At 66.2% G+C, this 110,861-nt stretch carries 112 protein-coding genes, 1 tRNA gene and 4 pseudogenes (2 of these 117 cut by a window edge); 49 read left to right on the top strand and 68 right to left on the bottom strand.

Translation table 11 applies throughout. From position 1 onward, the window contains the following. Positions 1–42: the start of a TadE/TadG family type IV pilus assembly protein gene (locus MNI96_RS15055; protein ID WP_249694442.1), read on the bottom strand. Its footprint begins 474 nt before the window's first position; only the first 42 of its 516 coding nucleotides appear in the window; it begins with the start codon at positions 40–42; its stop codon lies beyond the left edge, outside the window. Positions 43–148: 106 nt separating this feature from the next. Further along, the gene (locus MNI96_RS15050; RefSeq protein WP_249694440.1) at positions 149–628 is read right to left on the bottom strand and encodes a pilus assembly protein N-terminal domain-containing protein; all 480 of its coding nucleotides are present in this window, start codon (positions 626–628) and stop codon (positions 149–151) included. Between the two features lie 394 nt (positions 629–1,022). On the opposite strand from MNI96_RS15050, the gene MNI96_RS15045 reads away from it, so the two are divergent. The 9 genes from MNI96_RS15045 (at position 1,023) to MNI96_RS15005 (ending at position 10,109) form a co-directional block, all read left to right on the top strand. Continuing rightward, complete coding sequence (locus tag MNI96_RS15045; RefSeq protein ID WP_249694438.1) at positions 1,023–1,199, top strand: Flp family type IVb pilin; 177 nt, start codon at positions 1,023–1,025, stop codon at positions 1,197–1,199. Between the two features lie 220 nt (positions 1,200–1,419). Beyond that, entirely contained in the window at positions 1,420–1,926 is a 507-nt protein-coding gene (locus MNI96_RS15040) for an A24 family peptidase (RefSeq protein WP_249694436.1), read from the top strand. A 199-nt stretch (positions 1,927–2,125) separates the two neighbouring features. Beyond that, on the top strand, positions 2,126–2,956 hold the full coding sequence (gene cpaB / locus MNI96_RS15035; protein WP_249694433.1) for a Flp pilus assembly protein CpaB: 831 nt from the start codon (positions 2,126–2,128) through the stop codon (positions 2,954–2,956). 39 nt (positions 2,957–2,995) lie between these two features. After that, on the top strand, positions 2,996–4,405 hold the full coding sequence (locus MNI96_RS15030) for a type II and III secretion system protein family protein (RefSeq protein WP_249694432.1): 1,410 nt from the start codon (positions 2,996–2,998) through the stop codon (positions 4,403–4,405). A gap of 11 nt (positions 4,406–4,416) precedes the next feature. Next, positions 4,417–5,178 carry a CpaD family pilus assembly protein gene (locus MNI96_RS15025; protein WP_249694431.1) on the top strand — a complete coding sequence of 254 codons (762 nt, stop codon included), beginning with the start codon at positions 4,417–4,419 and terminating at the stop codon, positions 5,176–5,178. An 18-nt stretch (positions 5,179–5,196) separates the two neighbouring features. After that, entirely contained in the window at positions 5,197–6,519 is a 1,323-nt protein-coding gene (locus MNI96_RS15020; protein ID WP_249694430.1) for a CpaE/TadZ family protein, read from the top strand. A gap of 46 nt (positions 6,520–6,565) precedes the next feature. Further along, positions 6,566–8,068 carry a TadA family conjugal transfer-associated ATPase gene (locus MNI96_RS15015; protein WP_249694429.1) on the top strand — a complete coding sequence of 501 codons (1,503 nt, stop codon included), beginning with the start codon at positions 6,566–6,568 and terminating at the stop codon, positions 8,066–8,068. Beyond that, complete coding sequence (locus MNI96_RS15010; RefSeq protein ID WP_249694428.1) at positions 8,061–9,086, top strand: type II secretion system F family protein; 1,026 nt, start codon at positions 8,061–8,063, stop codon at positions 9,084–9,086. Before MNI96_RS15015 ends, MNI96_RS15010 begins: the two co-directional genes overlap by 8 nt. A gap of 42 nt (positions 9,087–9,128) precedes the next feature. Next, the gene (locus MNI96_RS15005) at positions 9,129–10,109 is read left to right on the top strand and encodes a type II secretion system F family protein (RefSeq protein ID WP_249694427.1); all 981 of its coding nucleotides are present in this window, start codon (positions 9,129–9,131) and stop codon (positions 10,107–10,109) included. Positions 10,110–10,205: 96 nt separating this feature from the next. Here the strand turns inward: MNI96_RS15005 and MNI96_RS15000 are convergent, their stop codons facing one another. Beyond that, positions 10,206–11,033 carry a tetratricopeptide repeat protein gene (locus MNI96_RS15000; protein WP_249694426.1) on the bottom strand — a complete coding sequence of 276 codons (828 nt, stop codon included), beginning with the start codon at positions 11,031–11,033 and terminating at the stop codon, positions 10,206–10,208. Positions 11,034–11,246: 213 nt separating this feature from the next. Here MNI96_RS15000 and MNI96_RS14995 point away from each other — a divergent pair, with 213 nt between their 5' ends. From MNI96_RS14995 to MNI96_RS14980, 4 genes are all read left to right on the top strand, one after another. Beyond that, entirely contained in the window at positions 11,247–12,638 is a 1,392-nt protein-coding gene (locus MNI96_RS14995; protein ID WP_249694425.1) for a leucyl aminopeptidase family protein, read from the top strand. A 108-nt stretch (positions 12,639–12,746) separates the two neighbouring features. Next, positions 12,747–13,097, top strand: a complete 351-nt coding sequence (locus MNI96_RS14990) for a MarR family winged helix-turn-helix transcriptional regulator (protein WP_158194893.1) — start codon at positions 12,747–12,749, stop codon at positions 13,095–13,097. A gap of 60 nt (positions 13,098–13,157) precedes the next feature. After that, positions 13,158–14,042: a C40 family peptidase gene (locus MNI96_RS14985; RefSeq protein ID WP_249694423.1), complete on the top strand. Its 885-nt coding sequence runs from the start codon at positions 13,158–13,160 to the stop codon at positions 14,040–14,042. A gap of 413 nt (positions 14,043–14,455) precedes the next feature. Further along, on the top strand, positions 14,456–14,833 hold the full coding sequence (locus MNI96_RS14980) for a response regulator (RefSeq protein WP_249694421.1): 378 nt from the start codon (positions 14,456–14,458) through the stop codon (positions 14,831–14,833). A gap of 35 nt (positions 14,834–14,868) precedes the next feature. On the opposite strand, the gene MNI96_RS14975 is transcribed toward MNI96_RS14980, so the two are convergent. Further along, entirely contained in the window at positions 14,869–15,813 is a 945-nt protein-coding gene (locus MNI96_RS14975) for a 2-hydroxyacid dehydrogenase (RefSeq protein ID WP_283776501.1), read from the bottom strand. Positions 15,814–16,077: 264 nt separating this feature from the next. On the opposite strand from MNI96_RS14975, the gene MNI96_RS14970 reads away from it, so the two are divergent. Then, positions 16,078–16,404 (top strand): hypothetical protein, encoded by a 327-nt coding sequence (locus tag MNI96_RS14970; RefSeq protein WP_249694419.1) that lies wholly within the window; start codon positions 16,078–16,080, stop codon positions 16,402–16,404. A 142-nt stretch (positions 16,405–16,546) separates the two neighbouring features. Here the strand turns inward: MNI96_RS14970 and MNI96_RS14965 are convergent, their stop codons facing one another. Further along, a complete protein-coding gene (locus tag MNI96_RS14965; RefSeq protein ID WP_249694417.1) occupies positions 16,547–17,803 on the bottom strand; it encodes a DNA recombination protein RmuC in 1,257 nt (418 codons plus the stop codon). 194 nt (positions 17,804–17,997) lie between these two features. Between MNI96_RS14965 and def the strand changes: the two genes are divergently transcribed. The 5 genes from def (at position 17,998) to truA (ending at position 21,679) form a co-directional block, all read left to right on the top strand. Further along, positions 17,998–18,516: a peptide deformylase gene (gene def / locus MNI96_RS14960; RefSeq protein ID WP_249694415.1), complete on the top strand. Its 519-nt coding sequence runs from the start codon at positions 17,998–18,000 to the stop codon at positions 18,514–18,516. 41 nt (positions 18,517–18,557) lie between these two features. Then, complete coding sequence (locus MNI96_RS14955; protein ID WP_249694413.1) at positions 18,558–19,190, top strand: MarC family protein; 633 nt, start codon at positions 18,558–18,560, stop codon at positions 19,188–19,190. Between the two features lie 61 nt (positions 19,191–19,251). After that, the gene (gene fmt, locus MNI96_RS14950; protein ID WP_249694502.1) at positions 19,252–20,187 is read left to right on the top strand and encodes a methionyl-tRNA formyltransferase; all 936 of its coding nucleotides are present in this window, start codon (positions 19,252–19,254) and stop codon (positions 20,185–20,187) included. A gap of 96 nt (positions 20,188–20,283) precedes the next feature. Further along, a complete protein-coding gene (locus tag MNI96_RS14945) occupies positions 20,284–20,811 on the top strand; it encodes a GNAT family N-acetyltransferase (RefSeq protein ID WP_249694411.1) in 528 nt (175 codons plus the stop codon). Between the two features lie 34 nt (positions 20,812–20,845). Beyond that, on the top strand, positions 20,846–21,679 hold the full coding sequence (gene truA / locus MNI96_RS14940; protein ID WP_249694409.1) for a tRNA pseudouridine(38-40) synthase TruA: 834 nt from the start codon (positions 20,846–20,848) through the stop codon (positions 21,677–21,679). Here truA and MNI96_RS14935 read toward each other — a convergent pair. The 3 genes from MNI96_RS14935 to MNI96_RS14925 form a co-directional block, all read right to left on the bottom strand. Continuing rightward, positions 21,616–22,509 carry a DUF2189 domain-containing protein gene (locus tag MNI96_RS14935; protein ID WP_502960345.1) on the bottom strand — a complete coding sequence of 298 codons (894 nt, stop codon included), beginning with the start codon at positions 22,507–22,509 and terminating at the stop codon, positions 21,616–21,618. The genes truA and MNI96_RS14935 overlap by 64 nt on opposite strands. Before the next feature lie 140 nt (positions 22,510–22,649). Continuing rightward, positions 22,650–23,822: a succinyl-diaminopimelate desuccinylase gene (gene dapE / locus MNI96_RS14930; protein ID WP_249694407.1), complete on the bottom strand. Its 1,173-nt coding sequence runs from the start codon at positions 23,820–23,822 to the stop codon at positions 22,650–22,652. Between the two features lie 49 nt (positions 23,823–23,871). After that, positions 23,872–24,300, bottom strand: coding sequence for a DUF805 domain-containing protein (locus MNI96_RS14925; protein WP_249694406.1), 429 nt, complete (start codon positions 24,298–24,300; stop codon positions 23,872–23,874). Positions 24,301–24,506: 206 nt separating this feature from the next. Here MNI96_RS14925 and MNI96_RS14920 point away from each other — a divergent pair, with 206 nt between their 5' ends. Beyond that, positions 24,507–25,172: a class I SAM-dependent methyltransferase gene (locus tag MNI96_RS14920; protein WP_199681134.1), complete on the top strand. Its 666-nt coding sequence runs from the start codon at positions 24,507–24,509 to the stop codon at positions 25,170–25,172. A 33-nt stretch (positions 25,173–25,205) separates the two neighbouring features. Here MNI96_RS14920 and dapD read toward each other — a convergent pair whose 3' ends face one another. Continuing rightward, positions 25,206–26,066: a 2,3,4,5-tetrahydropyridine-2,6-dicarboxylate N-succinyltransferase gene (gene dapD / locus MNI96_RS14915; protein ID WP_249694405.1), complete on the bottom strand. Its 861-nt coding sequence runs from the start codon at positions 26,064–26,066 to the stop codon at positions 25,206–25,208. 164 nt (positions 26,067–26,230) lie between these two features. On the opposite strand from dapD, the gene MNI96_RS14910 reads away from it, so the two are divergent. Continuing rightward, positions 26,231–27,136 (top strand): EamA family transporter, encoded by a 906-nt coding sequence (locus tag MNI96_RS14910; RefSeq protein WP_249694404.1) that lies wholly within the window; start codon positions 26,231–26,233, stop codon positions 27,134–27,136. A gap of 32 nt (positions 27,137–27,168) precedes the next feature. Here MNI96_RS14910 and MNI96_RS14905 read toward each other — a convergent pair whose 3' ends face one another. The 10 genes from MNI96_RS14905 to rpmH all read right to left on the bottom strand — a co-directional run bounded on the left by MNI96_RS14905 (position 27,169) and on the right by rpmH (position 37,066). After that, positions 27,169–27,690: an alkylphosphonate utilization protein gene (locus MNI96_RS14905; protein WP_249694403.1), complete on the bottom strand. Its 522-nt coding sequence runs from the start codon at positions 27,688–27,690 to the stop codon at positions 27,169–27,171. 100 nt (positions 27,691–27,790) lie between these two features. After that, positions 27,791–28,675 carry a DUF817 domain-containing protein gene (locus tag MNI96_RS14900; protein WP_249694402.1) on the bottom strand — a complete coding sequence of 295 codons (885 nt, stop codon included), beginning with the start codon at positions 28,673–28,675 and terminating at the stop codon, positions 27,791–27,793. A gap of 15 nt (positions 28,676–28,690) precedes the next feature. After that, the gene (locus tag MNI96_RS14895; protein WP_249694401.1) at positions 28,691–29,428 is read right to left on the bottom strand and encodes a pyrimidine 5'-nucleotidase; all 738 of its coding nucleotides are present in this window, start codon (positions 29,426–29,428) and stop codon (positions 28,691–28,693) included. Further along, positions 29,425–30,312, bottom strand: coding sequence for an acetylglutamate kinase (gene argB, locus MNI96_RS14890; protein WP_249694400.1), 888 nt, complete (start codon positions 30,310–30,312; stop codon positions 29,425–29,427). The genes MNI96_RS14895 and argB overlap by 4 nt, the downstream gene beginning before the upstream one ends. Positions 30,313–30,451: 139 nt before the next feature. Next, entirely contained in the window at positions 30,452–32,719 is a 2,268-nt protein-coding gene (locus tag MNI96_RS14885; protein ID WP_249694397.1) for a sensor domain-containing phosphodiesterase, read from the bottom strand. A 157-nt stretch (positions 32,720–32,876) separates the two neighbouring features. Beyond that, positions 32,877–33,587 carry a ribosome biogenesis GTP-binding protein YihA/YsxC gene (gene yihA / locus MNI96_RS14880; protein WP_502960347.1) on the bottom strand — a complete coding sequence of 237 codons (711 nt, stop codon included), beginning with the start codon at positions 33,585–33,587 and terminating at the stop codon, positions 32,877–32,879. 37 nt (positions 33,588–33,624) lie between these two features. Then, positions 33,625–34,263: a CatB-related O-acetyltransferase gene (locus MNI96_RS14875; protein ID WP_249694393.1), complete on the bottom strand. Its 639-nt coding sequence runs from the start codon at positions 34,261–34,263 to the stop codon at positions 33,625–33,627. A 301-nt stretch (positions 34,264–34,564) separates the two neighbouring features. After that, positions 34,565–36,430 carry a membrane protein insertase YidC gene (yidC, locus tag MNI96_RS14870; RefSeq protein ID WP_249694391.1) on the bottom strand — a complete coding sequence of 622 codons (1,866 nt, stop codon included), beginning with the start codon at positions 36,428–36,430 and terminating at the stop codon, positions 34,565–34,567. Positions 36,431–36,448: 18 nt separating this feature from the next. Continuing rightward, positions 36,449–36,895: a ribonuclease P protein component gene (rnpA, locus tag MNI96_RS14865; protein WP_249694389.1), complete on the bottom strand. Its 447-nt coding sequence runs from the start codon at positions 36,893–36,895 to the stop codon at positions 36,449–36,451. 36 nt (positions 36,896–36,931) lie between these two features. After that, positions 36,932–37,066 carry a 50S ribosomal protein L34 gene (rpmH, locus tag MNI96_RS14860; RefSeq protein ID WP_067220180.1) on the bottom strand — a complete coding sequence of 45 codons (135 nt, stop codon included), beginning with the start codon at positions 37,064–37,066 and terminating at the stop codon, positions 36,932–36,934. Between the two features lie 402 nt (positions 37,067–37,468). Here rpmH and MNI96_RS14855 point away from each other — a divergent pair, with 402 nt between their 5' ends. From MNI96_RS14855 to MNI96_RS14835, 5 genes are all read left to right on the top strand, one after another. Continuing rightward, entirely contained in the window at positions 37,469–38,320 is an 852-nt protein-coding gene (locus tag MNI96_RS14855; RefSeq protein WP_249694388.1) for a DUF547 domain-containing protein, read from the top strand. Beyond that, positions 38,310–39,158 (top strand): TVP38/TMEM64 family protein, encoded by an 849-nt coding sequence (locus MNI96_RS14850; protein WP_249694386.1) that lies wholly within the window; start codon positions 38,310–38,312, stop codon positions 39,156–39,158. Before MNI96_RS14855 ends, MNI96_RS14850 begins: the two co-directional genes overlap by 11 nt. Before the next feature lie 37 nt (positions 39,159–39,195). Beyond that, a complete protein-coding gene (locus MNI96_RS14845) occupies positions 39,196–40,626 on the top strand; it encodes a dihydrolipoyl dehydrogenase family protein (protein WP_249694384.1) in 1,431 nt (476 codons plus the stop codon). A 102-nt stretch (positions 40,627–40,728) separates the two neighbouring features. After that, positions 40,729–42,321 carry a sensor histidine kinase gene (locus MNI96_RS14840; RefSeq protein WP_249694382.1) on the top strand — a complete coding sequence of 531 codons (1,593 nt, stop codon included), beginning with the start codon at positions 40,729–40,731 and terminating at the stop codon, positions 42,319–42,321. Positions 42,322–42,510: 189 nt separating this feature from the next. Beyond that, positions 42,511–42,587 (top strand) — tRNA-Arg (locus MNI96_RS14835). Positions 42,588–42,597: 10 nt separating this feature from the next. Here MNI96_RS14835 and MNI96_RS14830 read toward each other — a convergent pair. From MNI96_RS14830 to MNI96_RS14795, 8 genes are all read right to left on the bottom strand, one after another. Then, positions 42,598–43,680 carry a tyrosine-type recombinase/integrase gene (locus MNI96_RS14830; protein WP_249694379.1) on the bottom strand — a complete coding sequence of 361 codons (1,083 nt, stop codon included), beginning with the start codon at positions 43,678–43,680 and terminating at the stop codon, positions 42,598–42,600. Further along, positions 43,664–43,861, bottom strand: a complete 198-nt coding sequence (locus MNI96_RS14825; RefSeq protein ID WP_249694378.1) for a hypothetical protein — start codon at positions 43,859–43,861, stop codon at positions 43,664–43,666. The genes MNI96_RS14830 and MNI96_RS14825 overlap by 17 nt, the downstream gene beginning before the upstream one ends. Positions 43,862–43,968: 107 nt before the next feature. Continuing rightward, positions 43,969–44,310 carry a DUF2190 family protein gene (locus tag MNI96_RS14820; RefSeq protein ID WP_244271632.1) on the bottom strand — a complete coding sequence of 114 codons (342 nt, stop codon included), beginning with the start codon at positions 44,308–44,310 and terminating at the stop codon, positions 43,969–43,971. After that, on the bottom strand, positions 44,307–44,522 hold the full coding sequence (locus MNI96_RS14815) for a phage head-tail joining protein (protein ID WP_249694377.1): 216 nt from the start codon (positions 44,520–44,522) through the stop codon (positions 44,307–44,309). Before MNI96_RS14815 ends, MNI96_RS14820 begins: the two co-directional genes overlap by 4 nt. After that, positions 44,522–46,348, bottom strand: coding sequence for a prohead protease/major capsid protein fusion protein (locus tag MNI96_RS14810; RefSeq protein WP_249694376.1), 1,827 nt, complete (start codon positions 46,346–46,348; stop codon positions 44,522–44,524). Before MNI96_RS14810 ends, MNI96_RS14815 begins: the two co-directional genes overlap by 1 nt. After that, positions 46,345–47,757, bottom strand: a complete 1,413-nt coding sequence (locus MNI96_RS14805) for a phage portal protein (RefSeq protein ID WP_249694375.1) — start codon at positions 47,755–47,757, stop codon at positions 46,345–46,347. Before MNI96_RS14805 ends, MNI96_RS14810 begins: the two co-directional genes overlap by 4 nt. A gap of 3 nt (positions 47,758–47,760) precedes the next feature. Next, complete coding sequence (locus tag MNI96_RS14800; protein WP_249694374.1) at positions 47,761–48,309, bottom strand: MerR family transcriptional regulator; 549 nt, start codon at positions 48,307–48,309, stop codon at positions 47,761–47,763. Between the two features lie 103 nt (positions 48,310–48,412). Beyond that, positions 48,413–48,775 (bottom strand): hypothetical protein, encoded by a 363-nt coding sequence (locus tag MNI96_RS14795; RefSeq protein ID WP_249694373.1) that lies wholly within the window; start codon positions 48,773–48,775, stop codon positions 48,413–48,415. A 90-nt stretch (positions 48,776–48,865) separates the two neighbouring features. Here MNI96_RS14795 and MNI96_RS14790 point away from each other — a divergent pair, with 90 nt between their 5' ends. After that, a complete protein-coding gene (locus tag MNI96_RS14790; RefSeq protein WP_249694372.1) occupies positions 48,866–49,093 on the top strand; it encodes a helix-turn-helix domain-containing protein in 228 nt (75 codons plus the stop codon). Continuing rightward, entirely contained in the window at positions 49,090–49,965 is an 876-nt protein-coding gene (locus MNI96_RS14785; protein ID WP_249694370.1) for a hypothetical protein, read from the top strand. The genes MNI96_RS14790 and MNI96_RS14785 overlap by 4 nt, the downstream gene beginning before the upstream one ends. Positions 49,966–49,975: 10 nt before the next feature. Here the strand turns inward: MNI96_RS14785 and MNI96_RS14780 are convergent, their stop codons facing one another. The 7 genes and pseudogenes from MNI96_RS14780 to MNI96_RS14750 form a co-directional block, all read right to left on the bottom strand. Continuing rightward, positions 49,976–51,760: a phage terminase large subunit family protein gene (locus tag MNI96_RS14780; RefSeq protein ID WP_249694368.1), complete on the bottom strand. Its 1,785-nt coding sequence runs from the start codon at positions 51,758–51,760 to the stop codon at positions 49,976–49,978. Continuing rightward, on the bottom strand, positions 51,750–52,253 hold the full coding sequence (locus tag MNI96_RS14775; RefSeq protein WP_249694367.1) for a DNA packaging protein: 504 nt from the start codon (positions 52,251–52,253) through the stop codon (positions 51,750–51,752). Before MNI96_RS14775 ends, MNI96_RS14780 begins: the two co-directional genes overlap by 11 nt. 232 nt (positions 52,254–52,485) lie before the next feature. After that, positions 52,486–54,384, bottom strand: coding sequence for an AAA family ATPase (locus MNI96_RS14770; protein ID WP_249694365.1), 1,899 nt, complete (start codon positions 54,382–54,384; stop codon positions 52,486–52,488). Between the two features lie 478 nt (positions 54,385–54,862). Beyond that, positions 54,863–55,084, bottom strand: coding sequence for a recombinase zinc ribbon domain-containing protein (locus tag MNI96_RS14765; RefSeq protein ID WP_249694499.1), 222 nt, complete (start codon positions 55,082–55,084; stop codon positions 54,863–54,865). Between the two features lie 24 nt (positions 55,085–55,108). Then, positions 55,109–55,735, bottom strand: a pseudogene (locus tag MNI96_RS14760) (conjugal transfer protein TrbE); the annotation flags it as partial. Between the two features lie 11 nt (positions 55,736–55,746). Continuing rightward, a pseudogene (locus MNI96_RS14755) lies at positions 55,747–56,043 on the bottom strand (P-type conjugative transfer ATPase TrbB); the annotation flags it as partial. Positions 56,044–56,256: 213 nt separating this feature from the next. Beyond that, positions 56,257–57,396 carry an AraC family transcriptional regulator gene (locus MNI96_RS14750; protein WP_249694363.1) on the bottom strand — a complete coding sequence of 380 codons (1,140 nt, stop codon included), beginning with the start codon at positions 57,394–57,396 and terminating at the stop codon, positions 56,257–56,259. Positions 57,397–57,644: 248 nt separating this feature from the next. Between MNI96_RS14750 and MNI96_RS14745 the strand changes: the two genes are divergently transcribed. From MNI96_RS14745 to MNI96_RS14730, 4 genes are all read left to right on the top strand, one after another. Further along, complete coding sequence (locus MNI96_RS14745) at positions 57,645–58,427, top strand: hypothetical protein (RefSeq protein WP_249694361.1); 783 nt, start codon at positions 57,645–57,647, stop codon at positions 58,425–58,427. A 239-nt stretch (positions 58,428–58,666) separates the two neighbouring features. Next, positions 58,667–62,149, top strand: a complete 3,483-nt coding sequence (locus MNI96_RS14740) for an autotransporter outer membrane beta-barrel domain-containing protein (RefSeq protein WP_249694359.1) — start codon at positions 58,667–58,669, stop codon at positions 62,147–62,149. Positions 62,150–62,172: 23 nt separating this feature from the next. Next, the gene (locus tag MNI96_RS14735) at positions 62,173–62,367 is read left to right on the top strand and encodes a hypothetical protein (RefSeq protein WP_249694357.1); all 195 of its coding nucleotides are present in this window, start codon (positions 62,173–62,175) and stop codon (positions 62,365–62,367) included. A 49-nt stretch (positions 62,368–62,416) separates the two neighbouring features. Next, entirely contained in the window at positions 62,417–62,881 is a 465-nt protein-coding gene (locus MNI96_RS14730; RefSeq protein ID WP_249694355.1) for a hypothetical protein, read from the top strand. A gap of 82 nt (positions 62,882–62,963) precedes the next feature. On the opposite strand, the gene MNI96_RS14725 is transcribed toward MNI96_RS14730, so the two are convergent. The 6 genes and pseudogenes from MNI96_RS14725 to MNI96_RS14705 form a co-directional block, all read right to left on the bottom strand. Further along, the gene (locus MNI96_RS14725) at positions 62,964–63,434 is read right to left on the bottom strand and encodes a ribbon-helix-helix domain-containing protein (RefSeq protein WP_283776500.1); all 471 of its coding nucleotides are present in this window, start codon (positions 63,432–63,434) and stop codon (positions 62,964–62,966) included. Further along, positions 63,415–64,238: pseudogene (locus tag MNI96_RS14720) on the bottom strand (type IV secretory system conjugative DNA transfer family protein); the annotation flags it as partial. The pseudogene MNI96_RS14720 and the gene MNI96_RS14725, both read right to left, overlap by 20 nt. A gap of 71 nt (positions 64,239–64,309) precedes the next feature. After that, a pseudogene (locus tag MNI96_RS22095) lies at positions 64,310–64,582 on the bottom strand (LysR substrate-binding domain-containing protein); the annotation flags it as partial. 11 nt (positions 64,583–64,593) lie between these two features. Further along, positions 64,594–64,911: a helix-turn-helix domain-containing protein gene (locus tag MNI96_RS22090; protein WP_502960344.1), complete on the bottom strand. Its 318-nt coding sequence runs from the start codon at positions 64,909–64,911 to the stop codon at positions 64,594–64,596. A gap of 18 nt (positions 64,912–64,929) precedes the next feature. Continuing rightward, complete coding sequence (locus tag MNI96_RS14710) at positions 64,930–65,334, bottom strand: hypothetical protein (RefSeq protein WP_249694353.1); 405 nt, start codon at positions 65,332–65,334, stop codon at positions 64,930–64,932. A 29-nt stretch (positions 65,335–65,363) separates the two neighbouring features. Further along, positions 65,364–65,639: a hypothetical protein gene (locus MNI96_RS14705; RefSeq protein WP_249694352.1), complete on the bottom strand. Its 276-nt coding sequence runs from the start codon at positions 65,637–65,639 to the stop codon at positions 65,364–65,366. Positions 65,640–65,951: 312 nt separating this feature from the next. Here MNI96_RS14705 and MNI96_RS14700 point away from each other — a divergent pair, with 312 nt between their 5' ends. After that, a complete protein-coding gene (locus MNI96_RS14700) occupies positions 65,952–66,770 on the top strand; it encodes an AraC family transcriptional regulator (RefSeq protein WP_249694351.1) in 819 nt (272 codons plus the stop codon). A 663-nt stretch (positions 66,771–67,433) separates the two neighbouring features. Here MNI96_RS14700 and MNI96_RS14695 read toward each other — a convergent pair. Then, positions 67,434–68,750 (bottom strand): MFS transporter, encoded by a 1,317-nt coding sequence (locus MNI96_RS14695; RefSeq protein WP_249694350.1) that lies wholly within the window; start codon positions 68,748–68,750, stop codon positions 67,434–67,436. A gap of 164 nt (positions 68,751–68,914) precedes the next feature. On the opposite strand from MNI96_RS14695, the gene MNI96_RS14690 reads away from it, so the two are divergent. The 5 genes from MNI96_RS14690 (at position 68,915) to MNI96_RS14670 (ending at position 72,955) form a co-directional block, all read left to right on the top strand. Then, positions 68,915–69,838: an AraC family transcriptional regulator gene (locus MNI96_RS14690; protein WP_249694349.1), complete on the top strand. Its 924-nt coding sequence runs from the start codon at positions 68,915–68,917 to the stop codon at positions 69,836–69,838. A gap of 496 nt (positions 69,839–70,334) precedes the next feature. Further along, a complete protein-coding gene (locus MNI96_RS14685; RefSeq protein WP_249694348.1) occupies positions 70,335–70,703 on the top strand; it encodes a DUF1330 domain-containing protein in 369 nt (122 codons plus the stop codon). A 21-nt stretch (positions 70,704–70,724) separates the two neighbouring features. Beyond that, complete coding sequence (locus MNI96_RS14680) at positions 70,725–71,705, top strand: SDR family oxidoreductase (RefSeq protein ID WP_283776499.1); 981 nt, start codon at positions 70,725–70,727, stop codon at positions 71,703–71,705. A gap of 3 nt (positions 71,706–71,708) precedes the next feature. Continuing rightward, entirely contained in the window at positions 71,709–72,350 is a 642-nt protein-coding gene (locus MNI96_RS14675; protein WP_249694346.1) for a DedA family protein, read from the top strand. After that, complete coding sequence (locus tag MNI96_RS14670) at positions 72,344–72,955, top strand: class I SAM-dependent methyltransferase (protein ID WP_249694345.1); 612 nt, start codon at positions 72,344–72,346, stop codon at positions 72,953–72,955. The genes MNI96_RS14675 and MNI96_RS14670 overlap by 7 nt, the downstream gene beginning before the upstream one ends. A 140-nt stretch (positions 72,956–73,095) precedes the next feature. Here MNI96_RS14670 and MNI96_RS14665 read toward each other — a convergent pair whose 3' ends face one another. The 3 genes from MNI96_RS14665 to MNI96_RS14655 are packed head-to-tail and all read right to left on the bottom strand — an operon-like array spanning position 73,096 to position 75,835. Beyond that, positions 73,096–73,680, bottom strand: a complete 585-nt coding sequence (locus MNI96_RS14665) for a dioxygenase family protein (RefSeq protein ID WP_249694343.1) — start codon at positions 73,678–73,680, stop codon at positions 73,096–73,098. A gap of 49 nt (positions 73,681–73,729) precedes the next feature. Next, a complete protein-coding gene (locus tag MNI96_RS14660; RefSeq protein ID WP_249694342.1) occupies positions 73,730–74,812 on the bottom strand; it encodes an aldo/keto reductase in 1,083 nt (360 codons plus the stop codon). A gap of 30 nt (positions 74,813–74,842) precedes the next feature. Beyond that, on the bottom strand, positions 74,843–75,835 hold the full coding sequence (locus MNI96_RS14655) for an MBL fold metallo-hydrolase (protein WP_249694497.1): 993 nt from the start codon (positions 75,833–75,835) through the stop codon (positions 74,843–74,845). Positions 75,836–76,009: 174 nt separating this feature from the next. On the opposite strand from MNI96_RS14655, the gene MNI96_RS14650 reads away from it, so the two are divergent. Continuing rightward, complete coding sequence (locus MNI96_RS14650) at positions 76,010–76,915, top strand: LysR family transcriptional regulator (protein ID WP_249694341.1); 906 nt, start codon at positions 76,010–76,012, stop codon at positions 76,913–76,915. Between the two features lie 465 nt (positions 76,916–77,380). On the opposite strand, the gene MNI96_RS14645 is transcribed toward MNI96_RS14650, so the two are convergent. The 3 genes from MNI96_RS14645 to MNI96_RS14635 form a co-directional block, all read right to left on the bottom strand. Further along, complete coding sequence (locus tag MNI96_RS14645) at positions 77,381–77,716, bottom strand: Atu4866 domain-containing protein (protein ID WP_249694340.1); 336 nt, start codon at positions 77,714–77,716, stop codon at positions 77,381–77,383. Positions 77,717–77,839: 123 nt separating this feature from the next. Further along, complete coding sequence (locus MNI96_RS14640; protein WP_249694339.1) at positions 77,840–78,391, bottom strand: nuclear transport factor 2 family protein; 552 nt, start codon at positions 78,389–78,391, stop codon at positions 77,840–77,842. 41 nt (positions 78,392–78,432) lie between these two features. Further along, a complete protein-coding gene (locus tag MNI96_RS14635; RefSeq protein WP_249694338.1) occupies positions 78,433–79,491 on the bottom strand; it encodes an aldo/keto reductase in 1,059 nt (352 codons plus the stop codon). Between the two features lie 97 nt (positions 79,492–79,588). Here MNI96_RS14635 and MNI96_RS14630 point away from each other — a divergent pair, with 97 nt between their 5' ends. Continuing rightward, complete coding sequence (locus MNI96_RS14630) at positions 79,589–80,479, top strand: LysR family transcriptional regulator (RefSeq protein ID WP_249694337.1); 891 nt, start codon at positions 79,589–79,591, stop codon at positions 80,477–80,479. Positions 80,480–80,605: 126 nt separating this feature from the next. Here the strand turns inward: MNI96_RS14630 and MNI96_RS14625 are convergent, their stop codons facing one another. Together MNI96_RS14625 and MNI96_RS14620 are read right to left on the bottom strand one after the other, a co-directional pair. Further along, positions 80,606–81,280 (bottom strand): class I SAM-dependent methyltransferase, encoded by a 675-nt coding sequence (locus tag MNI96_RS14625; RefSeq protein WP_249694336.1) that lies wholly within the window; start codon positions 81,278–81,280, stop codon positions 80,606–80,608. Then, positions 81,280–82,179, bottom strand: a complete 900-nt coding sequence (locus tag MNI96_RS14620; RefSeq protein WP_249694335.1) for an NAD(P)/FAD-dependent oxidoreductase — start codon at positions 82,177–82,179, stop codon at positions 81,280–81,282. The genes MNI96_RS14625 and MNI96_RS14620 overlap by 1 nt, the downstream gene beginning before the upstream one ends. A gap of 205 nt (positions 82,180–82,384) precedes the next feature. On the opposite strand from MNI96_RS14620, the gene MNI96_RS14615 reads away from it, so the two are divergent. Continuing rightward, complete coding sequence (locus tag MNI96_RS14615; RefSeq protein ID WP_249694333.1) at positions 82,385–82,828, top strand: Rrf2 family transcriptional regulator; 444 nt, start codon at positions 82,385–82,387, stop codon at positions 82,826–82,828. A gap of 135 nt (positions 82,829–82,963) precedes the next feature. Here MNI96_RS14615 and MNI96_RS14610 read toward each other — a convergent pair whose 3' ends face one another. Further along, on the bottom strand, positions 82,964–83,857 hold the full coding sequence (locus tag MNI96_RS14610) for a LysR family transcriptional regulator (protein ID WP_249694332.1): 894 nt from the start codon (positions 83,855–83,857) through the stop codon (positions 82,964–82,966). Positions 83,858–84,006: 149 nt separating this feature from the next. Between MNI96_RS14610 and MNI96_RS14605 the strand changes: the two genes are divergently transcribed. Beyond that, positions 84,007–84,660, top strand: a complete 654-nt coding sequence (locus MNI96_RS14605) for a hydrolase (RefSeq protein ID WP_249694330.1) — start codon at positions 84,007–84,009, stop codon at positions 84,658–84,660. 89 nt (positions 84,661–84,749) lie between these two features. On the opposite strand, the gene MNI96_RS14600 is transcribed toward MNI96_RS14605, so the two are convergent. The 4 genes from MNI96_RS14600 to MNI96_RS14585 are packed head-to-tail and all read right to left on the bottom strand — an operon-like array spanning position 84,750 to position 88,887. Further along, on the bottom strand, positions 84,750–86,030 hold the full coding sequence (locus MNI96_RS14600; protein WP_249694328.1) for a hypothetical protein: 1,281 nt from the start codon (positions 86,028–86,030) through the stop codon (positions 84,750–84,752). Further along, positions 86,027–86,785, bottom strand: a complete 759-nt coding sequence (locus MNI96_RS14595; RefSeq protein ID WP_249694326.1) for an ABC transporter ATP-binding protein — start codon at positions 86,783–86,785, stop codon at positions 86,027–86,029. The genes MNI96_RS14600 and MNI96_RS14595 overlap by 4 nt, the downstream gene beginning before the upstream one ends. Next, positions 86,778–87,821 (bottom strand): FecCD family ABC transporter permease, encoded by a 1,044-nt coding sequence (locus MNI96_RS14590; RefSeq protein WP_249694324.1) that lies wholly within the window; start codon positions 87,819–87,821, stop codon positions 86,778–86,780. The genes MNI96_RS14595 and MNI96_RS14590 overlap by 8 nt, the downstream gene beginning before the upstream one ends. Before the next feature lie 10 nt (positions 87,822–87,831). Then, positions 87,832–88,887, bottom strand: a complete 1,056-nt coding sequence (locus MNI96_RS14585; protein ID WP_249694322.1) for an ABC transporter substrate-binding protein — start codon at positions 88,885–88,887, stop codon at positions 87,832–87,834. Positions 88,888–89,936: 1,049 nt separating this feature from the next. Here MNI96_RS14585 and MNI96_RS22010 point away from each other — a divergent pair. Then, a complete protein-coding gene (locus MNI96_RS22010) occupies positions 89,937–90,578 on the top strand; it encodes a ZinT family metal-binding protein (protein WP_502960346.1) in 642 nt (213 codons plus the stop codon). Positions 90,579–90,643: 65 nt separating this feature from the next. On the opposite strand, the gene MNI96_RS14575 is transcribed toward MNI96_RS22010, so the two are convergent. Both MNI96_RS14575 and MNI96_RS14570 read right to left on the bottom strand, forming a co-directional pair. After that, on the bottom strand, positions 90,644–91,714 hold the full coding sequence (locus MNI96_RS14575; protein ID WP_249694318.1) for a D-alanine--D-alanine ligase family protein: 1,071 nt from the start codon (positions 91,712–91,714) through the stop codon (positions 90,644–90,646). Between the two features lie 140 nt (positions 91,715–91,854). Further along, entirely contained in the window at positions 91,855–92,745 is an 891-nt protein-coding gene (locus MNI96_RS14570; protein ID WP_249694316.1) for a LysR family transcriptional regulator, read from the bottom strand. Positions 92,746–92,832: 87 nt separating this feature from the next. Between MNI96_RS14570 and MNI96_RS14565 the strand changes: the two genes are divergently transcribed. After that, a complete protein-coding gene (locus MNI96_RS14565) occupies positions 92,833–93,576 on the top strand; it encodes a sulfite exporter TauE/SafE family protein (RefSeq protein ID WP_249694314.1) in 744 nt (247 codons plus the stop codon). Between the two features lie 26 nt (positions 93,577–93,602). Further along, positions 93,603–93,938, top strand: coding sequence for a hypothetical protein (locus MNI96_RS14560; protein WP_249694312.1), 336 nt, complete (start codon positions 93,603–93,605; stop codon positions 93,936–93,938). A 2-nt stretch (positions 93,939–93,940) separates the two neighbouring features. On the opposite strand, the gene MNI96_RS14555 is transcribed toward MNI96_RS14560, so the two are convergent. Beyond that, entirely contained in the window at positions 93,941–94,849 is a 909-nt protein-coding gene (locus tag MNI96_RS14555; protein WP_249694310.1) for a LysR family transcriptional regulator, read from the bottom strand. A 190-nt stretch (positions 94,850–95,039) separates the two neighbouring features. On the opposite strand from MNI96_RS14555, the gene MNI96_RS14550 reads away from it, so the two are divergent. Beyond that, positions 95,040–96,224: an MFS transporter gene (locus tag MNI96_RS14550; RefSeq protein ID WP_249694308.1), complete on the top strand. Its 1,185-nt coding sequence runs from the start codon at positions 95,040–95,042 to the stop codon at positions 96,222–96,224. A 58-nt stretch (positions 96,225–96,282) separates the two neighbouring features. On the opposite strand, the gene MNI96_RS14545 is transcribed toward MNI96_RS14550, so the two are convergent. The 7 genes from MNI96_RS14545 to MNI96_RS14515 all read right to left on the bottom strand — a co-directional run bounded on the left by MNI96_RS14545 (position 96,283) and on the right by MNI96_RS14515 (position 104,004). Continuing rightward, on the bottom strand, positions 96,283–97,002 hold the full coding sequence (locus MNI96_RS14545; RefSeq protein ID WP_249694307.1) for a GntR family transcriptional regulator: 720 nt from the start codon (positions 97,000–97,002) through the stop codon (positions 96,283–96,285). A 22-nt stretch (positions 97,003–97,024) separates the two neighbouring features. Next, on the bottom strand, positions 97,025–98,191 hold the full coding sequence (locus tag MNI96_RS14540; RefSeq protein ID WP_249694306.1) for an alpha/beta hydrolase: 1,167 nt from the start codon (positions 98,189–98,191) through the stop codon (positions 97,025–97,027). 18 nt (positions 98,192–98,209) lie between these two features. After that, positions 98,210–99,304, bottom strand: coding sequence for an ABC transporter ATP-binding protein (locus MNI96_RS14535; protein WP_249694305.1), 1,095 nt, complete (start codon positions 99,302–99,304; stop codon positions 98,210–98,212). Then, the gene (locus MNI96_RS14530) at positions 99,301–100,401 is read right to left on the bottom strand and encodes an ABC transporter ATP-binding protein (RefSeq protein WP_249694304.1); all 1,101 of its coding nucleotides are present in this window, start codon (positions 100,399–100,401) and stop codon (positions 99,301–99,303) included. The genes MNI96_RS14535 and MNI96_RS14530 overlap by 4 nt, the downstream gene beginning before the upstream one ends. Next, the gene (locus MNI96_RS14525; RefSeq protein ID WP_249694303.1) at positions 100,401–101,306 is read right to left on the bottom strand and encodes an ABC transporter permease; all 906 of its coding nucleotides are present in this window, start codon (positions 101,304–101,306) and stop codon (positions 100,401–100,403) included. Before MNI96_RS14525 ends, MNI96_RS14530 begins: the two co-directional genes overlap by 1 nt. After that, positions 101,303–102,268 carry an ABC transporter permease gene (locus MNI96_RS14520; protein WP_249694302.1) on the bottom strand — a complete coding sequence of 322 codons (966 nt, stop codon included), beginning with the start codon at positions 102,266–102,268 and terminating at the stop codon, positions 101,303–101,305. The genes MNI96_RS14525 and MNI96_RS14520 overlap by 4 nt, the downstream gene beginning before the upstream one ends. 110 nt (positions 102,269–102,378) lie before the next feature. Next, positions 102,379–104,004 carry an ABC transporter substrate-binding protein gene (locus MNI96_RS14515; RefSeq protein ID WP_249694301.1) on the bottom strand — a complete coding sequence of 542 codons (1,626 nt, stop codon included), beginning with the start codon at positions 104,002–104,004 and terminating at the stop codon, positions 102,379–102,381. A 258-nt stretch (positions 104,005–104,262) separates the two neighbouring features. On the opposite strand from MNI96_RS14515, the gene fahA reads away from it, so the two are divergent. From fahA to MNI96_RS14500, 3 genes are read left to right on the top strand one after another with little or no spacing between them, the layout of a single operon-like run. Then, positions 104,263–105,540 carry a fumarylacetoacetase gene (gene fahA / locus MNI96_RS14510; protein WP_249694300.1) on the top strand — a complete coding sequence of 426 codons (1,278 nt, stop codon included), beginning with the start codon at positions 104,263–104,265 and terminating at the stop codon, positions 105,538–105,540. Then, complete coding sequence (locus MNI96_RS14505; protein ID WP_249694299.1) at positions 105,540–106,391, top strand: fumarylacetoacetate hydrolase family protein; 852 nt, start codon at positions 105,540–105,542, stop codon at positions 106,389–106,391. The genes fahA and MNI96_RS14505 overlap by 1 nt, the downstream gene beginning before the upstream one ends. Before the next feature lie 26 nt (positions 106,392–106,417). Continuing rightward, the gene (locus tag MNI96_RS14500) at positions 106,418–107,113 is read left to right on the top strand and encodes a fumarylacetoacetate hydrolase family protein (protein WP_249694298.1); all 696 of its coding nucleotides are present in this window, start codon (positions 106,418–106,420) and stop codon (positions 107,111–107,113) included. Between the two features lie 85 nt (positions 107,114–107,198). On the opposite strand, the gene MNI96_RS14495 is transcribed toward MNI96_RS14500, so the two are convergent. From MNI96_RS14495 to MNI96_RS14480, 4 genes are all read right to left on the bottom strand, one after another. Continuing rightward, positions 107,199–108,899 carry an FAD-dependent oxidoreductase gene (locus MNI96_RS14495; RefSeq protein WP_249694297.1) on the bottom strand — a complete coding sequence of 567 codons (1,701 nt, stop codon included), beginning with the start codon at positions 108,897–108,899 and terminating at the stop codon, positions 107,199–107,201. Further along, positions 108,896–109,657 carry an SDR family NAD(P)-dependent oxidoreductase gene (locus MNI96_RS14490; RefSeq protein WP_249694296.1) on the bottom strand — a complete coding sequence of 254 codons (762 nt, stop codon included), beginning with the start codon at positions 109,655–109,657 and terminating at the stop codon, positions 108,896–108,898. The genes MNI96_RS14495 and MNI96_RS14490 overlap by 4 nt, the downstream gene beginning before the upstream one ends. 24 nt (positions 109,658–109,681) lie before the next feature. After that, the gene (locus MNI96_RS14485; protein ID WP_249694295.1) at positions 109,682–110,416 is read right to left on the bottom strand and encodes an SDR family NAD(P)-dependent oxidoreductase; all 735 of its coding nucleotides are present in this window, start codon (positions 110,414–110,416) and stop codon (positions 109,682–109,684) included. Positions 110,417–110,498: 82 nt separating this feature from the next. Beyond that, a protein-coding gene (locus MNI96_RS14480) for a C4-dicarboxylate TRAP transporter substrate-binding protein (protein ID WP_249694294.1) crosses the window boundary here: on the bottom strand, positions 110,499–110,861 show its end. 759 nt of this gene lie beyond the right edge of the window; only the last 363 of its 1,122 coding nucleotides appear in the window; its start codon lies off the right edge, out of view — the gene reads right to left on this strand; the stop codon is at positions 110,499–110,501.

Below are 110,861 nucleotides of genomic sequence, written 5' to 3'. Positions count from 1 at the left end.
GAAGGCGAATTCGATCGCCGTCGTGCCTTCGCGGTCCCGCACCACTGCGCGTAGCGGGCGCAGGCGAGCGAAGCGAGGGAGGAGGCGATCTCTCAGCATCTGGCAAATACTCATTGTCGGGAGGCAGCTACAGTCGGGTCATCGTAAGTCAGTTGGAAACGCCCGCGGCCTTTTCGGACATGTCGTTGCGCTGGTTGGACTGTTTGCTCAGCAGTTCGTAACCGGCATCGCCGTCGCCCACGCGCATCACAGGCTCGCAATTGGGTGCGCAGGAATAGCTGTAGCGCTCTCCCTTGCGCTGCACCGTGACCGTGTCGCCGGAGGCGGAGGAAACCGTGATCACCTCGTCTATGATCGGTTCGCCGTTGCGGTCGAGGATGACGAGGTTGGTCGTACCGTAGAGCTTTCCGGTCACCACCACCGTCTGACGGTCGTACATGGTGACGTCGGCGATCGCCGGGTTGCCGACGATGACGGTGTCGGCGGGTGCGTCGATGCGGAAGACCTTGGCCCGGTCGGTCATCACGTGGACGCCGCTCTCCTGGGCATGTGCGCCCGCCATGGCAAAGGCGGCCAGTAGGGCCACAGCCGTGATCGACGCAAAAAAAGCCTCGCGAAAATGCGACATGGGCAAGCTCCTCGGCGAAAATTCCTATGCGAGAGTGAAGGATATTGGTGAAGGAAGGGCTAACGCACGGTCTGTTCCGGAGCGTTCTGCGAGCCCCGTTCATGTCCGGCGCCCTCCGGTGTCAGCTGTGAAGGGCGCGGAGTCTTCGGCAGGCTGCCGTCCTTTGCGGCAGCGGGCGAGGGGGATGGCGCGACATATCTGGTTAAAATGCCGAATAATGTATTCTTGAAGAATTAACTATAGTCTTGCTCGGTGCGAACTTGTCGATCGGTGGAGATGAATTTAACCTTGTGGCAAGGTGTGGTTCCTATAGTGGCAACATCTTCGAGCGACCGAAATAACAACAAGGTCGACGAGGTGGTGCAGACAAACAAGTGAAGTGTAGGAGCCAACCATGCAGAAGTTTCTCGCTCGTTTCGCCAAGGATGAGTCCGGCGCGACCGCCATCGAATACGGCCTGATCGCCGGCCTGATCGGCGTCGCCATCATCGCTGCGGTCACGCTTACCGGCACGAACCTCACCGGTCTTTTCAACCGTATTGCGGCCACCCTGACGGCCCCTGCCTCCTAAGGCCGGTTGCCGCTTTCACGGGTTATCCCGGCAGTGATGCCGGGATACGCGAGAGTGCTTGATGCGGGCGGCGGTAGCCGCCCGTTTCCGTTTGCGGCCCGGGCGGCTGTGCCGGGCGCGGTGTCAACCGGCACATCGTCAACCGGCCCTTAAGGGAAGCCGTTTAGAACCGGTTTCTGCCAGGGGATGACCGGTGTGATGTCGATGGGAGGATTGGTGCATGATCGAGGCAGCGCTGCTGGTCGTCTTTCCATGTCTCGTGGCTTTTGCCGGGGCATCCGACCTGTTCACGATGACCATTCCCAACCGGGTCTCCCTTCTGCTGATCGCCGGTTTCGCGATGCTTGCGCCGGCCATCGGTATGGCGCCGGTCGAAATCGGCTTCCACCTGATTGCGGCCGGTCTCGCGTTGTCCGTCGGGCTAGCGTTCTTCGCTTTTGGCTGGATGGGCGGCGGCGATGCCAAACTGATGACTGCCGTTGCACTGTGGCTGGGCCTGACGCCGGCGCTTGGCAACTTTCTGCTATTGACGAGCATCTACGGCGCGGTACTGACGCTGGCCATCCTCGGATTCCGGAAAGTCGTTCTGTTGCCGGTTGCCGCCTACCGCGTGGAATGGATCGCTCGCCTGCATGACAACAGGACCGGCATTCCTTACGGCATCACCATCGCGGTCGCCGCGTTGCAGGCCTACCCCGGATCGGTCTGGTTCCGGGCAATCATCTAGCAGAAACACTGCAGTTTCGAGGTTCTGCGCGTGCCTTGCGGCGTCGCCATTCTTCGGCAGTAGATGTCATGAGTTAACGAAATATAAATAATGCATAATCTTCAATTTTAATTTGCAAAGAATTTAGGGTCTGTTCAGCAACATTGATCACATCTGATTAACCATGTCTTGACCATTTTCCCGCCACAGTAGTCGCACGATGACCGAAGGCGCATCCGCGTCCGGTTCGCTACGATCCATGCGGGTATTGGCAATGAAGATCGCACGTTTCGCCATTCTGGGCATTTCACTCGCCGCCGGTGTCCTGGTGGCGCGGATGGTGATGAGCAACACTCCCGAGCCGCCGGCCGCTCCGACAGTGGTGACCGAGACGGTGGAGAAGGACGAGGTCCTCACCGTTGCCAAGGACATTGCCCTGGGCGAGCAGCTCTCGGCGGCTGATCTGTCCTGGACGAGCTGGCCGCGCGATCTGGCGCCGGCGACGGCGGTCCTGCGGTCCCAGCGACCCGATGCCATCACCGAGATCGCGGGCCGCATTGCCAAGGCGCCCGTCTATCAGGGCGAACCGGTGCGCGAGGAGCGCCTGATCAGCAGCGATCGCGGCTTCATGTCGACCATCCTGCCCAAGGGCAAGCGGGCTATCGCCGTCTCGGTCGAGGCGCTCACCGCTGCCGGCGGCTTCATCCTGCCCGGTGACAAGGTCGACGTGATTCTGACACGCCAGTCGTCAGGTCGGTCCGGCAATTCCTTCACCAGCGAGACGATCCTGCAGAACGTACGGGTTTTGGCCATCGACACCACCACGGCCGGCGAGCGGGACGAGAAGGCCCTGCCCCCGGGGCAGACCGCCACGCTCGAGCTTGAGCCGGCCGAGGCCGAGGTCGTCGCACAGGCCTCTCAGCTCGGCACGATCGCCCTTGTCCTGCGCTCGGCCCAGGATTCTGCGGACGACGCCGACCCCGGCCTCGTCGGCGGCGGTGTGAATTTTGTGAAGTTCGGCGTTGCCAGCCAGGCCCGGACCCAGCGGTAAGCGGGAGCGGGCGCGGTGATGACGGCAAGGAGTACTCGGATGTTGGCTCAACGTTTCTTCCGCATCGGTACGGCGATCTGCCTTGTGCTGATCGGTCTGGCCGGGATGGATGCAGCCCGTGCCGACGGCTATCCAAAGGCGGTCACCATCCAGGCCGGTGAGCGGGTGGCCGGACGTCTGCTCAAGGTCGGGCTCGGCCGCTCCGTGGTGATCAACCTCGGCGAGGAAGTGAGCGACGTCATCGTCTCCAACCCGGAGGTGGCCGACGCCGTGGTGCGCTCCTCGCGCCGGGTCTTCATTCTCGGCAACAAGGCCGGCCAGGCGAGTCTCTTCCTGTTCGGCCGCGCCGGCAACCAGATCGCCAGCTTCGATCTGGCTGTAGAGAACGACACGACCGACCTCAACATGATGATCCGCCGCGCCCTTCCGGGCGCCGACATCACGGCCGAGTCGGTCAATGGCAATATAGTCCTGAGCGGCACCGCCTCCAGCACCGTCGAAGCCCAGCAGGCCGCCGACCTGGCGGCGCGTTTCTCGAAGGTCGAAGGCAGCGCCTTGCCGGTCCTCAACATGGTCTCGGTGAGCGGCAAGGACCAGGTCCATCTGAAGGTGACGGTGGCCGAGGTCGAGCGCTCGATCATCAAGCAGCTCGGCGTCAACCTGTCCGGAACCATCGGCATCGGCAACTACAGCGCCAATTTCAACAGCTCGCCCGGCTATTCGGTCAACTCCAACATCGTGGGTCGCCCGAATGTTGGCGGCGGGTTCCTTGCCGGCGGCTCGAGGCTGAATGCGGACCTGCAGGCGCTGCAGCGCGACGGCGTGATTCGCACGCTCGCCGAGCCGACGCTCACCGCGATTTCCGGCGAGAATGCCAGCTTCCTGGCCGGCGGCGAGTTTCCGATCCCGATCGCCGAGGACAACAACAAGCTCACGGTCCAGTTCAAGAAGTTCGGCGTCGGCCTCGACTTCACGCCGGTGGTCCTGAGCGGGGGGCGTATTTCGCTGCGCATCAAGACCGAGGTCAGCGAGATCACCCAGGAGGGCGCCGTCTCGATCGGCTCTCTGGTCATTCCCGCGCTCAAGGTGCGCCGGGCCGAGTCCACCGTCGAGCTGCCCTCCGGCGGCACGCTGGTCATGGCAGGCCTGCTGAAGGAGTCCTACAAGCAGGACCTCAACGGTGTTCCCGGCCTGATGCAGGTGCCGATCCTCGGTGCCCTGTTCAAGAGCCGCGACTTCCTGCGACAGGAGACCGAACTCGCCGTCTTCGTGACGCCCTACACCGTCAGCCCGACGGCCCGCTCGGAGCTTGTCGAGCCGACCCGAAACCTAGCGCCGGCGACCGATGGCGAAACGATTTTCCTGAACCGTCTCAACCGCATGTACCGGGTATCCGGCGATCCTGGACAGGGCGCTTACCACGGTCAGGTCGGCTACATCTACGAGTGAGGACCGGTCCCATGCATCCTGCATCCGCAAAGCGCATTGCCGCTTCCGCAATCCGGGTCCGCGCGCTCACGCCGACCCTTGCCGTTCTCGCCGCGCTGCTGGCGGCGGGCTGCCAGACCCAGCAGCCGACGGTCGAGGCGCTGGCCACCAACGACTATCGCCTGCGTCATCCGATCGTTGTGAGCGAAGGAGTGAAGACCCTCGACCTGCCGGTGGGCAGCGACATGCGCCGCCTGTCGCCGCAGCTGTCCGCCGTCGTTTCCAGCTTTGCCGCCGAGGCCCGCTCGCGCGGCGGCGGCGCGATGGAGATCATCGTGCCGTCGGGCGCCTATAACGAGGCGGCCGTCCATGCGGTGCTGCCGCAGATCCGCAAGGCGCTGGTGCAGGGCGGTGTCTCGCCCAAGCGCATCGCCACCCGCGGCTATCCGGTCCAGGATCCGGGTATCTCTGCGCCGGTGCGCCTGGCCTATTCGGGGCTGCAGGCCAAGACCGGTCCCTGCGGCCAATGGCCCGACAACATCACGGGCGGCGGCGACGGGATGCGCCACAACCCGCACCTGAACAACACGCAGTACTACAATTTCGGCTGCGCCACGCAGTCAAACCTTGCCGCCATGGTCGACAATCCGACGGACTTGCTCTACCCGCGCGCCTCGACGCCGGCCGACCAGCTCCGTCGCGGCACGGTCTACGGCAAGTACCGCGCCGGCGAGCAGACGGCAGCCGATTACAAGGAAGGCGACGGTTCGCGCGTTTCCGACGCAACGAACTGATCCGGAGGAGCTGGACGGATGAACACCCTCGCTTACGACAGTCCGCTCGACGAGGACGGGTATCCGCATGAGCCTGCGATGGGCGACCCCCACGCCATCGCCGCGCCTGCCGATACGCTGGACATCAAGGCGGTGCCGCGCATCGCGATCCAGGCTTTTTGCGAAAGCGAAGACGTTGCCCGGATGATCGAGAGCGCGGCCCAGGACCGACGCATGGCCAAGGCCCATGTGAAGGTGCACAAGGGCGGGCTCGCCGCCGCCGTCGACTTCTACGGCTCGGCGCCGACGCCGAATCTGATCCTGCTGGAGACCCGCGTAGAATCCTCCAGGCTGATCCAGGGGCTGGAGCAGCTGGCGGAAGTCTGCGATGCCGGCACCAAGGTGATGATCATCGGCCACGTCAACGACGTGAAGCTCTATCGCGACCTGATCCACCGCGGCATCAGCGATTACCTCGTCGCGCCGATCAATCTGTTCCAACTGATAGGCGCCATCGGCGAGCTCTATGTCAATCCCGACGCCGATCCGCTGGGGCGGACCATCGCCTTCGTCGGCGCCAAGGGCGGCGTCGGCTCGTCCACCGTGGCGCACAATGTCGCCTGGTCGATCGCCCGCGTCTACGAGAGCGACGTGGTGCTGGCCGATCTCGATCTCGCCTTCGGCACGGCCGGTCTCGACTTCAACCAGGATCCGTTGCAGGGCGTCTTCGAGGCGGTCTCTTCGCCCGAGCGGCTCGACGAGACCATGCTCGACCGCTTGCTGTCGAAATGTGCCGACCGTCTCAGCCTGCTTGCCGCACCGGCCTCGCTCGAGCGGACCTACGACCATGGCGAGACCAGCTTCGACGGTCTGCTCGACATCATGAAGCAGGGCGCGCCGGCCATCGTGCTGGACCTGCCGCATGTTTGGTCCGGCTGGGTTCGCCGGATGCTGGCAGCCGTCGACGAAGTGGTGATCGTTGCCGAGCCGGACCTCGCCAACCTGCGCAACGCCAAGAACATGATCGACACGTTGCGGCAGCTGCGCCCCAACGATGCGCCGCCGCGCCTGGTGTTGAACCGGGTCAACGTGCCGAAACGGCCGGAAATCAAGGCGGCCGAATTCGCCGACGCGCTCGAGCTCACAGCCGCTGCGGTGGTGCCCTTCGATCCGATGCTGTTCGGCACCGCCGCCAACAACGGCCAGATGATCGGCGAGCAGGACGAAAAGCATGCGACGGCGGAAATCTTCAGCCAGATCTCGCAACTGGTCACCGGTCGCGGCGAAGTGGCGAAGCCCAAGGGACTGGCGCTCGGCTCGCTGGTGTCCCGCTTCCTGAAGAAGGGCAAGGCCGCCGGCTGACCGGAGGCCCGGCAGGTTTCTTCGAGACGATTGAAAGCAGGTAACGATGTTCGGTCGACGTGGCGCTTCCTCAGGTTCCCAGACGTCCCGCCCCGCGGCACCGCCCATGCAGGGCGAGCCGCAGGCCGCGCCGGCTGCACCGCCGCCGCCCGTCGCGGCCGAGCCTGCACGTGCCCCTGCCGTGGCACAGCCCGCCGTTGCCGCCAAGCCGGCGCCGCCTCCGCCGCCGGTCGCCGAGCCGCGTGCGCCGCAGCGATCGGAAGGCTATTACGCGACCAAGTCGTCGATCTTCAACGCGCTGGTCGAGGCGATCGACCTGTCGATGCTGACCCGCCTCAGCGCCGAGGACGCGCGCGAGGAGATCCGCGACGTCGTCAACGACATCATCGCGCTGAAGAACGTGGTGATGTCGATTTCCGAGCAGGAGGACATGCTCGAGGACATCTGCAACGACGTCCTGGGCTATGGCCCGCTCGAGCCTCTGCTGGCCCGCGACGACATCGCCGACATCATGGTCAACGGCGCCAACACGGTCTACATCGAGACCCAGGGCCGGATGCAGCAGACCAGCGTGCGCTTCCGCGACAACAAGCAGCTGATGAACATCTGCCAGCGGATCGTCAGCCAGGTCGGCCGCCGCGTCGACGAATCCAGCCCGATCTGCGACGCCCGCCTTGCCGACGGCTCGCGCGTCAACGTGATTGCCCCGCCGCTGGCCATTGACGGGCCGACGCTCACCATTCGTAAGTTCAAGAAGGACAAGCTGACCCTCAAGCAGCTCGTCCAGTACGGTTCGATCTCGCCCGAGGGCGCGACGGTGCTGGAAATCATCGGACGCAGCCGCTGCAACGTGCTGATCTCCGGCGGTACGGGTTCGGGCAAGACGACGCTGCTCAACTGCCTGACGGCCTATATCGATTCCACCGAGCGCATCATCACCTGCGAGGACGCGGCCGAGTTGCAGCTGCAGCAGCCGCATGTGGTGCGTCTCGAGACCCGTCCGCCGAACCTGGAAGGCGAGGGCGAGGTGACCATGCGCGATCTCGTCAAGAACTGTCTGCGCATGCGCCCCGAGCGGATCATCGTCGGCGAGGTGCGCGGACCCGAGGCCTTCGACCTGCTGCAGGCGATGAACACCGGCCACGACGGGTCCATGGGCACACTGCACGCCAACAGCCCGCGCGAGGCGCTGTCGCGCCTGGAATCGATGATCACCATGGGCGGCTTCTCGCTGCCCTCCAAGACCCTGCGCGAGATGATCGTCTCGTCCATCGACGTGATCGTCCAGGCGCAGCGTCTGCGCGACGGTTCGCGCCGCATCACCCACGTTTCCGAGGTGATGGGCATGGAAGGCGACGTGATCATCACCCAGGACGTGTTCCTCTACGACATCCTCGGCGAGGACGCGAACGGCAAGCTGGTCGGCCGTCACCGCTCCACCGGCATCGGTCGCCCGAAGTTCTGGGAAAAGGCCCGCTATTTCGGCGAGGAACATCGCCTTGCCGCCGCCCTCGACGCCGCCGAAGCCCCGGAGCCCGGACATGGCTGACCTGCAGTCCTTCCTCTCGCCGCAAGTGACGATGATCGCCATCGCCCTGCTCGCGACGTTTTCCATCGGCGGCATCATCTACGCCCTGTTCGAGCCGCAACTGAGCGGGCGTGCGGCACGCGACAAGCGGATGAAGTCGGTCGCGGCGCGCAGCACTGCTGCCATCGATGCCACCCGCCGTGCGGTGCGCGACGGCGACCGCCGGCGCAAGTCGGTGCAGGACCAGCTCAAGGAATTCGAGGCCCGCGAGAAGAAGAAGCAGCAACGCGCCGCGCGCCTGTCGCTCGACGAGCGGATCGACCAAGCCGGCCTGTCGTGGTCGAAGCGCGGCTTCCTCGGCTTTTCGGCGATCTGCGGGCTGGTGCTCGGCCTCGTCGGCCTGCTCGCCTCCGGCTCGCTGATCGTCACCCTGGGTCTGATGTTCGTCGGCGCCTTCGGCGTGCCGCGCTTCTATCTCGGGCGCCGCCGCAAGAAGCGGATCGCCGCCTTCCTGAACGAGTTGCCGAATGCCGTCGACGTCATCGTGCGCGGCACCAAGGCCGGCCTGCCGCTCGGCGAGTGCGTCCAGATCGTCGCCGCCGAGGCGCGCGAACCGATCAAGACCGAGTTCCGACGCATCGTCGAGGCGCAGACCATGGGCATCACTCTGGCCGAGGCGATCTCCAAGCTGCCGAGCCGCATGCCGGTCGCGGAGGCGAACTTCCTCGCCATCGTCGTGATGATCCAGTCGCAGTCGGGCGGTTCGCTGTCCGAGGCGCTGGGCAACCTCTCCAAGGTGCTGCGCGAGCGCAAGGCGATGAAGGGCAAGATCGTCGCCATGAGCCAGGAGGCCAAGTCCTCCGCCGCGATCATCGGCTCGTTGCCCTTCCTGGTGGTCGGGGCGCTGTCGGTGCTCAGCCCCTCCTACATGATGCTGCTGTTTACCGATCCCGCCGGCAACATCATCGTCATCGGCAGCGGCCTGTGGATGCTGACCGGCATCTTCATCATGAAGAAGATGATCGCCTTCGACTTCTGATCTGCCGCTTTCGGGCAGGAACGACGGACACGGAAAGAGACCATGGGACTGGATTTCTCCAATCTTCTCTCCCAGCAGGCGATGATCGCCATCCTGACCATGGTCGCGATCGCCGGCACGCTGTTTTCGCTTGTCGTGCCGCTGCTGGAAGGCGACAAGCTCAAGAGCCGGATGAAATCCGTGGCGCTGGAGCGCGAGCAGATGCGGGCGCGTGAGCGAGCCCGCCTGGCGGACGACAAGGCCAATGCGCGGGTTTCCCTGCGCAACAAGCCGAAGAAGAACATGCAGAGGATTGTCGACCGGCTGAACCTGAAGAACCTTCTGTCGGACGATCAGACCAAGCTGCGGCTGATGCGTGCCGGCTATCGCGGCGTGCGTCCGCTTTATACCTATCTGTTCGCGCGCCTCGTGATGCCGGTGATCCTGTTCGTGCTGGCGCTGTTCTATACGTTCGTAGTGCTCCAGATCGATCAGCCGGCGATGGTCAAGGTGTTCATCTCCTGCCTCGTGGCGTTCGTCGGCTTCTACGCACCCGACCTTTACCTGAAGAACAAGATCCAGAACCGCCAGCTGTCGATCAACCGCGCCTGGCCGGATGCGCTCGACCTGATGCTGATCTGCGTGGAATCGGGCATGTCGATCGAGGTCGCCTTCCGTAAGGTGTCGGAGGAGATCGGCATCCAGTCGGTCCCGCTGGCCGAGGAACTGACGCTGACCAATGCCGAGCTCTCCTATCTCGGCGACCGGCGCATGGCCTACGAGAACCTTGCCAACCGCACCGGCCTGGAAGGCGTCAAGAACGTCTCGCTGGCGCTGATCCAGGCCGAGCGCTACGGCACGCCGGTCTCCACCGCGCTGCGCGTCATGGCCGACGAGAACCGGATGCAGCGCATGCAAGCGGCGGAAAAGAAGGCGGCTGCCCTGCCGCCTAAGCTGACCGTTCCGATGATCGTGTTCTTTCTGCCCGTCCTGCTCGCCGTCATCATCGGCCCGGCGATCATCCAAGCCCTCGCGACCTTCTGAAGGGCCGGGCTGGACACGGCCAGAAACCAGAGCAAGTCCACAAAAAGCCACCCGTGAGGGTGGCTTTGCCGTTTCCGGTGATCCGAGCGCGTGGAATCAGCCGCCGGACTTTTTCTTCTTCTTGTCCTGTGCGGCGATCTCGGCCCAGGAATTGCGCTGCGACAGCATAGACTTCAGATAGGCGATGTTCTGGGTTGCCTGGGCCGGGTCGATTTCCGCGGTGGCGACCTGTTCGGCCTCCTGGAAGCGGCCCTGCAGGCCGATCGCCAGCGCCAGGTTCTGGCGGATGCGGCTGTCGGCCTTCGGGCTGGCGGCAGCCCGGCGCAGCACGCCTTCCGCCTCCTTGGCTTCCCCTTGCAGGAGATAGGACATGGCGAGATTGTTGAGCAGGCTCGGCTCGTCGGGAGCGATCTTGAGCGCCTGGTTGTAGAGTTCGCGCGCCTGCTGGGTGTTGCCCATCTGGTCGTGAATCGCGGCTGCTGCCGACATCAGCCGCCAGTCGGGCCGGGTCGGGGTCTGCGCGCCGTTGATCACCTGCAGCGCTTCAGGCAAGCGGCCGTTCATCGCCAGCACCTTGCCATAGGCGGCGGCGATGTCGCGGTCGCTCTGATGCGCAATGATCGCCTGGCGCAGCACCGCCTCGGCCTGATCCACCTGGCCGTTGCGGCGCAGGGCCGCGGCATAGTTGAGGATGTTTTCCCGGTCCTTCGGCGAGCGCTGGTAGGCCTGGCCCCAATAGCCGACCGCCTGCAGCGCAGCGCTCGATCCGGGTGCGGCATAGCCTTGCGGTGCGCCCGAATGGGTGCCGACGGCGCGCTTCGACGAGGCGCAGCCGGTCAGCGCGACCATGGCCACCATCGAGGCCGCAAGCATCAGGCGCGGCGCGGCGGCAGGGCGGGGAAGGGCGTGGCGCGTGGATGGCATGGTGCCTGGCTCCTGGACACGGACGGACGGTTGAACTTGCAGAATGCGCAAGCTCATCAATACGTCGTTAACCCTAATGCTTCGTTAAATGCAGGCCCGGAGCAGGCCCGAAGCCGGCGGCCGGCCGGGCCCGGCGGGCGATTGCCGCTGCCCGCCCTTCGTGCTTAAAACGGGGTTCCGACCATCTTCTCCCGTCAGACAAGGACCTCGCCCGTGCGCGCCTCCCTGATCGCCCGTTCCGCCGATGTTGCGACCATTCCCGTTCATGCCGTCGACCGCGATCGGACATCGGCAACGCTTCAGGGCCTGGGTGCAAGGGCCGAGGCCTTCGCCGCGGCGAGCGGCTTCGACGGCGCGGCCGGCCAGTTGCTGCTGGTTCCAGGTGCTGAAGGAGCGCTCGAGGCCGTGCTGTTCGGCGTTGCTAATGCCGCCGTGCCCGGCTTTGACGTCGGCGACCTGGCCCGCAAGCTGCCGGGCGGCGACTTCCGCCTGGAGATTGCGGCCGAGGCGCAGGAGGAAGCCGCACTTGCCTTCGCGCTCGGCTCCTACCGTTTCGAGCGCTATCGCAAGCCGTCGACCCGTTCCGCGCCGCGGCTGATGGTGGGGGAGGGTGTCGACCTGGAGCGGGTCGGCCTGATCCTCGACGGCATGGCGCTCGCCCGCGACCTGGTCAACACGCCGGCGAGCGATCTCGGCCCGGCCGAGTTGTGCGATGCAGCCCTGCGCCTCTTCGCCGATCACGGCGGGCGCGTGCGCGTGGTCGAGGGCGAGGCGCTGCTCGCCGAAGGCTTTCCGATGGTGCATGCGGTCGGCCGGGCGAGTTCCCGCGCCCCGCGGCTTCTCGATGCGACCTGGGGCGAGGAGGGGCATCCGCGCGTCACCTTGGTGGGTAAGGGCGTCGTCTTCGACACCGGCGGCCTCGACATCAAGCCGTCCAGCGCCATGGCCTTGATGAAGAAGGACATGGGCGGTGCCGCCGCAGTGCTGGCGCTGGCCTCGATGATCATGGCGGCCGGCCTGCCGGTGCGCCTGCGCGTCATCGTCCCGGCGGTCGAGAACGCGATTTCCGGCGCGTCCTTCCGCCCCGGCGACGTGCTGGCGAGCCGCAAGGGCCTCACCGTCGAAATCGGCAACACCGACGCGGAAGGCCGGCTGATTCTGGCCGATGCCCTGGCGCTCGCCGACGAGGAGGAGCCGGAGATCCTGATCGACATGGCGACGCTGACCGGCGCCGCGCGCGTCGCCCTCGGCCCCGACCTGCCGCCCTTCTACACCGACGACGAGGCCTTTGCGGCCGAGCTTGCCGACCACGCGAGTGCTGTTCGCGATCCGCTGTGGCGACTGCCGCTGTGGCGCCCCTACGAGAGCTATCTGGAAAGCCGGATCGCCGACATCAACCACATCAACACCAGCGGCGCGGGCTTTGCCGGCTCGATCACCGCTGCCCTGTTTCTCTCGCGTTTCGTGGAAAAGGCGCGGGTCTGGGCGCATTTCGACATCTATGGCTGGAACCCGGCCGACCGTCCGGGACGGCCGCTCGGCGGCGAGGCGCAGGCCGCGCGCGCTCTGTTTTCGCTGCTTGCCGCCCGCTACCCGCGAAGCTGAGACCGCACGCTTTCCTGCCTCGTTTCGCCGTTTGTATAACGGAACCGAAACGAATTGCCTGCCAGAATGCGACAAGGCCGGCAACGGCGCATGAGGCATGGGTGAGGGATGGGTATCGACTTGCGGCCGTCGCAGGCGCTGCGGCTCTGGCATGATGTGACGATGTCGCTGGTCACCGACGGCGACAAGGACCTCACATCGCGCCAGATGGCGATCCTGATGACGGTCTATCTGGAGCCGCCCCCGCACACGGTCCGCGGGCTCGCAGCGCGTCTCGACGTCACCAAGCCGGTGATCACCCGCGCGCTCGACACTTTGGGTGCGATGAAGTTGCTGTCGCGCCGCCGCGACGAGGCCGACCGGCGCAACGTGGTGGTGACCCGCACGGTTGCCGGAGCGCTCTATCTGGAGCACATTGCCGATACGATCGTTGCCCGCGCCGCCGAGCTGTCCCGCTGAGCTGAAGCGGCGCGCGGGCGGCCGGACGTCCGAAAACGCCTAAAAAGCCTGGACAGCCGCATGACCAGCGAAGCCGCCGCCCCCTCCCTCGACCGCCGCATCCACCCCGTCCGCGCCGACTTGGCTGCAAGCCGCTATCGCGGCAGGGTCGCGGCGGAGCGTTTCGTGGACCCGCTGGCAACACGCATCACGGCCGCCTCGGCGCCGCTGCGCCCCGCGCCGGATGCGGCCCGCTCCATCGATACGGAGGCGCTGTACGGCGAGACCTTCGATCTCTACGAGATCCGCGACGACGGCTGGGCCTGGGGCCAGTTGGCAAGCGACGGCTATGTCGGCTACCTGCCGGCCGGATCTCTCGGCGAGGCCGGGTTGCCGGCCACCCACCGGGTCTGCGTGCCGCGCAGCTACCGTTATCCGGAGGCCGAGCTGAAGCGGCCGCCGCTCTCGCTCCTGTCGCTCGGCGCGCGCGTGCGCGTGGTCGGCGCAGCAGTGACGCGGGGTCTCGACTACGCATTGCTGGACGACGGCAGCGCCATGGTCGCCCGCCACTTGATGCCGCTGGGCGAGACGGTGGCCGACTGGGTGGCGGTGGCCGAAGGCCTGCTCGGCACGCCCTATCTGTGGGGCGGTCGGACGTCGCTGGGGCTCGATTGCTCGGCGCTGGTGCAGCTGGCGGCGGCGGAAGGCGGCCATGTGCTGCCGCGCGACAGCGATATGCAGGAGTCCGGGGCCGGCGAAGCGCTCGACATCTCCGGCGGCCTGCCGGAACTGGCGCGGGGCGACCTGCTGTTCTGGAAGGGCCATGTCGGAATCCTGCGCGATCCGGCCACCTTGCTGCATGCCAACGGTCACACGATGAGCGTCGCCTGCGAGCCGCTGGAGGCAGCGCTTGCGCGCATTTCCGCCAAGGAATGGGGCGCGCCGACCGCCTGCCGGCGTCTGTGACAGGGCGCGCAGCCGGCGCCTTTGCTTGGCGCTGCAAGAGTGAGGTTTTTCAGTTGTTCGGATTTCCAAGTTGTTTTGGAAATTTGCTTGCTTTTCCTTAAAAGGAAAATCCGAAAAACGGAGCATTTCCCTAGCGGAGCAGCTATGCAGGGAATGCAGTTGTGACGACTCGCTGACTTAACTATATCAACGTTGACGTTGCGCGACGGATTTTCGCGCCATTGAGACGGACAGAGAAGTCACCCAACGGGTCAAGCCGAACCGCAAGTCCGCACAGATCAATCATGTTGGACGTTTCGCCTGACATCCGGAAGGTTGTTGGTTCGAACGTCTTTGCACGTGTTTCTACGGACAATCGATCAACCATGCTTCATGTTTTGCCGCATGCGGTTTTTCTTCACGTTGAAGACAACGTGAACGATGCCCTCGCATTCCGTCTGGCGCTCGAAGGCGCAACCGGAAACATCCGTGTCCGCCGCGTCGGGTCCGTGGAGACGGCGCTCGAGCTGCTGGCGACGCCGGATGCCGCCGCCCCGCCCTTCGATTGCGTCGTCGCCTCGCTGGACCTGCCCGGCGGCCGCGCCGGCGAACTGGCCCGGCGCGTACGCCAGCGCCACGACAGCGCGACGCTGCCGCTGGTCGGCCTGACGCGCGGTGCCGTGCCTGCCGCTGCCGACGGCGACTGGTTCGACGCCGTTCACGAGAAGCCCGCGACCCCGCGCGAACTCAAGCGCATCGCGCGCGAGATCGTCGAACTGTGGTTCGCGCGCGCCCGCCGATTTCACTGCTAATCCGTTGAAGTAACGCGCCTTATGGCGATCCGGCCTCAGTAGCCGGTCGCCCGGTCGACGGTGTTGCGCAAGGCCTCGCCGGCCTCGAAGGCAAGGATCTGCTCGGCCACATAGGTCGAGATCGCCTCCGGATCGCTGTCGGCGGCGACATGCGGCGTGATCACCACATTCTCCAGCTTCCACAGCGGGCTGTGCGAGGGCAGCGGTTCGGTCTCGAACACATCGAGGCTGGCGCCCCTCAGCGTGCCGTCGGTGAGGGCGCGCACCAGATCCGCCTCGACCTGGCTGCCGCCGCGCCCGGCATTGATGAAGACCGGCCCGCCGAGCGCCCCGTCCCGCGCCAGCCGCGACACGAGAGCGTAATCGACGAAGCCGTGCGTCTCAGGCGTCAGGGGCAGCAGGTTCACCAGGATGTCGGTGCGGGCGAGGAAGGCGTCGAGCTCGCCCTCGCCGGCATAGCAGGCGACACCGTCGATCTGCTTGGGCCCTCGTGCCCAGCCGCCGACATCAAATCCCAGTCTTGCCAATACCTTGGCTGCTTCCGCGCCGAGCACGCCGAGGCCCAGAAGGCCGACCCGCACATGCCGCGCGGCCGGCTGTTCCAGGTCGCGCCACACGCCCTCGCGCTGCTGCGCGGCGTAGGCGAGATGCTGGCGATGGTGCAGCAGGACCTGAAGCGCCACCCACTCGGCCATGCGCGCGGTGAGGTCCGGATCGACGACGCGGACCACCGGAACGTCCGGCAGTCCGGGCTGGGCCAGCAGGTGGTCGACGCCGGCGCCGAGCGAAAAGATCACCTCGAGATTGGGGCAGGAGGCCAGGACCTCGGCCGGGGCCTTCCAGGCCAGAACGTAGCGGATGTCGGCCGGGTCGCCGACCGCATCCGGCCAGGACCGGATCTCGTGCTCCGGCAGGTGCCGGGCAAGGCGCAGGGCCCAGGCGGCGGGGTTCCAGCCCTTGACGGCGATCAGCAGGCTCATGGCGGTCCTCCAAAGGGGTGTTTCCCTCCCTTAGAGCATTTTCCGCCGGCCTGTGCAGCACCTGGATCGAAAAAAGCGTCGCAAAGCCAAGCCTCTGGCGGCAAAGGCGGGGTGGTTGTCCGCATCGTTCGGAACCGCAATTCGCTTGACGGATGCGGTCCGGGGCGAAACCGAATTTTGAGAGAAATTTTGCAAAATTCCGCGCTGAAATCGGGCAAATTTGATGTTCTTGTCTCAAACGCACTTTTCCGGGGGAGGGGATAAATGGATGTCGGAGACGTCAAGGAGGTGGCCGCCTGGGTCGACCTGATGCCGGGGCCGGGTCGCACGCCGACCCTGCATGTGACCGGCACGGTGACCGTCCCGACACCCTGCCACGAAGTGATGGCCGAGTTCGCCGGGATCGAGACGTCGGAGCCGCCGGTCTACCTCGTCGAGGTGACGCTTCGCGAGGGTGCCGGCCCCTGTCCGCAGGTGCTGACCGACATGAAGTTCCACTATATCGAACGGAGCTACGCCGGGGCGGCGAGGACGGTGCGGGTGTTTTCCGGCAGCGACAGCGAGATGGCGAAGATCGGCGAGGCGCACTGACGCCTGCCGGCTTGTCCCCGTGCGCCGCACGCCTCTATCCCCGCCCTGTCCCCGGTGAGGTGCCCGTTCCGGTCCGGGGCGGGCAGGCGCCGTTATCCCCGCAGGGGGCGAGCGGACGTATGATGCGCGGCAAGAAAAAGCGTCAGTCGGCGGCGTACGGATCGTGACGTCCGGGCAGGGGCAGGGGGCGTTCCGGCTCGTCCCGGCGGCCGTGCGGTTCGGCCGGCGCGCTGCTGCCTGTGCCGAGGCCGGTGCCGGCGGCCTGCTCGCCGCGCGGCGGGGCAAGGTCGAGATCGCCGATGGTGCGGCCGCGCTTGCCGATCTTGTCGGTCGAGATCAGGATCTGCTCGATGTCGCGGCCGGCCTGGCCGAAATGCTGCTGCAGCTTGCGGACCCGCTCGTCCAGCCGGTCGACATCGGCGACGAGATGGGCGACTTCGGCCTGGATCCGGTGCGCCTCCTCGCGCAGCCTTGCGTCGCGCAGCACCGACTGCACGACCTGGATCGACAGCAGCAGCAAGGAGGGAGAGACGATGACCACTCGGGCCCGGTGCGCCTTCTGGACGAGATCGGCGAACTGCTCGTGGATCTCGGCGAAGATGCTTTCTGAAGGAACGAACATGAAGGCCGTGTCCTGGGTCTCGCCCGGGATGAGGTAGCGTTCGGCGATGTCCGTAAGGTGCTTGCCGATGTCGCGGCGGAACCGGGCGCGCGCCTGCTTGAGCGGCTCCGGCCCCTCCGCCTGTTTCAGCTCGTTGTAGGCCTCGAGCGGAAACTTGGCGTCGATGACGAGGGGCGGCGCGCCGTTCGGCAGATGGATCAGGCAGTCCGGCCGCACGCGGGTCGACAGGGTCGCCTGGAAGGAGTAGCCGCCCGGCGCCAGCGCATCCTGGACGATGGCCTCCATCCGGCCCTGGCCGAAGGCGCCTCGCGCCTGCTTGTTGTCGAGGATCGACTGCAGCGCCCCGACCTGGCCGGAGAGGTCGCGGATCGTCGCCTGCGCCCGGTCGATGACCGCCAGCCGCTCGTGCAGGTGGCGCAACCCGTCATGGGTTCGCCGGGTGGTTTCGGCCATCGACTGGCCGAGCTTGTGGCTCATGCCGTCGAGCCGCTCGTTGACCGCGCGCATCAGGTCGCCCTGCCGCGAACCGAAGACCTCGGCCATGGTCTGCATCCGGCCGGTCATCTCGGACTGGACCTTGAGCAGGTCGGCGATCCGCGCCTCGAGCTCGCGCGCGTGTTCGGCCGCCCGCCATTCGGCATCGCGGGCCCGGCCCGCCTGCCGCGACACGGAGACGAGCGTCAGCACCGCGGCTGCGAGCAGCAGCAGCGCCGCGCCGACCAGCGCCTCGCCGAGCGACACCGGCCGGCCGAGCAGAGTGAAGAGAATCGTCTCCATGGAAACAAAGATAGAACATTTGTCGTTGCCGCGAAACGGCGCAAGCGTGCGGCGCCCCTTGCCGCCACCATGCGGGGACGAAGACGCGGAGGAGGCCGGCAGCCCATGGCGAAGGGGTCGCAAACCGCGGAAATCGTGCGTTCCGGGCGCATCCGCGCGTTGACGCGGGCGGCCTTCTCCCATATCTCAGCACCATGACGAAACGCGACATCATCATCCTGCCGGATCCCAAGCTGCGCCTGGTCAGCGAGCCGGTCGCCAGCGTCGACGACGCCGTGCGCCAGCTGGCCGACGACATGCTGGACACTATGTACGACGCGCCGGGCATCGGGCTGGCCGCGATCCAGATCGGCGTGCCGACGCGCATGCTGGTGCTGGATGTGGCGCGCGAGGGCGAGACGCCCGCGCCGATGGTGGTGATCAATCCCGAGATCGTCTGGGAATCCGACGAGCGCTCCGTCTATCAGGAGGGTTGCCTGTCGATCCCGGAATATTACGAGGACGTGGAGCGGCCGCAGCGCATCGGCCTGCGCTTCCTCGACCGCGAGGGCGCGCAGCGCGAGATCGAGGCGGACGGCCTGCTCGCCACCTGCCTGCAGCACGAGATCGACCACCTGAACGGCGTGCTGTTCATCGACCATATTTCCAAGCTGAAGCGCGACCGCGTCGTGAAGAAGTTCCAGAAGCAGGCCCGGCTGACCGAAAAGGCCTGAGCCGCGCCGCAGCCCGAACCTGCGACCCGGGAGCCGGACGCATGGACATCGCCTTCTTCCTCAAGGTCTTCGCGGCGCTTTTCGCGATCATGAGCCCGGTCGCCAACCTGCCGGTGTTCCTGGCGCTGACCAGCGACCGGAATGCCGCCGGAAAGCGCGCGGTCGCGCTGACCGCAACGCTCGGCCTCATCGCCGGCTCGCTCGTCGTCTTCTTCGGCGGCGAGGCGATCCTGTCGCTGTTCGGCATCAGCATCGACGGCTTCCGCCTTGCCGGCGGGCTGCTGATCCTGCTGATCGCCCTGTCCATGCTGCATGGCGGGGAAAGCAGCGCACAGGCCGGCACGGACGCAGAGAAAGAGCACCACCGGAACGTCGACAATCCGGGCATCTACCCCTTGACCGTGCCGATGCTGCTCGGCCCCGGCTCGATCTCGACCATCGTCATCTTCCGCGAGCAGGCGAGCGGGACGGGTCAGGAGATCGCCCTGGTGGCGGCGCTGACGGCCATGGTCGCCGTGCTCGCGGCCACCTTCTTTGCCGCGCCGATGCTGTCGCGGGTTCTGAACCGAACCGCGATCAGCATCATGAGCCGGCTAATGGGTATGATCCTCGCCGCCATCGCCATGGAAATGATGGTGGCGAGCCTTAAGGTCCTGCTGCCGGGTCTCGCATGACTTATCCCGACACCCTGAAAGCCGAGCCGCGGCTCGATCCTTCGAAGGAGAAATCATGACCTTGCGCATCGTCTTCATGGGAACGCCGGAGTTTTCCGTTCCGACCTTGATGGAGATCGTCGGCCAGGGTCACGATGTCGTCGTCTGCTACACCCAGCCGCCGCGCAAGGCCGGCCGGGGCATGGATGAGCGCAAGTCGGCGGTGCACCAGGCGGCGGAGACGCTGGGCATTCCGGTGCGCTGCCCGCAATCGCTGAAAAGCGAGGAGGAGCGCGCCGCCCTTACCGAGCTGGCGCCGGACGCGGCCGTCGTCGTCGCCTACGGCCTGCTGTTGCCGCAGGCGGTGCTCGACATCCCGGTGCATGGCTGCCTCAACCTGCATGCCTCGCTGCTGCCGCGCTGGCGGGGTGCGGCGCCGATCAACCGGGCGATCATGGCCGGCGACCTGGAAACCGGCGTCGAGGTGATGCGCATGGAAGCCGGGCTCGACACCGGGCCGGTCTACATGGCCGAGAAGCTGGCGATCGGACAGGACATGACGGCCGGCGAGCTGCACGACCGCCTGTCGGTGCTGGGCGCCGACCTGATGGTGCGCGCGCTCGCGGCCCTGCCGCGCGGCGGCCTGGTGCCGACGCCCCAGGCCGAGGAGGGCGTCACCTACGCCCGCAAGATCGACAAGGCCGAAACGCGGATCGACTGGGCCCTGCCGGCGCGCGAGGTGCACGACCATGTGCGCGGGCTCTCGCCCTTTCCCGGGGCCTGGTGCGAGATGGAAATCGCCGGTCGCAGCGAGCGGGTGAAGGTGCTGCGCACTGCGCTGGACGAGGGTGCCTCGGGCGAACCGGGCACGCTGCTTTCCACCGGCGACGAGCTGCTGGTCGCCTGCGGCAGCGGCGCGGTGCGGTTGGTGCAGCTGCAGCGCGCCGGCAAGAAGCCGATGCCGGCGGCCGAGTTCCAGCGCGGGGCGCAGCTCAGCCCCGGCACCCGGCTTTCGTGAACGGGGTCATCCATCGCCAAGCGGACGCCCGGCAGGCTATGATGCCGGGCGAACCAGACCGCTGTCAGGTGCCGCGAGGCCGAACGGACCATTCAGATGACCCATCCTGCGCTTGAACCCGAGATCCGCCCTGCCACCCCTGCCGAGGAGGCCGATATCTCCATGGTCATCGCCACGGCCTTCGGCGACGAGGCCGAGGCGCGGCTGGTCGACGAACTGCGCTCCTGCGGTGCGCTGGTGCTGGAGCGGGTGGCGGTCGACCGGGACGGGCGCGTCGTCGGCCATATCGCCTTCTCGCGGGTGACCGGGTCGGGCGCCGGCCACCGCCTTGCCATCTCCTGTCTGGCGCCCGTTTCCGTCAGTCCCGACCGCCAGCGCGGCGGCATCGGTTCGGCGCTGATCCGCGCCGGGATCGCAGCCCTGCGCGAGGAGGGCGAGGATCTCGTCCTGGTGCTGGGCCATCCCGGCTATTACCCGCGCTTCGGCTTCGATCCGGAGCTTGCGAAAAAGGTCGCCGGCCCCTATGCGGGACCTGCCTTCCAGGCGCTGGCGCTGAGCGAGGCCGCCCGTGCGGCCCTTCCCATCGAGGTCACCTTCGCCACGCCCTTCGAGGCCTTCGAGTAACCCCGCGCGACAACCGGCGAGCCGATCCCGTTCCATGCCCCGCTACAAGCTGACAGTCGACTATGACGGCCGCCCTTTCGTGGGCTGGCAGCGGCAGGACAACGGTCCGTCCGTGCAGGGCGTGATCGAACGCGCGGTGAAGGCGTTTTCCGGCGAGACGGTGACCATCGGCGGGGCGGGGCGCACCGATTCCGGCGTCCACGCGACCGGGCAGGTCGCGCATCTCGACCTTGCAAAGGACTGGCCGGCGGCGACGGTGCTCGGCGCGCTCAACTTCCACTGCCTGCCCGATCCGGTCGCGATCCTCGCCTGCGAGAAGATGCATGAGGGGTTCGATGCCCGCTTTTCCGCGATCCGCCGGCACTACCGCTATCGCATCGTCAACCGGCTGGCGCCGCTGACCCACGACCTGGGGCTGGCCTGGCACGTGAAGAAGCCGCTGGATGCTGAGGCGATGCACGAGGCGGCGCAGGTCTTCGTCGGCCATCACGACTTCACCACCTTCCGCCATTCGCGCTGTCAGGCGAAGAGCCCGTGGAAGACGCTGGAAGCCTTCAGCGTGCGCCGCGAGGGAGAGAGCCTCATTGCCGAATGCTCGTCGCGCTCCTTCCTGCACAACCAGGTCCGCTCGATGGTCGGCACGCTGCGGCTGGTCGGCGAGGGGCGCTGGGGGCCGGAGGATGTCGCGAAAGCGCTGGCGGCCCGCAGCCGCGAAGCCTGCGGCCCGGTGGCGCCGCCGGATGGGCTCTACCTGACGCAGGTCGACTACCGCCCGGCGGAAGAGGACGCGGCCTCGCTGGCCGCCTATCGCGCCGGGCTTGTCGCCGCGGCGGGCGAAGAGGCCGACGAGGCGTTCTCCGGCGACTGAAGGCCGGCCTCGTCCTCCTGCGGGGCGGGCGGCACCAGCTTGCGATAGAGATGCCAAGTGGTGTGGCCGAGCACCGGCAGGGCGACGAGCAGGCCGGCGAAGAGCGGCAGCATCGACACGATCAGCGTTGCGGTGACGACCAGCGCCCAGCCGATCATCGGCTTCGGGCTGGTGACGACCGCGCGCACGCTGGTGATCATCGCGGTGATGAAGTCGACGTCCCGGTCGAGCAGCATGGGGAAGGAGACGACGGTCAGCGAGAACAGGATGACCGACAGGACCGCGCCGATGGCATTGCCGATGACCAGGAACATCAGGCCTTCCGGCGTCGTCACCACCACCTCGACGAAGGCGCCGAAGGAGGCGAACGACTTGAAGCCGAGGAACAGGGCGAGCAGCAGCCGCACCTGGTACATCCACATGATCTGGACGAAGAGCACGACGAAGGCCATCCAGGCGATCTCGCGCTTGCGCTGCGCCCAGACGACGCCGAGGACGCCCGGCCACTCGAGCGGCGCACCCGTCTCCAGCCGGCGGCTGACCTCGTAGAGGCCGACGGCGATGAACGGGCCGATCAGCCCGAAGCCGATGGCCAGCGGATAGCTGAGATAGCTCATGTGCAGGGCGGAGGCGGTAAGCAGCACCAATATGCCGCCAAGGGCATAGACGGCGCCGAAGAACAGGCCGAAGCGCGGCGCCGCCCGGAAGTCGCGCATGCCGGCGCCGAGCGCGTCGACGATGGCATCGAAGCCGATGGCGTTGACCCGCGTCGGATCGGGCCGCCGCGCGGGCTGTCCGTCGATGGTGCCGCCGCCGTGATCGCCCGTCATTGCCTGCCTCCCCTGGCGCACTTGTTTCCCGATGCTGCAACAAGCAGTCTTAGTCAACCAAGAACGCGCCTGCCCGTCATCTTCGGAAAGATACTTGCGGCTTGGCCGTGTGGGTGACGGGGAGGGGAGAGATTCGTCGGTTAGCCGGCGAAATAGCTGTCGAGGAAGCGGCGATAGATCGCCGTCAGGCCGTCGATTTCGGTGAGCGGCACGCGCTCGTCGACCTGGTGCATGGTCTGGCCGACGAGGCCGAACTCGACCACCGGGCAGTAGTTCTTGATGAAGCGGGCATCCGAGGTGCCGCCGCCCGTCGACAGCTCCGGCCGGCGGCCGGTCTCCGCTTCCACGGCGTCGGCCAGCGCGTCGATCAGGTCGGCGTCATGGGTGAGGAAGCTGTCGCTGGAATCGCTGGTGAACTCGAGCTGCCAGTCGCAGGTGAGCCCTTCGACGGCGGCAAGCTCGGCACGCAGATGCGCCTTGAGGCTGTCCACCGACCAGATGTCGTTGAAGCGGATGTTGAAATTGGCGACCGCCTTGCGCGGGATGACGTTGAAGGCGGTGTTGCCGACATCGACGGTGGTGATCTCCAGGTTCGACGGCTGGAAGCGCTCGTTGCCGGCATCGAGCACAAGCGCGTCGAGGCGGGCGAGCAGCGCCAGCATGTCGGAGACCGGGTTCTTCGCCAGATGCGGATAGGCGACATGGCCCTGCACGCCGGTGACCGTGACGATGCCCGACAGCGAGCCGCGCCGGCCGACCTTGATCGCATCGCCGAGATGGTCTGGATTGGTCGGCTCACCGACGATGAAGGCGTCGAACCGGTGGCCGCGCTCGGCCGCCCATTCCAGCAGCTTGACCGTGCCGTTGACCGCCGGGCCTTCCTCGTCGCCGGTGATCAGGAAGGAGATGCGGCCCGGCAGGGCCTCGCCCTTGTCCGCGACATAGGCGATGGCGGCGGCCGCGAAGGCGGCGATGCCGCCCTTCATGTCGACCGCGCCGCGCCCGTGCAGGATGCCGTCCTCAATCGTGCCCTCGAACGGGCCGTGCCGCCAGGCGCCCGCATCGCCCGCCGGCACCACGTCCGTATGGCCGGCAAAGGCAAGGTTCGGACCCCTGGTGCCGATGGTGGCGAAGAGGTTCTCCACGTCCGGCGTGCCGTGGTCCGAGAACACCATGCGCTCGACCGCGAAGCCGGCCGCCGTCAGCCGCTCCTCCAGCAGGGCGAGCGCGCCGCCCTCGGCCGGCGTCACGGACGGACAGCGCAGCAGGTCGCGGGCAAGGGTGGCAGCAAGGGAAAGGGAACGGTCGGTCACGGGCAGGCGGCTTTCGGATGGAAGGGCGGGAGCGGAAAGGGACGGGGCGTCAGGATGGTTTCGCCCAGCGGCTGTTCGGGCGCGGGCCATAGGCGTTCGGCCCCGGCTCGCCGGGCATCAGGCCGAGGCCGATGACGAAGAAGAAGTTGATCACCGGCACGAAGATCAGCACGGCGAGGAAACCGGTGAGGCTGCGGTCCTGCAGCCGCTTGATGGCGAGCGCCAGAACGACCCAGTGGCTGGCGAACAGCATGTAGGGCAGCAGCGGATGCGAGTTGACGAAATCCTCCATCGACACGACCGCGGTCTGGTCGCCGGGAATTTCCAGGGTCTGGACCCAGAGGCTGACGGGGATCGCGAAGACCGCCCACAGGAAGCCGAGCGCCAGCATGTAAGGCTCGCGCGAGACGCGGCCGATCGGGCTGAAGAACAGCCAGAACGGCCCCAGCGGGCCCGGATATGCTTGCGGCTGCGACATGGAACTTCCTGGACGGGACACGGTCTGCTGCCTTCGAAGTAGGCCGCCGGCGAGCGACAATCAAGCCGCTTGCCGGGATTGTCCCGCCCTGCGCGGCGTTTTGCCCGCCCGTTAATCGGCGGTTATGGGAATGCTGCTACGCAAAAGGCCGTGGTCGGACGCCCGCCCGCACCGCCGACGACGCCAGAACCGCCGGGAGAGTATCCGTGTTCAGCCTTTCGCCCGCCTCCTCCAGCAATGTCTTCCGCAAGCGGCGGGTCCAGCGCCTCAAGGCGATGGTCGCCGACCATGTCGCGGCGAAGGGCCGTTGCCGCATCGTCGATCTCGGCGGCACGCCGGAATTCTGGCACGTGTGGCGCGACGAGATGAATTTCGACGGCGTCACCATCACCTGCATCAATCTCGGCTTCACGGCGGAGACGGACGGCAGCCTGCCGATCGAGCTGGTGCATGGCAGCGCCTGCGACCTGCCCGAGCATGCCGACAACTCCTTCGACGTCGCCTTTTCCAATTCGGTGATCGAGCATGTCGGCAGCTGGGCCAACAAGTCGGCCTTCGCCCGCGAGGCGCGGCGGCTGGCGCCGAGCCACATGATCCAGACGCCGAGCTTCTGGTTCCCGATCGAGCCGCATGCGCGCTTTCCGCTGCTGCACTGGCTGCCCGATCCGCTGGTCTACCGGATCCACCTGGCGATGCGCACGGGCTTCTACCCGCGCGCGGCCAATCTCGACGAGGCGATGGTGTCGCTGGAGGATGCGCGCCTGCTGGACGGCCGGCAGATGCGCTATCTCTTCCCCGACTCCGAACTGGTGACCGAACGCTTCATCGGCCTGCCGAAGTCGCTGATGGCGGTCCGCCACGCCGTCTCCTGACGGCGCGGCGACACGGCCAGGGCTTTTGCGCGATCAGGCGCGCAGCAGCTCGTTGATCGAGGTCTTGGAGCGGGTCTTCTCGTCGACGCGCTTGACGATCACCGCGCAGTAAAGGCTGGGGCCCGGCTCGCCGCTGGGCAGCGGCTTGCCCGGCAGGGTGCCGGCTACCACCACCGAATAGGCCGGCACCTCGCCGTAGAAGACCTCGCCGGTGGCGCGGTCGACGATCTTGGTCGACTGGCCGATGAACACGCCCATGCCGAGCACCGCGCCCTCGCGGACGATGCAGCCCTCGACGACTTCCGAGCGGGCGCCGATGAAGCAATTGTCCTCGATGATCACCGGGCCGGCCTGGAGCGGCTCGAGCACGCCGCCGATGCCGACGCCGCCCGACAGGTGCACGTTGCGGCCGATCTGGGCGCAGGAGCCGACGGTCGCCCAGGTGTCGACCATGGTGCCTTCGCCGACATGGGCGCCGAGATTGACGAAGGACGGCATCAGCACGACGTTCTTCGCGATATGGGCCGAACGCCGGACGATGGTGCCCGGCACCGCGCGGAAGCCCGCTTCCTCGAAGTCGACGCCGCGCCAGCCGTCGAACTTGGACGGCACCTTGTCCCACCAGGTGGCATCGCCCGGGCCGCCCTCGATGATCTCCATCGGGTTGAGGCGGAAGGACAGCAGCACCGCCTTCTTCAGCCACTGGTTCACGACCCAGTCGCCGCCCTCGGCCTTTTCCGCCACCCGCGCATGACCGCGGTCCATAAGATCGAGCGCGGCGTTCACCGCATCGCGCACTTCGCCCGTGGTCTGGGCGTTGATCGTGTCGCGGTCCTCGAAGGCGGCGTCGATGATGGAGGCGAGCTTCGCCTTGTCGGTGTTGGCAGTGGTCATGCGCGCGTGTCTCCGGAAAATGTGCCTGGGAAAACGTCTGAATTCGTCGCGCGGACCTAAGCGCCGCTCCCGCGCGAAGTCAAGGCCGGGCCGTCTGCAGGACCGGCCTGTGCCTTCGCATTTTTGCCTGTCGCGCACCGGCCGCTTCCTGTATGTGGCAGCTCATGGACTTGTGGATCCCCATCACGGTTTTCGCCGCCTTCTGCCAGAACGCCCGATCCGCCCTGCAACGCCACTTCACGGCGCGGCTGGGCACGACCGGCGCCACCTTCGTGCGCTTCGGCTACGGCGTTCCCTTCGCGCTGCTCTATCTCGCCGGGCTGCATTTCCTCGGCGGTATGCCGCTGCCCGAGCCGAACGCCTCCTTCGCGCTCTTCGGCATGATCGGCGGCATCGCGCAGATCCTTGCGACCTTCCTGCTGGTCTACCTGTTCTCGCTGCGCAACTTCGTCGCCGGCACGGCCTATTCGAAGACCGAGCCGGTGCAGGCGGCGATCTTCGGCCTGGTGCTGCTGGGCGAGACGATCACGCCGCTGGCGGGCGTTGCCATCGCCGTCGGCGTCGTCGGCGTGATCTTCGTGTCGCTGGCCGGAAAGCCGGTAGGTGCGGGGGCGCTATTGTCCGCGCTGACCGGACGTCCGGCGCAGATCGGCCTTGCCTCCGCGGCGATGTTCGGCATCTCGGCCGTGTGCTACCGCGCCGCCTCGCTGGCGTTGGGCGGTCCCGGCTTCCTGATGCAGGCCGGCTTCACCCTGGCCTTCGTAACCGCGTTCCAGACGCTGGCCATGGTCGCCTGGATGGCCCTGCGCGAGCCGGGCCAGTTGCGCGCCAGCCTGACCCATTGGCGCGGCGCGGTCTGGGTAGGGCTGGTCGGCGTTGCCGGCTCGGCCGGCTGGTTCACCGCCATGACGCTGGAAAAGGTCGCCTATGTGCGCGCGCTCGGGCAGGTGGAGCTGGTCTTCACCTTCATCGCGTCCTGGTGGTTCTTCCGCGAGAAGCTGCTGCCGGGCGAGATCGTCGGTACGGTGCTGATCGCCGGCGGCATCGTGCTGCTGCTGCTGGGCACCTGAGGGCGCTCAGCAACGAGGCTCAGGAACGGGCCTCAGGCTTTCTTCACGAACTGGCAGAGGATGACGATCCGCTGGCCCTCGACCTTGCCTTCCAGATGGTTGGCATTGTCGGGGACGAGGGCGATCTTGCGCACCGCCGTGCCGCGCTTGGCGGTGAAGCCCGCGCCCTTGACCGGCAGGTCCTTGATCAATGTGACGGTGTCGCCGGACGCAAGCACCGTGCCGTTGCAGTCGACATGGACGATGGCGTCCTCGCCGTGTGCTGCGCCGCCTGCCTCGGCCCAGGCCAGCACCTCGGGCTCCAGCCAGGCGATTTCCAGCGCCTCGCGCGCCCAGGGCGCTTCGGGCAGGGCTTTCAGAAGGCGCCAGGCCAGAACCTGCACCGCCGGCTCGGGGCTCCAGATCGCCTCGTTGAGACACCGCCAGTGCGGCCCCTCCTGCGGCCCGTCCTCCGCGCCGGCCCGGCAAACGGGGCAGAGCGGCACGCTGTCCTCGCGCGGGGACACGGCAAAGGCGGACGCGCCTTCGGCATTGCAAAGGGCACAAGATGTCATGGGATGTCCTGTCGGCGGAACACGGAAGAAAGGTCACGGGTGGCATAGGCCACCGGCGGCGCCGCGTCCAGCCGCACGAACAGCGACATTTTCTCCAGGCTCAGGGCTCCCGGCGCGGGCGGTTGACCAGCGACACCAGCACGAAAGAGATGATCATCAGGAGCACCCAGGCGTTCAGCTTGGCGATGGAGACCAGCGTCCAGCCGTCGGCCTGGTCGGGATAGCGCCAGGCGCGGGCGAAGGTGCCGATATTCTCCGCCAGCCAGATGAACAGCGCGACCAGGAAGAAGCCGAGCACCAGGGGCATGCGATGCCGATAGCGGTAGACCGAATAGTGCACCCAGGTCCGCCCGTAGAGCAGGAACAGGGCGGCGAACAGGCCGAGCCGGATGTCGATCGTGTAGTGATGGGTGAAGAAGTTCACATAGATCGCCAGCGCGAAGAGCCAGGTGGTCCAGAGCGGCGGATAGCGGGAATAGGCGAAGTCGAAGATCCGCGACACGCGCGCGAGATAGCTGCCGACCGCCGCATACATGAAGCCGGAAAACAGCGGCACGCCCTGGATGCGGAAGAAACTCTCCTCTGGGTACACCCAGGACCCGGCGGCCGTCTTGAACACTTCCATCGCCGTGCCGACGACGTGGAAGATCAGGATGACCTTGGCCTCGTCCAGGGTCTCGAAGCGGGCGGCGAGCAGCCAGACCTGGATCGCCAGTGCGGCGAGGAAGAGAAAGTCGTAGCGGGCAAGCGCAGCCCCTTCCGGATACCAGAAGCGGGTGGCGAGGATCAGCGCGAGCAGCAGCGCGCCGTAGATGCAGGCATAGGCCTGCTTGACGCCGAAGGCGAGGAACTCGACCCCGGCCCGCGCCAGCACGCCGCCGCCGAGGCGCCGGTAGACGAAGGGGAGCGTCCGGTGCAGGGCCCGCTCCGTCCGGGACGCCGCATTGGTCGGCCGCGCGAGCCGGCGCACGAGGTCAAGCCGCATCGCCCGTCTCCGCGCTCAGGCGTTCATCGCCCCGTGCACCGCGTTGAGGAACCCGGCCAGGTCGTCGGTGACGAAGTCGACATGGGGCGCGTTCTGCCCCTCCAGCTCCCACTCCTCGCGGAAGACGCCGCGCGTGCCCTCGGGCACCAGGAGCACCGAGCGCATGCCGAGCTTGTGCGGCACCTGCAGGTTGCGGGCGAGATCCTCGAACATGGCGGCGCGCGCCGGCGACACGCCGGTCTTTTCCAGGAACCGATTATAGGTCTCCAGGTTCGGCTTGGGCAGCAGGCCGGCGGCGACGATGTCGAAGATGTCGTCGAAATGCTCGGAAATACCGAGCCGGGCCGCGGTACGCTCCGCATGCGGGCGGTCGCCGTTGGTGAAGATGTACTTCTTGCCCGGCAGCCGCGCGATCGCCCGCCCCAGCTCCGGATTGGGCTGCACCGGCGAATAGTCGATGTCGTGGACATATTCGAGGAAGGCGTCCGGCTCGATCTGGTGTTCGATCATCAGCCCGCGCAAGGTGGTGCCGTAGTCGCGGTAGAACGCTTTCTGCTTCGCCCGCGCCTCGTCCGCCGCCAGCCCGAGATGGCGGGCGATATAGTCCGAGATGCGCGCATCGATCTGCGAGAACAGGTCGGAGCTCGGCGGATAGAGCGTGTTGTCGAGGTCGAAGACCCAGGCCTCCACGCCCGTGAAGACCCGCAGGTCCTGTTCGTGCGCGTGGGGCCCCTCAACCGGCGTGATGCTCATGGGCGCAGCAAGGTCCCGGCGCCCTGGTCGGTGAACAGTTCCAGCAGCACCGCATGCGGCACCTTGCCGTTGAGGATGACGACGCCCTCGACGCCGCGCTCCAGCGCCTCGATGCAGGTCTCGACCTTGGGGATCATGCCGCCGGAGATCGTGCCGTCCTCGATCAGCGCGCGCGCCTGCGAGACGGTGAGTTCCTTGATCAGCTTGCCGCTCGCGTCCAGCACGCCGGGCACGTCCGTGAGGAACAGCAGCCGCTTGGCGTCGAGCGCGCCGGCGATGGCGCCGGCGAAGGTGTCGGCATTGATGTTGTAGGTCTCGCCGTCGACGCCGGGAGCGACCGGCGCGACCACCGGGATCAGCTCTTCCTTCATGACCAGGCGCAGCACGGTCGGATTGACCTCCGCCGGCTCGCCGACGAAGCCGAGGTCGAGGATCTGCTCGATCGCCGAATTGGGATCGCGTACCCGCCGCTGCAGCTTCTCGGCCGTGACCATGTTGCCGTCCTTGCCGCACAGGCCGACCGCCTTGCCGCCCTCGGCATTGATCAGGTGGACGATCTCCTTGTTGATCGAGCCGGCGAGAACCATCTCGACGATCTCCACCGTCGCCTTGTCGGTGACGCGCAGGCCGTTGCGGAACTCGCTCTTGATGCCGAGCCGGTCGAGCATCGTGCCGATCTGCGGGCCGCCGCCATGCACCACCACCGGCAGCACGCCGGCAAGGCGCAGCAAGGTGATGTCGCGGGCGAAGGCATTGCCGAGGGCCGGATCGCCCATGGCATGGCCGCCGTATTTCACCACCACGACCTGGTCGTCGTAGCGCAGCATGTGCGGCAGGGCGGTGGAGATGACCTTGGCGGGATTGATCGGGGCGGTTTCGGTCATGGACGCAGTGGCACCTCGGCTGGACATGAGGAAGGGCGGACGAGCATCCGCGCATCGACGAAGGTCTATAGCTGCTTTCGGATATGGGCTCAATTGCGGCCCGGCAAAGACGGGTAGCGCGAAAGAGGGGGCAAAGCGGTCAGACGGCGCTCGCCTTGAGCTGGGAGGATGCGGTGGCGACCGCCGCGGCCTGCATTGCGGAGGCCGGCGCCTCGGCCGCGCCGATCAACGCGGCGATGCGCTCGGCGGCGACGGGGCGGGAGAAATGGAAGCCCTGCAGGTCGTTGCAGCCGATCAGCGCGAGGAAGTTCTTCTGTTCCTCGGTCTCGATGCCTTCCGCCGTCACCTTCAGTCCGAGATCGACGGCCAGCTTCACCACCGCGTGGGTGACGGTGTTGTAGTCGACCTTCTCGCCGAGCCCGCGCACGAACTGCCGGTCGACCTTGATCCGGTCGATGGGGAACTGCAGCAGGTGGTTCAGAGAGCCGTAGCCGGTGCCGAAATCGTCGAGCGCGATGGAAACGCCGAGCAGCTTCAGCTTCTGCAGCGTTTCGGCGAGATCGGCGCCGGGGGCCAGCAGGATGTTCTCCGTGACCTCCAGGTCGAGATTGCGCCCGTCGAAGCCGGTGCGCTCCAGGATCGAGCGGACCCGGTTGACCAGCCGCGGGTCGCGCAGCTGCCCGGAAAACAGGTTGACCGACAGGCGGAAGCCGTGCGGCGCGGTCAGCGCCCAGGGGCGGGCGGTGCGGCAGGCTTCCTCCAGCACCCAATAGCCGACATCGGCTGCCTGGCGGGTGCCGTCGAGCGCGGCGATGAAAGCGGCGGGCGACAGCGTGCCGCGGGTGGGGTGGTTCCAGCGCATCAGGGCCTCGGCGCCGATGACGGCCTCGTCGGCGATGCGCACCACCGGCTGGTAGAGCAGGTGGAACTGCTGTCGCTCGACCGCCTCGACGAGTTCGCGCGCCAGCGTGTTGCGCTCGTCCGCCTCGCGCCGCATGGGCACATCGAACACCATGAAGCGCCCGCGGCCCTTGGACTTGGCCTCGTAAAGGGCAAGGTCGGCATTGCCCATCAGCTGGCTGAACGAGCCGCCATGGTCCGGCAGGACGGCAATGCCCATGCTGCAGCCGCATTCCACGCCCTCGTGCTCGTCCGTTCCCGCGACCGGGACGGAGATGGCCTGGGCAAGGCCGGCGGCATATTCGGCGATCGCCCCGTCGCGGGCGAGCGAGGGCTCGAGAATGGCGAACTCGTCGCCGCCGAGCCGGGCGACGGTCGCCTGCGGTCCCGCATGGGCGCGCAGACGCTCCGCCGTCTCCATCAGCAGCCGGTCGCCGCTGGAATGGCCGAACGTGTCGTTGACCAGCTTGAAATGGTCGAGGTCGAGCAGGAACAGCGTCGCTTCCTCGCCGGTCTCCTGCCAGCGGCGGAAGGCGTCGGTGACGCGCGTCTCGAAGGTCGCGCGGTTGGCGAGTCCCGTCAGCGGATCGTGGCGCGCAAGATGCTCCAGCTCCCGGTTCGCGACTTCCATGTCGGTGATGTCGCTGGCCGTGCCGCGATAGCCGAGGAAGGTTCCGTCGGCGCCGAAGACCGGACGGCCGCTGATCGAGTGGAACCGCTCCTTGCCTTCCCGGTAGCAGCGGAAGCGGACATCGCGGAACGGCAGATGGGCCTCCAGCATCCGTCGGTGCTCGGCCCAGAACTCCGGGCTCTCGCCATTGCCGGACGGGGCGTCCCAGCGGGTCTTGCCGATGAAGCTCTCCATCTGGAGCAGATACCGGTCGGCGCTGGGCGAGAGATAGGTGAAGCGGAATTCCGCGTCCTGCTCCCAGATCCAGTCAGAGGCGATCTCCAGATAATCGGAGAAGCGCGCATCGCGCCGGCGGCCCTCCAGCAGGCGAACGGTGAGGTTTGTGAGATGGACGAGGCTCGCCAGTTCGTCCTCGCTCAGCCCTTGCGGACGGATTCTGTCGTCGATGACGCAGAGCGTGCCGATGGGAAAGCCGTTTTCCAGCCGCACGGGACAGCCGGCGTAAAAGCGGTTGCCGCCCTCCATCTCCACATAGGGAAAGTGCTTGAAGCGCGGGTCGGCGGTCAGGTCGGGGACGATAAGCGGCTGGTCGGCCCGGTAGGCGACGCCGCAGACCGAGGTGGCGGCCGGAACCCGCGTCGCATCGCTCCCCGTGCCGGCCAGCACCAAGACCTCGGGCCCGTGCACGAAGGTGACGAAGGCCTTGCGGCAGCGGGTGATGCGGGCGGCGAGGCGGACGATCCCGTCCAGCGCCGGATCGGGAGAATGGCCGACAAGTTCCAGACTGGCGATTTCGGCACGCAGCCGGGCATCGCCAGGCCGTCGCATCGCCGTCCCGGACGTGCCGTCCATGGCATTCCCGCGTTCGACTTGCATGCGGTTGTCCCCTCGATTCCGCAGGCATAGCGCATCCGACTTTACGCAGCGTTAAAAATGAGGGGATTCGGCGCTCGTGTCGACGCCGATCCCCGCGACCGCGCAACAGCATCCCTATTTTTCGCAGGTCGGCAAGAGCCGACTGCGGCGTGCCCGCTCAGCCGGCGGAAAGTTTGAGGATTTCCGCCCGGATTTCGGCAAGGCCGGTCGATTTTTCCGAGGAGGTGACGAGGATCTGCGGATGCGCGGCCGGGCGCTTGCGGATCTTCTCCGCCGTTTCGTCGAGGACCCGCTTCAGCTGGCCCGGCTTGATCTTGTCGATCTTGGTCAGCACCACCTGGTAGTTCACGGCCGCCTTGTCGAGCAAGCCCATCACCTCCAGGTCGTTCGCCTTCAGCCCGTGGCGGCTGTCGATCAGCACGAAGACGCGGCGCAGTCTTGCGCGGCCCTGCAGGTAGGTGAAGACGAGCTCCGTCCAGGCATCGACCAGCGACTTCGGCGCCTGGGCATAGCCGTAGCCGGGCATGTCGACCAGGGTCACCGCGCTTTCCGGCGCGGCGAAGAAGTTGAGCATCTGCGTGCGGCCGGGCGTGTTGGACGTGCGCGCCAGCCCGTTGACGCCGGTGATGGCGTTGATCAGGCTCGACTTGCCGACGTTGGAGCGGCCGGCGAAGGCGACCTCGATCTCGCCCTCCGGTGGCAGCTGCTCCAGATGCGCGACGCTGGTGACGAAGGCCCAGGGGCGGCGGAACAGCAGGCGGCCGGCCTCGATGTCCTCCGGGCTGTGGGGACTGTCTGCGTCGGAGCGGTCGTCCGGCTGGCTCATGGCGGCGTCTGTCTCGGCTTGCGTGCGGTGGCGGCGCTGGATGCGCGGACCGGATGGCGGCACCATCCGGTCCGATGCTCTAGACGGCCCGCTCCAGCTTGTCGAGGTCCGCGCCGCGGATCGCGCCGAGATTCCGGGAGATCTTGTCCGCCGGCCAGTCCCACCAAGCGATGGCGAGCAGGCGCTCGATCACCTCCTCGGGAAAACGCAGGCGGATGACGCGCGCCGGGTTGCCGACGGCGATGGCGTAAGGGGGCACATCGCAGGCGACCACCGCGCCGGCCCCGATCACCGCTCCGTCGCAGATCGTCACTCCGGGCAGGATCATCGCCTCGCGGCCGATCCACACGTCGTTGCCGACGATGGTGTCGCCGCGATAGCCGACGCCCAGTTCCGCCATGTCGAAACTGTCCGACCAGCCCTCGCCGAAGATCGCGAAGGGATAGGTGGAGAAGCCGTGCATGGGGTGGTTGGCGCCGTTCATGACGAAACGGGCGCCGGTGGCCAGCGCACAAAAGCGGCCGATCACCAGCCGGTCGCCGATGAAGTCGAAGTGGTAGAGCACGTTGCGGGTCTCGAACTCCGCTGCATGGTCCTCGTCGTGATAGTAGGTGTAGTCGCCGACCTGGATGGTCGGGCGGGTGATCACCGTGTTGAGAAAGACGGTGTGGGCCGCCCCGGACAGGGGATGGCGCGTGCGCGGGTTGGGTCCGTGCATGGGAATGTCTCCGGGGTCAAATCAGGTATCGCTTGGCGCCTGCGCCGCGTCCCGCCGGTCCTGGACGATCAGGACCCGCTGGAGCGTCTCGGCAATGTCCGGGCGCGGGGCAGCCGTCGTTGCAGCCACCGCTCGCGCCATCTTCAGGCGATCCTGTTCATCGGCCCTCTCCCCGAATTGACCTCGCTTTAATGGGTTGCCTTCGGCCCACCCGCAACCCCGGGAGGGAGAGGGCATGCAAAAAGGCCCCGGAGGGTTGCTCCGGGGCCACACTGTGCTTTTCGCGATGTGGGAAAGCGGCTTACTTCGCCTTCGGCTTGTCGGCCTTCGCCTTGTCTGCGGCGGGCTTTTCCGCCGGCTCTTCCTTCTTTCGGCTGAAGGAGCCTCGCAAATTGTCCCAGAGCTCCACCTTGACGCCCTGCCGGCTCATGATGACCCACTGCTGGGCGATCGACAGGGAGTTGTTCCAGGCCCAGTAGATCACCAGACCGGCCGGGAACGAGGCCAGCATGAAGGTGAACAGGACCGGCATCCAGGTGAAGATCATCTGCTGGGTCGGGTCCGGCGGAGCCGGGTTCATCTTCATCTGGACGAACATGGTGACGCCCATGATCAGCGGCCAGATGCCGAGCATCAGCATCTGCGGCGGATCCCAGGGGATCAGGCCGAACAGGTTGAACAGCGAGGTCGGATCGGGAGCCGACAGGTCCTGGATCCAGCCGAAGAACGGCGCGTGCCGCATCTCGATGGTGACGAACAGCACCTTGTAGAGCGCGAAGAAGACCGGGATCTGGACCAGCACCGGCAGACAGCCGGCGAGCGGGTTGATCTTCTCCTTCTTGTACAGCTCCATCAGGGCCTGTTGCTGCTTCTGCTTGTCGTCCTTGTAGCGGTCGCGGATCTCGACCATCTGCGGCTGCACGAGCTTCATCTTGCTCATGGAGACGTAGGACTTGTTGGCAAGCGGGAAGAAGATCAGCTTGATGACGACGGTCACCAGCAGGATCGCCACGCCGAAGTTGCCGACCAGGCGGAACAGGTAGTCGATGAAGAAGAACAGCGGCTTGGTCAGGAAGTAGAACCAGCCCCAGTCGATCAAGAGCTCGAACTGCTTGATGCCGAGGTTCTCCTCGTAGGCGTCGATCTTCGCCGTCTCCTTGGCGCCGGCGAACAGGCGCGTGGTGGCCGCCGCCGTCGCGCCCGGCTCGACGCGCACGGCCGCGCCCAGATAGTCGGCCTGGAAGTTGTCGGTCGCCTGGGCATAGGAGAATTGCGGCTGGAAATCGCCGTCGCCCGTGGGAACGAGCGCGGCCGCCCAGTACTTGTCGGTGATGCCGAGCCAGCCCTGGTTGACGGCGGCCGGACGGATGCGGCCGCTTTCCTGCAGGTCGTCGTAGTCGACCTCCGACAAGCCGGCATCGCCGAACACGCCGATCAGTCCCTCGTGCAGAATATAGAAGCCGGCGGTCGGCGGCGTGCCGTTGCGTACGATCATGCCGTAGGGATAGACCTGCACCGCCGCGTCACCCTCGTTGCGCACCCGCTGTTCGACGGTGAACATGTAGTCCGCATCGATGGAGATGACCCGCTCGAAGACGAGGCCTTCGCCATTGTCGAAGGTCAGCGTCACCGGGGTCTGCGGCGTCAGCTTCGCGCCCTCGGGAGCCTGCCATACGGTGGCGGCATCCGGCAGGCGGACCGAGGCGCCCGGATCGGCGGTAAGGCCGAAGTCGGCATAGTAGGGATTGGGCGCGCCCTTGGGCGAGAACAACACGATGGTCGGGCTGTCGGGATCGACGGTCTCGCGATAGTCCTTCAGGCGGATATCGTCGATGCGGCCGCCGATCAGATTGATCGAGCCGCCGACGCGCGGAGTGTCGATGGCAACGCGCGAACCGGCCTCCAGCGCCTGTTCGCGGGTCAACCCCGTGGCGACCGGGCCGGTGCTGCCGGGAACGCTCGCGCCGCCCTGGCCGGCGGCGGGAGCCGCGCCCGGGGTTTGCGGGGCCGGGGTTCCGTCGGCCGTGGCCTGCTCGCTCTGGGCGGCCTGCTGCTGGGCAAGCTCGCGCTGCCTGTCGAGCTGCGGCTGGGCGACGAAATACTGCCAGCCCAGCAGGACGATCAGCGACAGGACGATAGCCAGGATCGTGTTACGGTTTTCGGCCATTGTCGGCGTTCACCTTCGTTATTCGCTGGAAGTTTCGCCGCGGCGGTCGCTACCGCCACGGCGCTGTTCGGGATGTCCCGGGGCGGGGCGCTTGCGGTGGCGCGGCCGGGCCGCGTCTCCGCCCGAAAGCGGGGCGCGGGCCAGGCACTGGCCGATCTCCCGCACCAGGTCGCCGAACCCGGCGGACAAGGCTGCGCGCCGGCCGACCAGAACATAGTCGACATCGCCGCGCGCCTGCTCTGCGGCGGCGCGCACGGCTGCACGAAAACGACGGCGGATGCGATTGCGCTCCACCGCGTTGCCGGTCTTCTTGGTGACCGTGTAGCCGATGCGCGGGCCGTCCTCGCTGGCGGCTGCCTGCATGACAAAAGCACGCCGAGAGCTCCGGCCGCCCTTTGCGACGGCCAGGAACTCGGCGCGCTTCTGCAGCGTCGGCAATGTCGTGCGCGGCGGGGGCTGGATCACCGAAACGACTCCTTTGCCCGCCCGCCCAGGCCTGCGTTACGCGCTCAGCCGCTTGCGGCCCTTGGCGCGACGGCGGGCGAGAACCTGGCGGCCGTTCTTCGTGGCCATGCGGCTGCGGAAGCCGTGGCGGCGCTTGCGGACGAGGCGGCTCGGCTGATAGGTGCGCTTCATTGTCTTCTTCCCGCGCGCTGAGGGGCGCGCGGCCCTGGTTATCGAATTTTTCTGGTGGTCGACCCCCGCCGGCCAAGGTCCTCAAGACCGTTCGCACGGAGGCGTCGTGGGCGCCGCGTAAGTCAGCACGACCCGATTGCCGGGCTTATACGGGCCGAACCGGATGAAGTCAACGACAAGCGCTGCGTCTGGACAGCGCAGGAAGCGCAGGTTTTCCCCTCTTTGCGCAAGTTTCCGCTTCGTCGGCGGCACAATCGGGTTCATGCCCGGCTCATGAACGGCTCACGCGGGCCTCACGCGCCCCGCCCGCAGGTTCACTTCACGGTGAGAGCAACCGATTCTGCGACCTCTTGCCCCCATATCGACGTTAGAACGACAGCAAGGCCGAGGGGAGAGTGTGCGATGGCTTGGAGGCGAAGGATCGGGAAGACGCAGGCGGACGCTGCCAACGATGTTGGCGGCACGCCCCTGTCGCGCCGCCCCCTGTCGCGCCGCATGGTGATCGCCGGAATCGGTGCTGCGGCCCTTGCCGGCACGCGGCGCGCCGAGGCGGCCGCGCCCTCGCACGAGGCCTTCACCGAGCTGCTGCAGCGCTACGTGGTGGCGGGCGGCGACGGCCTCAACCGGGTGCGCTACGCGCGCTTTCGCGAGGAGGGGCGCACAGCGCTCGACCGCTACATCGAAAGTCTGGCCGGGCTCGCCGCCTCGCGCCTGCCGCGCGACGAGGCCTTCGCCTACTGGGTCAATCTCTACAATGCGGTCACGCTGCAGGTGGTGCTCGCCCATTATCCGGTCGCCTCGATCCGCGACATCAATCTGGGCGGCGGATTCTTCTCCCGCGGCCCCTGGCGCAAAACCCTGGTGCGCGTGGAGGGGCGGGACCTGTCGCTCGACGGCATCGAGCACGAGATCCTGCGAAAGCGCTGGCGCGAGCCGCGGGTGCACTATGCCATCAACTGCGCCTCCATCGGCTGCCCCAACCTCGCACGGCGCGCCTATCGCGCCCGCGACCTGGAGCGGATGCTGGACGAGGGGGCACGCGCCTTCGTCAACCATCCGCGCGGGGTGGAGGCGCGGGCCGAGGGCCTGCGCGTGTCGCGCATCTACAGCTGGTTCGACGAGGATTTCGGCAGCGAGCGCGAGTTGCGCCGCCACTGGCGCAGCCATGCGGATGCAGGCCTTGCCGCAAGGCTCGATGCAAACCCGCCGGTCATCGGTTACGACTACGACTGGAGGCTGAACGATGCGCGCTGAAGGAAAGCAGGCTGCGGTCGGTCAGGACGGGGGAGACGGACTTATGGACAGCGGCGAGGGCCGGACAGGGAAGGCGAGCGGGCCGGCTCCGCGCCGCTCGTCGGTGCGCCGTTTCCTGCCGCTGGCGGTCATCCTGGCGGCCATGGCGCTCGGCTATGCCTTCGGCCTGCACGAGCACCTGAGCCTCTCCGAACTGATCCGCCACCGCACGGAGCTTGCCGGGATCGTCTCGGACAACCTGTGGCCCGCCGTTGCCGGCTTTGCCGCCGTCTATGTGGCGGCGGTGGCGCTGTCCTTTCCCGGTGCCTCGCTGCTGACCGTGCTCGGCGGCTTCCTGTTCGGCTGGGCGCTCGGCGGCACCGTGGTCGCCTTTGCCGCGACGGCGGGCGCCGGGCTGATCTTCCTTGCCGCGCGCCTGTCGCTCGGCGAGACGCTGGCGGCACGGGCCGGGCCGTTCCTGTCGCGCCTGGCGGAGGGCTTTCGCGAGGACGCGTTCCACTATCTCCTGTTCCTGCGCCTTGCCCCGGTCTTCCCGTTCTGGCTGGTCAATGTCGCCCCGGCGGTCTTCGGCATGCGGCTGCAGCCCTATCTGGTCGCGACCTTCGTCGGCATCCTGCCGGGCACCTATGCCTATGCCTTCATCGGCGCCGGGCTCGACAGCGTGATCGCGGCGCAGGAGGCGGCCTCGCCCGGCTGCGCGGCGGCCGGCACCTGCCGCATCGAGCTGTCGGCGCTGGTGACGCCGAAACTGCTGCTGGCCTTCGCCGCGCTGGGGCTGGTCGCGCTCATTCCCGTCGCGTTGCGGAAATGGCGTGGCCGCAAGCCGCCGCAAGCCTGACGTCGCGCCTGTTTCCGCGTCCTGCAAGGAGGTTCGCATGTCCCGTCTCCTCACTCCCGATATCTGCGTCATCGGCGCCGGCAGCGGCGGGCTCTCCGTCGCGGCGGCGGCTGCCGCCTTCGGGGTCGAGACCGTGCTGATCGAAAAGGGGGAGATGGGCGGCGACTGCCTGAACTACGGCTGCGTGCCCTCCAAGGCGCTGATCGCCGCGGGCAAGGCGGCGCGCCACGCGCAGGAGGCGGAGCGCTTCGGCATCGCCGTGCCGCGCGTCGATGTCGACTTCGCCGCGGTCAACGATCATGTCCGCAAGGTCATCGCCGCAATTTCCCCGCACGATTCGCAGGAGCGCTTCGAAGGCCTCGGCGTCACGGTGATCCGCGCGCCGGCGCGCTTCCGCGACCCGCGCACGGTGGTGGCCGGCGACACGGAGATCCGCGCCCGCCGCTTCGTCGTCGCCACCGGCTCCTCGCCCCTCGTGCCGCCGATCCCGGGCCTCGACACGGTGCCCTGGCACACCAACGAGACGATCTTCACCCTGCGCGAGTGCCCGCAGCATCTCCTGGTGATCGGCGGCGGGCCGGTCGGCCTGGAACTGGCGCAGGCCCATCGCCGGCTCGGCGCCCGCGTCACCGTCGTCGAGGCGGCCAGCGCCATGCCGCGCGAGGACCCGGAGCTGGCCGCCATCGTGCTGCAGCGGCTGCGCGCCGAAGGGGTCGAGATCCTGGAGGGCGCGAGCGTCACCGCCGTCTCCGGCACGCCCGGCGCGATCCGCCTGACCATCGGAGAGGGCGACACGACGCGGCAGATCGAGGGTACGCACCTGCTGCTGGCGGCAGGCCGCAAGGCCAATGTCGAGGGGCTGGGCCTGGAGGAGGCGGGCATCGCCTTCGACCGGCGCGGCATCGCCGTGGGGGCGGACCTGCGCAGCTCCAACCGCCGGGTCTATGCCATCGGCGACGTCGCCGGCGGCCTGCAGTTCACCCATGTCGCCGGCTATCACGCCGGGGTGGTCATCCGGGCGCTGCTGTTCCGCCTGCCGGCGAAGGAGAACCGCGAGATCATCCCACGCGTGACCTTCACCGATCCGCAGATCGGCCATGTCGGCTTGAGCGCGGAGGAGGCGCGGACCCGCTTCGGAACGGCGCGGGTGCGGGTGCTGGAGGCGGCTTTTGCCGGCAACGACCGGGCGCAGGCCGAAGCGCGCACGGACGGGCTGGTGCGGCTTGTCGCCGGACGCGGCGGGCGCGTCCTCGGGGCGAGCGTCGTCGGGGCCGAGGCGGGCGAGATCGCCAACCTCCTGTCGCTGGTCGTTGCCCGCAAGCTGAGCGTGCGCGATCTCGCCGGTTTCGTCTCTCCTTATCCTTCCCTGTCGGAAGCGGTTCGCCGCGCGGCGATTTCCTATTATGCTGACAGTGCGCGCAACCCGTGGATTCGCCGCCTCGTTCGCTTCCTCGCCCGGTTCGGCTGAGGCGGACGGGCGGTCGGGCGGGTCTTGTGCCGGCAAACGGGGCGGACCGTTTCGGCCCGTCCGGCAGGCAGGCCGGACGGCAGAGCAGCGACAGGGTGGCCTTTGAGCGCACCGCATCACGACGAAACGTCCCGCCGGGACGCAGCGGCGCATGACCGATCCGCGCCGGCGGCAGGCCTGCGCGCGGCCCCGCAGGGCGTAAAGGTCACGGAGGGGCGGCGCCGGCGCCGCTGGGGCGGGTTGTCGGGCAAGCTGCTGATCCTCACCGTGCTCTTCGTGATGCTGAGCGAAGTGCTGATCTTCGTTCCCTCCGTCGCCAATTTCCGCAATACCTGGCTCACCGACAAGCTGACCATCGCCGGCGTTGCCGCCAGCGTGCTGGTGGAGACCGACATGGTGTCCCCGGCGGTGCAGGCGGAGCTGCTGCGCGCCACCGGCGCACTGGCCGTCGCCCTCGACGAGGGCGAGCGCCGCCGGCTGATCGCCATGGTCGAGACGCCCGGCGAGGTCGACCGCACGGTCGACATGGGCCAGGCCGATGCGATGACGTCGGTGCTGGAGAGCTTCGCCATCCTGCTGTCGTCCGGCGAGGGGCAGATGCGCGTGATCGGCCCCACGCAGATGGGCATCGGCGGACGGGTCGACATCGTCATGCCGGAAGCCAAGCTGCGCAACGCGATGCTGGCCTTTTCCGTGCGCATCCTGGCGCTCTCGCTGGTGATCTCGGCGATCACCGCGACGCTGGTCTACCTGTCGCTGCGCTGGCTGCTCGTGCGGCCGATGCAGCGGCTGACGCGCTCGATGGCCCGCTTCCAGGCCTCGCCCGAGGACACCGACCTGATCATCGAGCCTTCGCGCCGCGACGACGAGGTGGGCGATGCCGAGCACAGCCTGGCCGCCATGCAGGCGACGCTGACGGAGACGCTGCAGAGCCGGCGCCAACTTGCCGATCTCGGCCTCGCCGTTTCCAAGATCAACCACGACCTGCGCAACCTTCTCGCCTCCGCGCAGCTGTTTTCCGAGCGCCTGGAGCAGGTCGCCGACCCGACCGTGCAGCGGCTGGCGCCGAAGATCATCGCCACGCTGGACCGTGCCGTCGGCTATACCAGCTCGGTGCTGGCCTATGGCAGCGCCCGCGAGGCGCCGCTGCGGCGCCGGGTGGTGCGGCTCGACCTCCTGGTGCGCGATGTCGGCGAGGTGCTGGGCCTGTCGGGCGACGGGGCGGTCGCCTTCGAGAACCGGGTGGAGGAGGGGGCCGAGGTCGAGGCCGATCCCGAGCAGCTGTTCCGCGTGCTCATGAACCTGTGTCGCAACGCCGTCCAGGCGCTGCAGCAGTCGGGCTCGGACATGCTGGTGCGCCGCGTGATCGTCGAGGCCGACTGCCGCGCCGGGGAGGTGGTGGTCAGGGTGCGCGACACCGGGCCCGGCGTGCCGCCGGCCCTGCGCGAGAAGCTTTTCCGTCCGTTCCAGTCTGCCGCCAGGCGCGGCGGCACCGGCCTGGGGCTGGCGATCGCCGCCGAGCTGGTGCGCGCCCATGGCGGCGAGATCAGCCTGGCGGAGCGGGCGGGGCCGGGCGCCGAGTTCGAGATCCGCCTGCCGCGGGCTGCGCCGGACGGTCCCCTCGAACAGCCGGGCGAGGATCGCGAACCGGCGGAAACCGGGCCGCTTTCCGCTTCGCTCGACCGCAGCGGCTGAGCTTGTCCCGACAGCTTATCAACAGGCTGTGGGGGGAGGCAAAAAAGTCGGAGAAAAAACGCGCGCCCTCGCTTGCAATCCTCAAAGGACCAGAGTAGAGGTAGCGCCCTGTCCGGAGGCGATGCCACGGACGGACCGCCTCGCCTCGTGCCTGACAGTTGTGTCTGGTACGGCGGCATGATGGCCTAAGCACCGGTAGCTCAGCTGGATAGAGCACCAGACTACGAATCTGGGGGTCGGGAGTTCGAATCTTCCCCGGTGCGCCATATTTCCCAATCACTTAGCATTCCTCCCGTTGACGGGATCAGCCGAAGTTTGCAGCAGGTTTGCAAATTCCGGTCGCGGTCTGTTCTCCAGACGGGCAATTGCCTGGTCGGCCAGATGCCGCGTGCGTGACAGATACTTTTCAAGAATCGAGTTCACCGACCGCAGCGAATGCCCGGTGATGGCCGCGATTTCCGGAAGCGTGCAGCCGGCCTCGGCAAGCCGCGTGACAGCGGTGCCGCGAAGGTCGTGAAAGTGTAGGCCTTCAATGCCGGCCTTGGCAGCAGCAGCCTTCCACGCATGGCGAAAATGATAGGCCGTCCACGGCCGGCCGGTCTTGGTGGTCAGGATCACATTTGCCGTTTTCGGCAGTCCATCCAGCATGGTCTTGAGCGTTGCCGTGCAGGGGATTTCCACCCGCGCGCCGGTCTTGTTCTGCCGAATTGAGATGTATCGGCCATCGTAGTTGGTCCACGACAGGGCGAGGATATCGCCTTGGCGCTGCCCAGTGTGGAGCGCCAGGACCAGGACGCGCTGCAACTCGACAGGCGCGACCGCACAAAAGGCCTCGACATGGGCGGGCTGCCAGATGGCATCGGCGCGATTGCTCCTGTACAGGCGCTTGAAGCCGATGACGTGGTTATGAAGAATGTGCCCGTTCTCGCGCGCCCAGGTCAGCATTGAAGAGACGATGGACAGGCGATTATCGCCCTCGCGCGGTCCCGATTCCTCGGCAACGCGCGCACGCCATGCCAGCAGCTCCTGACGCACGCGCGGGTCGTCGAGCGCCTCAATGGGCATGTCGCCGAATTCGCCTTCCACCTTGGTCAGGATCCGCCGATATTCCCGCTTGGTCGCTTCCGCCTTGCCGGCAAAGTCATCCGACAGCGTGTAGTGCCGGATAAGGCCGATGACGCTTCCGTCGTGACGGGAAAGCTGGAGCTGGCCGGCCTCGTGCATGGAAGCCAGAAACTCCGGAGAGCCCGGCTCGCCGCGAAGCGGATGGCCGGTGGCGCGGTGGTAGCGATAGACCGTGACCGTGCCGTCCTTCCGCCGCTTGCGGATCGTGTTGACGCCTTTAAGCCGGACGCGCATCCCGCTTCCTCTTCCATGCATCCAGGGCCGAAACGGCCTCCGGCTCGTTATCGCCGTCGGTGTGCAGAACGATGCGCCCGCTCGGCTCGATCTCCACGCGGCTGACCTCCACGCCTGCGGCCTTGAGGCCCTTCGCGGCGCGGGTCAGGTCGGATTGTCTGAAAGATGGTTTTCCGCGCATCGCTCGACCTCGAATTGTTGAAGGCGGTCTGCCCCTGCCTGAAGGAATCCCAGCGGCGGCAGGCAGGGGCTTGAGGCGGGACCGCGCCGCCCATCCCACACCCGCCGCTAGATCGCGTGTCCGGTGATGAGGATGCGGCCGACGGTGGCCGCCGTGGCAGCGGCGACAAGCGCCGTGCCGATGCGAAGGTTGTCGGTCGCCGTGGCCGTGACCACCTTGTTGGCGTCGTCCCAGTAGGCCGGCGCGCCGGCCGTGAAGGCCGCCGTGTCGTCCTTGGCCAAGTCGTAGACGCCATTGGTGGCGATCTCGACTTCCGCCCCTTCCGCCGCCGTGGTGGCGGCCACGCCGAACAGGTGGCCGACCAGCACGCCTTCCCCGGAAGACAGGCCGCCGGCGGGCGCGGTGACGGTGACGTAGTTCCCAGGCTGCACGAAGTTCTTCATGGTCATGTGCCTTTCGAAGAGTTGATGTAGACCACCCGCACGGGCGGTTTGCCGGCTTGCGCGGCGATCTGGCGTTCCAGGTCGGCAATCGCGGCGGCCAACTCGGCATCGCTGCGGTATTCGACCTTTTCGCCCTCGCTTTCGGCCGCCCGGCGCCCGCTGGAGCGGAGCTTGCGCAGCCGCTCCAGCCGGTCGGCCAGTTCGGAAAGGGCCGCCATCACGCGCCCGCGTTCGTGTACCAGCCGCGCCAGTCGAGGAAGGACGCGCCGTAGTCCAGGCGAACCTTGACTTCCACGCCGTCCACCTCGAAGCCGGCCCGGCTTTCGGTCTGCGGACCTTCGGAGCCCATCAGGTAGGCATATTCCAGCCCCTCGACGGTCGCCGGATCGGCCGCGACGTACCAGCGGTTCACGTCGGTAAGGCGGGCCTCCACCACCAATTCCAGTTTGCCGCCGAAGACGTTGACGTCATCGGTCTTGGTCGGCTGGATGGCCGCCAGGATCTCTTCCGCCTGTGTCTCCAGCTCCGGCGGCACCACCAGGAACTTCGGGGCAATGGCGATCGGCCGGCCGTTGATGCCCTTCTGTCGGCGCATGGCGAGACGCGCCGCCGACAGCGTTTCCTTGGAGATCGGCGCGCCGGCCGCCGCAACGTTCCCGTGATCGGCATGGAACACGGCCTTGCCGTCGCCCATGACCGGGCCGAGGCCGCCGCCGACGGTCAGCAGGTCGACCAGGAATTGCGCCTCGAACTCGGAAGAGGCGAGGCCGAGCTTGCCGGCAAGATCGGTGAAGGCTCCCAGGTCGTCGTTGACGAGGGCCTGGCGGGTCAGGCCGACAATCGTGCCGTAGGTGCCGATGGCGTAGGTTTCCTTGGCCTCGACAAAGCCGGAGCTCTTGAACTCGCCGTGCTCGTTCACCTTCTCCAGCTTGGCCATGTCGGCCGCCTGCACCTTGGTCTTGGCGCGGAAATCCTTGTGGCTGGTCTGCCGGGCCAGCCGCTTCAAGGTGGCCGGTGCGGACTGGTAGGCGGCCCGCATGGTGCGATTGGCCGTGTCGGCGAAGATCGCCGGGAAGTCGCTGGTGGTGTGCAGCGCGCGGGTGATCGTGTCGGCCGGCAGCAGGCCGGTGGTGGAGACCCCCGCCCGCTGCAGGCAGTCGCGCGCCATGTCCAGCGTGGTCATGCCGGTGAAGGCGCGGGCCTGGTCGGACAGCTTGTGCGCCGGGTTCACGCGGGTGGCATAGACCGCTTCGCCCATGCGGGTGGCGAGGGTGGCCGGGTCGTCGTGGTGCACCATGTTGCTGGTGCGTGCCACCGGCGCCCGCTCGCGTGCGGTGCGCAGCCGCTCCAGCGCCGCGGATCGGGCCTCGCCCTCGCTCGCGCCGCGGTCGATCTGGTCGTTTGCCCAGTCGCTGCCGAGATCGAAGGTGACGGCAAGTGCCCGGATCTCCTGGTTGACGGCCGCGCGGGTCGTCTCCTGCACCGGCGGCGTGCCGGTCGTGGTGGTCGTTGTGGTTGCCGGGGGCGCTTCCGGCTGGTTCTGCGTTTCGGGCATTCCGGTTCCTCGGGTTCGTGCGGCCGGGTCGGCTCCGACCGCCACAAGGCTGACTTCGCGTAGCTCCCAATGGGTGACGGTGCGGACCCTCGCGCCCGTGTTCGGGTCCTTGCCGTCGCGCCAGCTCTTCGGGAGATAGCCGACCGATACGTTGCGGATGATCCCGTCGCGCACATCGGCCCAGATGGCCTCGTGGCGCGGGGAAATGCGGACCTTGACCACCAGCTTGCCCGCCTCGATGCGGGCGGCCAGGACAACGCCGAGCACGCTTTCCAGCCCGTCCTGCCGGTGACTGTCGAGAAGCGGCATGCCCTCCAGGCGGGCCAGGTCGATGGCAGCGCCGGAGACGGTCAGGAGTTCGGTGAAGGGGCCGGCGGCATCGTGCCGGGTCACGCCCGCGCCGGTGGAGGCGATCAGCTCCACCGTGCGGGCCTTCTCGTCCAGGCTGGCCGGGGTGAAGCCCGTGCGCATGAGAACGGGTGCGTTCATTCCGCTGCCTCCTGTTCGTCCGGTTGCGGCGCGGCCGGCGGCGTGGCGGCACGGGCGATTCCGAGCCGGGCCAGCCGCTCTTCATCGGCGGCGATCTCCGCATCCACGTCTTCCGCGTCGTAGCCGCGTTCGGCGATGACTTCGGAGCGCGAGCGCAGCCGGTTGTTGATCGCGATCTCTGCCGCCCGCGCTTCCTTTTCGGGGTCCACCCAGGGCCAGGCCGGCGGTAGCCATTTCACCGCCTCCAGCGCTTGCCGTTCCGCCTGGTAGATCGCGGCCGGGATCTCGCCGGTAAGCACCTGGTGGCGGATGACGGCGCGCCAGACTGGCCGGCACATGCCGAAGACCATCACATGATGCTGGATGGACTGGCAGAAGCGGCGGAACTCCAGCAGCGCCGCCCGGGCGCTGGAATAGTTCACCTGGCTGTAATCGCCGGTCGCCTGTTCGTAGGTGACATTGGTGCCGGCGGCGATCATCCGATAGGTGCTGACGGCCAGCGCGCCGGCCCCGCCCTGGTCGGGCACGTCGGGAAACTCCACCGACTTGCCCGGCGGCAGCGGGATCAGCGCGCCCGGTTCCAGCCCGGCCTGCTGTGCGTTGCCCGTCTGTTCCCCGTCGTAAAGGGTGGCGCCGTCCGGATCGGTGATGAAGCCGGCATGCAGGGCGGCGACCTTGGCGCGCATCAAGAGCGCATCGTTGAGCGCGTCCAGCTCGCGCGCCGGCAGCAGCACCGGGGCGAACCACGACAGGCCGCGCACCTGTCCCGGCATCATCGGCCGGAACAGGTGGATAACGTTGCTCGCCGGCATCCGCACGGGCGCTTGCTGGATGCCGGCGAGCATATCGCCAGGCGCTGCCCGGCGAATGTGATAGGCGGCGACGCGGCCCGTGCCGTCGAACTCGACGCCCTGATAGACCATCGGGCCGGTGTCGCTGACGCGGGTCACGGCACGGTCGAGCTGTTCCGGGTGCAGCCGGCGAAGCTGCGGCGCACCGGTGTCGGGATCGGCGGTGAAGATCAGCAGCGCTTCGCCGAAGGTGGCGAGATCGCGCACCGCGTTTTGCTGGAGGCCGAAAAAGTCTGTCCGCCCGTCCGCGTCCGCCTCGTCCGTCCAGGTCAGGAACCGCTGGTGGAGCTGCTGGCGCACCGCCTCTTGCGGATGCCGCGAGCGGGGCTTGATGCCGTCGCCGGCAATGTTGGTGGCGAGGCTTTCGGTGATGCGCACGCCCGTCGGATTGTTCATCGCAAAGTGCATCGCCCGTGCCGCCACCGTGGCGGCCAGCCCGTGCAGGGTGCCGGCGCTGGTCACGGTCGGCGCATCCCGCCACCGGCGGCCGCCGCCGGCCGCGTCCAGCGACCGCGCGGAGAACAGGGCATCCAGGACACGGCGGGCGAGGGCGCGCATCGCTTAGGCCTCGCTGCCGGTATCCGAGGCGAAGAGCCTGCGGAAGAGCGGCCCCAGGGCGATGACGGTGAAGACCGGGGCGACGTTGTGCAGCAGGTTCGCATAGCCGGCGGCCGGGTCACGCATCATGTTGCCGCCGTAAACCGCGCCGGCCTCGTCGCTGTAGACGCCGAAGTGCCAGTCGAAATCGCCGGCCTTGGCAGCGTTCACCACGGCCTTGATGCCGTTGCGGTCGATCTTGACGAAGCCGTCCCCCTCCTCCTTCGGAGCGTCTTCCGTGCTGATATTCTTGATCAGCCGGGACACCTTTCCGAGTTGGTCGATATTCCAGCCCATGGCGGTGAAGAGAGCGTAGAGGCGAGCCGCCGCCAGGTGACGATCATTGTAGAAGTAGCTCGCCGTCCGGCCTTCACCCGACCTCTGCAGGGCTTCGAACCCGAAAAGGCCATGCTGTGCCCAGTGACGCACCTGGCGCGCGTGAAGCGTTTCGCTCTGCCCGGTGGCGGCTGCGAGGCGATACGCCATGTCTTTGACTGTCATCGGATTGGACATGATTGCTTCCCATGGCATGTAGAGTGAGCGGATGATTGCTGTCTCTTCACGGCATGTCAAGCTTTCTTTTCATGACGTGTAGAGGCTGACTTGACCGGCCCCCTCACAGTTCGTGTTCCTGTTCGAACTCTGCCGTGTCCAGCTCCAGCCCCGGTTCCTCGTTTTCGTCGTGGGACCAGAAGTGCAAATGGTGGTCCTGCCGTTCGGAACCGTGCGTCGTCCAGCCGAGCGGCTGTTCCCCTTCGCCGGTGGGGTCGCGTTCGGGGCGCACCACATGCGGGCCGTTCGCCGGCCATGAGAGATAGGGCTCGCCGTCGCCGGTTTCCTCGTAGTCGCAATCGCCGTCGATCTGGTCGAGCAGTGCCACCAGGTTCTCAATCGCCGCCTCGATGCGTCGGCGGGTGGCCGGCTCTATCGTCAGCCAGACCGGGACGCACCTCGCCCGTTCACGAAAATGGATGCCCATCCGTGTGCTCCTGTGGTATAAATTGATAACGGTGTGATTATTTCTCAGCTTGGTTATAACGTCAAGCTAAAATGAAAACGGTGTTATAAAATGCAGGCTGTGCAATGCCGGATGGCGCGCGCCGCTCTAGGGCTTGGCGTTAGGGAGCTGGCAGAAATGGCCATGGTGGCGCCGGCCACTATTTCCCGGCTGGAGCGCGGCGAGGAATTGAAGCCCCGCACGGTCGAGGCGATCCGCGCCGCATTGGAAGCGGCCGGCGTGATCTTCATTGACGAGAACGGCGAAGGACCAGGTGCTCGATTGAGGAAAGACCGATGATTTCTTGGATTCCTGATGAGTGGATTGCTTCAATTAGCTCATCGACAATTGTGATGGTTCTCGGATTTTTTTTCGGAAACTACTATAAATCTAAAGTCGAAAAATCGATACAGAATAACTACGATAGAAAAATCGAGACACTTCGGTCTGCTTTTCGGCGAGATGAAGAGAAGTTCCGAGCAGATTTGCAAGCAAAGGGCAGGCAAATTGAGGCCCTTCGTACGGGCGTGTTGGCCGGTCTAGCAAGTCGTCACGCAGAATTGGATAGGCGTCGATTGGATGCAATTGAGAATATGTGGAGAACTGTTGTTGAGTTAGAAAAATATAAAAATATTCACAAAATTATGCAACGTATTGATGTTGATGCCGCTTTAAAAATATCGGAAGAGGATAATGATGAAGCTCGAAAGATTCGGAGTTTTGCCGAATTGATGCTTGGCGGAGTCGGGGTGACAGGATCGGAAAGTATAGGTAGTAATTCTCTTCAGGTGGAGCGGTTACATGTGCCTCCTGTACTATGGGCTTTGTATAAAGCATATATGAGTGCTCTAATACATCCTATTGCTCAACTTTTAGTCATTAAGAACGGTCTTGGTGCAAAAATGCTAAGCGATCCGGCTGATTTCGTTGATCTAGTAAGGTCAATTTTCCCGGAAAATTCGGATATCATAGATAATCTCGGGGAGTATTCAATATATTTCCTAATAGAAGAGATGGAAGTTAATTTGTTAAGCGAAATGAAGTCCACCTTAATCAAGGCAGATTCGAGCGATGAGGCGTTGAATCAAGCTGCAAAAATCATAAAGCACTCAGAAGATGTATTGGGCGGCGACAAATTGAATATCGTTATACCCGATTCCGTGGTCAGGTAGGAGGTGCTATTTACCTCATCCATCCCGACCGAATGACCGCTGCCGGCTTTGCGGCCCGCACCTCCGGCCGGGCCAGCTCGTCCAGCCGGTCCTGCCAGTTCGGGTTGATCACCTGCCGCGCGGCGAAGGCATAGACCACGCAATCCAGCGCCTCGGCACGGCGGCCGGGGATGCGCTCGAAGCGGCGTTGCGGCTGGCCGCGCGCATAGCGCACCACGGCGCGCTCGCTCGCCAGTTGCTCATACCAGGCCGCCGGCAGGGCATCGGAAAACCGCACGGTGTTGCCCTTGGCGAGCCGGCCGGCCAGGTGGCTCTTGATCCCGTCGACGCCGACAATCCACAGACGGCCGCCGCGCGTCTTGGTTCTGGATTTCTCGATCCACGGACGGGCTCCCGGCGCGCCCTTGATCGCCAGCACCCGGCGCGCGGCGCGCGGGAAGGCGAAGCCATAGACCGCTTCCATGGTCTCGCCGTCGCCGGAATCTACCGCCACCGCATCCAGCGCCAGCCGGCCGCCCAGCGGGTGCGCGTAGGTCTGGCGTAGCAGCCCCTCCAGCTCGGCCCAGGTCGCCTCGTCCGCCGGCCTGCCCCACACAACCGCATGGCCGAGAATGAAGGCGGTGCCGGCGCGGTCCCAGCCGACGAATGTGATCTCGAGGCGGTCGCGCTGCACGTCCACGCCGGCCGTCAGGGCCAGCACCTCTTCCGGCAGCGCCTCGAGCGAGAAGGCTTCCGCCCGCGCGGCGAGCGCGGCCTCGTCCAGTTCCTCGCCTTCCGCGCGCCAGCCTTGCCCCAGCACCGTGTTGACGAAGGTCTGCAACAGGTCCGGTGTGTCCTTCGCGGCCAGGAACTCGGCAGCGAGCTTGCCCCAGGAGGCATTGGCCAGCGGCGACACCAGCGCATTGACGCGGAAACCCGCATGGCCCTTCACCTGCGGCGCGGTGGCGCGCCAGCGCCCGGCCGCGACCATCGCCGGTTTGTGCCGTTCCTCCACCACCGATCCGCAGGACGGGCAGCACCAGGCGGCCTCGTCCGGCCGGTCGGCCGGCCACTGGATATCGCGCCAGGCGATCTCGTGGAACGTTGCGCAGTCCGGGCAGGGCACCTCGAACACCCTCATATCGGAGCGCGCATAGGCGGCCAGCACATGCGAGGTTTCCTCGAAAATCGGGGTGGAGCCGATGACGATCTTGCGATCCGGGAAGGACAGGGTGCGCTTTTCGGCCAGCAGGATCGGGCTTCCTTCCGCCGTCACGTCCATGGCGTCGGCCTCGTCCACGATCAGGATTCGGGTGTTGTGGGCGCGCAGGTTGCGCGGGGCCTTGGCCGCCACGACCTTGAGCGAGCCGCCGGGGAAGCGGCGCGACAGCAGCGTGTTGCGGTTCTCGCCCTGGCCCTCGCTGGCACCGGCCAGCGCCCCGGCAAGGGCCGGCGAGGCCTCGAATGTCGGCTCCACATTGGTGACGACGAAGTTGCGGCAGTCGTCTTCCGTCGGCAGCACGAAGAGCACCGGCGCCGGCTCGTTCGCCACATGCGCGGCAAGCGCCCCCACCAGCAACGTGGTGTAGCCGATGCGGGCCGACTTCACGACCGTGACACGCTCGGTCTCAGGGTCGCTGATCGCATCGGCAATGCCGCGCTGGAACGGGTAAAGGCGGATCGGGCCGGGCAGGGCCGACACGTCTTCCGGCAAGCGTATCTCGCGTTCGATCCAGTCGGACAGGGGCAGGCGCGGCGGCGGCTGCAGGGCGCGCAGCGCGGCGGTGCGCACGCGGGTCATGGTGTCATCGGTCATTCGCCAGGTCCTCCAGGGCAAGGCGCAACTCGCTGTCGAGCGTGGCAACGTCGTGGGCGGTGAGGTGCGGCAGCACCTGGCGCAGGCGCGAGGGCACCGCGAGAAGCCGCGAGCGGACGCGGCGCAGGATGTCCGCCCACTCGCGCTCGACCTCGCCGGCCGGCAGCAGCTCGCGGCGCAGCAGGGCGTTTTTCAGCGCCGCATGGTCCGCCTGTTCCCGCACCAGCCGGGCCCGCTCGCTGGCCGCGTCCGGTTGCGCGGCATAGGGCAGGGCCGTCTGGTCGCCTTGCGCTGCCGAGCGCTTGGGGTCCACGTTGGCGCGGATCCATTCGCGGCCGCGCGCCACGTCGATGCGCCCGTCAGGCTCCACCGGCAGACCGGCGCGGATCATCTGCGACACCCGCCCCGGCGAGACGTTCACCAGCTTGGCGAAGGCGGCCTTTCGCACCACCTTCGGCTCGCCGATCATCTCCGATCCATGCGCTAACTGCATGCCTAACCCGCTGTCATCATTGGTGTTTAGCTATCAATTTGACCTTGGAGAGGAAAACGCCGGGCTCAGTCCACCCGTATTGTCCGGGCCTGGGAAGGACCCTGCCGGGCCGGCGGTATCCGGGCGGGGGTTTGGTCGTGACACCCCCTAGCCCCCCCTTAAGGGGGGCGTAGGGTGTCACGCCCCCTCGCACCGCCGTGACATTCGGCCATGTCACGCCGTGACATACCTGTCACGCCAGCCATGCCAGCCCTCCTTGAATGCCCACCACGTTGAGGCGTAACAGCTTGTTTTTCATGCGTTCCCACTGCTTGCGCCACTTGTCGCCGGGGTCCTCCCCCAACCTGTCACGGGTGGCGTCACGCCACGCATCGAGCGTGACAACAGCCGTGACATGGGATGGATATCCGCCCGTCACGCCGTGACATTTGCCGGTGTCACGGCCTGTCACGCCTGTCACGGTGGGGTCTGCGAGAAGATCGGCGAGGCATCGCCGCGCTATCTCTTCCCGGTCGCCAAGCTTGTAACGGCCGCTTCCCTCGGAGCCCTGGCGCGCATCCGCAGGGGCGATGACGCAAGAGGTGATCTCGTCACCGTCCGCATCCTCCCCGAGAACCGCTTGCGAAAGCTCGTATTTGAAGGAAGTCAGGTCGCCGCCATCCTTCACCTTGGCAATCTTCAGTTCGCACAGTCCTGTTTCGAACCGTGCGACCTCTAGGGCGGCATCCACCGCGCCTAGAAGAGCGTTTGAACCGCGCATTCCGCGATCCTTGTCCTTGCCTGTGTGATGCACCAGGAGCACATGCGCGCCCGTCTCGCGCTGGATCTTCTCGGCTCGCTGCACGATGACATTCATGTCCCGTGCGCGGTCTTCATCACCCGAACCGATCATGCGTGACAGGGTGTCGAGAACGATAAGACCGATCTCGCCGCCGCTCCTGGCCCTGCACTCCAGAATGTCCGAAATCAGCAGGTCGGCGCCGCTGTCGTCATCGAACAGGTTCACCGATTGCGGCACCATGGCGAAAGGCGCGGTCGGATCGCCGTCGCGCTCCTGTCGCCATGCCTTCATGCGCCGACGCATCCCCGGCCCACCTTCGCCCGATACGTAGACCACGCCCGTGCGGCGGGTCTTGAGGCCGAACCACTCGCGCCCATGGGCAATGTGCAAGGCCATATCGACGGCCAGGAACGTCTTGGAGGTGCCCGGCGGGCCGTAGAGGGTGGATAGGCCGCCATCCACCAGGAGCCCCTTGACCAGCCAGGACAGCGACGGGCCGTTGTCTTCCTCGCCGAACCATACCAAGGGCAGATGCGTTGCCGCCTGCCGTCGCCAATCCTGTGCGGTCTCGACCAGGCGGAATAGGTCGTCGGCCGATGCCCCGGAATCGAGCCAGTCGGATACATCGCCCTTACGGGGCAGGTTCACCAGGTCGAGAACGCGAACGCGAGCCGCTACGCCGTCAAGCGACCGGGCCACGGTCTCGGCATGCTGGCGGCCCGGCTCGTCATTGTCCGGGATGATGACGACATCAGCGCCCTTGAAGATCTCGGCATAGTCCGTTCGCCACTTGCCCGCGCCGCCCGGATTGCATGTGGCGGGAACGTTGATCCGCCACAGGTGATCCGCGTCTTTCTCGCCCTCGACAATGAAAACGGTACGCTCGTTCGCCAGGGCCTCCAGCAGCTCCGGCACACGATACAGCACCGGAGACACACCCTTGAGGTTCCACACATACCCGCCCCGGCCGTCCGGCCGGCGCTGCCGGAAGTCCTTGGGCTCGAAGCGGACCACCTCGAACAGCAGCGCTCCGGCCTCGTCATGGTAGGGATAGGCCGCGACCTCGCGAGATCGGCCGCGCGGCTCGTCCGTGCCGATCCCCATTTCCTTGGCCAGCCAATCGGCCGCCGCCTTGCGGTCGCCGCCCCGCTCGCGCACCACCAGGTCGAGAACGCCGCCGCCGTTGTCGCTTTCGTGATCGTGCCAGGTGCCGGCATGCGGGCCGCCGACCTTCACCGACAGCGAACCGCGCGAGCCGAACCGCAATTCCTTATCCTTCGATAGGGCCTTGTTCGGTTCCCCCAGGAGGCGCTTGGCCACCTCGGCAATATGGGCGGCATAGTCCGTCATGCCCGCACCCGCTCCAGGCGGTCGGCGAGCAACAGCAGCCTGTCGGCCGCCTCGTGCTTGTCCTCAAGGATGGTTTCCGGGGTGGCGTGCCGATGCGATCCGATGCGCCGAACACGGTAGGCGAGATCCCGGATTTCCTCCGAAATATCGTTTGCGAAAGGGGTTCTAAGCCCCTGATTTCCTTGGGGAAGAACTTCCGGGGTTTTGCAAGAAAGCGCTGCTAGTTCGTGCTGACCGGTCCGCCTACGAATCTGGGGGTCGGGAGTTCGAATCTTCCCCGGTGCGCCATTTCAGTACAGAACTCTGAACGCCGAACGCCGCCGATTGCCCGCCTTGGGCGGCGACGAGCGTACGGAGCAGTTCCGACTTCGATCCCATAATGCGGACCTCCTTGTCGGCAACCTCGACGCGCTGCGCCAAGGCGCGCAGATGGTCGCGGCGATAGCCGCCACTCTCGAGGTGTATCCGTTCACGAGCCTTACGGGCGAATCTGCCGTCGGTCGATGACGCTGGCGAGGATGGATTCCAGCCGCTTGGGCTGGAGCAAGCGATCCTCGATGTGATCGGCGACAAGGTGATCCAGCTTGTCCATCGGGATCGTGCGGCCCTTGCAGCCGGTCTTGCCCTGCCGCGCCTTTGTCGAACAGGTGTAATAGCGGTATGTCGCGCCCGTGCTGCCTTGGCCGGTGCGAAGCGTCATCGCACCCCCGCATTTGGCGCAAAAGCCGAGCCAGGCATCGACGGCGTTGATGGTCTCGGGCATCGCGGTGAAATCGCGCCCCTGGATAACCTTCTCGACGAGGCGCAGCTTCTCGTCGGCGACGCGCGGGTCGGCGTCCCAGACGGTGACGGTCGCCGTGACATAGGCCATGCCGGCGACATCCGATCCGAGTTCCTGCGGGGCCATGTCGGCGTCGGCGGCCTTGTTGGCGGCATCGGTATCGACCAATGCGGATTGCTCGTTGGTCATCACCTCTTTCAGGATCGCCGCGATGGACTTGCGCTTGGCAAACCATTGGCGGCGGATCCGGGTGAGCAGCCGCGCCGCATCGGTCTTGTCCATGAGGATGGCGCGCGTCGACCAGCGATACGGGAAGGCCAGCCGGTTCATCTCGCCGAGTAGGCCAGGCGTCGTCGCGGTCGGGAAGCCCACAACGGTCAGGACGCGCAGATGTTGTTCGCCAAGCCGTGGCTCCAGCCCGCCGGCGAGCGGCTGATCCGCGAGCAGTGCGTCGAGGTGCATGAGGGTTTCCGGCACCCGGACGCGATGCCGGTTCGTGGAAACCGCCGCGTGAAGGTAGGTCAGCGTCTCGCCGTCATCCAGCCAGCGGCATTCGGGCATGAAGCCGTCCTTGGTGCGCACCGTTCCCCCGTCTCGGGCAGTTCGGCCGAAACGCGTGGCGCCCGTGTATGAACTTCCGTGCCGACATGGTGTACGACCAGCCGCACGATGCGCTCGCCATCCGCGGCGGACAGGGATGTCCCCGTATCCGCCAGGCCCTCCGACAGCCGGTCCACCCAGATGCGGCCGTCCGGGTTCAGCATCACCTCGACCACGGCGGGGTCTTCGAGCAGCCCTGAAATGGCGGACCCAAGCGCGGTGCGCAACATGCGCCCACCGCGTGCGATCGCCTCCGGTTTGTCGTGAGTGGCAGTCATATCGGCCCCGTTCCTGGCGGGGCGCGACAGACGGTCCCCGCAGCGGCGTCGATTAAGAAAGCCCGAAATCCGGCCGGTTCAACAAGTATTTAGCCGTGTGCGGGCGTCGGCGGTAATTGGCGGTAAATGGGAGGGGCGAATATTGTGATGCAGCCTGCGATGTTGATGCAGGACGAATCGGCAGACTGATCCGCCCGATTGAGGATGAGCCTGTCAGCCGTCTTCCGGCCGAGCCGCTTCGCGAATATCCGACGGCGTTGCGCTGTAGCGTTGTCGAAAACGCTTGTTGAAATACGATATGTCTCCGAAGCCGGACGCCAGCGCGAGCGTGCTGATCGATTGCCCGGATTTGTTCGGATCCATCAGAAGACTGCGGGCACGTGACAGCCTCTGCTCGAGCACAAAGGCAGTGAAGGTCGTCCCGTCCTGCTCGAAGAGTCTCGCGACATAACGCGGCGTGATTGCAAACCTGGCCGCGACCGTGGTGACCGAGAGCGTGCTGTCAGAAAGCCGGGAGACGATGTCGGCCTTTATCGCGGCGAGGCGGGCCGCCGCACGTCCGCCACGATCGACCAACGCCATGGCCAGCTCGGGCGATCCGGTCATGACCATCGCGGCAAGGTCATGCACATGCCGGGCAATCGCCGCTCCGGCTTCTCTGGTGACGCCATCGTCCGCCACCACGATTTGCGCGTAGCGCAGCAGCAGTGCAAGCGGGCCGGACTCCGCATTGATGGCGCGCATGCAGGCGGCGTCCAGATCGGAGATGAACGGTGCAAGCGCCTGCTGGGGGATCGTGAAGCAGAGGTGCTGCGTGTCGTCGGTGTAGTCGACAGCTCCCTCCGTGCCGTTGCGCAAGAAGACCGCCTCACCGGGCCGCAAATCGACATCGCGCCCTTTCCGGTCCCGGGCCCGCCCACGCCCGCGCAGCAAGGCGACAAGCCCGATGTCGTCCTGGCCGTCCGTAAGCAGATCCTGCGTGCGGGTTAAGCTGCACGCGGATGTGGTTATTGAACCCAGGCCGAGACCCGGCAGAGCGCGCAAGGAGATGTCGGTGCTGAAGACCGTGCCACTGGGTTCAACGTCGAGGCGCAGGAAGGTGCGCCCGAAAGCCTCGCGCCAGTTGTCGAAGCACCCATCGGTCGCCGGCGCCCTGATCCGCAGGTCGATGGCACCTTCCCGCTGTTGCAGAGCAGCGTCCATTTTCAATCCCATGTCACTGGAATACTGATCTGCAAGCGTACAGGCCTTGTTGAATACAGGGCAACTACAATCGTTGTTCCGGGTTCCTCCGCGCAGGTTTTTGGCGCGCTCGGTTCCTGTCAGCCCGTGCCAGCGTTCCTGACTGCCCAAGCCCCGGCGCGTATCGACACCTATGCTGAAACAATGACCGATCATCGAGGCCAGGGACCCACATGGAGAGTCGGGCACCCGTCATCATATCCGCAATCCGCGTCGCCGGGCTGCTCTTGGTCGCGGCATGGGTAGGACAGTCGGGAGCGCAGGAGACCGGGGCGCGGTCGGACCCGCACCCGCTCGCGAGCTGGTGGCTTGCCGTCGATGATTTATGGCCGCGTCTCAGAAATGACGCAGGCGCGGCCGTGTTCGAGGAATTGCTCATCGTCCACGATGACGGGACGGTCGAGAACCGCGCGGTCTTTTTCCAACCTCCGGGCGAGGAAGCCTGCCTATTCGATTCCGCGCAGCCCTGTAGCGACGCGCCGCTGATCGCCACGGCAAGGCTCCGGCTGGAGAACGGCATTCTCGACTTCGAGGAACGCCGGGATGGTAATGCGTCTCTTTTTGGCGGCAATGCCGAACTCGACCGGCGATTGCGCAGCGATGCCATCACTGGCTTGGAATCGTGGATCGTCATCGCGCAAGGAAATGGCGGGGAACTTGCGCTGATTTCGTCCGACGGCCGGATGGCCCGCCATCTTGTTCGTATTTCTCCAGATCTGCTGCGCCGCCTGCGCGCTGGCATTCTCGTGGCAAACATCTCCGCTGCCGACTATTGGCGTTGCTATGTCGATCGCATCCTGGGTCGCGCGGATGTAATCGGCGGAGGCATGTCGGACCAACTGATCGAGGATTACCTGCACGTCGCGAGCTATGCACTTTCCCTCCTCGCCGCATCCCGCTCCTGGGAAGCCGCAGCATCCAGCGACGGCGCCTGGGACCGGATGATGATCGAGGCCTTCGACGATGTGCGGGCTCCGCGTTCAGATGCCGAACGCGCCGAGCTTGATGCGCGGCTGGCCGCGCTTGCGAGCAGCGATGGGGCATTTTCGGCCAACCCGCCCTTCACCGCTACGGAACGCGCCAACTTTTCAACAATCCTCTCACAGGGCGAGGAAGCCCGACGCCTGTTCTGTCTGAACTGACCCAACAGTCCAAACAGTCCACCAAGATATTTTTGAAGTCATGCCTCTGGCTTGTTGCATTCGCGCAACATGGCGCCTGGTTTTGTTCGAACTGACTAAACAAAAGCGCGTGGGTTCCGTTCAGGCCGAGGCAGTTTCCCGACAGCCCAAGACGGCGGAAATCCGTCTTTCTACTCTCCTCCAACATTGTTGCGCCGGACCGTAGAGGGGATCGGACGCTGGAGGCGGAGTGTACTCATATGATCCTGACGGCAGTTGTGACGACAATCACTATCGGCCTGCGCCCCTGGCACAGATCGGGTCGTTGGCAGAAGAACCTGTTGCTGACGTGTACGGCTCTGACCGGTTTCATGGCCGCACCTGTCCACGCCCAGACGGTCTGGACGGGTTTCATCGACGACGAGTGGAATGCCGCCCTCAACTGGGACCCCGCCGTGGTCCCGAACGCCGCCACCGAGGTTCTGGTCGACAGCACCTACGCCAACGCTCCGGTAATTGATGGGGGGATCACCGCCAATGCCGCCAGCATCAATATCGGCGGCACGGCCTACCCCTCTATTCTCTCCATCGACGGCAGCAGCACACTGCTCACCTCGGGCGGGCCGAGCTTTCTGGGGTTCGGACTCGATGAAGAAGGCCAAATCGATATCGAGGCGGGTTCGGTTTGGAACAGTGCTGACAATGTCTTCATCGGATTCGACGGCACCGGCCACCTTAATGTTACGGATTCGAGCGTTATCAGCGGTGCTTCGGCCTATCTGGGCCTGGGCGAGGACGGTACCGGCGTCGTAACGCTCGACAATTCGAACTGGGCGATATCGAACCTGCTCGCAGTGGGCGGAGCCGGCGATGGCGCGCTGCTGGCGCAGAACAACAGTGTGCTGACCAGCCTTGAGGGCCGACTCGGGGGGCTCGAAGGAAGCGAAGGTACCGCGACGATCGCAACCGGATCGACTTGGACGGTCACGGACGAGTTGTTTGTCGGCGATGGGGGAGGAGGCAGGCTTTATGTTTTGTCCGGCGGGCAAATTGCGAGCGATGTCGGCATTCTGGGCGTGCAGTCCGGCTCCTATGGTCTCGCATCGGTCCGTGACTTGGGCACCTCATGGGCGACATCGGCCCTGGGCGTAGGCTATGGGGGCATTGGGCAGTTGCGTATCTTCGATCAGGCACAGGTCGCTGTCGGGACCGACGCCTTTGTGGGTGTCGAAGAGACCGGGACCGGCTCGATCACCGTCGAAACCCAGGGCAATCTTGCCATTACCGGAAGTTTGAACGTGGGCGTGGATGGCCACGCGACCGTGACTGTCCAGAACGGCGGAACCATGTCCAGCGCGGGCGGCACCGCCGTCGGCGTTCTCGGGAACGGCATCGGGGACATTTTCGTGGACGGGGCCGGTTCGGGCTGGACGAACACCGGTTCGCTGGTTCTGGGGGACTTCGGTAACGGCAGGCTAACCGTCACCGATGGTGCGGGCATTACCAATATCTCATCGACCTTTCTGGGTCTTTCCGAGGGCGGAATCGGCGGTCTGAGCGTGGATAACGCCACCTTCTTTACGTCCGACGGCCTGGTCGTTGGCGGCGCGGGCACCGGCCTCATGACGATTACGGGGGGCGGCACCGTCACCAGTGCGCAGAATTCCGGCGAAGCCCGGATCGGCTTTGGCGGGACCGGGGACGTCGTCATCTCGGACACCGGCTCCTCATGGACCAATCACGGCCAGCTTTTCGTGGGCAGCATGGACATTGGCGGCAATGCCGGACAGGGCGCGCTTCTGGTGACCGACGGCGCGCAGTTCATCAATAATGGCATCGCCTGGCTCGGCCACAGCAGCGGCAGTACGGGCCAGGCTGTCGTTTCCGGCGGAACCTGGGACAACACCAGCAGCCTTTACGTCGGCAACGAAGGAAACGGTTTGCTGGTCATCGAGGATGGGGGGCTGGTCACCGCGACCAATGCGACCATCGCGGCGGCGGCAGGTTCGACCGGTCAGGTCGTGGCCAATGGCAATGGCATCGTCTGGAGCAATTCCGGCGGCCTTGCCATCGGCGGTGCCGGCCAGGCGGAACTCACCATTGGCGATGGAGCGATCGTCATCGCCCAGGGTGCGATAACTGGCGCGGCCTTCCCGACTTCGAGCGCCACGGTCACCGTCAACGGCGTCCTCGCCGGTCTTGGCGGTGTGACCTTCAACGCCGGCAGCCATCTCAGCGGTGCCGGCACCGTTTCGGCGGGCGCCGCCGGCACGACGACGATGAACGGTACCATCGCGCCCGGCAACTCGATCGGTACGCTAACCATTTTCGGCAATTATGTGCAGAATGCCGGTTCTACCTACGAGGTCGAGATCGACGCGGCGGGCAATAGCGATCTGATCGATGTTTCGGCCATGGCAACGCTCAATGGCGGCCAGGTGGTCGTGGTGCCGTTCCCCGATTTCGCCTTGGCGACGCCCTATACGATTCTGACTGCCGCCGGCGGCGTCAATGGACAGTTCGATCCTGTGGCAGGCAGCTTTTCCTACTTCCTGTCGCCGGAACTCAGCTACGATCCCAACAATGTCTATCTGACCATTCAGCAGTCGGCGACGTTTGAAAGCGCAGCGATGACGCCGAACCAGATCGCCACCGCGCAAGGGGCCGACAGCCTGCCCACCGGCAATCCGGTCTGGACGGCCATCGCCATGCTGCCGGACGCGCCGGCGGCCCAATTCGCCTTCGACCAATTGTCCGGCGAGGTGCATGGCTCGGTGCAAACCGCCCTGATCGATGACAGCCGTTTCGTGCGCGAGGCGGCGCTGGACCGTATCCGCGACGCCTTCGCGGGCGTCGGAGCGGCAAATGCGTCGGTGCTGGCTTATGGAGAGGAGGGGCCGGAACTCGTCTCGTCCGATGCCGACAGGTTTGCCGTCTGGGGGCATGGGTTCGGCTCCTGGGGTCGATGGGACAGCGACGGCAATGCCGCTCAGCTCGATCGCGGAACTGGCGGGTTCTTTTTCGGCGGTGACCTGCCGCTCGGCGACTGGCGGGTCGGCGCGGTTGCCGGTTACTCCAGCACGAAACTCGATATTGACGACCGCGCTTCTTCGGCGAACGTCGAAAGCTGGCATCTCGGATTTTATGGCGGCACGAAATGGGGTGATATCGCCTTCCGGACGGGTGCTGCCTATAGCTGGCACGACGTCTCTACGGTCCGTACCGCAGCTTTCCCTGGCTTTGCCGACAGCCTTACAGGGGACTATGGTGCGGGAACGGGCCAATTCTTTGGTGAACTCGCCTATGATATGGATCTCGGCACCTATCGCCTCGAGCCGTTCGCCACTCTTGCCTATGTGCATCAAAGCCGCTCGGGATTCGCCGAACAGGGTGGTGCGGCAGCATTGACAGCTTCGTCCGCAGCCACCGACACGGGTTTCACCACGCTGGGGTTGCGGGGGGAAACGGAATTCGATCTGGGCGGAACAAGAATGGCGGCCCACGCGACAATGGGGTGGCGCCACGCATTTGGAGATGCCACGCCGAACTCGACCCACGCCTTTGCCGGTGGCGCACCGTTTACCATTTCCGGTGCTCCGATCGCGCGGGACGCCGCAGTGATCGAGGCGGGTCTCGATCTTCGGTTCAGTCCGCAGGCGAGCTTCGGCCTGTCCTATTCCGGTCAGCTTGCCGGCAACGCGCAGAGCCACGGGTTTACCGCGCGGCTCGGCGTCAGCTTCTAGGCAGGGTGCCCGAGGTCATCGTCATGAGTGATCTCATCCACATGATCGAATGGGTGAAGAACAATCCCGAAGCCGCCGCGCGCGCGCTGATCGAGATGGAAAAGCGGATATCGCAGGCCGAACGTCTGGCAACGCTGGAGGAGCAGCACGCTCGTGCCGCACGCGAAGAGAATGCGCGGCTGCGAGGATTGATCGGCCTCGGCGCCCCGGCGACGTAGAGCAAGCATAGCGAACAAGTCGCCAAGGCACACAGCAGCGGAGGGTAGCGTGCGGACCTATGCAATAATCGCCGCGATGGCCGCCTTTGGCGCCTCTTCACCGGCTACCGCCGATTTCCGGCTCGAAATGTCTGGCGAAGAAGTGCGCGAAGCTCTGGGACGGCGCGCCGTCGAGGACCTGGAAGTGGGTGAAACCGCCAGCGTCCGGTCGCTCAATACCTGCTCGCAGGATGGCGGGCTGTTCCTCTACACAATGCTGGGAATGGAACCGATCGCCTCCGGTTCGATTCCGAAGTTCGCCGTTACGCGGCTGCCGAATCGCCGGGTGTCTATCGCGGTTTCTGCCGAGGATGGCGGTGAGCATGCCGTGCGGCAAACGATCATCGGTAGCATTGCTGGAGCCCATACCCGCAATTGCGGTGTGGCCGGCATGAGCGAAGATCAGTTGTTCCGCGTGACCACCATCAACGGGCTTGGCAGCGACCGGGAGGTTTTTCGGCAGGGACCACAATAGGCGTTCGATGTCATCTTTTCGGATTCGCCCGGGTGATGGCATGAGAAAGTGAACTGAAACGCAAGCGGTCACAGTCACACGCCTATGAGTCTGAGATTTGGTCATCGGCACGTTGCGGTTCAATGTCGCGCGACAGTTCCTTGAGGAACCTGTCTCCGGTGGCAAGGTGCTTGCCGAGGGTCTGCATAAAACCCTCGAACCGCTCCACGCCCTTCGCGCGCGCTGACGCCTGCGCGGCTTCCGGCAATGGCGGCGTGATGGTGAGCCAGAAGTGGATGAACAGCGAGACGGTTTCGCCGAGAATAGCGAGATCTTCATCGAGTGTGTCGATCTGGCGGCCGAGCCTGTCTACGCGGCGCGACAAGGCTGCTTCCAGCTTCTCGGCGGAATCGCCGGACAGGAAGGAGGCGACGGCCGCTTCGATGATCGCGGACTTCGACACCTTTCGGCGAAGCGCCAGCATTTCGACCCGTTTGAGCAGTTCCGGGTCGAAATAGACATTCATGCGCGTGCATTTGGTCACGGGAGTTCCTTCAAAGCTCGATACCGTCATCGGGGTTCATCGACGCCTGCCGCGCGACCATACGCATGCGGGAGCGCAAGGCGCGGGCCTTGGCGGCGTCTACATCGGGTTCATCGTCGAGGATGTCGAATTCCCGCGCCGGAGAAGGTGGCGGCGGGACAATCTCCTCATGCTCGGGCAGTTCCGGTTCGCGGCGGATACCGGCATTGGCCGGATCGCCGGGGGCGCCTTGGGCGGCGCCCGACCCCGATCGGTCTGCCGCGGCAATCACGCGGCGCGACCAGTCGTCGGTTGAGGGCGCCGGTGCGCAAGCCGGTCCGGCGGCCGGGTCGGGCGGCGTAAGGACACGCTCCGTGAACCGCGCATCCTCATAGTAGCGGGCCTTGATGGCACGTATCGGCGGCGTGCCCGCGACCATCACGATTTCGTCGGTGGGCGGGAGCTGCATGATTTCGCCCGGCGTGAGCAGCGACCGGGCCGTTTCCTGCCGCGAGACCATCAAGTGGCCTAGCCACGGGGCCAGGCGATGCCCTGCATAGTTTGTGGAGTCGCGCAGTTCGGTCGCGGTGCCGAGCGAGTCGGACACGCGCTTTGCCGTGCGTTCATCATTGAGGCGATGACGGGATGAATGCCGGCCTCACCCAGATGCGGCGTGTCCATCATGGCGCGCAAGGTCGCTTCGACCGGACGGGCGGGGTCGGGCAGGAAATTGGCGACACCGGCCAGTGTCTTGTCGGGTTCGGCATAGAGAACGTGCAGGATCGCACCCACCAGCAGTGCGTGAGAGGTCTTTTCCCAGTGGTTGCGCTTGTCGAGGCTGCCTTCGGGATCGACATGCCGCCATGGCGGACACGGAACGTCTCTGCCGCCAGATCAGCCCAAGCGACAGCGGAGCGATCGGCGAGCGGATGACGATCCGGCAGCGCGGCCATGAGCGGTTCGGTCCAGATCCGCCGGGAATGGCAGTCGAGCGGTTTCGGCGTGCCTACCACGAACGAAATGTCCGACCGGCCGGAGCGAAGCTGCATAACCGCGTCGCGCGCTGTGCCCTCAGTGATCTCGACCTCTATACGAGAGTAGTCCTGTCGATACTGCCCGATCAGTTCTGCGAGGAAGCTCCCTGGGATCAGGACATGGACACCGATACGCAGGCAGCCGCAGTCACCATGCGCCGTCATGCCGGCAGTCTTCACCGCATGATCGAGTTGTCGACGCCTGCGGCGACCCCTTCCACGAAATGCCTGCCAGCGTCCGTCAGCCGAACACCTCGCGTGTGACGCTCAAACAGGAGGATGCCCAGATCGTCCTCCAGAGTCTTCGCTCGGGCGCTGACGCTTGACTGACTGACGCCGAGCGCATTCGCTGCATGACGGAAGTTCAGGTGTTCCGCCACCGCCAACGTCTGAATCAATGCCGCCAGCGGAATGCGCGTACCGAGAGGTGAGCGGTAGCCATCACCAAGCAATAGCCTTTCATGGCCAGCGTGAACTGAAGATCGTCTTCGCATCCTCTGCTTAGTCGTTTGTCAGGCTGTGGCAGACCCGGCGCGTTCCGACAGCAGTTTCCCGGCGATCTCCATGGCCTCCTCGCGAGACGAGGCAAGCCTCAGCGGATAGCCCCAGAATTTGGCAAAGGCCACACCGAAGGCCTTGAACGTCAGGCGCTTGGCGACGCTTGGCTCGATCACGATCATCGCCAGCACGAGCGTCCGCAGGTCGGCCTTGTGCTTCTTCATCCACAGCGAGGTGCGCTTCTTTTCTTCCTGGCTGTGCTCGTGCTCTTCGGCCGGAGCGGAATCTGTCAGGATCACGAACGGCGCGCCGCGCTTCAGAATCGTCTCGAACGCCTCGAAGTCCTCGTCGTGGTCGTGATCGGGAGCTTCGTCATAACTCATCCAGACGAGCGGGAAATTCGTGCTGTCCAAAGGCATGTATCGTCTCCTTGCCGGGATGGAATGCTTCAATTCGAACGGATGTGCCGCCACGACATGATCAGCGCGACCGCGCCCGGAAACGTGACTGCCAGCAGTTCCAAGGCGACGAGGTGGCCGCCGTCACGCAAGCCATCCGCTACGCCGGCGAGCGTGCTCATCGCCAAAAGGAGACCGCCGAGGACGAGCATGGCCCAGTCGGTCGCACGCCTTCCGGCAAGCGCCAGCAACGACGGGACGACCCATGTGCCGTAAAAAATAGATACGCCCCACAACGCGGCAGGGCCGAACGTAACGGCCTGCATCGTCCCGCCGCTTCTGACGTAATCGTTCAGAAAAGAGAAGCACTGGATCGTGACGAAGATCGCGGCGCCGACCGCCGGAACAAGCCACGCGACTGCGAGATTAACTGGCTTCTTTGCGATTACGTCACCACTCCTGTCCGAGTTTGCTCGACAGGGCAGTTGAACGCCGCCCCTTCTCGAAGAAGAGCGCGATCATGATCGCCACGCGTCCCTTCTGCCTGCAAGTATAAGTCAGCCAGTTATTGGCGTCATTGCGCAATCCTGCCATTGTATGTTTCAATCCGGCAGAAACGGAAAACGCCGAGGCCTTTGATGTATGTAGACGTCCGGAGCGATTGGCTTTCCTATGTCGACGAGGTTCCTCGCGCACTCGTCGCAGCCAATGCCGTCGCCAGTCTTGAGACCCTGGAGCAATCGCCGCGGCACCACCATCAGAAAGCGCAACTGCTTTTCACGGTCCGTGGCGTCATCAATTGCGAGGTTGAAGACGCTGTCTGGATCGTGCCGCCGCAATGCGCCGTGTGGATTCCCGGCGGGCTGCCCCATACCGTTTTCGGCTCAGGCGAGGTGGAGTGCATCTCCCTCTTCATCGAACCTCCTGAGGCTCCGAACCTGCCGAACGAATGCTGCACGATCACGGTGTCGAGCTTTTTCCGTCATCTGCTGATCAGGGCCAACGAACTTCCGGAGCTCTATGACGTCGACGGTCCGGACGGCCGCATCGTGTCCGTTATCTTCGATGAGCTGGCTGCGGCGCCGGTCGAAGACCTCCGCCTCCCGATCCCCGGCGATCCACGCCTTAAGAAGCTCACCGACCTGTTGATCGCGGCGCCGGCGGATCATGCGACCGTCGCGGAGTGGGCCTCCCGCATTGCGCTCAGCGAGCGCAGCCTGAACCGTATGCTGGTGGAACAGGTGGGCATGAGTTTCGGCCGCTGGCGCCGGCAGTTGCATGTTGTCCTAGCCTTGCGGCATCTGAGCGCCGGCCAGACGGTCCAGGCCGTCGCGATGGATCTCGGCTATGAAAGCGCCAGCAGTTTCGTGACCATGTTCCGAAAGATGGTCGGCAAGCCGCCAAGCCGCTATCTGCTCGAGCGGCTTAGACCTGCACCTCATGATCGCGGCGAGTGATAGGGACTGCCGGTTTCATCCACATACGTCGCATAGCGAGGCAGCCGTCCCGCTCCCCGACCGCGATCACTCCTCGGCGACGGCACTCGACACTGGGCTATCTGAGCCCCGTCGAGTTCGAGGAGCAAGCTAGTTAGCTTAACCTGGTGTCCGAAAAACCGGCAGCAGGCCAATTTTCCAGATTTTCACGCAGACGTCGCCAGGGCCATCTTGAATGTCAACAATGCGTCTTCACATCGGTCGCTCAGGAGTTTTTGCTTACTGCCAAAAGCTGCCGCTATAGTTTTGACGGTTAGACCCGCTGCGCCGGCACTGTGTCGACGGACGTGGCTTTCCAGATGTCCTCGCCGATGCTCCTGAGGCTCGCGGTCATGATGCCATGGCAGCGCCGATGCCTCCGCGACGAGCCGGTGACGACGGCCGCCCTGCCGGCGCCATGGAGAGTTGCTGGGCCGGCCGTGGCTGCCTGGGCAGAAGCCGTGCCTCCCAAGGCGAGAGCCACGGGAGCGGTGGCCGCGAGGTCATGAAGGTGCGGCGTGAGGTCTAAGAAACCGACATTCTGATGGTCCCTTTCTCGATGCGAGTGGCTTGCTTGCGATAGGTGCGCCCGCCCGGCGATTTGTGGGCCAGGGCCTGCTGTCGGCCGATACGAGGAGACGAAAGTCACTGTCGTCCCAGCGAAGCGGCGATGCGTCCGTTTGCGATCAGTAAGGCGATGGCTGTCAGGACGCTCGCAATCGGGACGACAAGCAGGCCGAAGCCGAGGCCGTCGAGTCCCTGCGCAGCCGTCATCGCGTCGCTGACCATGCCGACGATGAGAGGTCCGAGCGCTGGCCCAAGAAGGCCGGAGCCGATCATCACGAGGCTGGACGCCTGCGCCTGCTTACCCTCGCCGGCCACGAGATGGGCAGCGCCGAAGGCCCATGGCAGCAGGAACGAGAAGGACAGCATCCCCGGCACCAACAGGGCGATCGACAACCAGCCGGTCGGCGCGAACAAGGCGGCACTCGTGGTTGCGCTGGCGATCACGAAGAGAATGGCTGGCGGCCCGAGCACTCTCCCAGTGCCTGAACTCATCGCGCGGTCGAACCAGCGTCCGCCCAGGAGCGTGCCGACGATACCCATCAGGCCCTGCAAGAAACCAAAGGCCAGTCCCACCTCGCTCGCGCTGAAGCCGTGCGCGCGGATGAGAAACGGAGCGGAGAAGGCGTAGAAGGGTGCTGCGGCGAAGCCGAGGAAGATCGCTGCAATGAACAGCCAGCGAAACGCCGGGGACGCCAGCAAGCGCCGGCTGGATCGCAGAAACGGTTCGCTATCGGCGGCCGTGCGCTCGAGCGTTGGGGTCGGTCCCGGGACAAGAAAGGCCAACACGCCAACCAGACCGCCGATGGCTCCGGCACCGATCATGGCGGAGCGCCATCCCAGCGTGTCGCCGACTGCGCCCCCTGCGGCGAAGCCGACCATGGTGCCTAGAGGAATTCCCATGGCGAAAAGGCCGATCGCCAGGCCGCGACGCTCCGGCCGGATCTTGCGGGCGATCAGGGCGTGGCCGGCAGGTACTGCGCCGGCTTCTCCGAACGCGACGCCGAAACGCGTGACCGCCAGCAGCAGAAAGCTTGCGGCCAAGCCACCGAGCGCCGTCATCGCGCTCCAGAACAGAATGCACGAAACCAAGACTATGCGAGGCGACCCTCGATCTGAGGCTCGGGCGAGAGGCAACGAAAGCAGCGAATAGCAAACTGCGAAGGCGAGGCCGGTAAGCAGGCCCATCTGGGTGTCGCTCAGCCCGAGATCTGCCTTAATAGACTCAGCCAGAATGAAGGGAAGTATTCTGTCGATCTGTGAAAATGCATTCACAAGAAGAAGCGTCGCGAAAATCGCGAACTCGCGCCAGCCCCGCGCGTATTTTTTTGAGATACTCCCGGAAATGAGCGAAAAATCCCCTTTTGTGTCTATTGACCGCGCGGCGATTTCTGTCATGTTCGAAGTACTCCTCGCTTGGTTGTGCAGCCTCAAGCTAGATGGAGTGTCTGATGATCAGAATGCCGGAAGTCTCAAAAAACTTGCCCAATCCTGCAGACGACAATAGGCTGTCAGTAGAGGGCCAAGTGCAGTGCTGGCCTCGGAACCCTCCGGAGGTGCGTGTGCCGCCATCGCTGTTCGGAGCAATCACCGCCTATGTCGAGGCCCAGGGCGGGGGGCAGGGTGTGTTCCCGACGCCGATCGGCAGCTTCAATATCGTCCGTTCCTTCAAGGAAAGAATGCGGATGCGACAGGTCTACAAGCCGTCGATCTGCGTCGTGGTCCAAGGGGCGAAAGAAATCATCCTGGGAGAGGACACGCTTCGCTACGGCGCGATGGAGTGTCTGGCGGTCGGCATGACGTTGCCGGCGACGGGGCACATCGTCGAGGCGAGCCCCGATGCGCCGTATACCGGCTTAACGCTTGAGCTGGACGTAGCGGTGATCCGCGACGTACTGGAACAACTGGAGGTGCCCCCGGTCCCCCCCGCCACTCCCGGGCCGTGCCTGTTCGTGCGGCAGGTGGACGAGCCTCTGGCCGAGTGTGTTCTCCGCCTCCTGCGGATGTGCGAGACACCGAAGGCGATCCCGATCCTCTTTCCGTCCGTCATGCGCGAGATCTGCTACTGGCTTTTGAGCGGTCCGAATGGCGGCGAGCTCTGCAAGCTGGCCGAGCCCGAGTCGAACGCGGCGCGGATCGCGAAAGTGCTCCACCTCATGCATGAGGACATCGCCCGGACGCTTCGTATGGAGGAATTGGCGGACGTGGCGCGAATGAGCCTTTCGTCGTTCCATCAGCACTTCAAGGCCATGACGTCGATGACGCCGCTGCAGTTCCAGAAGCAGTTGCGCCTTCTCGAGGCGCGGCGCCTGATGGTGATGGAAGATGCGAACGTGGCCGACGCAGCTTACCAGGTCGGTTACGAAAGCGCGTCGCAGTTCAGCCGCGAATATTCCCGGATGTTTGGCGTTGCTCCGAAGCGTGACGTCATGAATCAGCAGCGCCTGTATAGCGAATATGTCGGTCGCAGGATGCAGACTGCGTAGCTGCCTCGCCCTGTCCTGACAGGGACTGCTCCCGGTAATACTGCCAGGCGCGGCTTCCTGCCGATCGCGAGCGCTTGTCGGGTTGTGCGGCGCCTCGGAGCCGCCAGGCGGCGTTCTCCAGCTTACTGAGAGCCCTGCGCGAGGTACGGGCGCAACATCGGCTTTTCCTGCAGGGATTGATAGACGGTCCGCATAACGGGCCGGGAACCAGGGCTACGGGCAATCCTCGAAATACGCGTCAGCGGCGGCCAGAAGAGCCGACGCCAGCCTCCCGTCGGCTGTGCGGCCAAAGCTGCACCCAGCCTTCCGAAGCTATTCCTCATCTGCATGAACAGGCAAGTTTTTTGAGGCTTCCGGCATTCTGATCGTTGGGCACTCCATCTAGCTTGGATTTCAGGTCGCCAACCGGCGCGTTGCCGATTTCCTTCGAGAATGATGGCGGCCGGCACGGCAGCGTCAGGCCAAACCCGTCAATGATCCCAGATCCGAGATTGGTATGCTCACCCTCATTGAAGATGCATTCGACAGCTTCCTGAAAGAAGACGACGGACAAGCCATCGTCATGTTGAATCTCCTGCGGTTCCGAGAGCACGGCGGCAGGGAGCGATACGCGGATTACCTCGCCGTTGCCACGCCGATCGTCGCCCGGTTCGGAGCGGAAATCGTCTATGTGGGCAATGGTCTTCCGGCCCTTTCGGCGGAGCCCGGGCAGGCTTGGGACGCGGTGGCTCTCGTCCGCTACCCCAATCGCCGGGCATTCGCCGATATGGCGATGGATGCCGACTACCGGGACAAGGCGGCACCGTTGCGCGAGGCGGCGCTGACTGAAGCCGTATTGCAGCCTCTCCAGACAGCTTCCTCCTAAAAGCGACGAAAGTACTCCCCGATGCGAAAGAACTGGACCACCCAGGACATGCCGTCCCAGAACGGCAGGACAATCGTCGTCACGGGCACCGGTGGCCTCGGCTTCCATGATGCACTTGCGCTTGCGCGCGCAGGCGGCGACGTCATTGTCGCCGGGCGAAACCCTCGCAAGGGAAGCGAGGCCGTCGCCCGTATAAGGCAGTCGGTGAAACAGGCGAGCGTGAGCTTCGAACCCGTCGATCTCGCAGATCTGGCCTCGATCGCCGCATTCGGCCGGCGGCTGCGCGAGAGCCGGGAGCGGATCGACATCCTGATCAACAATGCGGCCGTCATGACGCCGCCGCAGCGTCAGACGACGGCGGACGGATTCGAGCTTCAGTTCGGAACCAACTATCTCGGCCACTTCGCGCTGAGTGCGCATCTGCTGCCGTTGCTCAGGCGTGGGCAGGATCCTCGTGTGGTGACCCTGTCCAGTATCGCCGTGCGCCGGAATGCCGCCATCAATTTCGACGATCTTCAGGCCGAAAAGACCTATCAGCCGATGCCCGTCTACGCGCAGTCCAAGCTCGCCTGCCTGATGTTTGCGCTCGAACTTCAGCGCCGCAGCGACGAAGCCGGCTGGGGCCTGAAGAGTATTGCTGCCCATCCGGGGATTTCGCGAACCGATCTTCTGCACAACGCCCCGGGGCGATACAGTGCCCAGGGACTTTTGCGGTCAATCCTGTGGTTTCTGTTTCAGCCGGCAGCACAGGGCGCTCTGCCCACCTTGTTCGCGGCGACGTCACTAGAGGTCCAAGGAGGCCGATACTACGGTCCCGACAGGTTTTCGGAGACGCGCGGCCATCCGAGCGAGGCCGCAATCCCGGCAGCCGCACTGGAGCTGGACGTCGCCCGCCGACTTTGGGACATCTCGGAAAATCTGGCGAACGTTGATTTCGTCGCTGCGGCGGCAACACCTCTCCCCACCCATCCGAGTGGGCTCGGCCTTGTCGAGGAGGCCTGAGGGATGGACCCGCTCGCAAGTCTCGTCGACTGGATTTCTCTTTACGGAGTCCTCGGTCTGTTTGCAGCCGGACTGGCGGAACGCGTCGTCCCGGCCTTGCCGTCCCACGCTATGCTGGTTGCCATCGGTATGGCTGCAGCCGAAGACAACGGGTCGTTCCCGGCCGCATTCATCATGACGACCTGCGGAAGCGTGGTCGCCAGTCTGGCATTGTTCCTCTTCGTCCGGGCGGTCGGGCCGGATATATCCGGCAAGCTCTTGTATGGAACCGGGCGGCTCCTTGGTCTGCCATCGACGCGCATCGACAGGATGCTGGTCTCCTTGCGAGCGCGTGACCGGAGCCTGTCCCTGATTGCGCAGATTATCCCGACCGTCCGCTTCGTTGCGCCGCTGGCCGCTGCGCTTGTTCGCTTGAACGCATGGCGCTTTGCCACCGGCACTGCGCTGGGCATCGCCCTGTGGAATGGGGTGTTCCTCACCGCGGGCTACACGGCCGCACAGTGGATGCCCGACCTCAATGCATCAGCCTTGGCGATCAAGGTCCTGCTCCTCGTCCTCGCGGTTGAGACATTGTCCGTGCTGATCTGGCGACTGCTTGGCCGAACCAATTGGCGCCGGACCTGCTCGGAGGATCAAGCATGCTGAGCAGGTCATCAGAGACCCTCCAATTCTTCCGCGCCTGGCTATCCGAACCGTTCAGGGTTGCGGCCGTGACGCCGTCCGGACGGGCGCTGGCGGCTTTGATGGTATCGGAGGTTTCTGCGGAAACCGGGCCAATCCTCGAACTCGGTCCCGGAACGGGGGTGTTCACGCGCGCGCTGTTGGCGCGAGGGGTTGCCGAGGAGAACCTCGCGCTCATCGAATTCGGGAAGGAGTTTGCCGCGAAGCTGAATGCCGATTTCCCACGTGCGAAGACATTGTGCATGGATGCGGCGCGACTGCGCGACATCGAGTTTTTCGACGACATGCCGGCAGGGGCCGTCATCAGCGGCCTGCCGCTTCTCTCGATGGCACCACGAACGGTCTATTCGATCCTGGAAGGCGCCTTCGCGCATCTTCGCGCCAACGGTGCGTTTTATCAGTTCACATATGGTCCGCGCTGTCCGGTATCGCGTCCGTTGCTCGACCGGTTGGGCCTCAAGGCCACCTATGTGGGCGGCACCTTCGCAAACGTGCCTCCGGCTGCCGTCTACCGCATTCAGCGTCGTAAGATCCATCGGCTGCACGCTACGACCGCGGGCCGTCCCTGACGCAAGAAGCGCGCCGCCGCCATGGAATCGGCCGGCCAGGGCGATTTCCGCGACGGCTGCGAGTTCGGCGCGATCCGCTCCGTCACGGGCGTGGACCGCCTTGCCGCTCATGTGCTTCCGGTCGAACGGCCTTGGTTCATTCAAATGACGAAATCGAACCTCCCGAACCAACCGTCGCCGGTTTGCTTCATGTCGAGAAGCAGGGTCTCGTGAAAGAGACGATCTCTAGAGTTCCCGGGCTCTCCGGGAAAATAGAGCTGGGTGGTGAGGACGCGCCCGCCGGGACGCTGGACCTTGAAGTGGAAATGGCGGGTGCGGCCGGGATAAAGCGCCGGTACGATGGTGTTGAACCACCAGCGCCCCTTCGCGTCGGTGAACTGGTGCCCGCGAAGGCGAAAGCCGACGCGGTCATAGTCGCCGTTTTCGTCCGCATGCCAAATCTCGACAAGGCTGCCGGCGAGCGGCCGGCAGCTCTTGTCGAGGACAAACCCCACGACGGTGATCCGCTCGCCGCCGGGAGCGTCGGTATAAAGATCGCGTTCGAGCGGCGAGTTCGGCCGGAAGAAGGGGCCGGCCTCCCTTTCCAGGGTGCGGTCGTCCCCATCTTCGCAGGAGAGTGTCAGCGGCAACTCGGGCGCGGCCTGCGCGAAAGCCCTCGTCCTGGCGGCATCGATGAGAGGCAGTGCCAGAAGGGCCGTCAGAAGAGAGCGTCGGGTGGAGGGCACGGTCGGTCTCCGGGGTTCGGTGAGGTTGCTGATGACGAGTCCGGAGCGGTTATCGCAGCCGCTGCACGGCGTTGGCCTGCGCCTCCCTTATGAGGCCGGAATACATGTTCTCTTTGCCAGGATACCAGGGCATCGAACCGATGGAGCCGAAGCCTGGGATCGTTTCCATGTGCGCGACCATGCGGGCGCGCATGCGTTCGTCGGGAAGCGGCCCGGTCATCGCCTGGATATTGTCGCTCATGTGATCGGGGTTCGAGGTGCCGCACAGCACGCTGGTGACGGCGGGATGCGCCATGACCCATTTCAGAAAGAACTGGGCCCAACTCGTCGCGCCGAACTCCTCGGCGAAACCTGGAAGCGGCTGCCCCTCGACGACCTTCATAAGACGTGCCTTTTCAAGCGGCAGATTGATCAGCACGCCGACGCCCTTGTCGGCGGCCGCCGGAAGCAGGCGGCGCTCGGCGTCGCGGTTGAAGATGGAGTAGTTCGTCTGGATGAAATCGACATCGCCGCGCTCGACAATCGCCAGCAGTTGCTCCTGCGCAGCCGATTCGTGATGGGTCACTCCGACATGGCGGATCAGGCCGTCCTGTTTCCAGGATTTCATCAGTGGGATGACGACCGGCGCGTTGGTGATGCTGTGGCACTGCATGAGATTGATCGTGTCGCGCCAGGTGCGCATCCGCGACTGCCTGAAGCTTTCCACCGCATGGCTTTCGTCGCCGAGATATTCGCCCGTGGCCCAGACCTTGTTGGCGAGAAACAGATCGTCCGAGCCTTCGAACTCGCCCATGAACTGGCCGACGCTGACCTCGGCCGAGCCATAGAGCGGCGAGGTGTCGACCACGCGACCACCAGCGGCGACATAGCGTTCGAAGACCTGACGAAGAGCGTCGCGACGATCGCCGGGTTTCAGGTCGAAGGTGAGGAAGGTTCCGAGGCCCAGCATGGTCACCTGTTCACCGGTGCGGGGCAGGGCGCGGGTCAGCACCGTGGGATGGGAGCCAGAGGCTGCGGAGACCGTGTCCTGAGCCCGCGCCGTGGCGGCGGTCTGGCCGGCGAGCGCCAACCCGGTTGCTGCGGCTCCTAACGTTCCCAGAAAACCGCGACGATTGATCTTTGACTGGTCCATGAGAGCTTCCCTGTTCGATTGGTCTTGAATTCAAAACTGCCAGTTGGCGGGGACCCAGATGTAGCCGCCATCGGTCTTCAGCATCCGGCCGAGGCCGGGGAAGGGGAAGTGGAAGCCGAGTACCGGTATGCGGTCGGTTGCCGCCCTGTCGAAGATGCGCCGGCGGGAGGAAAGCGCCGTTTCCTTGTCGCGGTCGGGACCCGGAAGCCAGGGATTGTCGACGTTGACGACCGGGTGGTAGGCAAGATCGGCGGTCAGAAGCAACTGGTCGTTTCCGGAGTGGACGAGGAAGGTCGCCATGCCCGGCGTGTGGCCGGCGGCGACGAGCGTCGTGAGGCCCGGCACGATCTCGGCGCCGGCTTCGTAGAGCTCTACATCGTTCATGACCGGTTCGAGGCTGTTCTTGATGTTCGCCGCGAAACGCAGGCGGAATTCCTCGGGCACCGGCATGTAGGAGAGATCCGGATCGGCACGGACGAAGAAATCCCAATCCGCCTTCGGCACGAAAACCGTGGCGCGGGGGAAGGCCTTGCCGCCATCCGCAGTTCTGAGATTGCCGACGTGGTCCGGATGGGTGTGCGAGATGACGATCGTGTCGATGTCTGCCGCGCTCAGGCCGATCGCCGCGAGGTTGTCGAAGATCCGGCCGCCATTGGGGCCCATCGTCTTGCCCGCGCCCGCCTCGATCAGAATCCGGCGGCCGCCGGTTTCGATCAAAAGCGTATTCAGGTTGAGCGTCATATGGTCGGTGGGAAGGAATGCTCGCCGCAGCACCTCCTCAAGCTCCGCTTCGGGCGCGTCGCTGGCATAGACGCGAGGAGGACCGCCGATAACGCCGTCGCTCAAGACGGTCGCGCCGATCTCTCCGACTCGAAAGCGGTAGTGACCGGAGTTGCCGTTCAGCGAGGGGGCGGCCTGGGCATTCGCGCTGCTGGAGCCGCTCAAAGCCGGGACGAGAATGCTGTATGCGCCTGCGACAGCGGACAGCATGATAGCGCGTCTATTGAGAGTGAAGGCATTCATCGGTTTTCCCTTCCCGTGGGGCACACTCCCGCTTCTTTCACTCGTACGGGGCCGGAATGACCGGCGAAAGGAAGCGGGCAGGGCGCGAGAGTTAACTTTGCGCCTACGATGACATGGGACAATTGATCCGATAAGATGCGCAACCATGATCAGCTTGATTAGCGCTGCTTCCCAATGAAGCCTGTTCGCCTCGACAGCTTTGATGTGTTCGTCTCTATCGTCCGCTGCGGTGGTTTCCGCGCGGCGGCGCTCGAACGCGGCGTGTCTTCATCGGCCCTGAGCCAAACGATGAACGCGCTCGAAGAGACCCTCGGCATCCGGCTCCTCAATCGCACGACGAGAAGCGTGTCTCCCACGGAAGCCGGAAAACGCCTTCTTGAACGGTTGGCGCCCGCATTGAGTGACATCAGGCTAGCGATCGCAGAAGTCGACGAGTTGAGGGACACTCCGTCCGGAACGCTCCGGATCAACGCGCCTGCGCCGGCGGTCGATCATTATCTCTGCCCGCTGGCATTCGACTTCATGGCTGCCTATCCCGAGGTGAGCATTGAAATCGTCAGCGATGCGGCGGTGATCGACATCGTGGAACAGGGTTTCGATGCCGGCGTCAGATTCGGCAAGCAGCTGGCGCAAGACATGATCGCGCTCCCGCTTGGCCCGGCGCTTCGCTATGCGATCGTGGCTTCACCGGACTACATCGAAAAGCACGGTCAGCCGCAGGTACCGCACGATCTTGTCAGTCATGACTGCATCAAACGCAGATTCCCCGGGGGCACTTTGGTCACCTGGCGATTTTCCGATGGAAACGAAGAGATAGAGCTGACTCCCACGGGCCGCTTAATGGTCAGTTCGGCGCACAACGAGCTGCAGGCGGCGCTGGCCGGCAGTGGGATAGCCCATGTTTTCGATGACTATGCCAAGCCCCATATCCTGAGTGGCAGGCTGGTGGAGCTCCTCTCCGATTGGAGCCCGATCTTGCCGCACTGGTTTTTGTATTACCCCAGCCGCCGCCTCCCGAGCGCGACCATGCGTGCGTTTCTCGATTACGTTAGGCGTTACGATTGGGAAGGCCGAACGTAATTTTCGAAGCACAACGCAGCTTGCGCGGTGCCTGCCTCGAACATGAAAGGGCGATTGAAGCGCATGGTATGGTCCTCGTGGTCGGAGGGCGGAAGCTCTTCAGCGCAAAGTCGGGACCTTGTCCGAACCGGCCACCTTTCATGCCTCGTTCGACGCGCTGCCATTCGATCCTGATTTCGATCCCTTCCGGACGCCGGAGATGTTCGGTCATGCGGTCGTCGGCGACGACGAGCGTCAGGTCCTCACGGGTCTCCCCGCCAGGTTCTCGTAAGTAGCCCATCGGCGGGATCGGATGTGTCGCGAATGGGCAGCGGCCGAGGAGGAATTCCATGACCTCTACGCTGGCATTCGCTTTTGGTGAGGAAGGGATCGCGCGCGGCTACGGCGACGCCGCGGTCGTCGCCTTGCACGCGCCCGGCTTTCGCGCCGCGCTCGCTGCGCGCCGCCTTTGCCGCTTGCGGGACATCAGGGCTTTGCGGCTGGATCCGCTTGACGGCGAAGTATCATACCTCCGTGATGCAAGGTATCGAGGTCCACGAAATCGCCATCGGCGGTAAAGCCGGTGTCGTCCCAATACTCGATATGCGTACCGGTCACTTCGTAACGGCCTTCATAGGCGCGCTCGCGTGTGCCGCGCGCCTCGACATAGCGACCGGTGGGCAGAAGTTCATGGCGGACACGACCATCGTCGGTCATCCACATGCCGGTGTAAGGATGGTCCGTTCGCAATGCGGGCTCCTCGGCGTGTACGGATTGGCTCAAGAGTGTGGCGGTCATCAGGACTGCGAGTGCATGTCGCATGATCGGTCTCCTTAACATCGCTGTTGGCTGCAAAAGCCGAATTGAACCCTGCAAGGATTCGGAGGTCTGCTGACCGTCGCGCGCTGTGCGAGGCTGGCCGTGGCAGGGCCGCGCGACCTTCGGCTATTGCGCGCGCGGCTCGTTGTTCTCCACGACCTGCTGATAGGCAACGAGATCCAGAAACGCCTCGGCCTCGATGACCAAACCGTCCTTCATCCGGAACATCCAGAGGAACTGGTTGCGGTATGGTGCACCCGAGGTCGTCGTCGCCGAACCGTCGAAGCGGATGAGGACCGTGTCTCCCTCGGCATAGATGCTGCGTACCTCCGGTACGACCGGGGTGGCGAGACGGCTTGTCAGGGGGCGCGATGCCCGTTCGACGAAGTCGTCTTGGCTACGGTACGTGCCCGCTACCGGACCAGAGCCGTGGATCGTCCAAACGACATCGGGGGCGAGAAGCGCGGCGAAGACGTAGGTTCCTTCGCGCCACTTCTCGAAAGCCTCGCGGACAATGGCCTTGTTCCGCATTTCGATGGCAGTGTCATGGGTCTCCGCGCCCGGGTCGGAGGCTGTGATCTCGGCATGCGCCTGCTCGACGACGGCCAGGAATGCAGACGCGATGAGCAGCCTGCGACCGGCGTCTGCAAGGCGGGAGCGCAATGAAAAGAGGGCCATGGGATCGTTCCTGTCGTTGGCATGCAGGGGAAGTAAGTCTTTCAGATACGGCGAGCGACGGCAGCTCCGCCGAAGATGAGCTGCTGAACCAAGGGGCGTTCCACGAAGCGGTCGGGAAATATCGGATCGGGCGCGCTGACCCGGTTCAGGCGATCGAGCTGTTCTGGCGACAGCGCCACTTCGAGAGCGCCCAGATTCTCCTCCGCCTGGGCGAGGGTGCGGGCGCCCATGATGGGCGACACGACCATTGGGTTCGCGAGCGTCCATGCCAGCGCGATCTGAGACGGCGTCGATCCCACTTCGTCGGCCACGGCGCGAACTTCCTGCGCAATCTCGATCGAGCGCTCGGTGAGATGCCCCGATGAGGCGATGACGCCCTTGCGGCTCGGAGACACCGCGGCATCGCGCGAATCCTGGACGTCCGACCTGGTGTATTTGCCGGCCAGCACGCCGCCACCCAGCGGCGACCAAGGGAGCACGCCGAGCCCCATTGCGGCAGCCATCGGCATGAGTTCATGCTCGACGGTGCGCTCCACCAGGCTGTATTCGATCTGAAGCGCGACGAAGGGCGACCATCCTCGCAGGCCGGCGAGGGTATGCATTTCGGCGATCCGCCAGGCAGGCGTATTGCAGATTCCGACATAGAGGATTTTGCCGGATCGGACGAGGTCGTCGAGGGCCCGCATCACTTCTTCCGGCTGGGTCGTCATGTCCCATCCGTGGAGATAAAGGAGATCGACCCGGTCGGTGGCGAGCTGCCTCAGGCTTTGCTCGACAGACCGCACCATGTTGAGGCGGTGGTTGCCGCCCGAATTGGGGTTGCCGGGCTCGCGGGCCATCGTGAATTTCGTCGCGAGGACAAGCCGCTCCCTCTTGTCGCCGACGAATTCCCCGAGGAAGCGTTCGGCCGCCCCGTTGGTGTAGTTCACCGAGGTATCTATGAAATTGCCGCCTTGATCGACGTAGAGATCGAAGATGCGGCGGGCCTCGTGACGATCCGCGCCCCAGCCCCAATCCGATCCGAACGTCATGGTGCCCAGGCTCAACGGCGAAACATGCAAACCCGAGCGCCCCAGCAACCTGTAGTCAGCGAGAGTCATTTGTTGGCCTCCTCAATTCGCTGACCGAAAACTAGAGGCCGCCAGCACAACGGACAACTTGCCCAATCGTAACAAAGTTGGTAATCTCAAGTTACCAATGGCTGTCGATCTCACTGGAATTTCTGTGTTTCTGGCCGTCGCGGAGATGCGAAGTTTTCGCGCGGCCGCGGAGCATCTGGGTGTGACTCGGCCGGCGGTTAGCCAGACCATCCGGCGCCTCGAGGATCGCCTTGGCGTCGCGCTGATCCAGCGAACGACGCGAAGCGTCAGCCTGACCGAGGCCGGAGAGCAGCTTTTCCAGCGCGTGGCGCCGGCCATCGCCGAGGTCGGCCTGGCCTTGGACGCCGCAGCGGATCGGGACGAGGCACCAAGAGGCCTTTTGCGGCTGGCGGTGTCCTCGATCGCGGAACGTTTCATCTCAGGACCGCTGCTGGCCGGCTTCGCGGACGCAAATCCGGCCGTTCGGATCGATGTGACCGTTACGGATGAGGAATTCGACATCGTGGCGGAGGGCTATGATGCAGGGGTGCGGCTTGGCGAAGTGATCGACCAGGACATGATCGCCATCCCGGTGTCGGGCGAGCAGCGCCAGACCGTGGTTGCCGCACCTGCCTATATCGAGCGCTTCGGCAAACCATCGCATCCGTCCGAGTTGACGCAGCATCGCTGCATCGGCTGGCGTCCCGCACCGCAGACAGCGCCTTACCGCTGGGAGTTTGGCGAAGACGGGCGCGAGTACGACGTCGCCGTCGATCCTGAAATTACCACCAATGACATGTGGCTGATGATCCGCACGGCCTGCGCCGGGGGAGGCATAACCTTCGGGATGGAGGAGACCTTCAGGCCCTATGTCCTATCCGGCCAGTTGGTGCCACTCCTCGAAGACTACTGCCCGCCCTTCGCAGGCTTCTTCCTGTATTTTCCCAACCGGCGGAATCTTGCCCCGAAGCTTCGGGCCCTGGTCGACCACGTAAAGCGGTGGCGATAGCGACAAAGGATCTGCCAGCGGCGGGTCCTGACATCTTGCCGCAAGTGTCGGGACTGTTGGAGAACGTCCCATCGCCGCATGCCCCGGTCGCGGGTGCAGACCCCCAGGACGGCAAGCGGGCGGCGCTCAGCCGGCGTATGCGACCCAGCCGCGAAACGAAAAGGCGGCATAGAACAGCGCCGGCGCGCAAAAGCCGGCCTCCCGCAAAAGCGCCTCCTCCTCGGCCGGCGAGAGCAGTGGCAGGCGCTCGGCCATCGCCTTTGCCGAGGCGGCGTCCCGTGACGGATCGGTACCGACCCGTCTCGCAAAAGCGGCCGAGCGGGTCAGCCAGCGCTCCGCCTCGCCGTCCGGCGCGGTGTGATGCGCCGTGACGAGCGCGGCACCCGGCGTCAGGCGGCGGCGGATTTCCCGCAAGCTGCGCAGCCGCTCGCCCCTGTCCAGGAAGTGCAGCACCAGCAGGCATGTCGCGCCGCCGAACGGACCGGCCGGCGCGTCGTCGACGGTGCCCTCCAGAAGCGCGATCCGGGCGGCATGGGCGGCGGTCGTGCGCCGCGCGATGTCGAGCATCGCCGGGGAGGGATCGACGCCGGTGAACCGCCAGCCGGGCCGCGCCTCGGCCATCGCCTGCAGCTCCAGTCCGCCGCCGGCGCCGACCACGAGGATATGGGCGGTGCTTTCCGCGCGCTCGCCGAGAAGAACCGTCGTCATCCGGTGCAGGTCGGCCAGTCCCGGCACCTTGGCCGGGGTGTCCTGCGTGTAGGACGCAACGGCCGCCGGATCCGAGAACGGTGCGGTGCTCATCAGGCGGCCTCGAAGACCAGGGAGCGGTGCATCGCCAGGGCCGCCATGACGCCATCGGCGCAGGCGAAGGTGACATTGTGCGCCATGCGGGTGATGTCGCCGGCCGCGAAGACGTTCGCTGCGCTGGTCATCCGCATCTCGTCCACCTTGATCGCCGACCCGAGCGGCCCGGCCTCGATCGCGCAGCCGATCTGTTCGGCGATGGCGCTGTTGAGGCGGTTGCGGGGGGTGATGAACAGCGCTTCGAGCGGACAGGACCGACCATCGGCCAGATGGATATGCGACAGATTCCGGCCTTCGCCGGTCAGGCGGTCGACGGCCGCAGGTTCGATCCGGATGCCGCGCCGGGCAAGCGCGTCGCGGTGCTCCGTCTCCAGGTCGCCGCCGTCGAGATAGAGCGTGGTCGGGCCCCACTCGCTGATCATCATGGCCTGGTGATGCGAGAGCGGCGAGGTCTTCAGCACGCCGAGCGGCCGGCCGCTGAACTCGTAGCCGTGACAATAGGGGCAATGGAGGACGGACGTGCCCCAGCGCTCCGCCAGCCCCGGCGTCCCCGGCATCACGTCGGAAATGCCGAAGGCCAGAAGCAGGCGCTTGCCGGTGACCAGAGCGCCGCTGCGCAGCGCAACCTGGAACACGCCGTCGTCCTCGCACGCTTCGACAGCCGTATCCGTGAGGAAACCGACGGTCGGATAGGCGGCGAGCTGTCGGTGCATGGTCTGGAGCATGGCCTGCGGATCGCTGCCGTCCTGGGCGAAGAATCCGTGGGAGGTGGCGGCGAAGCGGTTTCGCGGCGCGGCCGCATCCACGACGCAGACGCTCTTGCGGGCGCGCGCCAGATAAAGGGCCGCGGACAGTCCGGCAAAGCTGCCGCCGATGATGAGGGCGTCATGGTGCATGGAAAAACCTCGTTGGATCAGACGCCCGCCAGCCTTCGGGAGACCGGGTTTGAGGGGAGGGGCGTCTGCGCTGGACATGGGGTGGCTCAGAACGTATCAGTTGAAGTTACATAACAGGCGTCAAGTCACGTATCAACATCTGTTACATGAAATTCGTGAGAACCCGAGGGGCGCCATGCGCGCGCAGGCGGGAGCGGAAGAAGACATGAACAAGGACACACGGCTGTCGGACGTACTGCATGTGCTGCTGCATATGGGCCAGCTCCACGAGCCCTTGACCTCCGATGTGCTGGCCAGAAGCATGGGCACGAACCCGGCGGTGTTCCGCAGGATGATGGCGGGCCTGCGGGACGCGGGTCACGTCACGTCGGGAAAGGGCCATGGCGGCGGATGGCAACTGGCGCGCCCGCTCAGCGAGATCACGCTGCTCTCGGTCTATGTGGCTCTCGGGCGGCCGACGCTGTTCGCGATCGGCAATCGCAGCGACAATCCCGCCTGCCTGGTGCAGAAGAACGTCAACGCCGCGCTGGCAGATACGATGGTGCAGGCCGAGGCGCTGTTCCTTGCGCGTTTCGGCGAGGTGACGCTGGACACCCTGATGCCCGATGCACCCGTGCCGCTGACGGTGCATGGGGGCGGGCCGGGCTGACCGGATCGCACCGCGCGGGCGCTCCCCGCCCGCCTGCCAGCGTTACCGGTCAGCAGGTGCGGCAGCAGGAGCTTGGCGCACGCTCAGGTCGGTGCAGGTTCGCTTTCATTGCCGGATGCCGAAGACGATCGACGATCACCGCTCCAGCCCCCAGATTTCCGGATTGCGCGCAACGCTCGCCGACAGCATTTCGGTCAGCACGCGCACCTTGCGGGTCGGGTATTGGCCGGGCGGGCGAACGACGTGGATCCCCGCCGGCGGGGGAGGGTAGCGCGTCATGATCGTCACCAGGCGTCCGGCCTGCACATGGTCGTAGGTGATGCAGTCGGGCAGCCATGCGATGCCGAGCCCCGCCACCGCCGCGGCCGCGAGCGCGGTCGCGTTGTCGGCCTTGTACCTGCCCTGCGGCTGCACAGTGACGACCTTCTCGCCGTCGAGAAACTGCCAGGTTTCCGTGCCTTGCATCAGTGCCGGGTGGGCAACGATATCGTCCGGCGTGTCGGGTGCGCCATGGGCGGCGATATAGGCGGGACTGGCGAGGAGCTTGCCGTGGATCGGCCCGACACGCCTTGCTAGCAGGTTCGAGTCGGGAAGGTAGCCGACGCGGATCGCGCAATCGAATCCTTCCGCGATCAGGTCGACGAAGCGGTCGCTGTAGGAGGTGTGGATGTGGAGTTGCGGATGCTGATGCGCCATCTCCGCAAGCACCGGAGCGAAATGGGTCGGCCCGAACGACAGCGGTAGCGCAACGCGGAACCGGCCGCGCAGGTCGCCGTTCGGCAGGATCGCCTCGCGCGCCATATCCATTTCGGTGCTGGCCCGGGCTGCATGATCCCGGAACGTGATCCCCGCCTCGGTGAGCGCTGCGCCGCGCGTGGTGCGGACAAGAAGCTGGACGCCGAGTTCCGCCTCCAGGCGGAAGAGCCGCCGGCTGACGATGGACTTCGAGACGCCGAGCCGCCGCGCAGCGGCGGAGATGCCTCCCGCATCCGCCACGGCAACGAATGTCTGCAGATCCTCGATATCCATCCGGCGTTCCCCTTCGCGCGACACAGCATGTCCGGCTGTGACGCTATCGCGCCGCCCAAGGGACCGGCAAGTTGCGTGCAGGAAATCCCGCCATCGGGGATTTTTCCAGCAGTCTCGAATGCCTCACCTCCCCAGGGAAGGAAAATGCAATGACCTTTCGCAATGGCCTCGATTCCCTTCTTCGTCCCGAAGATTCGGTTGTCGTCCTGATCGACCACCAGCCCTATCAGCTGACCAACGTGAACAGCCACGAGCCGCAGATGGTGGTCAACAACGCGGCGGCGCTGGCCAAGGCCGCCAAGGCCTTCGGCGTGCCGACGATCCTGACGAGCGTTATCGCGGATCGGGGCGGCTACATCTTCCCGCAGATCACCGACGTGTTCCCGGCCCAGGAGGTGATCGACCGCACCTTCATCAACACCTGGGAAGACCGCAAGGTCGTCGACGCTGTCAAGGCGACCGGCCGCAAGCAGCTGATCATCGCCGGCCTGTGGACCGAGATCTGCGTCGCCATGCCGGTGATCCAGGCGCTGGGCGAGGGATGGGACGTAACCGTGGTGACCGATGCGTCGGGCGGGGTCTCGGTCGAGGCGCACGAGGTTGCGATCCAGCGCATGATCGCCGCCGGTGCCAATGTGATGACGTGGCTGGCGGTCGCGTCCGAGTGGCAGCGCGACTGGGCACGCACGGAGCATGCGGCCGAGCTTGCCGAGGTGCTCCTGCACCATGCCGCCGGCAGCGGTATCGCCTTCCTGTGGGAGCAGCAGCTGCTCAACACGCCGGTCCCTGCCGCCAAGGACTGACCGGGAGAGATGCGAGGAAGGGATGACGAGCAAGACGGGGGGGGGGCGGCACATGCCGTTTTCCGTCGTCCCTTTCTCGCCCGTCGGCTTCAGAAAAGAATCCGGCCGAGGCTGAGGGCCTGCAGCCCGAGACAGACGTCGCGCACCAGCGTGAACGGCGCTTCGCCGTGGTCGGGATAGCGGATCAGGCTGTCGCCATTGTGCATGAAGACGAAGCCGCCGCGTAAAGAAGGTGCCGGGTAGCGCCAGAGCCAGTCGGCCGGCCGGGGATCGTCCGGCGGCCCGACATCGGTGAGACGGACGGCGCCCGGCGGCATGTCGGTCCAGCCGCGCGCATATTGCCCGAACACCCCCTGCCAGCCGTCGAAATCCTCCGGCATGTTGCGGAAGAAGCCGGCCCTGTCGTCGCGCACACGGACCTTCATGTTGGTGAAAGGCCGGGGCGGAACCGCCCGGAACGGGGCAAGGAACGGCAGCCACGGCGCGAAGGGTTCGCCGCACAGGATCAGCGAGCCGCCGGAGGCGAGATAATCGAGAAACAGCGGCTGGCGCGCGGCGAGAAAGTGCTCGTCGTGGTTCGGCGGCAGGTAGAGGATGTCCGTCTCGCCCAGCACGCGCGCATCGATCTCCAGATGCGGATGCGTGCGGAACGCGAAGCCGGCCCCGGTCAGGCTCTCGCGGGTCTGCTCCGGCTCCCAGTTGTCCAGCGTGTGCACGCATTGCAGATAGGTGACGCGGTTGCAGTCACCGCGCGCAATGCCGAGCTCCGCATTCAACCAGGGATAGAAGCCTTGCAGGAACCGGGTGGTCGCCGGCATGAAGCGCTGGCCGTTGTGCGAATGCGGGTCGAGGGTGGCGACCATCAGCCGCCCGCCGCAGGCGTTCGGGAAATCCATGAACAGGCAGCCGCTGCCGTCTTCAAGCCCGAGGATCGTACGCGCCTGCGGGTGGGGGGCGTAGACGCCGCCCCAGTGCCAGCTCATCGCCGAAAGCGGGATCGCCTCGCAGATCGGGTGTTTCGGCTCGGGCTGGCAGGTCTCCACGTAGCGCGGCTCGCGCGTCCACCACAGCCAGTCGTGGACCTTGTGGTCGCGCCACTCCAGGTCGACCACGTCGATCCAGTCGGCCTCGCCCTGGAAGAAGACGACGAGAAAGCCGCCGCCGCGCACATAGGCGTTGAGCTGAGCTCCATGGGCGGCGATGCGCCGGCTGTCCATGGCGTCGGCGACGACAACCGCGGCATAGGCGGCAAGGTCCGTGCGCGGCAGGTCGGCAAGGTGGACGGCATCGTCGAGATAGTGCGAGAAATCCTGGAAGCTGCGCAGTTGCGCATTGTTTCCGCAGTGCAGATAGGCGATGCGGCGGCTCATGGGGCGACGTCCCCACGGTCCTGGCGCAGCATCGGCGCGAAAGTGAAGGAGCCGCTGCCGGCGAACTCGGCCCGAGCGGTGCGCACGTCGTAGAGGTCGGTCAGGTTCTCGGCCGTCAGCACCGTTTCGACCGGGCCGTTGACGAAGCTCTCGCGTCCGCCGATCAGCAGGACGTCGCTGGCCACCTCGATCGCGTGCTGCGGGGCGTGGGTGGTGAAGACGATGGTGAGGCCGTGCTCGGTCGCGAGGCGATGCAGCAGGTCGATGACGATGCCCTGGTTCTTGTAGTCGAGCGCCGAGCAGGGCTCGTCGAGGATCAGCACCCGGCAGTCGGAGGCGAGTGCCTGTGCGATCATCACCAGCTGCCGCTGGCCGCCGCTCAGCGTGTTGAAGGTCTGCTCCTCCAGATCGGCGATGCCCATCATGTCGAGAAGCCGGCGCACGGCCGCGTAATCCTGCCGCCGGGGAGCGCCGAACAGCCCGATCTTCGCCGCCCGGCCCATCAGGGCGATGTCCATCACCGAATAGGAGAAGGGTACGTTGAACAGCTGCGGCACATAGCCGGCGCGCCCATGGATGCGGCAGGTGCCGCTGTCGGGGGTCAGCGTGCCGACGAGCACCGACAGCAGCGAAGTCTTGCCGATGCCGTTGCGGCCGAGGATTGCGAGGATGCCGCCCTCGCGGAGCGAGAAGCTGCAACCCTGCAGCACCGTCCTACCGCCACGGCTGACGGCGAGGTCCTCGACCTCAATCATTGCGCCAGCCTCCCCCGGCCTGCAGCCGGCGCAGGATCACCGCAAAGACCGGCACGCCGATGAGCGCGGTGATGATGCCGAGCGGGATCTCGGCGGTGGTCGCTGCCCGCGCGACATTGTCGACCAGGAGCAGGTAGATCGCGCCGATGACGCCGCAGACCGGCAACATGCGGCCGTGGTCGGCACCGACGAGCGTGCGTGCCACATGCGGCATGACGAGGCCGACCCAGCCGATGATGCCGCTGGTTGCGACGACGCCGGCGGAAATCATCGCGGTCGCCAGCAGCACGGTCCAGCGCACGGCGCCAACCGGGGTTCCCAGCGCCTGCGCCCGCTCCTCGCCAAGCGACATCAGGTTGATCTGGAAGCGCAGCAGGTAGATCAGCACCGTTGCCGGACCGATGGCGATGCACAGCAGCAGAAGGTCCGTGTAGTTGACCGAGGCGATGCTGCCCATCAGCCAGTAGGTGATCGCCGGCAGCTTCTGGAACGGGTCGGCAAGCAGCTTGGCGATGGAGATCGCCGCGGAGAAGAAGGCGGAGATGACGACGCCGGCCAGCACCAGCGTCAGCATCGAGGTCCGGCCGCCGACGCTGGCCAGGAACTTGACCACCACGACGCTGGCGATGCCGAAGCAGAAGGCGATGGCCAGCAGCCCGTAGCCGCCGATGCCGAGCAGGATCGCCAGCGTGCCGCCGAAGCCGGCCCCCGCCGTCACGCCGATGACGCCCGGATCGACCAGAGGATTGCGGAACAGCCCCTGCAGGGCGGCGCCGGAGACGGAGAGGCCGAAGCCGATCAGGACCGCGGCAAGGATGCGCGGCAGGCGCACCTGCTCCACCACCGTCACCGACATCTCGCTCCAGGTCGCATCGCTCGCGGGGACGATGTTGCTCCACAGGATCGCGATGACGTCGCCCACCTCCAGGTCGAACCGGCCGATGGTCACCGAGATGAGCATCGCGGCGACCAGCAGGCCCGACAGCAGCGGGAGAAACAGCGGCGAGGTGCCGAGGCGCCGGGACAGTCCTGACATCGCGTCTCGCCTAGTTGAAGGTGTCGGTGTAGCCGGCCGAGGTGCCGTTCTGCTCGATCCACAGGACCTGGTCGAGCTGGGCGGGCGTCAGGTCGACGCCGTAGATCCGGGCATAGGCATCCTGCACGTCGGCCCGCAGGCCGGGAACGGCCTCGCCGCCATGGGCGACGGCACCGAGCCAGGGCGAGCTGAGATAGATCTCGGGAGCGTCCGGCGAGCCGGCGAAGGCCGGAATCTTGTAGACGCGCCGGTCCTTGACCGCAGCAAGGCCCGACAGCAGCGAATTGTCGTAGAAGGTCTGCGGGGTCAGCCCCTGGGCATAGGGCGGGATCAGGATGATGTCCGGGTTCCAGGCGAAGAGCTGTTCCAGGTTGATGGTCTTCCACCACTGACCACTGTCGTCCGCCGCCACGTTGACGACGCCGCTCAGGGACAGGTCCTGCGACCCGTTGGCGATGATGCGGATCTGGTCCGCGAACTGGTCGACATAGAGGATGCTCGGCTTGTCGGCATCGGCGAGGCCGCCGAACCGTTCGCCCATCGTCTTGGCCGAGGCGTCCTGCAGGGCGAGGATCGCGGCCGCATGCTCGCTGCGGCCGGTCATGTGGCCGGTCAGGGTGATGTAGTCCCGGCGGTGCTGCCGGGTGCAGCAGTCCCAGCCGACGACGGTGAGGCCGACCCGCTCCAGCGGCTCGAAGTCCTCCGACATCCACTGCACGACCACATCCGGCCCGACCTCGAGCAGCGCCTCGACATTGGGCAAGAACCCTTCGATGGCGGCGGTCGGTGGCAACTGGCCGAGCTCGGGCAGGAACTCGCCGTACAGGCCGGCGACATAGTCGCGCTTGAGGAAGCTCGGGTTCACGGAGGCGAGGGCGTCGGCAGTGCCGCCGACGGCGCGGAACAGGATCGGTCCCGCGCGGACGATGGTCGCGACCTTTTCGGGCACGGCATCGAGGCGGATCTCCTTGCCGCGGTGATCCGTGAACCGGACCTCCTGCGCTTCCGTTGCGGTGGATGCGATCGCGAGGAGCCCAAGGCCCGCCGCCACGACGATAGTCTTCATGAATGCCCTCCATCGGTTCGAGCGAGCCGGAGCGGATGGTGGCAGGACGGCGGCATCCCCGAAGGGGCCGAACGGCTGGCCGGATCGCTTCCGTGGCTTCGTCTGTCGCTGGCTGGCGTATCGCGGACGCTGGCTGCCGGAGCTAATACCTGAGTAAAAGATGAAAGAAAAGCGGTCGCGGCATCGCGAGGCTTGGCGGACGCGTCGTTCCAGCGGACCCGGCGCGATGTCTCTCGCCACAAACAGCGCCGGAATCCCCTGCCCGCGCCGGGGAGTTCCGGCGCAATTTGTGTGCGTGACGATATAACATTATTGACGGACGTAATAACATAACATAGTCGGTCTGAGGGCGCCGCACGGCGCCCCCCCCCAGGACAGTCATCAAATGGCGGGTTCCGCAAACGGCCAGCCACTGAATCGAGTGTCACTCAAGGAGATACGACATGTTGCGACGACTAGGCTTCACCACGGGCATTGCGCTCATACTGGCGGGCGCGGCCCTTGCCCAGGACGCTTCGAAGGATGCCGAAGACGTGACGCTCTACCGCGTCTTCGTGGGCGATCATGCAGGCGCCAAGGTGACGGCTTTCGACCTCGACAAGCCGGACAACCGGTGGAGCTTCGAGACCAGCGGCCAGAACAAGCTCTACGGCGTGAACGACGGCGTGGCCGTCGTCGCCGTGCAGTCCGACAGCGATGCGGTGCATTTCTTCAAGAGCGGCATCAAACTCGACTCCCACGGCGACCATTCCGACATCGAGATCGCCAATCCGGCCGCCCTCGACGAGACCTTGAGCGGGCCGCGCCCGTTCCACCTGATCGACCATCACGGCAAGCTGGCGATCAATTTCGACCGTGGCGGCTATGCCGAGATCGTCGACGCCAACGAATTGTCGCACGGCGAGCTGGAGAGCCGCCGCATTCCGCAGGCGCGCGCGCATCACGGCTTCGTCGCGCCGCTCGGCAAGGGATGGGTGACGACGGTCGCCTCCGATGCGCCGGTCGAAGGGGATGCGCTTGAAGAGATCGGCACGGTCGCGGTCGAGGGCATGCCCTACAACATCGCCGTCGTCGGCGGCAGCGGCAAGGCGCATGACAAGGCCCATGATAAGGGCGGCGACGATCACGCCCATGCGCACGGCCACAGCCACGGCGACGAGCAGATCTACAAGGGCTATTTCGAGGACAGCCAGATCGCCGACCGCCCGCTGTCCGACTACGCCGGTGACTGGCAGTCGGTCTATCCCTACCTGCAGGACGGCACGCTGGACCCGGTGATGGCTCACAAGGCCGAGGCCGGCGACAAGAGCGCCGAGGAATACAAGGCCTATTACGAAATCGGCTACCGCACCGATGTCGAGCGGATCGCCATCGAGGGCGACACGGTCACCTTCTACAGGGATGGCAAGCCGACCTCGGCCCGCTATGCCGACGACGGCTACGAAGTGCTGACCTACAAGAAGGGCAATCGCGGCGTGCGCTTCATCTTCAGGAAAAGCGAAGGCGACGAGGCGGCGCCGCAATACATCCAGTTCAGCGACCACCGGATCGCGCCGGCAAAGACCGACCACTACCACCTCTACTGGGGCGACGATCGCGCCGCCCTTCTGGAGGAGGTGACGAACTGGCCGACCTACTACCCGTCCGAGCTTTCGGCCGAGGAGATCGTCAGGGAGATGATGGCGCACTGATTGTCGCGCGCCGCACACCTCTTGCGCCCGGCCGGCAACGGCCGGGCGTTTTCGTTCAAGGGCGCCTAGCGACCCGCACGGGCAAGGCCGTGCTCGACCAGCCGGTCGATCAGCTCGGCATAGGGAACGCCGCTGGCCGCCATCACCTTGGAATACATGCTGATATCGGTGAAGCCGGGGATGGTGTTGAGCTCGTTGACGAGGATGCGCATGTCGGCGGTGACGAAGAAGTCCGCACGGGCCATGCCGTCGCAGCCGAGTGCGCGGAAGGCGCGGGCCGCCATGTCCAGCATCTCCGCCTCGACCGGCTCGGGAAGCTCCGTCGGCACCATCAGGGCCGCACCGTCCGCGTCGATATACTTGGCATCGTAGCTGTAGAAGCCGTGGCTTTCGGCCGGAACGATCTCGCCCGGGCGGGAGACGAACAGCGTGCCGTCGGGCCGTTCCAGCACGGCGCACTCGATCTCGCGGCCCTTGATGAACTCCTCGGCGAGCAGCTTGCGGTCGTGCCGGAAGCCTTCTTCCAGCGCTGCGGCGTAACCCTCTGCGCTGGTGACCTTGCTGACGCCGACCGACGAGCCCTGGCGGGCCGGCTTGATGAAGACCGGCAGGCCGAGCGTGCCTGTGAGCTCTTCGAACGAGGGCACCGCGCCGGGATGCAGGGTCAGCGAACGGGCGGCGGAAAGCCCGGCATCGCGGAACAGCCGCTTGGCGATGTCCTTGTCGAGCGCGGTGGCCGAGCCGAGGATGCCGCAGCCTGCCAGCGGCACGTCGGCGACCTCGGCAAGGCCCTGCACCGAGCCGTCCTCGCCGTGCAGCCCGTGCAGCACCGGGAACAGGATGTCGATGGCGGGCAGGTCCAGCACTCCGCCCTCGGGCGGGAGCGCCAGCAGCCGGCCCTTGCCGCCGGGAACGAGCGCCAGCTGTGTGCCGGTTTCGGGGCGGGCGAGCTTGCCGTCCTCGAAGCGGCTCAGCAACCACGCCCCCTGAGGCGAGACGTAAACCGGGACGGCATCGTATTTCGCGGGATCGAGGGCGCCCATCACATTGGTCGCCGACAGGATGGAGACGTCATGTTCGGCGGAACGGCCGCCGAAGAGCACGGCGATGCGCAGCTTGTCTGAAGAAGATCCCACGTGTGGCTCCAGGAAATCGGTGAGGAGGAAGGGCAGGGGGTTCGGTTTCGTCCAGCCTGTCCGTCGATAAGGTCAAATGCAAGGCACCACGCGGCATATCCGTGTCGGCGCCCGTTCACTCGGCCCTTGCCGGTGGAAAGTCAACGCCGGCCCTGCGTATGCAGGTGCCGGGCGAGGCGCTGCGCCGCATCCGGCAGCCGGCTGGTCGTGCTGACGCAGATGGAAAGATCGCGCCGGGCCCAGCTGTCGGCAAGCGGCACGGCGGCGATGCCGGCGGTGGCGCCGTGGCGGCGGGTGGCCGCCTCGGGCAGGATGGCGATGCCTGCCCCCGCGCCGACCATCTGGCACATGGCGTCGAAGCTGGTGACGCGGGCGCGCACCTTCAGCGTCTTGCCGATGCGCGCGGCGTGACTGGCGATGTGCCGCTGCAGGGCGCTGCCGCGCGACAGGCAGATGAAGGGGCGCTCGACGATGTCGGCAAAGGCGAGCGGGGCATCGCTATGCGCCTCGGCCCTCGGCAAGGCGGCGACCAGCCGGTCCTCGCAAAAGGAAAGCCGTTCGAGGCCTTCGGGAAGCTCGGACGCCGAAGCGATGCCGATATCCGCGTCGCCCGCGGAAATCGCCGCGCCGATGGCCGCGCTCTCCATCTCCTCCACGTCGATGCTGATCGACGGATTGGCGTGCAGGAAACCGGCAAGCAGTTCCGGCAGGTGCTCGCTCAGGGCGGCGGTGTTGGAAACGAGCCGCAGCGTGCCGGTCAGCCCGCGGGCGAAGGGGGCGAGCTCGCTGCGCATCGCCTCCGCCTGCCTCAGGATCAACCGCGCATGCCCGGCAAGGCACTCGCCGGCCGGCGCCAGGATCACGCCGTGGCGCTGGCGCACGAGCAGCGGCGCGCCGAGCGTTTCCTCCATGGCGCGGATGCGGGCGCTGGCCGAGCCGACCGTCAGGTTCGACAGTTCGGCGCCATGGGTGATGCTGCCGGCAGCGACCACATTGAGGAACAGACGAAGGTCGACCAGATCGAACCGCATGGGTCATCCCCAGCTTATGGGTTTGCCAAAGCCTAACTTCGAAACCTCCGCATTGCGAGCCTGCCGGGGTTGGCGCAGTTTCGCCCCATGACAGTCTCGCTTCTCTTGCTTGTGGCCGCCGCCTTTGCGCTTGCCGGCTTCGCCAAGGGCGTCGTCGGCTTCGGCCTGCCGACGATCTCCATCGGTCTGCTGGCCATGGTGATGCCGCCCACCCAGGCGGCCGCGATCATGCTGCTGCCGTCCTTCGTCACCAACATCTGGCAGATGCTGCAGGGCGGGGCGCTGCGGGAACTGGCGAAGAAGCTCTGGCCGATGCTGATCGGACTGTGTATCGGCACCTGGTCGGGCATGGGCTGGATGGAAGGGGCGGCGGGGCGCTACGGCACCTCCGTCCTCGGCGCGGTCGTCTGCCTCTACGCGCTGGTGACGATGGCCTCGCTGAAACTGACGGTGCCGCGCCGGCACGAGCGGGTCACCAGCCTCGTGGTCGGGATCGTCACCGGCCTGCTCAACGCCACCACCGGCGTCTTCGTCATTCCCGCCGTGCCCTACATGCAGGCGCTCGGGCTGGAACAGACCCGCCTGGTGCAGGCGCTGGGCCTGTTCTTCGTCGTCTCGACGGCGGCGCTGGCGGTCAACATCGCGGCGAGCGGCGTGGTCTCGGCCGCGACGATTCCGCTCGCGCCGCTGGCGCTGGTTGCGGCCTGCGCCGGCATGTATCTCGGCCAGGCCGCGCGCCGGCGCATGCCGGTGGCAACCTTCCGTAGGGCCTTTCTCGGCGGCCTGTTCGTGCTCGGCGTCTGGCTGACCCTCCAGCCGCTGCTCGTCTGACGTGTCGCCGGGGCGGAGAGGGCAGCGTGGCCGATATCCTGATCGAGACCCGGCGCGGCTGGCTGGGGGCGGACCGTGCAGCCTTCCTCGACAGCGTGCATGGTGCGGTCTCGGCCGCCCTGCCGCCGGGAGCCGCAGGGCCTGTCATCCGGCTTCTGGAATATGATGAGGACTGCTTTGCCCCGCCCGTGCCCGGCCGCTCCGCCTTTACCCGGATCGAGATTGCCTTCGCCGTAAGCGGGCGCGAGAACGAGGATGCCGACCTTCGTCGCGCCGTGCTGGCCGCCGTCGAGGGGTTCGGCCTGACGGCCATGGACGTGCGGATCGTGTTGCTGCCCTTGCCGCCGCAAACCGCCGGGTGAGATCAGCGCGCCTCGGCCAGGAAGGCGCGCAGGCGCGGCGTCATGAAGTCGAGAAAGGCGCGTAGGCGGTGGGGCAGGCGGTCCCCGCCGAGGAACAGGGCGTGGATGTCCTCGGTATCGCCTTCCACCGCATCCGCCAGCACCTCGACCAGCGCCCCGGACTTCAGGTCCTCGCGCACGTGGAACTCGCCCATCCGGCCGAGCCCGACGCCGGAAAGCGCCATCCGCCGCACGGTCTCGCCATTGTTGGCGAGCAAAGTCCCGGCAACGCTCCGCTCGACCAGGCGCCCGCCTTCGCGCAGCGGCCAGACCGGCGCCGAACGGCGGAAGTTGAAGCCGATGCAATTGTGCTGGGCGAGGTCCTCGATGGTCCTTGGTACGCCACGGCGTTCGAGATAGGCGGGCGAGGCGATGATCTTGCGCGGCGCTGTGCCGAGCTTGCGGGCGGTCAGGCTGGAACTGGCCAGCGCGCCGACGCGGAAGGCGACGTCGGTGCGGTCGAGATAGAGGTCGACGATCTCGTCGGACAGAGAGAGGTCGACCACCACATTGGGATATTCCGCCCAAAAGGCCGGCAGCAAAGGCTCCAGCGCGACGATGCCGAAGCCGACCGAGGCGCTGACGCGGATGGTGCCGCCGGGGTTTGCCGAGCCCTGCGTCAGCTCGCGCTCGATCTCCTCCAGGTCCGCCAGCAGCGCCTGGCTGCGCTCGTAATAGGCGCGCCCTTCCGCCGTCAACGACAGATGCCGGGTCGAGCGTTCCAGCAGGCGCACGCCGAGCCGCGCCTCGATGCGGCCGATCAGCTTGGAGACGGTCGACGGGGTCATCTGCATCTGCCGCGCGGCGGCGGAGAAGCTGCCGTTCTCCACCACCCGCAGGAAAACCTGCATTTCGCCGACGCGATTGTCCATGGCGGCCTCATCTGTGAAAAAAGTTCACGGATCATGTGCCATTCGGGCCGATTATCAAGCGCTTTCGAGCGCCATATGTCTTCGCCCATGAAAACGAGGAACGGATCGGGCCGGCTTTGCCGCCGCGATCCCGGCCGAGCGCATGCCCCTGTGCGGCGGTGCCGGCCGCTTCCCGCATGAGGACAGGACAATGACCGCAATTCCCGACCAGCGCAGCTCGCGCTGGCCGTTGCTGGCGCTGGCGATCGGCGCCTTCGGCATCGGCACGACCGAATTTTCTCCCATGGGCCTGCTGCCGGTGATCGCCGACGGGGTGGATGTCTCCATTCCCACCGCCGGCCTGCTGGTGAGCGCCTATGCCATCGGCGTGATGGCCGGCGCGCCGGTGATGACGCTGCTGTTCGCCCGCTTCGGCAAGCGCACGGCGCTGATGTGCCTGATGGCCATCTTCACGCTCGGCAACGTCCTGTCGGCGCTGTCGCCTGACTACTGGACGCTGCTTGCCTCGCGCGTGGTCACCAGTCTCAACCATGGCGCCTTCTTCGGCCTCGGTGCGGTGGTGGCGGCCAGCGTCGTGCCGCGCGAGCGGCAGGCAAGCGCCGTCGCGACGATGTTCATGGGCCTGACCATCGCCAATGTCGGCGGCGTGCCGCTGGCGACCTGGATCGGCCAGCAGATCGGCTGGCGGGAGGCCTTCGCGGGCACCGCTGTCCTCGGTCTCGTTACCATCGCCGCGCTCTGGCTCGCCCTGCCGAAGGGCGCTCCCGGCCAGCGCCCCGACGTGGCGCGCGAGGCGCGGGTGCTGGTGCAGCCGCCGGTGCTGATCGCGCTGCTGACCACCGTACTCGGCTCCAGCGCCATGTTCACGCTCTACACCTATGTCGCGCCGCTGCTCGACGTGCTGACCGGGGCATCCGGCAGCTTCCTCACCCTTGCCCTGGTGCTGGTCGGGCTCGGCTTCACCGTCGGCAACTGGCTGGGCGGGCGCGTCGCCGACTGGTCGCTGGACGGGGCGACGGCGATCTTCCTCGGCGCGCTGGCCGCGATCATGCTGGCAATGCCGGTGCTGCTCGGCAGCCCGAGCGTGGCGGCGGTCTCCTTGCTGGTCTGGGGCGCGGCGGCCTTCGCCATCGTGCCGCCGGTGCAGATGCGGGTGATGCAGGCCGCAGCCGATGCGCCCGGCCTTGCCTCGTCGATCAACATCGGCGCCTTCAATCTGGGCAACGCCATCGGCGCGGCCGTCGGCGGGGCGGCGATCAGCCTCGGCCTCGGCTATGCCGCCGTGCCGGTTGTCGGCGGGCTGCTGGCGGCCTCGGCGCTGGGGCTGGTCTGGGTCGGCAGGCGCCGGACGGCCGCCGTCGCCTGCACCGCCTGAAGGTGACGAGGCGCGCGGCCGGGCCGGGGGGGGCGGTTCGGTCGCCGTCTGTCTGCTGTCAGCGCACCGAGGCGGCCTCCGGCTTGATTTCCGCGGTGCCCGGATCGGGGAACATCCAGTCCTGCTTGCGCGGTGCCGTCTCGGGCGTGTCGGCGCTGATCCGGCGATAGGTGGCGCGCGAGGACAGGAGGTGGGCGCGCATCGCAGCCTCCGCCCATTCCGCATCGCCCACCGACAGCGCTTCCACCAGATCGCCGTGCTGGCGGTTGCTGCGCATCAGTTCGGTCCGCGGCCAGCTGTTGAAGGTCGGGCTGACCACCGGCTTGCGGGCCACCAGATTGACCAGTTCGGCAAAGAAGGCATTGCCGCCCTGCGCCCAGATCACCCGGTGGAACCGGGCATTGAGGTCGCGGTAGAGGCGCCGGTCGGGCTCGCTCTCGTGGATCGCCTCGTCCATGGCCTCGTGAAGCTCCCGCAACTCCTTGAGGAAGGCTTCGTCGCTGTGGCGCGCCGCCATGCCGACGGCAATCGGCTCCAGCGAGGCGCGGGCGGTGAAGATGTGGATGACCTCGTTGGGGTCGACATCGACGACCACCGCCCGGCGATAGGCCTCGCGCCGGATCACGCCCTCCGCCTGCAGGCGGCGCATCGCCTCGCGTATCGGCGTGCGGCTGACGCCGAGGCGAGCGGCGAGCTCGCTTTCCGGCAGGACATCGCCGCCGAGATAGGCCCCGGACGCGATCAGCGCCCTGATCCTGTCGTAGATATCGCCCGCCATACCGATTCCGATCCGGTTGAGACTAGTCGTAACCTCGCGTCTTCAGCCATTCCGACACGATGCCGGCTGCCGAGGCAAGCCTTTCGGGCTGATTGACGAAGTAATGATTGGCGCCCTCGACGAGCTTCATCTCGCGGTCGGCGGAGCCGACGGCGGAAAAGACCGCGGCCGTGTGCGGCTGCGGCACGGCATCGTCCGCGCCGCATTCGATGGCAAGGAACGGCACGCTGACATCGCGCGCGGTGATCAGCGAGTTGGCGCGCGAATGGGCGGGCGACCACTGCGACAGCCAGCTGCGCAGGGTGGAGAACCGGCCGAGGCCCGCCGGGCCGCTGTTGACCGTCTCCGGATGGCCGAGATAGCTCCAGCCCGGCTTGCGGCCGTTCGGCTCCAGCGTCGGGTCGAGGAAGCGCGGATCGGCCATGGTGCGGTAGGTGACAAAGGCGCGCTCCATCTCCTTGCCGCCGCGCCGGCGCAGGTCCTCCAGCCGCTCCAGCACGCCGTTGGTGATGCGCTCCATGCGTGCGACCTGCGCGGCCCGATAACGCGTGACGAACTGCGGCGAATAGGGCTCGGTCCGTGCCTCGTAGCCGGGGCGGTAGAGATCGAGCTCGGGATCGCGGTCGTCGGGATCGGCCTCGTTGCGCATGGACGGGTCGAGCCATTCCTGCAGCAGCACCGCGCGCGAGGCATGGGCGGCAAGGCTGAGCACCGCATCGGCCGGGATCAGCCCGGCGCCGGCCACATCGACCGGATCGCCGGCCGGCGTCTGAGTGATGCTCGGCCGCTCGGCCTGTGACTGGTAGAGCATGGTCAGCGATCCGCCGCCGCTCCAGCCGCACAGGACGACGCGCTCGTAGCCCCAGTCTTCCCTGGCCGCGCGGATATAGGCGCCGAGATCGAGCAGCACGTTCTCCATGATCAACGCGGTGTCGTTGCGCTGGTAGCGGCTGCCGGCGCACAGAACATGGAAGCCGAGTTCGGCCATGGCCCGCGGCAGCGGCAGCAGCTGCAAGGTGGAGGAGGGGTGCATGAAGATCAGCAGCGTCTGCGAGGGGCGGTTCGCGGGGCGGATCAGCACGCCTTCCAGATGGGTCATGCCCTGCGAGCCGTTGAAGCCGTAAGTCTCCGTGAAGGCCTGCTTCGCCGCGAAGGCGATATGTTTCCAGTCGAAGGCGAGGTCGCTCATCGCGTCTTGTCCTGTCGCTCAGCCGGCAGTCTGGGCCAGCAGCCCGGCATCTTCGATTTCGGTGATGCGGCCCGCCTGCGGGCGTTCGAGCTCCGGCCGTGCCTTGGCGGCGCGGTCGTCGTGGATATGGCAGCGCACCCGCTGGCCGCCCGGCTGGTCGGTGAGATCCGGCTCCACCGCCCGGCACAGCTCGGTCGCATAGGGGCAGCGGGACGAGAAGCGGCAGCCCGGCGGCACGTTCATCGGCGAGGGCACGTCGCCGCGCAGCTCCACACGCTCGGGCACCTCGCCGGGGTCCATGCGCGGGATCGCTGCCATCAGACGCTGGGTATAGGGGTGCAGCGGCTGGGCCAGAATGTCCTCGGCCCGGCCTTCCTCGACGATGCGGCCGAGATACATCACCGCCACATGCTTGCAGATGTAGCCGACGGTGGCGATGTCGTGGGAGATGTAGAGCACGGCAAGGCCGAGCTCGCGCGACAGCTCGTCGAGCAGTTCCAGCACGCTTGCCTGGATCGACACGTCCAGCATCGACACCGGCTCGTCGGCGACGATGAAGCGCGGTTCGAGCACCAGCGCGCGGGCAATGGCGATGCGCTGGCGCTGGCCGCCGGACAGGTCGCTCGGGAAGCGGTGGATGTTCTCCGCTGCCGGAATGCGCACCAGATCGAGCGCCCGCTCGACCTTTGCGCGTCGCTCCGTCGCCGAGCCGATGCCGTGGATGACGAGCGGCTCCTCGATGATCTGGCCGATGGTCAGGCGCGGATTGAGCGAGCTGTAGGGATCCTGGAAGATGATCTGAGCCTGCCGGCGATAGTCCTTCAGCTTGCGCCCTTCCACATGGGTGATGTCGTCGCCACTGAAGGTGATGCTGCCGGAGGTCGGCTGGTACATGCGCACCAGGGACATGCCGAGCGTGGACTTGCCGCAGCCCGATTCCCCGACCAGGCCGACGATCTCCTTCTCGCGAATGGAAATGTCGACGCCGTCGAGCGCCCGGGCGACCGGCGGCGTGACGCCGGCCAGCGCGGTGAAGATGCCGGTGCGACCCTGGAAATGGGTCTTGAGATCGCGGGCCTCGATCACCGGGCGAGTGGCGGTGGTGTCGGTCATGCGCCTACCCTCATGTTGCGCCAGGTTTCTGGGCGGGCGGCCGCCGCGCGAAACTCGTCTGCGCGCTCGGTGTAATGGCAGGCCGCCGACTGGGCGCCGACGGTGTGGAGCTGCGGTGCCGTGGTGCGGCACAGGTCCGTCGCGAACGGGCAGCGGCTGGCGAAGCGGCAACCCGAGGGCGGCAGCAGCAGGTTCGGCACGGTGCCGGGGATCGAGATCAGCGGCTGGCGCGGCTGGCCGCGCACCGGCAGGCGCGGAAAGGCGTTCTGCAGGCCCATCGTGTAGGGGTGCAAGGGGCGCTCCAGCACGTCGGCCGTCGGCCCGCTCTCGGCGACCTTGCCGGCATACATGACGACGACGGCCTCGCAGGTCTCCGCCACCACGGCGATGTCGTGGGTGACGAGGATCATCGAGCGGCGCATGTGCTCGTGGATGCCGCGGATGCGCGACATGATCTGCGACTGCATGATCGGGTCGAGCGCGGTGGTCGGTTCGTCGGCCAGCAGCATGCCGGCATTGAGCGCCAGCGCCATGGCGATCACCGCGCGCTGGCGCATGCCGCCGGAGAACTGGTGCGGGAATTCGTAGAGACGCTCCGCCGGCAGGCCGACGAGGGCGAACATTTCCTCCGCCCGCGCCCAGGCGACGGCCTTGCCGACCTTCTCATGGGCGAGGATCGCCTCGCAGATCTGGTCGCCGATGCAGTAGACCGGATCGAGCGAGTTCATCGCGCTCTGGGTGATGAGCGAGATGCGGTTCCAGCGGATCGGCTCGAGCTGCGCGTCCGACAGGCCGAGGATGTTCTGGCCGTCCAGCAGTGCCTCGCCGGAAATGCCGGTGAACTCGGGCAGCAGACCCATCAGCGCCTTGACCACGGTGCTCTTGCCGCAGCCGCTCTCGCCGACAAGGCCGAGATTGGTGCCGGCGCGCACCTCGAAGCTGACATCCTCCACCGCGTGGAAGCGTCCGCGCAGGGTCGAGTAGCCGATGGACAGGCCGTTCACCTTCAGGTGGGCGGCCGGCTTTGCCGAGAGCCGTTCGTCGAGCCGGGCAAGATCCCGCGCAAGGGCGGGGGAGCGTGTTCTGGCGGGTGCCATCAGCGCCTCCTCAGTCGCGGGTTGGTCTGTTCCTCATAGGCGCGGCCGATGAGGTAGAGCGAGGAGACGAGCAGCACCAGCGCCAGCGAGGGCGGCACCACCCACCACCAGGCTGTGCGCAGGTTGCCGCTGCTGAAGGCGGTGTTCAGCATCTGGCCCCAACTCACGACGGTCGGGTCGCCGAGACCGAGGAACGACAGACTCGCCTCCGTCAGGATCGCGAAGGCGACCGACATGGTCACCCACAGGAAGACGATGCGCACGATGTTCGGCAGGATGTGCCGCATGATGATGTGAAAGTGCGAGGCACCGGCGGCGCGGGCCCACTTCACGTAGATGCGCTCGCGCTCCGTCAGCACGGCGGAGCGGATGATGCGCGCGCCGTTGCGCCAGAACAGGATGGTGATGACCAGAATGATGTTCTCGATGCTCGGTCCCAGCAGCGCCACTGCGACGATGGCGAAGGGCAGGGTCGGGATCGACAGCGCGATATCGGTGAGGCGCATCAGGACGTCGTCGACATAGCCGCCGAAATAGCCGGACAGCACGCCGAAGACGGTGGAGATGAAGCCGACGGCGAGGGCCGCGACCAGGCCGACGATCAGCGCCACCCGGAAGCCGTGCAGGAATTGGCTGAGCACATCGTTGCCGAAGGCGGTGGTGCCGAGCAGATGGGTTGCGTTGGGCGGCGACAGGCGGTTGAGTCGTCCGGTCTCCGTCATCATCGCCTTGAACGGCTCGTACGGGGCGAGCCAGGGACCGATGATGGCCAGCAGGACGAAGATCGCGAGGATTGCCACGCCCACGACCGCGAAATTGTCTTCCATCAGCAAGCGGAACGAGTCGCGCGCCGAGCTGAAGAGGCTGCGCCCTCGAATGGCGCCCTGGTCGGGAACTTGCGTCATTTGTAGACAACCCTGGGATCGAGCTTGCCGTAGACGAGGTCGGCGGCGAGGTTGGCCAGCACGATCATCACGGCGAGAAGGAAGAAGGCCGCCTGCGCAAGCGGGTAGTCCTGGCGGGTCACGGCGAGCACCAGCTCGCGGCCGACGCCCGGCCAGGAGAAGACGATCTCGATGACCACGATGCCGGCGATGGTCTCGGCCAGCGCCGGGAACAGCCAGGTGATCAGCGGCAGCATCGAGTTGCGCGCGGCATGCCAGGCGACGCGCCGCTGCGGCACGCCTTTGGCGCGGACCAGCTCGATATAGTCCTCCGTCCGGTTCTCCACGACGCCCGAGCGCATCAACAGCAGGTTCTCGGGCATGAAGTAGATGATGACCGCGATCAGCGGCAGCGCCAGATGGTGCAGGAAGTCGAGCGTGAAGTAGCGGGCAAAGCCCGTCGTTGCGCCCGGATCGCCCATGCCGAAGCCGGGGAACCAGCCGAGCGTCGAGGAAAATATGGTGAGCAGCGCGATGCCGATGACGAAGTTCGGCACGCCGCGGATGACGGTGGCAAGGAAGATGCCCGACCGCTCCAGCTTGCCGCCGCGCCGGGCCCAGCCGACGGCCGTGCCGATGGCCGCGCCGATGGCTGCGCCCAGCAGCAGACCGGGAATGGCGATCCACAGCGTGTTGACGATCAGCGGCCACAGTACCTCCCATACCGGCTTGCGGTAGAAGAAGGATGAGCCGAAATCGCCCTGGATGAGGTTGCCGAGATAGGCCAGATACTGGTCCCACATGGAGCCGGTCAGGCCCCACTGTTCCAGCAGCGCCTGGCGTGCCTCGTCGGTCAGACCGCGTTCAAGCAGGATCGCGGTCGGGTCGGCGGGCATCACGCGGAACATGAAGAACATGATCGTCGTGACGGCCCATACGACGAGCACGCTCTGGGCGAGACGTCGAAGGATATAGGCGCGCATGGCTCACTCGGGCTGGCTTGTGCGGGACCGCTCCCCGCCGCGACGATGCACGGCGGGGCGGTCAGGTCAGTCGGAGGGCCGGGGCGCGGAACGCCCCGGTCCGGGATGGCTTACTTCTTGGGGAAGTGCAGGCGGCCCTGGCCGTCCCAGCCGTAACCCGCGTCCTCGAGGATCTTGCGGGCGGCGTCGACGTCGAAGGGAACCTCCGGCAGCTCGGAGTTGTGCCACATGCCGAGCTGGACCGGCACCGGGCCCTCGCCGGCCGGGACGGCGAAGCCGAGCCAGCCTTCGATCGCGGCCCGCTGCTTGGCGGTGGCGACGCGCAAGGCCTTGCGGAACGCAGGGTCGGTGAACGGAGCCTTCTGGTTGTTCAGCCAGACGAGCATGGAGCCGTGCGAGGGGATCTCGAGGAAGTCGAGATGGTCGTTCTGCGCGGCAAGGTCGCTCATCGCGGCAACCGGCAGCACCATGCTGGCGATGTCGCCGGTGCCGGACAGCATGGCCGAGCGGATCGCGTCCGCCTGGCCGAGCGCCAGACGACGCACGCCGTCGTATTCGGCAGCATGGAAGTGCTCGGCGAAGGTCTCGAGTTCATGCGTCTCGTTCACGCGCCAGCTCTTGAACTTGAAGGGACCGGAACCGATCACCGCACCGTCGGCGACGACGTCGCGGGCGACCTTGTCACCGTCATAGTTCGCCCAGTGATGCTCGGGCAGGATGAACAGGTAAGTCAGGACGGTGGTGATGAAGGACGCGTCCGGGGCCTTCAGCTTCACGTTGAAGGTGAGGTCGTCGACCTTCTCCGCACCCGCCAGGTTGGCGATGCGCGAGGACATTGCCGGCGGCTGCAGCTCGACCACTGTGTTGATGGTGAAGACGGCATCGTCCGCGGTGACGGCTTCGCCGTCATGGAACTTCATGCCTTCGCGCAAGGTGACCTTCACCGTCTGCGGATCGGTGAACTCCCACGCGGCTGCGGCCCACGGCACGGTCTCGCCCTTGGAGTTGTTCTTGGCGAACGTGTCGAAGATGAAGCGCACCCAGCCGACGGCGCCTTCTTCCGCCATCGGGTTGTAGGTGGTGACGTCCTCGTAGTGCGCCCAGTCGAGGATCCGGTCGTCGGTCTTCGGCTTGGCCGAAAGCCACGGGTCGACAAGCCCCTCATGCGCGGCGACCGGCGCCGGGCTGGTGACGTTGTCCCACTTGTCGCTGTTCCACAGGATGCCGTAGACGGTGTTCGTCGCCGGCCACCACGGCGCGACGTCGTGGAAATACTTCTGCGCCTCGTGAACCAGCTGCAGGCGCTCGTCCTGCTTCACCAGCTCGCGCTGCTTCTTGACCATCTCGGTATAGGCTTCGTCGCACCACTTGGCGCCGTTGCGCCGGGCGCCGCAGGCGCCGAGGTCGTGAAGCCAGTAGGTCGGATCCACGCGGTCCGGATCCGCGCCGACGGTGAAGACGGCCATGTCCTCGAGGCCGCCCCCGACCATGATGTTGGAGATGAAGCTGCTGAACTGGACCGGCTGCATCTGGAAGGACAGGCCGAGCTTGGCCCATTCCTCGCTCAGGACGCGAGCGGATTGTTCGTACATCGGACCCATGTCGGCCGCGTAATAGGCGATCTGGAGCTGGGGAACCGGCTCTCCGAGATCCTGGGCCATGGCGGGCGCGCAAAGCGCGGCAATACCGGTCGACAGCGACAGCGTCGCGGCCAACCGCCTGATCTTGGTAGTCATAGCGTTGTTTCCTCCCACGCACCTTGCCTTGTTTCCTCCTCAGGACCGGAACGATGCGACTTTGCCGCACGCTTCGGGCCCCTCGTTTCGGTAGGTGCTGATCAAAAGTGTATACGAAAATGCGGACTGTCAATGATTTCTATCTTGATTTCCTGCCATCAATGTCAAAAGTGAATGCAATACAACGTTGCCAGCCGGCGCAAGCCGGAGGACGGACAGGGGCGAACACCCTTTGGGCGGCGTTTCTGGGAGGAAAAAATGCAATCTTCATGGGTACCTGGGGCCAACTCGCCCTCGGGAGACTTTCCCTTGGCAAATCTGCCGTACGGGGTGTTTTCGCGTGGCGGGGACGCTCCGTGCTGCGGTGTCGCCATCGGCGATCATGTGGTCGACCTCGCCGCGCTGGCGGCATCCGGTCTGCTCGGCGAGGCTGCCGGCGGCTGGGGACTGGACGAGCCCGGCATCAATTCCTTCATGGCAGCCGGCCCCGAGGCCTGGGCCGCGCTGCGCGCCCGCCTGACCGACCTGCTGGCCGAGGACGGCTCGGCGGACCTGCGCGACAATGCGGAGCTCCGCGCGCAGGCGCTGGTGCCGATGAACGGGGTGTCCATGCATCTGCCGTTCCGCGTCACCGGCTATACGGATTTCTATGCCGGCCGCCAGCACGCCTTCAACTCGGGCTCGATCCTGCGCGGTCCCCAGAACGCACTGACGCCGAACTGGCCGCACATGCCCATCGGCTACAACGGCCGGATATCGACCGTCGTCGTCTCGGGCACGCCGGTGCGCCGGCCGCTCGGCCAGGTGCGGGCCGAGGGCGCCGAAATGCCCGAACTGACCGCCTGCCGCCGGCTGGACATCGAGGTCGAGTTCGGCGCCGTCGTAGCTACGCCGACGCAGATGGGCGAGACCCTGTCGGTCGCCGAGGCGTGGGAGCACCTGTTCGGTTTCGTGCTGCTCAACGACTGGTCGGCCCGCGACATCCAGCGCTGGGAGGGTCAGCCGCTCGGGCCGTTCCAGTCCAAGGCCTTTGCCACCTCGATCAGCCCCTGGGTCGTGACGCGAGCGGCGCTCGAGCCGTTCCGTTGCGGTCCGCCGGAGCGCGACATCCCGCTGCTGCCCTATCTGCAGGAGCCGGAGGACTATTTCTTCGACCTGACGCTGGAGGCGCATCTGACGCCAGAGGGCGGGACGCCGAGCCGCATCGTGCGCACCAACACCAAGCACCTTTACTATTGCGCACCGCAGCTCTTGACCCATCACGCCCTGTGCGGCTGCCGGATGCAGACCGGCGACCTGCTCGGATCCGGCACCATCTCCGGCCCCGAGCGGGAGGCCTTCGGCTGCCTGATGGAGCAGACCTGGGGCGGCCGCGATTCCGTGGAGCTGTCCGCCGGCGGCTCGCGGGTCTTCCTGGAGGACGGCGACAGCGTGACGCTGACCGGCTGGGGCGAGGTGAACGGCCAGCGGATCGGATTCGGACGGTGCGAGGGAACGATCCTGCCCGCGCCGCAAAAGGTTGGGAGGACCGGATAATGAAACTGTGCCGTTTTGGAGAGAACCGCCTCGGCGTGGTGCGCGGGAACGGCGTGCATGACGTCTCAGCCGTGCTGGAAGCCCTGCCGGCCCACACCTATCCGCTGCCCGATCACGATCCGCTGATCGCCGCTCTGGACGAATTGCGCTCGAAGATGGAGGCGCTGGCCGACGAGACGCCGGCCGTGCCGCTTTCCAGCGTTCGCCTGCTGCCGCCGGTCGCCTCGCCGCGCAAGATCATCGGTGCGCCGGTGAACTATCGGCTGCATCTCGACGAGGCGCTGGAAGACCCGAACATCCACCACGGCACCAACATCATGCCGATCGACAAGGCGGGCCTCTTCCTCAAGGCGACAAGTTCGCTGATCGGCGCGGGCGACCCGGTGACGATCCGTTTCCCGGACTTGCGCAACGACCACGAGGTCGAGCTGGTGGCGGTGATCGGCCGCAAGGCCGACCGAGTGTCGCGGGAGCGCGCGCTGGACCATGTCGCCGGCTATGCGATCGGGCTCGACATGACCGTGCGCGGTACGCAGGAGCGCAGCATGCGCAAGTCCTGCGACAGCTATTCGGTGCTCGGGCCCTGGATGGTGACGGCGGACGAGATCTCCGACCCGTCCGCGCTGGAACTGCAGCTGACCGTGAACGGCGAGACGCGCCAGAAGGCCCGCACGTCCGATCTCATCCGCGATCTGGCAACGCTGATCGAGCGCGCCTCGTCCTTCTACACTCTGATGCCGGGCGACCTGCTGTTCACCGGCACGCCGGAAGGCGTCAGCGAGGTGAAGGCCGGCGACGAGATGCGTGCGCGCATCAGCAGCATCGGAACCATGACGGTCGCGGTCCGCTGACCGCGACGACGAGGGAAGGAAAGACCATGGATTACATTTTCGAGCCGACGCCGGTCAGCAGCTTGCCGGTCGCCGGCGAGACTGGGCGGTTTCCGGTACGCCGGATCTTCTGCGTCGGCCGCAACTACGCCGACCACATTCGCGAGATGGGCTTCCAGCCGGAGCGCGAGCCGCCGTTTTTCTTCACCAAGCCGGCCGACGCGCTGGTGCAGGACGGCGAGACGGTCGCCTATCCGCCGCTGACCGAGAACTTCCACCACGAGGCCGAACTGGTGATCGCCATCGGCAAGGAAGGCGCGGACATTCCGGTCGAGCGCGCGCTGGAGCATGTCTACGGCTATGCGACCGGCAACGACCTGACGCGCCGCGACATCCAGATCGCGCTGCGCGACCGTGGCCGCCCGTGGGACTGGAGCAAGGCGTTCGACCGTTCCGCCGTCTGCGGCGAGATCACCGCGATGCCGGGCAAGGCGCTGCCGGACGAGACCCGCGTGCTGCTCACGGTCAACGGCGAGACCCGCCAGGATGCGACGCTCGACCTCCTGATCTGGTCGGTGCCGGAGATCATCGCGGCGCTGTCCTCGTCCGTGACCATCCGCCCCGGCGATCTCGTCTACACCGGCACGCCGGCCGGCGTCGGCGCGATGGTGCCGGGCGATGTCTGCCGTGTCGAGATTTCCGGCCTGGCGCCGGTGACCACGACAATCGGACCGCGCGGCTGATCGCCCGGACAGTTCGCGCGCAACGGCTGCGGCCTGCCTCGGCAACGGGGCAGGCCGCAGTCATTTCAGGGCCTTGCCGAAAGGCTCAGGGCTCCAGCCCCGCGGCCGTGTGGCCGACGATATAGCCGAAGGTGAGGGCCGGGCCGAGGGTGATGCCGGCGCCCGGATAGCTGCCGGCCATGATCGAGTTCATGTCATTGCCGCAGGTATAGAGACCGGGGATCGGCGTGCCGTCGGTGGCGAGGACCTCGCCGCGCCCGTTCGCCGACAGGCCGATGCTGGTGCCGATGTCGCCGGGGAAGATCTCGATGGCATAGAGCGGCGCCTGGTCGAGCGGCCGCAGGCAGGGATTGGGAGCGTTTTCCGCATCGCCCAGATAGGTCTGGTAGGCGGTCGATCCCTTGCCGAAAGCACGGTCGGTGCCCTCGGCCGCATCCGTGTTGAAGCCGGCGATGGTCTGCGCAAGCGCGGCTTCCGGCACCTTCATCGCACGGGCGAGCTCCGCTGTATCGCGGCCGCGCTTCAGGTAGCCTGAGCGCAGGTGATGGCCGAACGGCGCGGGGAACGGACGCACCGCGCCCATGCCGTAGCGCCGCAGCGCATGGTGGTCGCAGACCAGCCAGGCCGAGGTATTGCCGCTCGACAGCATCGCCTGGACGAAGTCGTGATAGGACATCGCCTCGTTGGCAAAGCGCCGGCCGTCGGGGCCGACCGCGATGACGCCGGGCTTTGCCCGGTCGAGAAAGAGGTGCGGGAAGGGGCGCGGGCCGCCCTTGCCCGGCAGCAGCGAGACCGGCGTCCAGAACGCGGCATTGCTGTTGCCTTCGGTGATCGCCGCGCCGACCCTGGTCGCAAGGTCCAGCGTGTCGCCGGTGCTGTCGGCCGGCGACATGGAATAGTGCGGGGCGCCGGCCGCGACATGCGGCATCACCTCCTTGCGCCGGGCCGCGTTCTGCGGAAATCCGCCGGCTGCCAGCACCACGCCGCGCCGTGCAGCGAGCGTGCGCGCCGCGCCGCCATGGGTGACCTCCACGCCGTCGACCCGGCCTTCGCTGCGGCGGATGCCGGCAAGCGGCGTTTCCAGGAAGATCGGGATGTCGAGCGCCAGAACGCTTTCGGCCAAGCGACCGGCGACGGCCTGTCCGAGCACCAGCCGGGTGCCGCGCGGATGGGTCAGCCGGTCGCGCAGGTGCCGGGCCATCAGCCGCGCCGCATGCATCGCGGAAGGGAGCGAGCGCGTCATCTTCATGAAGTGACCGATGTCGAACCGGTTCAGCAGCAGCCCGCCGAAGACGGTGAAATCGGCGATGGGAGGACGCAGCTTCGAGAACCAGCGGCCGAGCCGGCGGCCGTCGTAATCCTTGGCATCCAGAACGCGTCCGCCGAGCGCCGCGCCCGGTGTGTCCGGATGATAGTCGGGCGAGTAGGCCCGGTAGTCGAACTGCAGCGCGGTGTGCTTCTCGAAGAAGTCGACCATGCGCGGGCCGTTGTCGAGAAAGGCGCACACCACATCGGCGTTGAGCCGGTTGCCGGTCTCCGCCTCGATGTAGTGGAAGGCCTCCTGCCTGTCGTCGCTCATGCCGCCGGCGCGCATCTTCGGATTGTCGGGGATCCAGATCGCCCCGCCGGAGACCGCCGTCGAGCCGCCGAAATGGGCGGACTTCTCGAGGATCGCAACGTCGAGCCCGGCAAGCCGCGCGGCGATGGCGGCCGCCATGCCGGCGGCGCCCGAGCCGACGACGATCAGGTCGTACGCCTCCTTCAGGACCGGATCGTTCCGTGTCATGCGGCATCTCCCGGGCGCGGATAGCGGCCGACGGCCCAGCCGCCGTCGACGCGAAGCGTCGCGCCGGTGATGAAGGCGGCTTCGTCGCTGGCGAGGAAGGCAACGGCATCGGCCACCTCGCCCGGCGTTCCGACCCGGCGCAGCGGCGCCTGCTCGATGAAGACATGCTTGCGCCAGGTCTCCGTGCGGATTCGCTCGGCGGTCAGCGGCGTCTCGATCAGGCCGGGGGCGACCGCGTTGACGCGGATGTTCTCCGGCCCGAAGTCGGTCGCCATCTGGCGCGTCATGCCGTCGACGGCAGCCTTGCTGGTGCTGTAGCCGGCGCTGCCCGTCGCCCCGACGATGGCGTAGATCGAGGCGATGTTGACGATGGCGCCGCCCCCGGTGCGGCGCATCTCGCCGACCGCGAACTTGCTGAGCAGGAACACCGGCAGGACGTTGATCTCGAAATAGCGCCGCACGTCCTCCGCGCTGGTCTCGTCGGCGCGCCCGCCGCCGCCCACCCCGGCATTGTTGACCAGAATGGCGAGCGGGCGCCCGGCGAGCGCTGCGGACAGCGTGTCGGGCAGCGCCGGATCGGTGACGTCGGCCGTCACCGCCTCGATGCCCTGCGGCAGCCGGGCCAGTCCGTCCGCGTCGCGGTCGACGGCGATGACCGTGGCCCCTTGCGCAGCAAGACGCTCCGCGATGGCAAAGCCGATGCCGGACGCGGCACCCGTGACGATGGCCAGACGGCCGGTGAAGCGATTGGTGTCCATGATCCCGTCCTCGGGTCGAGATGGTCAGAAGCTCGTGGTGCCGCCGAGCGAGCGGCCGCCGTCGACAAGCAGCACCTGACCTGTGATGAAGCCGGCCTGCGGCGAGCCGAGAAAGGCGACGGCATGGGCGATGTCGTCCGGCGCGCCGAGCTGGCCCATGGGCTGCTGCGCCCGCAGGCCGTCCAGATCGGTGTCCGAGCGGGCCTTCAGCATGTCGGTCTCGATGACGCCGGGGGCGACCGCGTTGACGCGGATCTTGCGTTCGGAAAGGTCGAGCGCCATGGCGCGGGTAAGGCCGGCGACGGCCGCCTTGGAGGCGACGTAATGGGCGTAGTGGCGCGCGCCGAGCATCGCCCGCGAGGCGATGTTGACGATGGCGCCGCCCGGCTGCATGCGCGCGGCGATCTTCTGCGACAGGTCGAACAGGGCGACGAGGTTGACCTCGTACATTTTGCGGAAATCATCGGGCACCAGTTCGAAGAAGCCCTTCACATTGAAGATGCCGGCATTGTTGACGAGCAGGCGCACGTCTCCGACCTCCTCGGCAAGGCGGGCGACGGCAGCCGCGTCCGTGACGTCGAGCGCATAGGCGCGGGCGCTGCCGCCGCTTGCGCGGATGGCGGAGGCAACCGCTTCCGCGTTGTCCGCGGCAAGATCGGCGACGATGACCTGATGGCCGTACTCGGCGAGGACACGGGAAATGGCCGCGCCAATTCCCGCGCCGCCGCCGGTCACGATGGCGATGGGGTTCTGTGTCATTGGCAATGATCCGTCAGGTCGAAGGGGAGGCAGGGAGGCAGCGGGCGCCGTGGGGAGAGGTCCGGCGCCCGCCGCTGCGTCGTCAGTTCATGCCGAAGCTGTTTTCGTCGATCTTCGAGTACAGGTTCTCCTGGAGGATCTTGGCCAGCGCATCAGCGTCGGTACGGTCGACCCCTTCAAGCAGCCCCTTCCACTTCGTCTGAAGCGCCTGGAACTCTTCGATGAGATCGGTCGGATCCTCGACCTTGCGGTCGTCCATGGACTTCTTCGGCAGGCCTGCGACGAAATCGGCCTGGAACTCCTTGAGCTTGGCGCTCAGGTCCTCGGACGGCTCGATGATCTCGAGGCCGCGCTCCTTGGAGCCTTCCATCGCCGCGGCGACGCCGACGTGATAGGCGACCTGCGCACGGGCATTGCCGATGGCCATGTTGTCGAGCAGCACGCG

The organism is Stappia sp. WLB 29 (genome assembly GCF_023507705.1).
Taxonomy (GTDB): Bacteria; Pseudomonadota; Alphaproteobacteria; order Rhizobiales; family Stappiaceae; genus Stappia.
The sequence above is the reverse complement of the archived record's forward strand: the minus strand, read 5'-3'. Positions and strand labels throughout refer to the sequence as shown.

Coding starts and splice junctions, on each gene's coding strand:
- MNI96_RS14990 (WP_158194893.1), top strand. CDS start 12,747: ATGGGTATCGACTTGCGGCCGTCGCAGGCGCTGCGGCTCTGGCATGAT.
- MNI96_RS15010 (WP_249694428.1), top strand. CDS start 8,061: ATGGCTGACCTGCAGTCCTTCCTCTCGCCGCAAGTGACGATGATCGCC.
- MNI96_RS14570 (WP_249694316.1), bottom strand. CDS start 92,745: ATGCGGTTCGATCTGGTCGACCTTCGTCTGTTCCTCAATGTGGTCGCT.
- MNI96_RS14500 (WP_249694298.1), top strand. CDS start 106,418: ATGGATTACATTTTCGAGCCGACGCCGGTCAGCAGCTTGCCGGTCGCC.
- MNI96_RS14705 (WP_249694352.1), bottom strand. CDS start 65,639: ATGCAGGCCGTTACGTTCGGCCCTGCCGCGTTGTGGGGCGTATCTATT.
- fahA (WP_249694300.1), top strand. CDS start 104,263: ATGCAATCTTCATGGGTACCTGGGGCCAACTCGCCCTCGGGAGACTTT.
- MNI96_RS14520 (WP_249694302.1), bottom strand. CDS start 102,268: ATGCGCGCCTATATCCTTCGACGTCTCGCCCAGAGCGTGCTCGTCGTA.
- MNI96_RS14670 (WP_249694345.1), top strand. CDS start 72,344: ATGCTGAGCAGGTCATCAGAGACCCTCCAATTCTTCCGCGCCTGGCTA.
- MNI96_RS14695 (WP_249694350.1), bottom strand. CDS start 68,750: ATGACAGAAATCGCCGCGCGGTCAATAGACACAAAAGGGGATTTTTCG.
- MNI96_RS14585 (WP_249694322.1), bottom strand. CDS start 88,887: ATGAAGACTATCGTCGTGGCGGCGGGCCTTGGGCTCCTCGCGATCGCA.
- MNI96_RS14855 (WP_249694388.1), top strand. CDS start 37,469: ATGGCTTGGAGGCGAAGGATCGGGAAGACGCAGGCGGACGCTGCCAAC.
- MNI96_RS14655 (WP_249694497.1), bottom strand. CDS start 75,835: ATGAATGCCTTCACTCTCAATAGACGCGCTATCATGCTGTCCGCTGTC.
- MNI96_RS14825 (WP_249694378.1), bottom strand. CDS start 43,861: ATGCGCGGAAAACCATCTTTCAGACAATCCGACCTGACCCGCGCCGCG.
- MNI96_RS14600 (WP_249694328.1), bottom strand. CDS start 86,030: ATGAGCCGCCGCATCGCCTATCTGCACTGCGGAAACAATGCGCAACTG.
- MNI96_RS14485 (WP_249694295.1), bottom strand. CDS start 110,416: ATGACACAGAACCCCATCGCCATCGTGACCGGCGGCGGCGCGGGAATT.
- MNI96_RS14540 (WP_249694306.1), bottom strand. CDS start 98,191: ATGAGCGACCTCGCCTTCGACTGGAAACATATCGCCTTCGCGGCGAAG.
- MNI96_RS15015 (WP_249694429.1), top strand. CDS start 6,566: ATGTTCGGTCGACGTGGCGCTTCCTCAGGTTCCCAGACGTCCCGCCCC.
- MNI96_RS14935 (WP_502960345.1), bottom strand. CDS start 22,509: ATGACGGGCGATCACGGCGGCGGCACCATCGACGGACAGCCCGCGCGG.
- MNI96_RS14735 (WP_249694357.1), top strand. CDS start 62,173: ATGAGTGATCTCATCCACATGATCGAATGGGTGAAGAACAATCCCGAA.
- MNI96_RS14565 (WP_249694314.1), top strand. CDS start 92,833: ATGACAGTCTCGCTTCTCTTGCTTGTGGCCGCCGCCTTTGCGCTTGCC.
- yidC (WP_249694391.1), bottom strand. CDS start 36,430: ATGGCCGAAAACCGTAACACGATCCTGGCTATCGTCCTGTCGCTGATC.
- MNI96_RS14620 (WP_249694335.1), bottom strand. CDS start 82,179: ATGCACCATGACGCCCTCATCATCGGCGGCAGCTTTGCCGGACTGTCC.
- MNI96_RS14605 (WP_249694330.1), top strand. CDS start 84,007: ATGACCTTTCGCAATGGCCTCGATTCCCTTCTTCGTCCCGAAGATTCG.
- MNI96_RS14505 (WP_249694299.1), top strand. CDS start 105,540: ATGAAACTGTGCCGTTTTGGAGAGAACCGCCTCGGCGTGGTGCGCGGG.
- MNI96_RS14645 (WP_249694340.1), bottom strand. CDS start 77,716: ATGCGACATGCACTCGCAGTCCTGATGACCGCCACACTCTTGAGCCAA.
- MNI96_RS15005 (WP_249694427.1), top strand. CDS start 9,129: ATGGGACTGGATTTCTCCAATCTTCTCTCCCAGCAGGCGATGATCGCC.
- MNI96_RS14975 (WP_283776501.1), bottom strand. CDS start 15,813: ATGAGCCTGCTGATCGCCGTCAAGGGCTGGAACCCCGCCGCCTGGGCC.
- MNI96_RS14820 (WP_244271632.1), bottom strand. CDS start 44,310: ATGACCATGAAGAACTTCGTGCAGCCTGGGAACTACGTCACCGTCACC.
- MNI96_RS14780 (WP_249694368.1), bottom strand. CDS start 51,760: ATGACCGATGACACCATGACCCGCGTGCGCACCGCCGCGCTGCGCGCC.
- MNI96_RS14830 (WP_249694379.1), bottom strand. CDS start 43,680: ATGCGCGTCCGGCTTAAAGGCGTCAACACGATCCGCAAGCGGCGGAAG.
- MNI96_RS14815 (WP_249694377.1), bottom strand. CDS start 44,522: ATGGCGGCCCTTTCCGAACTGGCCGACCGGCTGGAGCGGCTGCGCAAG.
- MNI96_RS14910 (WP_249694404.1), top strand. CDS start 26,231: ATGGACTTGTGGATCCCCATCACGGTTTTCGCCGCCTTCTGCCAGAAC.
- MNI96_RS14955 (WP_249694413.1), top strand. CDS start 18,558: ATGGACATCGCCTTCTTCCTCAAGGTCTTCGCGGCGCTTTTCGCGATC.
- MNI96_RS14785 (WP_249694370.1), top strand. CDS start 49,090: ATGATTTCTTGGATTCCTGATGAGTGGATTGCTTCAATTAGCTCATCG.
- cpaB (WP_249694433.1), top strand. CDS start 2,126: ATGACCGAAGGCGCATCCGCGTCCGGTTCGCTACGATCCATGCGGGTA.
- MNI96_RS14850 (WP_249694386.1), top strand. CDS start 38,310: ATGCGCGCTGAAGGAAAGCAGGCTGCGGTCGGTCAGGACGGGGGAGAC.
- rpmH (WP_067220180.1), bottom strand. CDS start 37,066: ATGAAGCGCACCTATCAGCCGAGCCGCCTCGTCCGCAAGCGCCGCCAC.
- MNI96_RS14725 (WP_283776500.1), bottom strand. CDS start 63,434: ATGACGGTATCGAGCTTTGAAGGAACTCCCGTGACCAAATGCACGCGC.
- MNI96_RS14535 (WP_249694305.1), bottom strand. CDS start 99,304: ATGACCGACACCACCGCCACTCGCCCGGTGATCGAGGCCCGCGATCTC.
- MNI96_RS14525 (WP_249694303.1), bottom strand. CDS start 101,306: ATGACGCAAGTTCCCGACCAGGGCGCCATTCGAGGGCGCAGCCTCTTC.
- MNI96_RS14900 (WP_249694402.1), bottom strand. CDS start 28,675: ATGCGGCTTGACCTCGTGCGCCGGCTCGCGCGGCCGACCAATGCGGCG.
- def (WP_249694415.1), top strand. CDS start 17,998: ATGACGAAACGCGACATCATCATCCTGCCGGATCCCAAGCTGCGCCTG.
- MNI96_RS14675 (WP_249694346.1), top strand. CDS start 71,709: ATGGACCCGCTCGCAAGTCTCGTCGACTGGATTTCTCTTTACGGAGTC.
- MNI96_RS14495 (WP_249694297.1), bottom strand. CDS start 108,899: ATGACACGGAACGATCCGGTCCTGAAGGAGGCGTACGACCTGATCGTC.
- truA (WP_249694409.1), top strand. CDS start 20,846: ATGCCCCGCTACAAGCTGACAGTCGACTATGACGGCCGCCCTTTCGTG.
- MNI96_RS14595 (WP_249694326.1), bottom strand. CDS start 86,785: ATGATTGAGGTCGAGGACCTCGCCGTCAGCCGTGGCGGTAGGACGGTG.
- MNI96_RS14650 (WP_249694341.1), top strand. CDS start 76,010: ATGAAGCCTGTTCGCCTCGACAGCTTTGATGTGTTCGTCTCTATCGTC.
- MNI96_RS14970 (WP_249694419.1), top strand. CDS start 16,078: ATGGATGTCGGAGACGTCAAGGAGGTGGCCGCCTGGGTCGACCTGATG.
- MNI96_RS14590 (WP_249694324.1), bottom strand. CDS start 87,821: ATGTCAGGACTGTCCCGGCGCCTCGGCACCTCGCCGCTGTTTCTCCCG.
- MNI96_RS15025 (WP_249694431.1), top strand. CDS start 4,417: ATGCATCCTGCATCCGCAAAGCGCATTGCCGCTTCCGCAATCCGGGTC.
- MNI96_RS14985 (WP_249694423.1), top strand. CDS start 13,158: ATGACCAGCGAAGCCGCCGCCCCCTCCCTCGACCGCCGCATCCACCCC.
- MNI96_RS15040 (WP_249694436.1), top strand. CDS start 1,420: ATGATCGAGGCAGCGCTGCTGGTCGTCTTTCCATGTCTCGTGGCTTTT.
- MNI96_RS14530 (WP_249694304.1), bottom strand. CDS start 100,401: ATGGCACCCGCCAGAACACGCTCCCCCGCCCTTGCGCGGGATCTTGCC.
- MNI96_RS14895 (WP_249694401.1), bottom strand. CDS start 29,428: ATGAGCATCACGCCGGTTGAGGGGCCCCACGCGCACGAACAGGACCTG.
- MNI96_RS14925 (WP_249694406.1), bottom strand. CDS start 24,300: ATGTCGCAGCCGCAAGCATATCCGGGCCCGCTGGGGCCGTTCTGGCTG.
- MNI96_RS15030 (WP_249694432.1), top strand. CDS start 2,996: ATGTTGGCTCAACGTTTCTTCCGCATCGGTACGGCGATCTGCCTTGTG.
- MNI96_RS14775 (WP_249694367.1), bottom strand. CDS start 52,253: ATGCAGTTAGCGCATGGATCGGAGATGATCGGCGAGCCGAAGGTGGTG.
- MNI96_RS14740 (WP_249694359.1), top strand. CDS start 58,667: ATGATCCTGACGGCAGTTGTGACGACAATCACTATCGGCCTGCGCCCC.
- MNI96_RS14905 (WP_249694403.1), bottom strand. CDS start 27,690: ATGACATCTTGTGCCCTTTGCAATGCCGAAGGCGCGTCCGCCTTTGCC.
- MNI96_RS14805 (WP_249694375.1), bottom strand. CDS start 47,757: ATGCGCGCCCTCGCCCGCCGTGTCCTGGATGCCCTGTTCTCCGCGCGG.
- MNI96_RS14550 (WP_249694308.1), top strand. CDS start 95,040: ATGACCGCAATTCCCGACCAGCGCAGCTCGCGCTGGCCGTTGCTGGCG.
- MNI96_RS14790 (WP_249694372.1), top strand. CDS start 48,866: ATGCAGGCTGTGCAATGCCGGATGGCGCGCGCCGCTCTAGGGCTTGGC.
- MNI96_RS14795 (WP_249694373.1), bottom strand. CDS start 48,775: ATGGGCATCCATTTTCGTGAACGGGCGAGGTGCGTCCCGGTCTGGCTG.
- MNI96_RS14945 (WP_249694411.1), top strand. CDS start 20,284: ATGACCCATCCTGCGCTTGAACCCGAGATCCGCCCTGCCACCCCTGCC.
- MNI96_RS15050 (WP_249694440.1), bottom strand. CDS start 628: ATGTCGCATTTTCGCGAGGCTTTTTTTGCGTCGATCACGGCTGTGGCC.
- MNI96_RS22090 (WP_502960344.1), bottom strand. CDS start 64,911: ATGCGAAGACGATCTTCAGTTCACGCTGGCCATGAAAGGCTATTGCTT.
- MNI96_RS14885 (WP_249694397.1), bottom strand. CDS start 32,719: ATGCAAGTCGAACGCGGGAATGCCATGGACGGCACGTCCGGGACGGCG.
- MNI96_RS14685 (WP_249694348.1), top strand. CDS start 70,335: ATGCTCACCCTCATTGAAGATGCATTCGACAGCTTCCTGAAAGAAGAC.
- MNI96_RS14640 (WP_249694339.1), bottom strand. CDS start 78,391: ATGGCCCTCTTTTCATTGCGCTCCCGCCTTGCAGACGCCGGTCGCAGG.
- MNI96_RS14635 (WP_249694338.1), bottom strand. CDS start 79,491: ATGACTCTCGCTGACTACAGGTTGCTGGGGCGCTCGGGTTTGCATGTT.
- dapD (WP_249694405.1), bottom strand. CDS start 26,066: ATGACCACTGCCAACACCGACAAGGCGAAGCTCGCCTCCATCATCGAC.
- MNI96_RS14800 (WP_249694374.1), bottom strand. CDS start 48,309: ATGTCCAATCCGATGACAGTCAAAGACATGGCGTATCGCCTCGCAGCC.
- MNI96_RS14965 (WP_249694417.1), bottom strand. CDS start 17,803: ATGGAGACGATTCTCTTCACTCTGCTCGGCCGGCCGGTGTCGCTCGGC.
- MNI96_RS14625 (WP_249694336.1), bottom strand. CDS start 81,280: ATGAGCACCGCACCGTTCTCGGATCCGGCGGCCGTTGCGTCCTACACG.
- MNI96_RS14490 (WP_249694296.1), bottom strand. CDS start 109,657: ATGGACACCAATCGCTTCACCGGCCGTCTGGCCATCGTCACGGGTGCC.
- MNI96_RS14710 (WP_249694353.1), bottom strand. CDS start 65,334: ATGCCTTTGGACAGCACGAATTTCCCGCTCGTCTGGATGAGTTATGAC.
- MNI96_RS15020 (WP_249694430.1), top strand. CDS start 5,197: ATGAACACCCTCGCTTACGACAGTCCGCTCGACGAGGACGGGTATCCG.
- MNI96_RS14770 (WP_249694365.1), bottom strand. CDS start 54,384: ATGACGGACTATGCCGCCCATATTGCCGAGGTGGCCAAGCGCCTCCTG.
- MNI96_RS14680 (WP_283776499.1), top strand. CDS start 70,725: ATGCGAAAGAACTGGACCACCCAGGACATGCCGTCCCAGAACGGCAGG.
- MNI96_RS14660 (WP_249694342.1), bottom strand. CDS start 74,812: ATGGACCAGTCAAAGATCAATCGTCGCGGTTTTCTGGGAACGTTAGGA.
- argB (WP_249694400.1), bottom strand. CDS start 30,312: ATGACCGAAACCGCCCCGATCAATCCCGCCAAGGTCATCTCCACCGCC.
- MNI96_RS14845 (WP_249694384.1), top strand. CDS start 39,196: ATGTCCCGTCTCCTCACTCCCGATATCTGCGTCATCGGCGCCGGCAGC.
- MNI96_RS14515 (WP_249694301.1), bottom strand. CDS start 104,004: ATGACTACCAAGATCAGGCGGTTGGCCGCGACGCTGTCGCTGTCGACC.
- MNI96_RS14545 (WP_249694307.1), bottom strand. CDS start 97,002: ATGGCGGGCGATATCTACGACAGGATCAGGGCGCTGATCGCGTCCGGG.
- MNI96_RS14615 (WP_249694333.1), top strand. CDS start 82,385: ATGAACAAGGACACACGGCTGTCGGACGTACTGCATGTGCTGCTGCAT.
- MNI96_RS22010 (WP_502960346.1), top strand. CDS start 89,937: ATGCCCTACAACATCGCCGTCGTCGGCGGCAGCGGCAAGGCGCATGAC.
- MNI96_RS14875 (WP_249694393.1), bottom strand. CDS start 34,263: ATGCACGGACCCAACCCGCGCACGCGCCATCCCCTGTCCGGGGCGGCC.
- MNI96_RS14555 (WP_249694310.1), bottom strand. CDS start 94,849: ATGGACAATCGCGTCGGCGAAATGCAGGTTTTCCTGCGGGTGGTGGAG.
- MNI96_RS14630 (WP_249694337.1), top strand. CDS start 79,589: ATGGCTGTCGATCTCACTGGAATTTCTGTGTTTCTGGCCGTCGCGGAG.
- MNI96_RS14765 (WP_249694499.1), bottom strand. CDS start 55,084: ATGACGCTTCGCACCGGCCAAGGCAGCACGGGCGCGACATACCGCTAT.
- MNI96_RS15000 (WP_249694426.1), bottom strand. CDS start 11,033: ATGCCATCCACGCGCCACGCCCTTCCCCGCCCTGCCGCCGCGCCGCGC.
- MNI96_RS14700 (WP_249694351.1), top strand. CDS start 65,952: ATGTATGTAGACGTCCGGAGCGATTGGCTTTCCTATGTCGACGAGGTT.
- MNI96_RS14810 (WP_249694376.1), bottom strand. CDS start 46,348: ATGAACGCACCCGTTCTCATGCGCACGGGCTTCACCCCGGCCAGCCTG.
- MNI96_RS15045 (WP_249694438.1), top strand. CDS start 1,023: ATGCAGAAGTTTCTCGCTCGTTTCGCCAAGGATGAGTCCGGCGCGACC.
- MNI96_RS14610 (WP_249694332.1), bottom strand. CDS start 83,857: ATGGATATCGAGGATCTGCAGACATTCGTTGCCGTGGCGGATGCGGGA.